Source organism: Aquaticitalea lipolytica, assembly GCF_014641635.1.
Lineage (GTDB): Bacteria > Bacteroidota > Bacteroidia > Flavobacteriales > Flavobacteriaceae > Aquaticitalea > Aquaticitalea lipolytica.
In genome coordinates this window covers 57,672-140,476 of sequence record NZ_BMIC01000007.1, presented here as the reverse complement: position 1 = coordinate 140,476, position 82,805 = coordinate 57,672, and the positions used below count along the sequence as shown (strand labels likewise).

The window sequence follows — 82,805 nt, the reverse complement described above, 5'->3', positions numbered from 1 at the left end:
TTTTTGCAAACACATTATTAACCATGAAATGAGCTAATCCTCTTGCTGCTTTAGCTTGAGCAATGATATTGTTCTTTTGAGCTCCATCAGGAATTCTATCAATATTTTCTAATATAAAATTAGCCTGTTGAATAACAGTGTATGATTGTGACATAAACCCTTGTTGCGTATTATTTGCATTATATAACCACTCAAAAGTAGTTTTTTGGGTTTGACGCCCTGTTACAACAAATATTAAATTATCTGTTAACACATCAGGAAATGACATCATACTAGCTCCATAAGAACCAAAAATCATTTGTCTGTATAATCCATTAACTGCACTTTCGAAGTCGCTTGGTGTATTTAAAGCAACATCTGCTCCCACAGAATCAAATGGATTTAAATCTAAGTTTTCTTTACCACAAGAAGTAATCAGAGTAAATAAACTTACCGTAAATATTAAAATGTATTTTTTCATATTATTTTTTTTTTAAAATTGTATATCAACTCCTAAAGATATTGAAGATGTTGTTGGGTAGCTATATAGTGCAAACTCGCCTGGAATAACGGTTGGATTTCCTGCGCTAGTTTGAGTTTCACCAGAACCAATACCAACTTCAGGATCTCCTTTATAGTAAGGAGCATATGTCCATAAGTTTGTTCCTGAAACATAAATTCTAGCACTCTTAAGCGCCATAGTTTCAGTAAATCTACTTGGAAGAGTATACCCTAACTGTAAACTACGTAATCTAATATAATCACCCTTTTGAAGAAATCTATCTGATGTTTGATTTGAATTACTAAATGGTCTAGGTAACACATTAGTATCTCCTGGATTTCTCCAGTAGTTAAATGCATCTAGTCTTTGATTATCTGCAATATTATCACCATCACTTAACATATTAGATTCTGGTAAGTTGTAAATATAATTACCAACTTTATAATAGAAATTAGCAGATAAATCAAATCCACTGTATTGTACAGTTGTACTTACACTACCATCTAAATCAGCAAAAGGAGACTTTCCAGATAATGCTACTTCATTTCCGTTAGCATTGTTTGTAACGTTTCCATCTGCATCTAAATATAATGCTTCACCATTAGCAGGATTAACACCAGCATATCTTGTTAAATAGAATGTATTTACTTCTTCACCTACTCTTAATATAGAGAAGAAATTACTTGTAGTAAATAAATCACTCTCATTTACTCCTACTGTATTAGGATCATCTGCATTAACTAATTTAGTAACCTCGTTATCATATAAATTTAAATTAGCAGAAACTGTCCATTTTAATTTTTCATTACGGATAATATCACCAGCTAATTCAAATTCAAGACCTTTATTAACCATTTCACCAAGGTTACCAGTAACAGCATTACCACCCGTAGTTAATGACAATTGTTCATTCAATAATAAGTCAGAAGTTGTTCTGTTATAATAATCAACAAGACCTCTTAATCTATTATTAAATAATCCAAATTCAAGTCCAACGCCATAGTTGAAATTTTGCTCCCATCCTAAATTTGGATCTCCAAAGTTAGCAGGGCTAATAGTTGTTAAACCATTATTATAAGCACCAAAACCATAAGTAGTAATTGATGAGTATCTACCTATTTGATCATTACCAGAAGTACCTGCTGAAGCTCTTAACTTTAACGTACTAAAAGTTTTATTACCTGCCATAAACTCTTCATTTGTAATATTCCAAGCTATAGAACCACTATAAAAATTACCATATTTAGAGTTTGTACCAAATCTAGAAGACCCATCTCGTCTAACAGTAGCATTAATAATATATCTATTATCATAGTTATAATCAACGTTTGCTGCTAATGAAAATAATGAGTATTCAGATCTAGTTCCTGCAACAGCAATTGGTGTAGCAGCAACATTTAACACTGATGGACCTCCTACAACAAAACCTTGACCTTGAGCAGAATAACTTCTAAAATTATCTCTTACATATTCCGATAAAGCAGTAAGTTCTAGGTTATGAACATCACCAAAAGTATTTGTATATGTGATTTTATTTAACCAAGTATATGTAAAGTCAAATGAACCATTATCCGTTTTTGACCCAGTAGGTACACCACCGTTAACAATTAAATCTAAAACTGAACCAGGTTGTAAGAAATTCTCTCTTCTATATTGCTCATAAATTCCTGAACCTTGAGTTAAAAATTTAATATTATCAGTTAATTTTAAATCTAAATATAAATTACCTAAAAATCTATTGTAATATCTAGTTGTGATATTTTGGTTTAACTCAGCAGACACAGGATAACCAGCATGCGTAGCATTATATATTGGATTACCATTTGCATCTAAAACTTGATCACCATTTGCATCTAAAACAAATTTAGTTTCATATGGGTTATAATCATATATTGCTCTAAATGGGTTTTGAACGTTGTTTCTATCTCTTGGATCTCCATTTTCAATACTAGAGAAAGATAAACTTGAACCAATTTTAGCCCAATCTTTAATTTGATAATCAACATTTAAACGTCCTGAAACTCTATTATAAGCATCAATATCTTGAATAATTCCAGAATCCTCATCATATCCTAACGAGAAGAAATAATTCATTCTCTCTTCTCCACCTGAAGCCGAGAAGCCTATAGATTTTTGAAGACCATCTTGTAATAAATCATCTTTCCAGTCGTGATCTAAACCTACAAGTCTTAAATATTCAGCATTAGAAGAAATACCAGCGCCAATACCTTGACCTAACTCTCTCTCATACTGAAGTTTTTGAGCTGCGTTCATCATTGTAAAGTTGTCTTCAGTTTTTCTACTTCTTCCAACTCTAGATGTTAGTTTAAAAACACCATCTTGACCTTTTTTACCTCTCTTAGTTGTAATAAGCACAACACCATTACCACCACGAGCACCATAAATAGATGTAGATGCAGCATCTTTTAAAACACTTACAGATTCAACATCGTTAGGATTAATACCATTAACGTCATCTTCATTTACTTGAGCTCCATCAACAATATACAATGGTTGATTACCTGCATTAATAGAACCAATACCACGAACTCTAATAAACGCAGTTTGACCAGGTTTACCATTCTGAGCCGTAACTTGTACACCAGAAGCGACACCTTGAAGCATATTATCTATACTTACTGAAGGCGCAATTTTTTCTAAATCTTCTGAGGTAACATTAGATACCGCAGAAGTTAATTCATCTCTTGACTTTGTGCTAAAACCAACAACTACAATTTCTGCTAAAGACTCAATGTCTTCTTGCATACTAATATTGATTGTATTGTTTGCCCCTACAACAACAGATGTGTTTTTCATTCCTATGAATGAAAATACTAATGTTTCACCAACACTAGCCTTGATAGTATAATTACCATCGAAATCGGTTTGAACTCCCCTTGTAGTTCCTTTCACAATTACATTTACACCAGGTAATGGCAAACCGTCTGTAGCAGCGGTAACCGTACCAGTGACAGATTTCTCTTGTGCAAAAGAGAGTTGCATCACAAACGCCATAAAAAGCGTTATTAACCATGTTAACTTTAATTTCATAAAACAATTATTTGAGTTAGTCTTTCGCAAACATCTTAATAATATATTAAATAAACAAGTATTTTGCTTAAAAAAATGTTAATATCATTTCTTTCAAACTTGTTAAATTTTCTAGTGTTAACAAAGATTTTTGCTATTATTTAGATGCATAATATCATAATAGGTTGCGTTAAAATTTTAACTTTGTTGAAACTTTAACATTTTGTCTTTACAACTAACTTTAACAAAATTTAAACATGAATGCGGTACTGACGAAGCTGGGCGAGGTTGTTTAGCTGGCCCAGTGACTGCCGCTGCAGTTATTTTACCTCAAGATTTTATTAGTGATATACTTAATGATTCAAAGCAGCTTTCTGAAAATAAAAGAGATAAATTAAGGTACATCATTGAAAATGAAGCAATCTCGTATGCTTATTTTCATATTTATCCTGATGAGATTGACAAAATCAATATTTTAAATGCATCAATTTTAGCAATGCACAAATCAATTGCATTATTAAAGATTAAACCTGAATTTATCATTGTTGATGGAAATAAATTTAAACCAATCAATAATATACCTCATGAAACCATAATTAAAGGAGATAGTAAGTTTTTAAACATTGCAGCTGCTTCAATTATTGCTAAAACTCAGCGAGATGACTATATGTGTAAAATTCATGAAGAGTTTCCAATGTACAATTGGAAACAAAACAAAGGTTATCCAACAAAAGAGCATAGAGAAGCAATTAGAAAATATGGTATTACAAAATATCACAGAAAAACTTTCAGATTATTACCAGAACAACTTAAATTAGATTTCTAACTTTTTATATTTGCACAAAAACCCTCAATGAGAAATATTTGGTTCCTATTAAGTTTTGTTCTTTTAGTGTTTAGTTGTGACAATGACAAAATACATCATTCTAACTTAATTTCATTAGCGCCTCAAAATTCATCCATAATTATAAAGACCAATTCTGTTGAAGGGCTAAACAGTGCTTTAAAAAACAACTCTTTGTTTAAAGCCATTTCTAAATATGATAAAATAAATGTTTTAGAAAAAAAACTTAGTTATCTGAAATATTTAAAGCCAGCGGATAGATTATTAATAACTTTAGGAAAAGACTCTAATGATAGTTTGCAGATTTCTATAATCTCAAAATATCATGACAGATTATTTAATATAGATTCATTAAAAGATAAAACTGTAGAAACAATTTCAACAAAAAACTACAGTATCACAAAAACTACTCTAAACAACCAGATACTTTATAGTGTTATAAAAGACAGTATATTTTTTGCTTCTAATGACAAACAACTTGTTGAAACTGCTTTTGATAAAAAAGAAATAGATTCTGAGCTTATAAAAGTTTATAATACTGCCAACTCAAAGTCATCGCTTTCTATTTTAATTAATTCTAAAAACAAGAAACTAATTCCTTCGTTATTCTTAACTGAAAAATTAAACAGTAACTCATTAACAAATTATATGTTACTCGATGCTGATGTAACACAAGACCAGTTATTATTTAATGGTATTACTAAAGCTGTTGATTCTTCTAAAAGTTTAATTAATGTATTTAAGAATACTATTCCACAAGAAATTCAAACTAGTAAAATTTGTCCACAAGATATTGATGGGTATATGAGTTTTACTTTTAATGATTTTAAAACTTTTAATGACAACCTAATAAAGTATAAAAAGCGAGATACATCATTAACTCCAACTTCCGTTTTTGATGCTGCATCAGAAATTGGTGTAATGTATAAAGATGACAAAAGAGCTATTGTTATGTATTCTTTAGATGTATTAGCAACTCAAGATGCTTTACTTTCTCGAAATTCTATTGATACTTTTAGAGAAGTTGATATTTACCCTTATGATAACCCTAAACTGTTTTCAGATTACTTATCACCTTTTGTTAATTTTCAAAATGCAACTACTTATTTTAGTATTGATGATTTTATTGTGTTTTCTGATGATGTTGATTTTTTAAAAGATATTATTTCCAACTATCAAAATAATACAACGCTTCATGAGTCGGTTGCTTATGCTAATATTATGAAAAGCTTAAGTGATGAAGCTTCATTATTTACTTATGCCAATTCTAATAGTTTAAATAAAATATTTAATTCAAATTTTAATGAAGATTTATCTTTAGAAATTGACACTTATAAAGCATCTGCAATACAGTTTATTTATGATACAGATTTTGCACATGTAAATGCTATTATTAAAAAGAACAAAAGCAAGTCTGTAGCAAACTCTGTTTCTGAAGATTTTAGTATAAAATTAGATGCAGCAATACTTACAAATCCGCAGTTTGTTGACAATCATACCAACAATCAGAAAGACATTGTAGTACAAGACATAAATAACAATTTATATTTAATTTCTAATGACGGAAAAGTGCTTTGGAAGAAGCAACTCGACAGTAAAATTTTAGGAACTATAGAGCAGATTGATATTCTTAAAAACGGAAAATTTCAACTAGTATTTGCTACCACTAACCGTGTTTTTGTTTTAGACAGAAACGGAAAGGATGTTTCTCCATTTCCTTTAAAGTTCAAAGACAATATAACACAACAGCTTTCGGTGTTTGATTACGACAACAACAAAGACTACAGGTTTTTAGTTACTCAAGGAAAAGCTCTACTTATGTACGATAAACAAGGAAAAGCTGTTAGTGGATTTACATTTAAAAAAGCAGAAGGTAAAATAAGTACTCAACCAAAACATTTTAGAATTGGCAAAAAAGATTATATAGTATTTGCTCAAGGTAATGAACTCGAAATTATAGACAGAGTTGGAAAAACCAGAATAAATGTAAAAAACAACATCACTTTTTCAGGGAACGATATTTACTTATATAATAACAAATTTACAACATCAAACAGCAAAGGAGATTTAATACAGATTGATGAAAATGGTAAACTTATTTCAACAAGTTTAAGCTTAAAAGAAAAGCATGCCATTACAACCACTAGTAAAACTCTTGTAACACTGTCAGAAAATGTACTAAAAATAAAATCTTCTACTGTAGATTTAGAATTTGGAGATTATACTGCTCCTAAAATATTTTATTTAAATGATAAAATTTATGTGTCTGTAACCGATCTTCAATCTAAAAAAGTATATTTATTTGATAGCCTCGGAAAACCTATTGATAACTTTCCACTCTACGGAAATTCAACAATAGAGCTTGCAAATATTGACAAAGAAAGAGGTCTTGAGTTTGTAGTTAAAGGAGATAGCGATACTATAATAGTGTATCAGATAAATTAAATTTTCACTTTGTAGCAAATAATGTTTTGTATGTAGCGAAGTTATTTTTATCTTTATTCGCACTATAAATCAATACGTTACAAATGAAAAAACTACATTTTTCGCAAATACTTACAATTGTTTTGTGTACAGTATTTACACTTCCTAGTGCCAATGCTCAAATATTGAAAAAACTTAAACAAAAGGCCGAACAAACTGTTGAAAGAAAACTAGAACAAAAAACAGAAAAAGAGACCGAAAAAGCAATGGACTCAATATTGAATCCAGATGAAAAAACACCCACAAAAGACACTCCTAATACTAATAATAAAAACCCTAACACCAATCCATCAACAACAAATGACGATGGTGATAATGTAAAGGTAAATACAAATATTTCAGACGAACTTAAAGTATATAGTAAGTTCGATTTCGTTCCTGGAGATAAGATTTTATATTTCGATGATTTTTCACAAGATTTTATTGGAGATTTTCCTTCTAAATGGAACACTAACGGATCTGGTGAAGTTGTAAAATTAAGTAAAGCAGAAGGCAATTGGTTTGAGTTTAAACCAGGTTATAACATTCAATACATCCCACTTTTAAACTCTTCATTACCTGAAGAATATACAATAGAGTTCGACTTAATTTCCGAAGGGTTAGATAATAATACATCATCAGTAGCCAGATTGGTTATAAACCTTGATGATAACAATACGTTTTATACAGGTACAAATTACGCAGAAGTACAATTACCTTTTGGTCAGTATGGTGCCTTTGGCATTAGAGTTTTAAATGCCATAAATAGCTCAAGTACTATTAATAATACAATAACTGCTGATATTCGTGAAGAAGTAAAAAACAGACCTCATATATCTATCGCAGTAAATAAGAAAAGGTATCGCCTTTGGGTGAATGAAAAAAAGTATGTTGATATTCCTCAATTTGTTTCTGAAGGAAAACTAACCACTATTAAATTTAATCTTGAAGGTTTTGAAGATGGAGAAGAGCGACTATTTATTAGCAATTTAAAAATAGCTGAAGGTGGTGTAGACTTAAGAAGAACTTTAATGACAGATGGCAAAGTTTCAACCAATGGAATTTTATTCGATTCTGGTTCTGCAAACATTCAAAAACAATCCTACGGAATAATTCGTCAAATCTCACAAGTATTACAACAAGAAGCTGATATGAAACTTAAAATAGTTGGTCATACAGATGCTGATGGAAGTGATGAAGCAAATATGAAATTATCTAAAGACAGAGCTGAAGCTGTAAAAAAAGCTTTAATAGATATCTATAATATTTCAGCCGAAAGATTACAAACCGACGGAAAAGGCGAAAGTATTCCTGTTGGAGATAATAAAACAACCGATGGCAAAGCACAAAACAGACGTGTAGAATTTATAAAGTTGTAAAGGCAACCAAATCGACGCCTCTATCTATCAGCGCCAAAGATTTATTTCTTTGGCGTTTTTTTTTAAAATATTTAACTTAATTTAGATATTACTAATTCATGTTATGAGAAAACTATTATTCATAATCTGTTTTTTAATTACTAATATTATTATTGCTCAAAAAAAAATTGAGAGTAATAATTATTTAGAAACTTCTAAGCAATTTTATAAAGATTTAGCTTACGATAGTGCATATACTTATGCAAAAAAAAGCTACACCTTTTTTAACACCAAAAAGAATGATTCTCTAACATTTGCTTCACTTTTAGAGCTTTTCCGTTCATCAGACAAGCTCAATAATAATGAGGCTGATGGTTATTTAGAATCGGCAAAAAGTTTGGCAAAAAAACTTAATAATCCATCAATGGTTATTGATGCTTATTATTATGAAGCCAATAGCTATTTTTTTAAAGATGATCTTGTTAAAGCTCTTCCTCTGTTTTTAAAAATAGATTCCATTTCCAATTCAAAAAACATAAAAAATAAAACCTCTATTGAAGCCCTCTTAAAACGAGGTGAAATATCAAGGATCAAATTTACTAAAGAAACAACTTTAGCTGCCGAAAAATTATATTTAGAAGCCTTAAAAGTGGCTAAAGAAATCAAGTCTGAAGAGATGATTAATTACATCTATACTTATTTGGCAGATGTAAGTGGATTAAATGGGAATGATAGTCAATCAAAAGAATATATTGATTTGGCTTTCAATTATTTCAAAAAAAATAATGACATCAGAAACCTATCACAAGTATATTTATTATATACTGTATACTTTATTGGAATTGATGATTTAGAAAACGCAAAGAAATATCAAGTTGAAAGATTAAATTATTTAAGGTCTACAGATGATAAAATTGAGCTTGCTCGAGCATTGGTTTATAATGGTAGTTTTCATAGACGAAAAACCAAAGACTTTAACCAGGCAATAAAAAGCCTTGAAGAAGCAAAAACTATTTACAATAACATAAACAATCCAAGCATAGTAAAAACAGATAATTATGAACGTTTACTTTACAGTTTAGCTATTTGCAACTATGAAGTAAAGCAATACAAAACCGCTTTTGAGTATTTTGATCAAGCTTATGATTTAAGAGAAGATCTTATTAAAAAATCAAGTCAAGAACTAACCTCTTCATTAGAAGTAAAATACCAAACAGCAAAAAAAGAAGAAGAGATAGCATTATTAACAGCACAACAAGCATTAATAGAGCAACAAAAAAAGAATCAAACTTATTTGTTTTTAGGCATTATAACTTTAGTTGCTTTAAGTGCAGGTTTTCTAATCTTTGGGTATAGAAACAAAATTAAAACTGCTCGAAAATTAAATGAGCTAGATGAATTAAAATCTAAATTTTTTGCTAATATTTCGCATGAGTTTAGAACACCCTTAACGCTAATAAAGAGTCCGTTACAACTATTAAAACAGGAAGAAACAAATACTAAAAAAAATAAAAACCTAAACCTTATTGAGCAACATTCAAATAGAATGTTAGACTTGGTAAATCAGTTGCTCGAATTATCAAAAATAGATTCAGGAAACTTAAAGCTAATTCTACAAAAAGGAGATTTACATATCTTTTTACAAACCATAGCAGAACCTTATCAATTAATCGCAAAACAGGAACAACTAACCTTTACAAAGCAAATTGAAACATTTAAAAACCCGCAATGGTTTGATAAAGATGTTATCGAAAAGATTTGTACCAACCTATTAACAAATGCACTAAAATACACCACTAAAGGTGGCTCCATAACTTTTGAAGTGTCTAAAACTAATAACACTATTAATCTCAAAATAGCCAATACAACTAACTCTACAGATGCGAAAGATATTAGTAAATTATTTGAGCGATTTTATCAAGAAAACGACTCACACCAAGGCTTTGGGATTGGTTTATCTTTAGTAAAAGAACTGATAACTTTATATAGAGGAACAATTTCTTCAAAAATTGAAAACAACATGCTTGTTTTTGAAGTTAATTTACCTTTAGACATAGACCTATTAAAAGATATAAGTATTATAAAAGAAACTACAGAATCTGAAGTAATTAATAGCACAGTAAAAGACACAAACGAAGACCATCCTATACTTTTAATTGTTGACGATAATGAATCTATTCGGTCAGTTTTAAAAGATATTTTTAAAGCAAAATATCAAATTTTAGAAGCTGCAGATGGAGTTTCTGCTCTAAAAATAGCTGTAGAAGAAATTCCTGATCTCATTATAAGTGATGTAATGATGCCAAAAATGGATGGCTTTGAACTTACTGAAAAACTTAAACAAAACGAGGCAACATCATTTATTCCAATAATTTTATTAACTGCAAAAACATCAGACGAATCTCGTTTAAAAGGCTTACAAAATGAAGCTGACGATTATATTACAAAACCTTTTAACCATGATATTTTGGCTGCAAAAGTGCAGCAACTTATTGATTTAAGAATTCAACTACGCGAAAGGTATAGCAAAGAATTAATACTAAAACCTAAAGATATTGCAATCAATTCTGTTGATGAGAAGTTTATTGAAAAATTACAAACTATTTTAGATAAGCAATTATCAAATTCAGATTTTTCGGCAGATGATTTTTCAAAAGAAATTGGTATGAGTAGAATGCAACTACACAGAAAATTAAAATCTTTATTAGGTGTTTCTACAACTGAATTTCTTAGAAACGAACGTTTAAAAGCTGCTGCTAATCTACTCCTCAAAAAAGGAAATATTAACATATCAGAAATTGCTTATAGTGTTGGTTTTAATGATGTGTCTTACTTTTCAAAATGCTTTAAAGAAGCTTATAACGCATCTCCTTCAGAGTACGCAACCACTTAACAATCAGTCTAAAATATTGTTTCTCCAATTGATGTTACATGTATCATTACAATTGTTACATGTGTCATATCTCCTTTCATTTTTGTAATCTAATTTTACTTCAACCAATTTGGATGTTATAATTCATGCCAAAAAAAAAGAACCATAACTATATAGGTGAATTAAAACAATTTCCCTCAACCAAAGTGTACCTCAATGTTAACTATTTAGAAGAGGGAAATTATGAGTTACATATAATTCATAAAAACAAACTGATAAAAAAAACAACTTTTAAAAAAAAATGATTATGCGAACAATTAAAATTTTTTCAATAGTAATTTTATCATTCTTTTTAAGCTCATGCGACAAGGATGACGACCCACAAACCATAGATCTTGAAGCAACTACCATTGACTATGAACTGGTAGTAACAACCTCTCCCACAACTGGCGAAGTAAGATTAACAGCTATAGTAACAAACATTGGCAACTCCAATTTTAACTCAAGTAGTGGTCAGCAGTTTATTCAGTTATCACGAAGAGAATTAGGCTCTACAGCAGAAACTGTATTAGAAACAAACAATTTTACTGTATTGAATCGTGGAGATGAAATAACATTAGTAGTGGTAATAAATTGGAATACTGCTATCGAATTTCAACCAGAATTCATTTTAAGAATCTCTTATGATCCAGATATTCTATTAGATGACAACCCAAACAACGACGATACCAATAGTACCAACAATAGCTTTGTACTCTCTGGATTTGATATTAACGGATTATTTTAATCTTTAAAAAATGCCATCATGAAAAACATAAAATTTATTGCCTTTGCGCTTGCAGTAATCTGCATAACAACGGTTTACGGACAAAAAAAAGACGGTAAAACTCCAACTACAATAAAAACAGTTGGACCAACAATTAAGGACAAACCATTATTAGTTACCACTAAAAAAATGACGTCTTTTACAATTCCAGCTAAAGGATACAATTTCTCAAACACCTTTACTGTAGAACTTCCAATACCAGGATTAAATGGCCCAACAATGTCTGGATTATGTGGAGGAATGGTTTATAGCGCATTAGATTATTACAACAATGGCATGGCTATACCAACGCAAGGTTTCAGACCAGCTGTAAAAACACCCTTGCACGATTACATATACAGACGACAAGTCACCTCTTTGGCTGACAATGCAGATAAATGGACCGAACTTTTTGTAAATCCTTTTGGATGGCGTTCTGATGAGTTTTTTAATTGGGGACTTCAAGCAAGTGGTGGTGGAAGAATTGAAGAATTAAAAAGTATGATAGATCAAGGCAAACCTGTTCCTTTAGGATTGTTTGCTCTAGGAAATGGAGGAGCTGCTCCGCATCATCAAGTATTAGCTGTTGGTTATGATATGGGACGTTACAAAGGAGATTTAGGCGATTTCAAAGAAGATTTTAAAATCTTTGTTTACGATCCTAACGAACCAACAAGACTCATGACAATTGTTCCTAACGTACAAGGCAAATATTTTACTTATAAAGAATATCCAAATGAAGACAAGTGGCAGACTTATTTTGTTGACAAAAAATATAAATCAAACAGACCACCAAGTGTTATTACTCCAGCTTTTCCAAACGATGGTAAAGTACATGAACTTTTAGTAGAGATTTGTACAGGAAATGACGATTTACGTGGCGGAAATGATAATGTGCATGTTACAGTTAATTTTAGTGATGGCACATCGGAAACCTTTTTAAACATCAATGGACAAGCTCGCTGGATTGATAATTATGTAGAAACTGTTCCACTACGTTTAAAAAACCCTAAGCCTCTTTCACAAATTGTTAGTGTAACATTTAAAACAACCTTTGGTGGAGGTATTGGTGGAGATAATTGGAATGTAAACGAAATAAGAGTTATAGCCTGCGGATACGGAATTAACCAAAACGTAATTAATAAATCTGGCAGACCTTTAGTTCGTTTTGACGGTAACAATAAACCATTAACTATAAACCTAACTCGTTAAAAATAAGTTCTCATGAAAACATTAAAGATAACCATCTTATTTCTTCTGGTTTTTTGTGGAAACCTAAATGCACAAGTACTTAAAAAACTTACTAAAAAAGCAGGTGAAGCAGCTGAACGTACTGTAGAAAGAAAAGTTGAAGAAAAAACAGAGGAAAAAACTGCGCAAGCTATTGATAGTGTTTTTGAAGCGCCAAAAAAAGTTAAAGAAAAACGTAAAAAAAACAAGAAAGAAAAGGCTTCAAAAAAAGAAGAAGTAAATGAAGTTGGTAGTGAAACTCAAAATGAAAGTGTAATAATAAATTCATCAACAAACAATCAAGATATTGTAAGTGGTAGTAGCTTCTTTCCTAATGGTAGTATTGTTTTCGAAGAAACCTTTTCGCAAGACGCTCAAGGTGATTTTCCTGCAGGTTGGGAAACCAATTCTGGAGGTGAAATTATTCTAATAAATGGCACTAAATCTCTAAAACTTTATCCAAATAGTTTGTGCATGACAACTACTGGCGAATTACCAGAAAACTATGCATTAGAGTTTGATTTTATTACTGCTAATTTAGCCTACAAAGAGTTAAGCGGATCGGAGTTTATGCTACAATTTGTTAAAGACAATAAGCTCAATAAAGACTTAAAACAGCGTGGAGAATTTCACTTCTCACTATGGGAAGGCAGTGCATTACCAAGAAAAATATTTGTAGAAAATCATGGTGTAACCAACAAGATTAAAAACAGTATTGATTTTGATATGAATAAAAAATTCAACACAACTGTACATATTACTTGTGTTGTTAATGGTAAACGTTTAAGGGTTTATATGGATAATGAAAAGGTTATAGACCTTCCTTCGTTTTTACAAGATAATTTAGGTAGATATATTCAATTTTATTTAAAAGGCACAAAACCTCAAATGAACCATATTGCAGCCATAGCAAACATTAAAATTACTGAAGAAGGTGAAGATATTCGCTCAATGATTTTAAAAGGTGGTTTTAGCACTACTAAAATCTTGTTTGATAGTGGTTCAGATAAATTAAAACCAGAATCGTTTTCTTTTTTAGATAAAATTGGAAAAGCATTAGAATCAGATGCCACATTAAGCGTTAAAATTATTGGACATACTGATAGTGATGGTGACAGTAAGGCTAATTTAAAACTATCTGAAAAAAGAGCAGCTTCCGTTAAAGCATATCTTGCATCAAAATTTAATCTTCAAAATCTTCAAACTGAAGGCAAAGGAGAAAGCGAGCCTGTAGCAGATAATACAACAACAGAGGGCAAAGCTCAAAATAGACGCGTAGAATTTAAAAAAATATAACAATGAAACCACTATTCATCATTTTCGGACTGTTTTATGTAGGTTTTATCTCTGCACAAAGCAACTTGTTTATAAGTACAAATGAGGCTTCTTATGTCGATCAGGTTATTTCAGGCTCATCAACGCAAGATGTAAGTCCAATTCCTTTTAATCCATCCGAAAATATAACATTCGACAAAAAAATGACCTTTTCTGCAAATACAAATTCAGGAATTAGCAGCACATCTCAATTTCTAGTGAATTCAAACAAAGGTTATATGGGAATGGATAAAGAAATGATAGAGCGTTTTGCTGGAATTACTTTACCTGATGATGAAGACTTTAAAGTAGAGTATCGCATCACTGCAACCAATGGAAAAACCTATTATTTTGTTGAAATACAAGGAGTAAAATACGTTATGAATAGGTTGCCTATTAATATGGTTGAAGCAGACCAAACTAATATGTCTGTTAAAAAATTTAATCAGAATTTTTCGCAAACAGGAACTACTTTAAATGTAAGCAGTCAAAATTTTCAATCTAAAGAATATACTGCAACCTCTCCAGACACTGGCAGACCTGTAAACGTATATGTTGCCGAACAAAACAATGTCAACTTACCTCCTACTAATACGCCAAAAACAGTTGGAATATTTGGTCTTGGCTATATTTATACAGACAACAAAACCCAACTAGTTACAAGATTGGAAAATGACAATGGCACAGCCGAATTAGAACGTGTTGAAAACACAAATGTTTCAATAAATGGCAATAGCTATTTAAAGTATGAAACCAAAGTGCAAAATGATAACGAATACATGTCTGATGTCACTGAAGATGTTTTTAGAAAGAAACGTGAAAATATAAGCGAATCTCCTAGCCAACAAGCTGATATTTCGAATAAAAGTTTAGAAATTTTAGCATTAGAAGAAGAAATGGAAAGCAAACGAAAACGCACTATTAATAAGTACATTGAAGATGGTTCGCCTACTGAAAAAAACAGCGAATATATGCTAGAGAGTTTAGATCCAAAAGATATGGTTACTGTTCAAAAATTACAGTGTGAAAAACGTATTATTGAAATAGACAAAAAACTAGGAAGGATGAGCAATAATAATCCTGATTACACAAGGCTAGTAAATGAAAAACGATGTTTAGAAACTAAAATCGTAGATTATAAAAAAGCCGAAACTAAAATGATAGAAATAAAAGATTTGCATGCCGAAAATCCGCATGAAGGAAACAAAGAAAAAATGAACTATTTTTTTACTGAAGTATCACAAAACATTATGGCAAGACGATGTGATAACTAACACTTATATGATTCATTTTTGATTTTCTATTTATGAGAATTAGCCTACTATATTTTTAAAACACCAAAGACAATCTTTGGTGTTTTTTTGTTTTTATTCCATACAATTTTATGTAGTATTGTAGTCTTCAAAAAGCATAACAAAAATCATGATAAAACGTACAAAAGCCTCAATTAATAAATGTATTCTTCACAAAGTAGGAAACAAATTTAACAGCACAAAAAATGCTTTTTCAGAACAAGAAATAGACTTTGATGAAGTAAGTTATGATTTAATGCTTCCATACCTTTTAAGACCATTTGGCAGCGTTGTTGAGAGCTATCGTTTTAACCATCATAGCAATATTAGTCTTAACGAAATAAACAGCTATGCATCACAATTATTTGCTGATAGTAGCAACTTTATTGAGGTTTCTAAACATATTGTGACACATCTTTTTGAGCAAAGTAATTCGGCGCAAATAAAAACTGGCGATGTTTTAATATGCTACTTTAATGACATACAATATGAAGATATGTTTGTTGATGCAGTAGGTATTTTTAAGATTGAAAACAAAAATGAATTTTTTCAAACCTATCTTGAAGGCAAAAGCTATGATATTATTACTCAAAAAGGTATCCCAACTAAAAAGGTTGATAAAGGTTGTTTAATTTTAAATACTGCAGATACCGAAGGTAATATTGTGTTAAGTGTTGATCATAATTCTTACGATACACAATACTGGATAAAACAGTTTTTAAACATTAAGTATCCTGATGATTATAACCAACATACCAAAAACTATATTGAGCTTTGTAAAGACTTTAGCACTGACATTTTAAAACCAAGTTATGGAGGACAAGAACAAAGCTCGTTTTTAGCAAAAACTATCGATTTTTTTAAAGAAAATGAAGTTATAAATGTGGAGAATTTTAAAGACGATGTATTTGAAGACGACAAGTTTAAAACACTATTTGACGATTATAAAAAAGACTTCGAAACAGAAAAAGCTGTGCTTATTAGAAACCAATTTGATGTCTCTGAAATTGTACTAAAAAAGCAAAAACAAAAGCTTAAAACAGAAATAAAACTCGATACCAACATACAAATAAAACTCGATGTTGATGCACCAGATGCTTCAGCCGAATATTTAGAACGTGGTTATGATGATGTAAAAAAAATGCACTACTACAAAGTGTTTTTTAATGAAGAAGGCTAGTTTGATTATGTCAGAAAAATAAACGAATTTAGTATATTACACGTGTTGAATTTGTGCAATTAACTTTATCATCAATCAAAAAAACAATTACAACTAAATGAGAAAAAAGATTAAAATTATTTCAATCGTTGTAATTATTGTAATTGGACTTGCAGGCTATATAGTTTCTAAGCATATATTACCTTATTCTATAATAAAACCACCAAGAGTTTCTGAGAAAATTGTTCCTTCAGATTTAGATTTAATAAGCACAGATATTAACGTTTTTGTTGATGACTCAATAAATATTAAAGGATATTGGATAAAGAGTGACTCAATTCCAGCTAAATCATTAATAATACTCGTTCATGGTGTTGGTGGTTGCAAAGAGCACTTTTTAAATTTATCAAAAAGTTTATCAAAAATTGGTGTAGAATCAGTTTTAATAGACAATAGAGCACATGGTCAAAGTGGAGGTCAATATTGCACCTTTGGCTATAATGAAAAAAAAGACATAGCTAACGTAATAGATTTTATAAAATCAAAAAACGATTCAATACCAATAGGTATTTGGGGAAACTCAATGGGTGGAGCAATTGCAATACAAGCCCTTGAGTTTGACAATAGGATTAAATTCGGAATTATTGAAAGCACATTTACAGATCTAAACCAAATTGTTTATGATTATCAAAAATCTTTTTCTTACAATATAGGCTTAAAACCAATATGCAATATAGCTTTGAATGAGGCTGGTAAAATTGCCAAGTTTAATCCAGATTCAGTGTCACCTATTTCTTCGGTTAAAAATATAGAACAGCCTATTTTAATAGCTCATGGTGAACAGGATGAAAACATAAAATTTGAGTATGGAAAATCATTATTTGATAACTTAAAATCAAAAAACAAAAAGTTTATCCCTGTAAAAAATGGTGGACATTATAATTTAGGAAAAACTGGTGGTAAAGAATACCTTAAGGCCATTGAAAGTTTCATCCTAGATAACTCAAATTAGTAAAAAAACGCACTACTACTAAGTGTTTTTTAATGAAGAAGGATAGTTTGATTATGTAAAAAAATAACCGAACTTCGTTTAATGTCTGATATAAATATTAAAACGATTTCATATCATACTAGTTGTAAAACATTCAAAAAGCCGATGAGAAAAATTTATGATTATGTTTTTTTTAGTATTTATAGAAGTTTAAATATTACTAATAAATCAATTCCTGAATGGTCAGCTATAATTCTTATTTCCCTACTGTTATTTGTTAATATTTTCTCAATTCTGATTTACATAGATTACGATATTAAATCTATTGGAAAAAAAGGATTTGGCATCATTACATCGTTACTGATTGGATTAAATTATCTGTATTTTTTAAAAGGCAAAAGATATCTTATTATTCTGAATCGATTTGATGAACAAAAGAATAAATTAATTTGTGACTCGATAGTTTTGCTGTACGCCTGTATTTCTGTTTTTACATTCTTATGTTTTCTAGGAATAGAATTAGAAAGAACATCATATATGACAGGGTTTGTTGCTCTATCAGCATTAATCCCTTTTATGTTTACGAATATTAAAAAATAAAAACGTTTTACAACAACATTTATAATTACATTGGTTGCTCTAGCCTAGAAAATCACTCTCTAAACATTCCCTTTTATATCATCAATTTCGTAATGTCTGGTTTTGTTTTTGTTTTCTATAACTAGTTTGTGCAAATAAAAGGCTTCAACTACTGTCCAAATTCCAAAAACAAACATAGGAGAGCATAAAGCTAAAACTTGCCACATTATATCATCAACATTTCTTGTCTGCTGCATATTTATTATCGCGTAAAACATATAACTAGAAACAACAATAAATGATATGCCAAAAGAAATAGTTAAAAACCAAAATAGAGGCTCAACTTTTGGCATTGGCAAATCTTTTTTATACAACTTATAAAACGTTTTGGTTTTTAAATGAAATATAAATGCGCAAGTACCTAAAGCTGTCATTGCAACAGGAATAAGCATAGAATACTCAAATGTTGCATTTTCAAATCCAACCAAATAGGTTATAAGACCACCTGGAGCTAGTGCAAAAGGAACTGTTAATACCAACAATACCATTTTTTGTATATAACCCATAAACTTTAAGCGGTTTGGTAGTTTAATTGCGCTTCAAAAAGTAAGGTAAAATGCTTGAGTAGTTTTTCTTTAACTTCGGTTTCATCGACCTTTTCTACACCAAGTTCGTTATTAAGTGTAGTTACAGCTTTACCTCTTATACCACAAGGAATAATATTATCAAAATATCCTAAATCGGCATTTACATTTAGTGCAAAACCATGCATTGTTACCCAACGACTTGCTCTTACTCCCATGGCGCAAATTTTACGTGCAAATGGTGTGCCTACATCTAGCCAAACTCCTGTTTCACCAGGACTACGCTCTGCTTTAAGTCCGTAATCGGCAAGCGTTAGTATAATCATTTCTTCTAAAAAACGAAGGTATTTATGTATGTCTGTAAAGAAATTATCTAAATCTAAAATTGGATAGCCAACAATTTGCCCAGGACCATGATAAGTAATATCTCCTCCTCTATTTATTTTATAAAAAGTAGCTCCTTTTTGTGTAAGTTGCTCTTCATTTAAAAGCATGTTAGACATATCGCCACTTTTGCCTAAAGTATACACATGCGGATGCTCAACAAATAAAAAGTAATTAGGTGTTTCAATACCTGCATCTTCTCTTCTGTTCTTTATTTTTGTGTCTACAATAGACTTAAATAATTGTTCCTGATAGTCCCAAGTATCTTTATAGTCTTTAAATCCTAAATCTTGTATTTCTACGCTTTTGTTCATAGAATGCAAAATTACGTCATTTTTTTTATAGTAGTTTCCTAACAAAGTAGTTTGCTAGAGGCTTCCTATAAAAAATAATTAAATGATCAATTCTTTGGGTTATTAAGGATTACCAAAGCAGCAATAACGCCAGGAACCCAGCCGCAAAGCCACAATAAAAAGACAATAACTATAGAGCCACAGCCTTTATCAATAACTGCTAAAGGTGGACAAAATATAGAAAGTAAAACTCTCCAAATACTCATAATGATTAATTTTTGATTGATTTAAAATTAAGTATTCAAAGCAAAGCTTTGAAAACCTAAAAACTGTCATTCCCGAGAAATCGGGAAGATGTACTTATTGGACGTGTTTATAAGCGTTTTGTTACAAAGCCTTGTTATTGTGCATTCTATTTCATTTTAAAATAAATTATAGTAGATTCGTAACATGAGAATAAAGCTAAGTTTACTATTTTTTTTATTGGCATTTGCCTCTTCTAAAGCGCAATATAGTTTTAGTGGACACATAGATAATAAAGAATGGCACGATAATGTTTACCTCTCTATAATAGAAGACTACAGGAAAATTTCTGGCGTGTATTCTGAGCAAATTATAGCCAGAGTTAAAACAGATAGCTTAGGCTTTTTTAAGTTCTCCGGAGATCAGCTAGAAAACGAAAACAGAATTTACAGAATTCATGTTGATAATTGTTTTGACGACGATCAAAACCAAAGTCATTTTAATGGACACTGTGATGATAGTAAAGAGGTTATTTTTATCGCAAAAAATAGCGACACAATTGTTTTTCCTTTTTCGTTTGATAAACAAATGTTTTGTGACATAAAATCTAATAACGAAAAAGCAATTGTATTTGTAAAAATAGATTCATTAAGAGAAGAAATGAAATTTGCTTTTGGCGAATACAGAAGTGAAGCTAGCAGAAAATTAAACAATAAAAAATGGTTTAAAACCTTGCAGGATTTTGGCCATAATCTTAATGAGCCTATTGCTGAGCTTTATATATATTCTTTTTTGTCAGACAGACGTAATGATTTGCACGAGCACTATCTAGAAGACTTAAAAACTAACACCTATTATAACGATTTGTTAGGACGTTTAGAAAAACGTTATCCAAACTCACCTTACACCAAACAATACAAAGCAGAATTAACGTCAGATGAATTTATAGTTAATGATAAAAACGACTCTAATTTTAATTGGAACTATTTGTTATATACTGTATTGGTTTTATCACTAATTGGTAATATTTGGTTTTGGTTAAATCGTAAAAAACTACAAAACCAAACGCTAATTGAAGCTAAAGATCAATTAACCAAGCAAGAGCAAAATATTTTAAGCTTATTATTAGAAGAAAAGTCTAATAAAGAAATTGCAGACACCCTTTTTGTAAGCTTAAGTACTGTAAAAACTCATGTAAATAATATCTACAAAAAACTTAATGTTAGCTCAAGAGACGAAATTAAATCGCTGTTTAATAGTTAATTACAAAATTCAACCTAGGTACTAGTACTCATTTCAACCTTAAATAATAGCTTTTTCTTTATTGTTTTTGAGATGTTTGTTTCATAATTAATCAAAACTCAAACATTATGAAACAATCTATTAACACATTACAATTAGTAAAATCTAAACTTTTATTCGTTTTCTGTTTATTTATTTATGCCACAAACTTTTCACAAGATATTGCTACAGATACAAATTCAGGCATATTAACATTTGTAACAGACGAAATAGATTACGGAACTATTAATCAAAATGATAATGGTGAGCGCACATTTAAGTTTACAAATACAGGAAAATCTCCTATTGTAATTACCAATGTTAAAACTTCTTGTGGTTGTACAGTGCCTTCTTACGCAAAAACGCCAATTCTACCTGGTGAAACAAGTGAGATTAAAGTAAAATATGCAACAAACAGAATTGGTGTATTTAAAAAAACAATAACTGTAATGTCTAACGCATCAGAAAGCAACAAAATATTAAAAATAAAAGGCGAAGTATTAAACCCTAATAATGACGGAAAAATATGAAGACTTTAATAATTACTTGCTTTTTCGTCTTTTTTGCCCTTAACATTTCTCAATCTCAAACTTTAAATAAAGAAATTGATTCAGAAACTGATGCGCCTTACCTATTAGGTAAAATTGATAAAAATGGATTAACATCAAACAATTATAACGTTTGGTTTTCATCAAATTATGAAGATTATCAACTAGATGAAACTACAATAAAAAAGATTGCTTCTTATATAAAAGATTATCAAATCACATTATTTCTAGGTACTTGGTGTGGCGATAGTAAACGTGAAGTGCCAAGATTTTATAAAATACTAGAAGCTTGTAATTTTCCTGAAGACCAACTAACTGTTGTTGCGTTAAGTAGTCAACCAGACATGTATAAACAAAGCCCTCAACATGAAGAAGAAGGTTTAAATATACACAGAGTTCCAACTTTTATTTTTTATAAAAACAGAAAAGAAGTCAACAGAATTGTTGAAAGACCTGTTGAAACTCTAGAAAAAGATATTTTAAACATAGTGTCAACAAACAACTATGAGTCTAGCTATCAAATTGTAACCAAAGTAAATTTAATTTTAAAAAATGATGGATTAAATGGTCTTAAAGCTGCAACTACTCAACTTGCAAAAACTTATAAACCTAAAGTAACAAGCATGTATGAACTTAATACTTATGGTCGTATATTATATTCTAAAAACAGAGTTGAAGAAGCCATAGAAGTTTTCAAGCTAAATGTTGAATTATTTCCAGAAATTCCAAATACTCATATGAGCTTAGCAAATACCTTGGGTGTTAGTGGTGAAAAAAATGAAGCTATAACAGTGCTTGAAAAAGCAATAAAATTATTCCCAGACAATAAAGACCTTGTTGAAAATCTACACGTAATAAAAACAAATTAAATATTGCTCATTCCTAAAAACCATTAGGCTTACAAAACCTAATGGTTTTTTTGCGTTAATTCTTGTAAATAATGTAATTTTGCATTTCAAAATTTTATAGAATGCAGCTTTCAGAACAAGAAATCATCCGAAGAGAAAAATTAGACAAATTACGCGAGTTGGGCATTAACCCTTATCCTGCTAATCTTTATCCTGTAGACCATACTTCTAAACAAGTAAAGGAAACATTTAAAGAAGGTAAAAAGGTAGTTATTGCTGGTCGTTTAATGTCAATGAGAGTTCAAGGAAAAGCAAGTTTTGCTCAATTACAAGATTCTGAAGGTAAAGTACAAGTCTATTTTAATAGAGACGAAATTTGTGTTGGAGAAGACAAAACTAAATACAATGAAGTCTTCAAAAAATTATTAGATTTCGGTGATTTTATTGGTATAGAAGGTGAATTATTTACAACTCAAGTTGGAGAGAAATCGGTTAGAGTAAAAGATTTTACATTACTAAGTAAATCTTTAAAACCATTACCATTACCAAAAGAGAAAGACGGAATTATATATGATGCCTTTACTGACCCAGAACAACGTTACAGACAACGTTATGCAGATTTGGTAGTAAACCCTCAAGTAAAAGAAGTATTTATAAAGCGTACAAAATTGTTTAATGCAATGCGTAGCTTTTTTAATGACGCTGGATATTTTGAAGTAGAAACTCCTGTATTACAACCTATTCCTGGAGGAGCAGCAGCAAGACCATTTATTACACATCACAATAGTTTGGATATTCCATTATATATGCGAATTGCTAATGAGCTATATCTAAAAAGACTAATCGTTGGTGGTTTTGATGGTGTTTATGAGTTTTCAAAAAACTTCAGAAATGAAGGTATGGACAGAACTCATAATCCAGAGTTTACTGCAATGGAAATTTACGTGTCTTATAAAGATTACAATTGGATGATGGATTTCTGTGAGCAGCTTTTAGAGCATTGCGCAATTGCTGTAAACGGAACTACAGAAGCTACTTTTGGAGAACATAAAATTAACTTCAAAGCGCCTTATGCAAGAGTAACAATGGCAGACTCTATTAAACATTTCACTGGGTTTGATATTACTGGAAAATCTGAAGATGAAGTCAGAAAAGCAGCCAAAGATATGGGAATTGCTGTTGATGATACAATGGGTAAAGGAAAACTAATCGATGAGATTTTTGGTGAAAAATGTGAAGGTAACTATATACAACCAACCTTTATTACTGACTATCCAAAAGAAATGAGCCCTTTATGTAAAGAGCATAGAGAAAACCCTGAGTTAACTGAGCGTTTTGAGCTTATGGTTTGTGGTAAAGAAATTGCTAATGCGTATTCAGAACTTAACGACCCAATAGACCAACGTGAGCGTTTTGAGCACCAATTAAAGCTAGCAGAAAAAGGAGATGATGAAGCAACTCAATTTATAGATTACGATTTTTTAAGAGCTTTAGAATACGGAATGCCTCCAACTTCTGGAATGGGAATAGGTATGGATAGATTAATCATGTTCTTAACTAATAATCAATCTATACAAGAAGTGTTGTTTTTTCCTCAAATGAAACCAGAGAAAAAAGCCGTTGCAATGACAGATGAAGAAAAAGCTGTATTTGCAATTTTAAAAGCAAACTCACCAATAGACCTAAATGTTTTAAAGCAACAATCGGCATTAAGTAATAAAAAATGGGATGCAACTATTAAAGGTTTAACAAAAAATAAACTTGCAAAAGTGAACAAAACAGACGATGGATTGTTTGTTGAAATTTTGTAAGATTGTCTAAATAAAGATTAAAAAAGCCACGTAAAACGAGGCTTTTTTTATTTATAACATCGTTACCTATTAAAGATATTTTCAGCTAAACAACGATAAATACTTTTTAGTTTCAAGTTTTTTATTAATTTCACAACTCGCTATTAATCAGATAAAACCCAAATGAAAAAATTAAATTTACTCGCAATTCTACTTTTGTTATTAGTTTCATGTAATAATGACGACACTTTTGTTCCACAATGTGAAACTGCTTACAGCCTAGGCGAAAGTAATATTACCCATAGTAGTGCTACATTACATTGGCAAGACGATAATCCTTCTGCATCTTATACAATTGAGTATGGTCCAACAGGTTTTGTCCTTGGTAGCGGTTCAACAGCAAATGCAACTGAAAAAAGCATAACAATAATTGGATTACAAGCTAATACATCTTATGATTTTTATGTAAAATCTATTTGTGATGCTAACAATGTTAGTATACTATCTGATGTTAGAAGTTTTTCAACTCAGCCACCTTTAGTGGTTGCAGAATTTAGACCAAATTTATCTGAATTGAATCTGTTTCAAGGCGCTTTAAAAAACCTTCAACCTAGTGTATATACATTTGAGTATAAATTAAATACAGCTTTATATACTGATTATGCACACAAACAAAGAATTATTGCATTGCCACCTGGTGAAAGCATGACTTATAATGGAGATGGTTTACCAAACTTTCCTGATAACACTTTAATTGCTAAAACATTTTACTATAATATTGATGATAGAAACGAACTTTTAGGAAAAACAATTATTGAAACTCGTGTTTTATTAAAAGTAAATGGAGAGTGGTTAACAGGTAACTACAAATGGAATGCATCTCAAACTGAAGCTGTTTTAGATAATACTGGCTCAACACTTCCTGTGACTTGGGTAGATAATAGTGGTTCAACAAATAATGTAAACTATAAAATACCAAGTGATCAAGATTGCTTTACATGTCACCAAACATACTTAAATGTCACTCCTATTGGTCCAAAGCTTAGAAGTATGAATTTTTCTATTAATGGTATAAATCAACTTAGAGCCTTAAAAGACAGAAACTATCTTACTGGTGCTTCAGACCCAAGTACTGTTAGTGTGCTACCAAATTGGGAAGATGCATCACAACCAACTGAAGCAAGAGTTAGAGCTTATTTTGATATGAATTGCGCTCATTGCCATTCATCAGGTGGTTTTCATAACGAAAACTATTATGAAGCTTTAAAATTAAATTACGAAACATCATTTAATGACTCTAATATTTATGATAAACGTTGGAGTATTATGGCGAGGATTCAAACTTCAATTGATGGCTATAGTATGCCTTTTATAGGTGTAACAACACCACATACTCAAGCATTAGATTTAATTATTCCATACCTTGAATCGTTATAATTTTAACCATATAAAAATTAAAAAAGCCACTATAAAGTGGCTTTTTTAATACCCTTTATTGAATATTTTTAGTTAAAAAAACACTAAAAAAGAGATTGTATTTCCAAGTAAAGTAAGTATTCCTTATTTTCACGGCTATAACTATTAAAATTCCAACCATTTTGAGACATTTAAGTATTAAAGTTTTGACTTTAGTTTCAATCTTTTTTGTGTTTTCTTGTAATACAGCAAAAAAGGCAGCTAAATCAAAAGACGCAGCATCAGCTAGTGCAGATGCAAAACCTGTAAAGAAGGCAGGCAAAGACGATATTCAACCTTACGATAAGGTTATTACAAAAGAAGCTAAAACTGATGATGGACTATTCAAAGTTCATAAAATAGATGATAGCTTTTTTTATGAAATTCCAGACTCACTTTTTGAACGAGAAATGTTAATGGTAACTCGTATTGCTAAAACTGCTAGTGGCTTAGGCTTTGGTGGTGGAAAGCAAAACGAACAAGTGTTGCGTTGGCAGAAAAAAGATAAAAAAGTGCTTTTAAGAGTGGTTTCACACAATGTTGTTGCTGCAGATTCTTTACCAATACATGAAGCTGTTGTAAACTCCAACTTTGAGCCTGTATTATTTACTTTCCCTATAAAGGCTATTAGTAAAGACTCATTACATACAGTAATTGATGTTACAGATTTATTTAGTAAAGATATTAAGCCACTTGGCTTACCTGAATGGAGTAGAAAAAACTATAAAGTATCTCGTATTGAAAACGATTTATCATATATAGAAAGTATTAAAAGTTACCCTTTAAATATTGAGTCTAGACATGTTAAAACTTATAATGCAGGAGATCCACCATCAAACTCAGACACAGGAACAATATCTATTGAGTTAAACAACTCTATGATTTTATTACCAAAAGTTCCTATGATGCGTCGTATGTTTGATGAGCGCGTAGGATGGTTTACAAGTAATCAAACTGATTATGGTTTAGAAGATCAAAGAAGTAAAACTGTTACCTATTTAGATCGTTGGAGATTAGAAGTGAAGGATGAAGATATTGAGAAATTTAAAAGAGGTGAATTAGTAGAGCCTAAAAAACAAATTGTTTATTATATTGATAGAGCTACTCCAGAAAAATGGAGAACTTACATAAAACAAGGTATTGAAGATTGGCAAGTAGCTTTTGAAGCTGCAGGATTTAAAAATGCTATTATAGCTAAAGATCCTCCAACTGTTGAAGAAGATCCAGAATGGAGCCCAGAAGATATTCGTTATTCTGTTGTGCGCTATTTAGCTTCACCAATACCAAATGCAAATGGACCTCACGTTAGCGATCCTCGAAGCGGTGAAATTTTAGAAAGTGATATTAACTGGTATCACAATGTAATGTCGCTTTTACGTGGATGGTTTTTTGTACAAACAGCTGCAATTAATCCTGACGCACAAAGCCCAGAATTTAAAGATGAAATTATGGGACGTTTAATACGTTTTGTATCGTCTCACGAAGTTGGTCACACATTAGGACTACCTCATAACATGGGAAGTAGTGTTGCTTACAAAGTTGAAGATTTACGTAGTGCTGAATTCACAAAAAAATATGGTACTGCACCTTCAATTATGGACTATGCTCGTTTTAACTACATTGCTCAACCAGAAGATAAAGGAGTGGCTTTAATGCCAGACATTGGAGTTTATGACAAGTATGCTATTTCTTGGGGTTACAGACCAATTTTAGATGCTAAAACACCTGAAGACGAAAAGAAAACTTTAGATAGTTGGATTTTAAAATACGCTGGTAATCCTATGTATAGATTTGGTCATCAACAAGCAGGAGATGTAGTTGACCCAAGTTCTCAAACAGAAGATTTAGGTGATGATGCTATGTTGGCTAGTGAATATGGTATTAAAAACCTAAAGCGTATTGTGCCAAACCTAATAAAATGGACTACAAAAAATGGTGAAGGCTACGATGATTTAGATGAAATGTATGGTCATGTAATTTCGCAATTTAACAGGTACATGGGACATGTATCTAATAATATTGGTGGTGTTTATGAGCATTATAAAACATCTGATCAAGCTGGAGCAGTTTATACTTATGTAGATAAAAATCATCAAAAAAGAGCTCTAGATTTTATTCAAAATAATTTATTTGAAACACCTGAATGGTTATTAGATAAAGAGATTTTTGGTCGTATTGAATTTGCTGGTTCCACTGAAAGAGTTAGAGGATTACAAGAACGTACTCTAAACAATATTTTAAGCTTAGGAAAAATGGCACGTATGATTGAAAACGAAGCCCTTAATGGAAATGAGGCTTACAAGCTTATTGATATGACTCGCGATTTAAGAAATGGCGTTTGGAGTGAATTACGAAGCGGAAAGAAAATTGATACTTACAGACGTAATTTACAACGTGCTCATATTGATAGATTAGAGTATTTAATGACTGCTGAAAACCAAAGTGGAAGAACAAACAGTCCTTACGTAAAATCTACTGCTGTAAATACTAGTCAATCTGATATTAGAGCAGTCGTTAGAGCTGAATTAGTGTCTTTACAAAGTGCTATAAGATCTGGTTTAGGCAGAACAGGTGACTCTATGAGTAGAATACACTTGCAAGATGCATTAAAACGTATTGATGCTATACTAAACCCAAAAGGTTAATATAATTTTTTTGATATACTTAAAAAGGCTTCCAATTGGAAGCCTTTTTTATTTTAATATATTATCAATTCCTTGTTTATAAGCATCGAACTCTATCAAGTTATTATGATTACCACCTTCAATTGTTGTAAAATTCAATTGGTTTTTTGATGCAATTTCTGATAGTTTTTTCCCAGATTTAAAAGGTACAACAGCATCGTCAGTCCCATGAAATATGAAAATTGGACTATTAACTTTCTTAATAAATTCAAATGAAGGCAATTTATATTTTAAAAGATTAGTTACTGGATATATTGGAAATCGATGTTTAGCCACATTAGTAATACTGTAATATGGTGTTTCCAAAATTAATTGCTTTACTACATTTTTTGAAGCGATATAAGTTGCTATCCCAGTTCCTAATGAGCGACCATAAATAGTTATCGTTTCAGTATTATAATTTTTCTTCAAATAGTCATAACAAAACTGTGCATCGCTATAAAGTGCAGCTTCACTTAATGCTCCTGTGCTTTTTCCATAGGTACGATAATCCATTACGAAAACATCGTAATCTTTTTCTACAAAAAATTCTGTAATCATTCCCCAACGTTGCAGATCACCAGCATTTCCATGAAAATATAAAATAACTCCTTTAGGGTTTTCAACTTTAAAATGAATAGCATTTATAACTGCGTTTTCATCTGTTTTTAGAAATAACTCTTCATAAGGATAAGAAAACTCAAACTTATAATCTTGTTGTAAAACCGTTGGTCTGAATAATATTTTTTCTTGAAGTAAATACAACGCCATTCCTATCATAACATATAATCCTAATATAATTATTATAGCCTTTTTAAGACCCTGTTTAAGCTTTTTTGGAACTGTGATTGACATTGATGCTTGTTGTGGTTAAATCGATTGATTTTGGTTTAGAACGGATAATATCTTCTAGCATTAAATGATAAGATTCAAAATTATTCAAATCTTTATGTCCACCACCAATAACAGTATGCAATTTGGTGAGTTTCGGATTTACTTGTGATAATTTCACACTTGTTTTATAAGGAATTAATTTATCATGTGTACCATGAATAATATGTATTGGACATTGCACATATTTTAACCATTTGTAAGTTGGTAATGGATATTTCATTAACAACGATAAAGGCATAAAAGGAGCGTAACGTGCAGTAACTTTAGTTAAGCTATAATAAGGCGCATCTAAAATGAGCATTCTTGGGTTATTCATAGAAGCTAATTTTGCTGCAAAGCCTGAACCTAATGAGCGTCCATAAAGTATAATTCGGTCTTCGGTTGTTAATTCCTTCAACTTGTTATACACCTCTTGTAAATCTCTCTTTATTGCTTTTTGAGAACGTCGTCCTGTACTTTTGCCAAAGCCACGATAATCGACCATTAATACATTATAACCAAGCCTAGTAAAATCGACAGCAAATTTCCCCCAACCTTTAATACTTTTAGAATTACCTTTTAGATATAAAACAACGCCTTTACTCTCGCCTTTTGGTTTGAATTGAATACCATTGATAATGGCACCATCTCTGGTTTCTAGATTATGTTCTTCAAACTTTTGATTATCATAATTAAACTGAAAATCTTTAGGTAGCTTTTCTGGCTTAAATAGCATGTAGTCTTGTAAATAGTACAAAGCAATGCTTACTGCAATATAAATAATTACAATAGTTATAAATGTAGATACCCAATATGCCATTAAGAGGAATGTATTACTCCATACAAGATATAAAAAAAGGCTTTAGCAACAATACCAAAGCCTTTAAATATCAAATTGTTAAAAACTAAAGTCCTAAAACTTCGGTTCCTTGTTCGTAAATTACATCTACAGGAATGTTTGCTTCACTTAAGCGATCTAAATCGGCTTGCAACTCTGCAGAAATTGTTCCTTTTTCTGCAACTAATTTAGCTACACCTTCATAATCACCATTACCTTGAAGCGTTAAAATAAGATTAGACATCTCTTTCATAGCCACAATCATTTTATCGAAGTCTACTTTGTAAGTTCCGTTCTCATTTCTCGTGAAAGCACCTTTTTCTTTAAAGAAGTTAAAACGAATCATGTTCGCTTTTCCGTGAGCTGATGAAGCTCCAAAACGTACAGAACGGAAAATTCCTGCCATAAAAGTAACCATGTTATCTTTTAAATCGTCTGTTAACTCTCCTTTAGCATTTAATTGCTGAATCATATATAATCCTAATATATCAGCCTTCCCTTCTTCTAAAGCGCTTGAGTGTTCTTTAAGAGCTGTTCTTACTGTTCCTTTACCATTAATAGTGTTCTTAATTCCTAATCCGTGTGCTACTTCATGAAACATTGTGTTAGCAAAAAAGGCATCAAAAGTAATGTGTTTACGTTGGCTTTCGTCTATCAACACTTCAGAAATCGGAACCATAATTTTATCAAATTTGGCACGCATAGCATTCTTTAATTGTAAACGACGTGTTCCTTTTTGCAATTGTACTTCTTCATCATTTGGAAGGTTAATAGCAATAGTTTTACTTCCTGCATTACAATCTCCAGCATAGTAAACAACATCATAAGCGTTTAAATCGCTATCTGTTCCTGGAGTTTCTTTTTTGTATTTTTCGTCTACAGGAAGTCCAACTTGCAATTCTGGAAGATAAGCACTAAAACGTGCTAAACGCTCACTCCACTCCATATCTTTAATTAGCACATATCCTTCATGCGCAGCTTTGTTACCAAATAAGGCATCTTCGTAAGTTTCAATTGGACCAATAACAATATCTAGAGTATTTGTTTTCATATCCATCCAAGCCAAATCACTTGGTTGATAGTTGTCATCTAATAACGCTTGTGCTCTTAACTCCAAATATTTTTTTAAACCTGCATCATCAGCCAATTTTGAGGCTTCTAATAATAAATCGGCAACTTCTCTAACTTCTTTTTCAAATTGTTTGTGATAAGGAATAGAATACAGCTTACCATTTTCATCACGACGCACAAAGTTGTAAATACTAGATTTATCTTTAATGTCTGCAGCTTCAAACTCTTCTTTGGTCATATCCTTCGGATAAAAGTTTGCACCTTTAGGTTTTGGACCAACACCTTCCACAAATGGCTCGTTTCCATTCAATCTTCCCCAAGGACCATAATTGATTTTCACAAAGGCTTTTGTGTCTTCGTCAGCAATGGAATTTAATAATTCGTCTTTATTTCCGTAAGCTTCATACCAAAACAAATCGTTCATTTTATCTGCCGCTTTGATAAGAATAGGAATCATTTTACGTTCGTTTTCTGTAAGTTTACTTACATCTGCAGTTAACTTAACTGTCACATATTTACTTAAGTTTTTTTGCATTTCTGTTTGTGTTGTTTCTTCAGTTACAGGTTCTTCTTTTTTTTCTTCTTTACAAGAAAAGGCAACTATAGTAACCATAAACAATGCTATTATTTTTTTCATCTTAATTAGTGTTTTTTGATTTGATTCAAAGTTAAGTATTTCGAAATTACTTTTCAACATATTTGGCAATAGGTATTTCATTAATGAAAACATTGTCTAAAACAGCTTTGCCGTTTTTTATAAATACTAATGCATAGGTATTATTTGGTATCGAATCTTGTTGAGCTTTCATATGAGCTAACTCAGCATTATATGCTTTTGTTTCATCCATATAAAATTTATTAAATGGATATACAATGTTTAACTCCTTTTCGAATTCATTATACCAATCAACTTTTGCTTTTATATAAAATTCTGATTTTGGCTCATTTTTAGTCACTTCAGTTACCTGAACAAATCCCAAACTATCGTGTTTTATTGTTACATAGACATCTTCATTGCGCTGCCAAGTAGTGTCAGCTGTTGAAAAAGTACTAGCTTCATAATTCAAAAAAATATACTTGCCTTTAAATGGATCTGATGGATCAACTGGCTGTGTTTTAAATTTAAAAGCTGTACCTGTTTTAAGAACATCTTCTTGTTGAAATACCATTTGTGATGGCACAAATAATTGAGCACATACGACAATGATAAACAGAATGAATATATAAAGTGTTTTCATAATTATTGTTTTAAACTATTTGTTTTTGATTTTTGTTTTTTCAACATATAATAGTTCGTCAAAAAGAAACCTACACCAACTCCTACAAATAATAATCCTCTTAAAACAAAACTCATATCTGTATCAAAAAACCTACATGTTACAAGTGCTGCTATAATAAGTAAGCCATAGTTCAATACACCAAAGTGAAACTTATCGGCTCCGATTTTTACAGTAACTACACCTAATGCAAAAATTAGCATATTGACAAGAATTGCTGGAACAATTTCATTGTTGATTCCTATAAAAAATAAAACTGTAAAAATTACAAACACGAACTGAAAGATATTAAAACTCTTCACCTTGTGCTTTAGGTATAAATACACAAGAGTTAAAATTGACATCAAAAATAAAATCGCTGACATATAAAGTTCCTGTACTTGAAAAGAATCAATTCTGATAATATCTTTCCACAACCATCTAAAACTTGCAATTAAAAGTATGGTGACTATTCCGAGTGAACCAGTTATCAAAAACCCATTACGTCTTAATTTTTGGTTTTCAAAGTAAGGTATCTTGCCTATGTTATAAAATAAACTGAATAAAAGGAGATAAAGTAAAAAACCTAAAGCCTCTTCGTGTTCCACAAAAGTTCCAAGTGTAATTATTAAGCTTAATGGAACAAGCCAATTTATAATAGATGTTATATTGGCATCTAGTTTATGTTTTAAGAGTTGCCAATAATGTGGCAATGACAAAGCCAAAAGAGCTAAATATAACCAAGGTGAATTACCATAATTCATAAAACTATAACCATAAGAGCATGCATACCAGGTTATGAAAACCAAATGCAGAATCATTATTGAATTAGATTTGAGCAGATAAATTAGAGGTAAGCAAAGCAGTATCCAAGTGAGTAAAAATGAACTCATATTACCTGGAATATTATAAATTTGTGCAACAAGGGATATGCTTGCTCCTACAGCAAAAAACAAAAATGTGCCTGATGCCTCTTTCCAAGTTGCACTCTTCTTTTTTAGTATTGAAAAACCTACAAAAAACTGCCCTATTAACAGTGGTAAAAATGCAAATATAGTTTTTGTGCTTCTTGTAAAGTCATCCCAATTATGAGCAAGTATTAGTATAATTCCTAATCCAACCAAAATAGATCCCAACACACCAAAGACCATAAATAATTTGTTAGGAGAGTTATTTTGTTTAGAATGATAATACTGCTCTATGCTTAAAGCTACCTCTTTTGATATAACCTTGTTTTCTATCAATTCAGGCAATTCTTTTATGAGTTTTAAGTTCATCTTTTTTGATTTTCAGGTTAAATGTAAACTATTATTCTTTTGTTTAAAACCTCACAAGCCCAAACCTGTGAGGTCCTGGGTTAACTAACTAACCAATCATCAAAACAAAAAAATCATATAAACGATGATGCCTTCAGCAATTCCTGTAACAATACTCATTCCGAGTATATCTTTAATTTTGCTTTTTAAGAAAAAAATAGCACTTAATATAGCCATAATTGCAGCCAGTAAAATTTCTAAAGCATCTATTTTAGAGAGCAGAAAAGTAATCCCTGTAAATGCTGCTGTGATTGCAACTGTTATGACACAAAACTTGATAATTTCTGCTTTACTATAGTTACCTTCTAAAAAGCCTTTTTGTAAATCTCTTAAAATTGATAAAATAAAGAGCAATGGCACAACTGATAAAAATGGTGCAAAAATAATTTTGATACCCTTAATTATGGATAAATCGTTATACACAAAAAAAGCGATAGCTGTAAAGGCCAATAAGCCAGTTACAATGATAGATTGAAATGTAAATAATAATTCTCGTTTGCTCGAATTACTTTTTGGGTTCTGATTGTTAAAAAATAGATTCATAATTTTAAAATTTTGATGATTAAACTTTATATTATTAAGCAGATAAAAAGAAAACATGAATGGCTAATGAGAGTAACACTCCGCTTAAAATTCCGTTAGCTCTCAAGTTATTGTATAGTATGTAATTTAGCACATAGCTACTAATGGTAGTTGAATTAATTAGGTGTGCAAAAATGAGGTTGTCTTCTAATTTTTGACTCGTAGTATACTCAAGTAATTGCATAAAACTAATACTAATAACTACTGTTAATATTAATAAAACTGTAGCTGGCTTTTGGTTTTTGAGTTTATACTCATCGCTATTTTGTGGTAAAAAATGTTCAATTAAAATAAACCTCACAAAAAACAACATTGGTATTGGAAACAAGATAGATGCAATAATTTTTATAACATCTTTAAGGGTTTTTATCTCATCATAGCCCAAAAAAACCAGGTATATAAATACCAAAACCGAAACTCCAGTTGTAACTAAAAAAGCTGTATTAACTTGTTTAAGCTTCATAATTAGTAATTAAAATCCATTAGGCACTTGTACGTTGCTTGCCATAAACTCAATACATGAATTGTAGTTTTCAATTATTTCATATTGAATAGTTTTTGAGTAGACTGTAATTGCTGTTAATACAATTACAAAAACTGATACTTTAATAAATCGTGTCATAATAATTTTGTTTTGTTGATTACATGGCAAATCTGCGACGAATTGGCTTCACTTAAAACACAATTTTTACAATTTACTGACGATATATTTTTATATTTATACATCTTAAATACCATATTTATTAATCAAATAAATATTTAACTGACGATTTAATGACAGATTTAAATGCAATAATTTCAACATTTTCTAATGAAGAACAACAGAAATTCATCGCCTATTTAGAGAAAAAGAACAAGCGCAATGACACAAAAAACATTCAACTATTTAAGCTTTTGACTAAAGATGACTATACTTCAAAAGAGCTTTGTCTCAAACTATACAAAAGCAACAAGAAAGACGCATATCATGCACTACGGAAACGTTTATACCAGTCGTTGATTGATTTTATAGCAAACAGCACAATTGAAGAAGAAAACTCTGTTGACATGCAAATTATAAAATATATAGTTGCTGCAAGAACCTTTTTACTACACAGTAAACCAAAGGTAGCCTACAGTATTTTAGACAAAGCAGAAACATTGGCTCAAGAGCATTACCTATTCACTATTCTTAATGAAATTTATCATACAAAAATTCAGTATGCTTATGCATATACATCAGTAAACATTGATGATATCATCAAAAAATTTAAAGCCAACCAAAAAAATCACTATCTCGAAGACGAACTTAATATAGTATATGCAAAAATTAGGCAAACACTTAACAATATCACTTACAGAGGCGAGATAATAGACTTTCAGACAATACTAAACCAAACATTACAAGAACACAACATAAGCATTAGCGAGTCGATGTCCTTTAAATCTTTATATCAGTTAATGACTATAGTGAGTATTTCGGCGTTTGTAACTAATGACTACTTGAAAATTGAATCCTTTTTGATAGATACATACAAAGCGATTAAAGAACATAAAACCAAGGACAAGCAATTATTTTATCATATTCAGGTAGTGTATATGATTGCAAACACATTATTCAGAAACAAAAAGTTTAACGATTCAACTCATTATTTAGAGTTAATGCATCAGCTAATGTTAAGTAGTCGAAAAAAATATTATAATACATTCAAACTAAAATACAATTTACTACTTGCACTCAATTACAATTACTCAAACCAGCAGGAAAAAGCAATTGTATTATTAGAAACCTTCAAAATCCCAAAGCATGCAGACACTGAGTCATTACTTGACATCTATTTAAGTTTAGTGATGTTTTACATACAGAAAAGCGAATTTAAAAAAGCACAACACATCTTCTCAAAATTCTACCACACAGATCATTATTATACTGAAAAAGCAGGTAAAGAATGGGTTATTAAAAAAAATCTAATAGAAATAATATTGCATATCGAACTTAAAAATATCGATTTGGTAGAGTCTCGCTTATTGAGCTTTAGAAGACAATACTACAATTATTTAAAACAAATAAAACAAGAACGTGTTATTATGTACTTAAGTTTTGTAGAGTCTTATTACAAAAATCCAGAGCATATAAACTCATCAGATTTTATAAACAAAGTAGATAGCTCGTTTGAGTGGATTGAAGCAGAACGTGAAGATATTTTTGTCATGAGTTTTTATGCTTGGTTAAAAAGCAAAATGGAACAAAACGATTTATATATCACAACTTTAGACCTCATCAAAAAAGCGCAAATTGTTAATTAGTAGTTAAAAATCTAAAACGCATTAAACCATTTTAAAAGTCTGAAGTCAAAGAAGCGTAACTTTAAAAAATTAAAACATGAAAAACCTATTAATGATAGCACTTGCTGTTTTTACTTTACAAGCAACTGCACAAGAAAATAAAAAAGAGGCACGAAAAGGCGAAATGAAAGAACGTATGGAAGCTCGTCAAGATATGAGTGCAGAAGACATTGCAAAACTGCAAACAAAAAAAATGACGTTGCATCTAGATCTTACAGACGCTCAACAACGTGATGTTGAAAAATTACTTTTGGAAGAGGCAAAAGCTAGAAAAGCTAAAATGGAAGAGTATAAAGCCAGAAAAGGAGAAGGTGAAACAAAAAAGCCTTCAAATGAAGAAAGAGTAAAAATGATGAACGAAAAGCTTGATCATCAAATTGCAATGAAGAAAAAAATGAAGGCAATTTTAAATGCTGAGCAATTTGAAAAATGGGAAAAAATTCAAGCAAAAAGAAGTGGAGAACGAGGAAAAAGAAATTTTAAAAAAGAGCATAAACAATAAATTTTAATACCTAGTTAGTATTGAGTTATTCATGAAAAGGCATTGATTATATATCAGTGTCTTTTTTATTTATGTTTATATTCAAAAAAATCATTACTTTAGTATCTTATTTATTTTTAAAAAATTAATCCGATGAAAAAAATAATTACACTTTGCGTTTTTGCTTTTGCTTTAGTTCTTGGTACACAAACCATGAATGGACAAACTATGGTAGAAATTAACCAAGCAGCATTCACAAAAACTCAAGAACTTAAAAAAATTATAAAGTTTGATGCAGAAACTGAAGAAGAAGTATATTTAGTTTATCAAGCATACGAAAGTAAAATGTATAACGTAAACCAAAGTATTGCTAATGGTGATGTTATTTCTGATGAAGACAAACAAAAAGTAGAATCAATGCTTTTTAAAAGATTCAAAAAAATATTTACTGAAGAACAATACGAGTTGTATTTAACAACTAATAATAGTATTTCTGACGATCAATAATATTTTCTTTCAAAATATAAAAAAGGCGATTAAAATTTTTTAATCGCCTTTTTTTATTATAGTTGTTTTGCAACTTTATCTACAGCGGCAATAGTATCATCAATATCTTTATAGGTCAGTGCATCACTTATAAACCAAGTTTCAAAAGCACTTGGAGCAATATAAACTCCTTCGTTTAACATGCCATGAAAAAAGGCTTTAAAAGTATCGTTATTGCCTTTTGCTGCACTTTCAAAATCAACAACTTCGTCTTTATCAAAATGAATTGATATCATTGAGCCTACTCTATTAATAGTATGAGTAATGTTGTTCTTTTTAAGTGCATCAGCACAACCTTTATGTAGATATTCGGTTTTTTCTGCTAATCTATTAAAGACTTCTTTATCATTATTTAATTCAGTAAGCATTGCTAAACCAGCTGCCATAGCCAATGGATTTCCACTTAAAGTTCCTGCCTGATAAACAGGACCTATTGGAGCTAAATAATTCATAATCTCATTTCGAGCAGCAAATGCTCCAACTGGCAAACCTCCACCTATAACTTTTCCGAAGCAAACAATATCTGCATTCACTTTATAAAGTTCTTGAGCTCCACCTTTTGCCAAGCGGAAACCAGTCATTACCTCATCAAAAATTAAAAGAATATTATTGTCATCACATAAGTTTCTCAATTTTTGAAGAAAATTATCTTTTGGAGGTATACAACCCATATTACCTGCAACAGGCTCTATAATAATACATGCTATTTCACTCTTGTTAGCTTCAACTAACTCTTTAACATTATCAATATCGTTATATCTTGCAAGTAATGTGTCTTTAGCTGTGCCTTTTGTAACACCTGGACTATTTGGTGTACCAAATGTAACAGCTCCACTTCCTGCTGCAATTAAAAACGAATCGCTATGACCATGATAGCAACCAGCAAATTTTATTATTTTATCTTTTTTAGTAAACCCTCTAGCCAAACGAACAGCACTCATACATGCTTCTGTACCAGAATTAACAAAACGTATTTTATCAATATTTGGCACCATTGAAACTGCTAATTCTGCAATTTTTGTTTCAATTTCTGTTGGCATTCCAAACGATGTTCCAAGTTTTGCTTTTTCTATAACCGCTTTAATTACTGGATCATAAGCATGACCAAGTACCATTGGTCCCCAAGAATTTATATAATCGATAAATTTATTATCATCTTCATCAAACACATAAGCTCCTTTAGCAGACTTTGCAAAAATTGGAGTGCCTCCAACTCCTTTAAATGCTCTTACTGGAGAATTTACTCCACCAGGAATAACTTGTTCTGCTTCTTTAAATAAAGCACTACTACGTTGGTATAACATTATCTTAATTAGATTTTACAATAAGGATTTGACCAATACTTATACTATTATCAGACAACCCATTTAATTTTTGAAGCTCTTGAACCGTTAAATTATATCGTTTAGATAACGAATATAAGGTATCTCCTTTCACGACTTCGTGAGTAATTTGATCAGACGATTTTGCCCTCTTTTTTGTTGGAGTTCCTAAAACTTCTTCATCGTATTTATATAACTGAAATCTTTCAATTAGGCTTATTAATTTTTCAGGATATTTTTTGTCTGTAGCATAACCAGCAGCACGTAATCCCTTTGCCCAAGCTTCATAATCATCTTCATCTAGCTTAAACAGCCCTGAATAACGACTTCTTGTAGTTAAAAACTTTGAATGATCTTCAAACGATTCATTAGCATGTTTGTATTTTCTAAAACATTCTTGTGACGCATCATCATCATGATGAATAGTGTCTCCAGTCCAATCATGACATTTTATTCCAAAATGATTATTTGCTTCAACAGCCAATCTGCCTTTACCTGAAGCAGACTCTAATATACCTTGTGCTAATGTAATACTCGCAGGAATTTTATATTTACGCATTTCTACTTTAGCAATGTCACTAAAATTTGCTATATAATCTTCAGTTGTATTTGTATAACTAGAAACAGGTGTCGATTTAATATCTTCCTCTTCTACTTTATCATCTTCAATTTCTGTAGTTTTATTTGTTTCAGTCTTTACAATAACTCGCTCAGTTTTTGCTTTAGAGTTTTTCTTTTTGGTTACTATACGCTTTTTGGAGCCACAACTCACAATTACTAAACCAAGTATTAAGACTAAAAGGATGCGTTTCATATATTTATTAGCGTATTAAAGGTAGTTGTTTCTGTTTCAAAGTTTTATTCATTCCTTCTATACCTTGGAGTCCACCAGTATGAATAGCTAAAATTTTTGAGCCTTTTGGAAAATGTCCCTTATTTACCAAATCAAAAATTCCATACATCATTTTACCAGTATAAACAGGGTCTAACGGAATATTATTTTCTTTCTTAAACTGGTTTATAAAACTGATTAATTTCTCATTTATTTTGGCATAACCTCCAAAATTATAATCAGTAACAAGTTCCCAATTAGATTTCGTGGCAAATTTACTAATTTCTTCTTGTAAAAAATCACCTTTTAAAGCAGGAAATCCAATAATTTTTTGATTGAGTTTAGAGCTATTTATTAGTCCTGAAATTGTTCCTCCTGTACCAACAGAACAACAGATATAATCATAATCAAAATCTACATCTGTTAAAATCTCTTCACATCCTTTTATAGCCAAACTGTTTGTACCTCCTTCAGGTATTAAATAAAAGTCATCAAACTCTACTTCTAATTGCTTATTTGAACTCTCTAAAGTTTTTAATTTATACTCTTCTCTGGAAATAAACTTAAATTCCATTCCGTTTTGCTGAGCAAATTTTAAGGTAGGATTAGATTCAATTTTTGATGTTAATTCTTCTCCTCTAATTATTCCAATTGTTTTAAATCCAAATTCTTTACCAGCCGAAGCTACTGCTGCAATATGATTAGAATATGCACCTCCAAAGGTTAATAGCGTATTCTTATTAAGCTGCTTAGCTTCTAACAAATTGTACTTTAGTTTTCGGTATTTATTACCCGAAACAAATGAATGAATAGCATCTTCACGTTTTATATAAATCTCAACATTTGATGAATTGAGAAAATTCACATATTGATTAACGCTTTTATTTAGACTAAAAATCATGCCTGCGAAGATATTTTAAATAATTAAAAAACGATCTCGATTTTAAATAATTAAAGTCGTTTTCATTTGCGTAAGCTTCGCGTTCAAAAGAAATATTTCTATAAGCTAAATTTCTGTTTCTATATTGAATACATCTAATTAAAAATTCAAACCCATACCAAATAAAAAAAGGAATAATTAACAATTCTATTTGCTGTCTTAAATGAATCATCTCATGATTAATCAATATTTTATCAGCTTTTGATGCTTTATACTTCAAAAACACAAATGGAAAAATGGTAATTCCTGTATAACCTTTTGGCACTATATATTTAAATATAAAAATCATATTTTATCAATCTCAAAAATCTTTCTAATTTACATTATCTTTGTGATATATGAAGAAATATGTCCCTATTGAAGAAGGCGATTATTACTTAACACCAGAAGGATATCGCTGTTTCACAGAGCAATATCATTTAAAACGTGGTTATTGTTGCGAAAGTGGATGCAGACACTGTCCTTATGGTTTTAATAAAAATACAGATTTTAAAAAAAAAGTAATGCAAGTAACTACAGCAACGTTTAAAGATCAAATTTTAGAAGGTATTCCTAGTATATTACCTCAACCAAAACCATACGAAGCGTCAATAAATCATGCCCCAAAGCGTAAAGAGATACTTACTGATGAGGAAAAAAAGCTAGCATTACGAAACGCATTACGCTATTTTGATAAAAAATTCCATGCAGAATTATTACCAGAGCTTAAGCACGAATTAGATACTTATGGACGTATTTACATGTATCGTTTGCGCCCAGATTATAAAATGTATGCGCGACCAATTGATGAATATCCTGCAAAATCAAAACAAGCTGCAGCTATAATGTTAATGATACAGAATAATCTGGATTATGCAGTTGCACAGCATCCTCATGAATTAATTACTTATGGTGGTAATGGAGCCGTATTTTCTAATTGGGCTCAATACAGATTAACCATGAAGTATTTAGCAGAAATGACTAATGAGCAAACACTTGTTATGTATTCTGGACATCCAATGGGATTGTTTCCAAGTCATAAGGAAGCTCCAAGAGTTGTCGTTACCAACGGAATGATGATTCCTAATTACTCTAAACCTGATGATTGGGAAAAATTCAACGCTTTAGGAGTCACTCAATATGGACAGATGACTGCAGGAAGCTATATGTATATTGGACCACAAGGTATTGTTCATGGCACAACTATTACAGTATTAAATGGTTTCAGAAAAATAAAAAAATCGCCGAAAGGAAACTTGTTTGTTACGTCTGGATTAGGAGGTATGTCAGGAGCACAGCCAAAAGCTGGTAACATAGCTGGATGTATTACAGTTTGTGCAGAAGTAAACCCAAAAATCACTCAAGTTAGATTAGACCAAGGTTGGATAGACGAAAAAATTACCGATTTAAACGCACTTGTTGCTCGAGTAAAAAAAGCTAAAGCTGAACAAGAAACAGTTTCAATTGCTTATTTAGGAAATATAGTTGAAGTATGGGAAAAGTTTGATGAAGCAGATATACATATCGATTTAGGAAGTGATCAAACTTCACTTCATAATCCTTGGGCTGGAGGTTATTACCCTGTAGATATTTCATTTGAAGATGCCAATACTATGATGGCAAACAATCCACAATTATTTAAAGAAAAGGTTCAAGAAACATTGCGTCGTCATGCTAAAGCAATTAATAAACACACCGCAAAAGGCACTTACTTTTTTGATTACGGAAATGCTTTTCTATTAGAAGCTTCTCGAGCTGGAGCTGATGTAATGTCAGATAATCCAACTTTAGGACGTGAGTTTAAATATCCAAGTTATGTTCAAGACATAATGGGTCCAATGTGTTTTGATTATGGATTTGGACCATTTCGTTGGGTTTGTGCTTCAGGAAAACCAGAAGATTTAGCTAAAACAGATGCTATTGCCTGTAAAGTTCTAGAAGACATAAAGACTAATTCACCTGAAGAAATTCAGCAACAAATGTCTGATAACATCCAATGGATAAAAGGAGCTCAAGAAAATAAATTAGTAGTTGGCTCACAAGCAAGAATACTATATGCTGATGCAGAGGGTAGAATGAAAATTGCAAAAGCTTTTAATGATGCTATTGCAAAAGGAGAGATTGGATATGTTGTTTTAGGTCGTGATCATCATGATGTTTCAGGAACAGATTCGCCATATAGAGAAACTAGTAATATTTACGATGGATCTCGCTTTACGGCAGATATGGCAATACATAATGTTATTGGAGACAGCTTTAGAGGAGCAACTTGGGTAAGCATCCATAATGGTGGTGGTGTTGGTTGGGGAGAAGTTATAAATGGCGGATTTGGTATGGTTCTTGATGGTACTACAGACGCAGAAAGACGCTTAAAATCAATGCTATTTTGGGATGTAAATAACGGAATCGCAAGACGAAGTTGGGCTAGAAATGAAGAAGCTGTTTTTGCTATTAAACGTGCTATGGAAGTAGAACCAAATTTAAAAGTAACTCTTCCTAATACGGTTGATGATGAATTATTGAACTCGTTATAACCATTAATAAAAATTGCAATGAAAAAAATTATGAAAACTTTACCGTTGTTACTGTTATTAGTATTGGTAGCAACTTCATGTAGCTCTGTAAGAGTAGCATCAGATTATGACAAAAATGCAAACTTTAGTCAATTAAAAACTTTTGCGTTTTATAAAACAGGAATTGACAAAGCCGAAATTAGCGACCTTGACAAACGTCGAATTTTACGTGCTATTGAATCAGAATTATTGGCCAAAGGCTATACCAAATCAGAAAACCCAGATATGCTAGTAAGTATATTTACAAAATCTCAGCAACGTGTTGATGTATACAACAATGCTTGGGGTTATGGCGGCTGGGGCTGGGGAGGTTTCGGCGGCTGGGGTTGGGGCTGGAATCAGCCATCAGTTTCAACAAGAACAGAAGGTACATTATATATTGATTTAATAGATGCCAAGAAAAAAGAACTTGTATGGCAAGGTATGGGCACAGGATATTTATCTCAGAATATGGAGAGAAAAGAAGAACGTATTAAAGAATTTGTAACTAAGGTTATGGAAAAATATCCTCCAGGGATATCACAATAATATATATTAAAAGCGACTCAAAATTGAGTCGCTTTTTTTATTTCTTAAACACAAAAAATACAGCTAACACTAAAAACAAAAAACCTATAGCATGGTTCCATTTAAAAGATTCATTCTTAAAAGCAATAAGCGTAAATCCCATAAAAACAATTAAAGTAATAACTTCTTGCAAAACCTTCAATTCTACCAACGAGAATGGTCCGCCATTGCCTTTAAACCCAATTTTATTAGCAGGCACTTGAAAGAAATATTCAAATAAAGCTATTCCCCAACTTATTAAAATTATAGCAATTAATCCAAGTTTATTAAACCATTTCCATTCAGCAAATTTTAAATGACCATACCATGCTAAAGTCATAAAAACATTTGACATAATTAATAAAACGATAGTGTAAAATCCCTTCATTATTTTCAAAAATTATATTGAACTAAATGTATTGAATTTCATAATTAGTTTTACATTTTCATCAACCATAGTTATCAATTAAATGTTTCATTCTAAAAACCCTATCTTTGCCGACTTTCAGAATAATTAAATTATGATTTTAGGACAAACAACCCGAAAAAACTTTACTCAAAATCCAAAAAACGATATTCTTTCAGGATTAACTGTTGCTTTAGCATTAGTTCCTGAAGCAGTTGCATTTGCATTCGTAGCAGGTGTTGACCCTCTTGTTGGTCTTTACGGAGCTTTTATGATGGGAATTGTCACCGCTTTATTTGGAGGACGACCAGGAATGATTTCTGGTGCTACAGGCGCAATGGCAGTTGTAATGGTTCATTTAATTCAGAAAGGAAATGAAGTTGGAATTACTTTAGATAACCCTGTTGAGAATCTTGGTTTGCAATGGCTATTTATCACACTGTTGTTTGTTGGAGCAATTCAAATTCTCGCTGGTGTCTTTAAATTAGGAAAGTTTGTTCGGCTAATCCCTCATCCAGTGATGATGGGCTTTGTTAATGGTTTAGCAATTGTTATTTTTCTATCACAATTAGGCTTATTTAAAGAAACTGTAAATGGTGAAAGCCAATTTATGACTGGACAAGCACTTTGGACCATGTTAGGCTTTGTGGCTTTAACTATGGGTATTATGTATGGTTTACCAAAATTGACAAAAAAAATTCCTGCTGCTTTATTGGCAATAATAGTAGTAGCATGTATAACAATTTTTGGAGGTATTGAAGTAAGTACAGTTGGTTCATTTATAAAAGATGGTGGAGGCGAAGGTCTTCAAGGAACACTCCCAACATTCCAAGATCAAATATTTACATTATTTTATACACTACAAGGTCATTGGGATTTAATTTTATCTACAGCTTTTATACTTGCTGCAGTTGGTTTAATTGAGTCACTTATGACACTAAATTTAGTTGATGAAATTACAGAAACTAGAGGAAACGGAAATAGAGAATGTGTCGCTCAAGGTGGTGCAAATATCTTAAACGGACTCTTTGGTGGAATGGGTGGATGTGCTATGATTGGACAATCAATTATTAATGTAGATTCTGGTGGACGAGGTCGTCTTTCTGGTGCAGTTGCAGCAATCGCTTTACTATGTTTTGTATTATTTGGCGCTCCTTTAATTGAGCAAATTCCTATTGCTGCACTTGTTGGCGTAATGTTTATGGTTGTTATAGGAACTTTTGCTTGGAGTAGTTTCAGGATTATTAGAAAAATTCCTTTATCGGACGCTATAGTTTTAATTGCAGTTTCTGCAATCACTGTCTGGAAAGATTTAGCTGTTGCAGTTATAGCAGGTGTCATTATATCGGCTTTAGTATTTGCTTGGAAAAATGCAACAATGATTAGAGCTCGCAAACGCATACAAGCTGATGGTACTAAAACTTATGAAATTTGGGGACCTTTATTTTTTGGTTCAGTTCAAAATTTCAATGCTAAATTTGATGTGAAAAATGATCCACAAAATGTTGAAATAGACTTTGTTGAATCTCGTGTAAGTGATCATTCTGCGCTAGAAGCTATTTTTAATTTAGTGAACAAGTATGAAGCTGAAGGAAAATCGATTAAATTGAAACATTTAAGTGAAGACTGTAAGGCTTTAATGTATAAGGCTAGTCCTAAATTTAAAGAAGTAATCGTTGAAGCTGTTGACGACCCTCGCTATCATTTAGCTGCTGACCCAGAAAAGTTTACAAAACCACTTTCGGAATATAAATTATAAAAAAAGCGACTCAATTGAGTCGCTTTTTTTATTTAGTAATTTAATAAGTTTTCTATTTTCTTTTTTACCTTTTCAGTGGAAGGAATCATGGTTTCTTCTAAAGTAGAATTTAACGGAATTGCTGGCATGTTCTCACTACCAATAGTCATTACTGGAGCATCTAAAAATTTGAAGCACTCTTCCTGAATTTTTCCTGCTAAAGCTCTTGCAAAACTATTATTAGAAGGTTCTTCAGTGACCACCAAACACTTTCCTGTTTTCTTAACCGATTTCATAATCGTTTCTTCATCTAATGGAAACAACGTGCGCAAATCAATAACTTCAATTTGGTCTTTCATTCCAAGTTCTTCTGAAGCATTCATTGCCCAATGCACTCCCATTCCGTAAGTCACAATAGTTAAAGTTTCTACATTTTCTTGTTTCCATATTTCTTGTAACACCCAAGCTTTACCAAATGGTAACACATAATCTTCATCAGGCTCTACTGATGTTGCACCTTGTGTTCCTTTAACTTTTGACCAATACAACCCTTTATGTTCTAAAATGACTACTGGATTCGGATCATAATAGGCAGCTTTCATCAAGCCTTTTAAATCAGCTCCATTACTTGGATAAGCAATTTTTATTCCTCTAATATTAGTTAAAACACTTTCAACAGAAGATGAATGATAAGGACCACCACTGCCATAAGCACCAATTGGCACACGCAAAATCATGCTTACTGGCCATTTTCCGTTAGACAAATAACAACTACGACTTACTTCGGTAAACAACTGATTAAGTCCTGGCCAAATATAGTCGGCAAACTGAACCTCAACTATAGGTTTTAAACCGACTGCACTCATTCCTACTGTTGACCCAACTATAAAGGCTTCTTGAATTGGTGTATTGAATACTCTATCATCTCCAAACTTTTGAGCTAGCGTTGCTGCTTCTCTAAACACACCTCCAAGTCTTCCTCCTACATCTTGTCCGTAAAGCAAACACTCTTTGTGCTTTTTCATCAATTCTTCAACTGCAAATAAAGCGCAATCTACCATCACTACTTTATCTGCGCCTTTAGGAGAACGCTCTCCTTTTTCTTCAGTAATTAGTGTTGGTGCAAAATCGTTCGTAAATAAATCTTCTGGTTTTGGGTCTTCAGCTTTTAATGCCTTTTCAAAATCAGACTGTACTTTCGCTTTCGCGGAATTTTCTATAGATAGAATTTCTTCAGAAGAAAATCCGTTATCTTTTAATTGTTTCTTTAATACTGGATAAGGATCACGAGAACGTGCTTCATCCAAATCATCACGATACCATTCCATTCGAACACCAGATGTATGATGATTTAATAATGGTACTTTAGCATGAATTAAAAAAGGCCTACGTTCTTTACGAATTGTTTTGATGACTTTTTCAACCGCTTCATAACTTTCTATAAAATTTGCTCCATCTATTGATATAGCTTCTAACCCATTGAATCCTCTAGCATATTCAAAAGCATTTTGAGCTCTGGTTTCTGCTGCATTGGCAGAAATATCCCAACCGTTGTCTTGTACCAAAAAGATAATTGGCATTTGCTTTAAAGCTGCCATTTGGAAGGCCTCAGCAATTTCACCTTCTGTAACTGAAGCATCACCAAGCGAACATACCACCAATGGTAAATCCTTTAATGTCTTATCATCCAACCCTTGTAATTCTTTGTATTGCATTCCCATTGCAACTCCTGTGGCAGGAATAGCTTGCATTCCTGTTGCTGACGATTGATGCGGAATTTTAGGTTTATCGTCATCCTTTAAACTAGGATGCGAATAATAGGTTCTTCCTCCAGAAAACGGATCATCTTTTTTAGCTAACAATTGCAACATTAAATCGTAAGGTTGCAATCCGAACGATAATAACATTGCATCATCTCTGTAATAAGGAAAAGCATAATCTTGAGGTAATAATTGCATTCCTATTGCAGTCTGAATTGCTTCATGACCTCGTGATGTTGCATGTACATATTTTGAAACTTGCTTAAAATTAGCTTCATACAGTTCTGCCATTGACTTAGCAGTGCACAAGTTTAAAAACCCTTTTTTTAATATCTCTTTATTCATCTTATATCTTTCTATCTACATCAAATTGTTCAAAATAATCAGCTACGCGACGTACAAAACTTCCACCTAAAAAACCGTCAACAACTCTGTGATCAAAAGACAATGATAAATACATCATACTTCTAATAGCAATTTCATCTCCCTTCTCTGTTGTGATGACTTCTGGGCGTTTTTTAATAATTCCGAGCGCTAAAATGGCAACTTCAGGTTGATTAATAATTGGTGTTCCCATAACGCTCCCAAAGGTTCCAACATTTGAAATTGTGAATGTGCTTCCTTTTATATCGTCGCCAGCTAGTTTGTTTTCCCTTGCTTTATTTGCTAATTCGTTGACGTTTGCTGCAAGCTGTTTTAAATCTTTAGTATCAGCATTTTTAACCACAGGAACAATTAAATTTCCACTTGGTAATGCTGTTGCAATACCAATATTTATATCTTCTTTGACAATAATATTATTTCCATCAACAGACGCATTGATATTTGGATAATCCTTCACTGCTTTTGCTACAGCTTCAACGAACAATGGTGTAAATGTTAAACGTTCTCCATATTTCTTTTCGAAAGCTACTTTATTCGCATTTCGCCAATTTACCATATTAGTTAAATCTGCTTCAACATAAGCAGTAACATGAGGTGATGTATGTTTTGAGTACACCATATGATCTGCAATCATTTGGCGCATTCTATCCATCTCAATTACTTTTCCTTTGCCTTTATCAAAATTTAATTGAGGAATTCTATAGGCAGTTGGATCATGCATTATATTTGGTTGAACAAACTTAAATGGTCTTCCAATTTCAATATATTTCTGTAAATCACTTTTTCGCAAACGCCCATTATTTCCAAAAGCTGGAATTCGTGCCAATTCTTCAAAACTGATATGATGCTCCTTTGCAATACTTTTAATTAGTGGAGAATAAAATGTACTATTTTTTTGTTTTGCAGCAGGTAATTGTATATGCTTACTTTGGGTCTCAGAAATGTTTCCGTAATGAAACTTCTTACTTAAAATTTGATTAAACGTTTCTGGTTCAGATGATTTCTTTTCGCTTGAATGTGTATCGAATTTACTCGAACTGACAACTTTTTCAACTTTATCTGTTTTAGTTTTTACCTCTTTAGAAACTTCAAGAATAGCCAATACTTCTCCAACAGGCACCACGTCTTTAGCTTGAAACATAGTTTTTATTAATGTTCCTGATGCTGGAGCTGGCACTTCGTTATCAACTTTATCAGTTGCAACTTCAAGGATAATATCGCCTTCATTAAAACTATCGCCTTCATTAATCAACCAATTGATAATGGTGCCTTCTGTTATACTTTCGCCCATTTTGGGCATTTTTAATTCAAATTTTGACATTCTTTAAATTCTTATCATATTGGATTCCGTATCAAGCGCGGAATGACAAATCTATTTTTTCATAAAGTCACGAAGTGTATCATAAACACCTTCTTGAATTTTCATGTTTTCTGGTACCTCCCTCAAAGGCTCTACTTCTTTTAAACTACTTTGGCAATCTGCTGGTAATTGCTGATACAATTGGGTGCCTTTTGTTTTCCAGGCAATCATATCATCTGTCAATTCTTTTAACACTTTAGCAGGATTACCAACCACTAAACTTCGTTTCGGAATTATAGTTTCAGCCTTTACAAATGACATGGCTCCTACTATAGATTCGTCTCCAATTTCGGCATCATCCATAATGACAGTATTCATTCCAATCATGCAATTTTTACCCAAATTTGCGCCATGAATGATTGCTCCATGACCAACATGTGCACTTTCTTTTAATGTAATGGATTTTCCTGGAAACATATGCACAGTACAATTTTCTTGTACATTTACACCATCTTCTAAAATGATTTGTCCCCAATCTCCACGTATTGCAGCTCCTGGACCTATATAACAGTTTTTACCAATAATCACATTTCCTGTTACAGCAGCCAAAGGATGCACGAAACTGCTTTCGTGAACGACTGGAATATAACCGTTGAAACTGTAAATCATTTTTATTTAAATCCTTTTAATTTTTCTTTTGTAAAATCTGAAAGCACAAGTCTTCCACTTATTGCAGCACGCTCTGCTAATAGATTGTCCCAATCTTCAGTGCCTTTCCAGAATATGGTTTTCATTTCTTTCATGGCTTCTGTATTGTAATTGCATAAATTTTCAGCAAATTCTTTTACAGCTTCATCCAAATCATCAGTTGAATCATAAACTTGCGTAAATAAGCCTTTTTGTTTGGCCCATTCAGCAGAATAAAATGAATCTGCATCAATTGCTATTTGAGACATTCCGCTTAAACCGATTTTACGTTCGATTGCTGGTCCAACCACAAATGGTCCAATGCCAACATTTAGCTCACTTAATTTAATTGCTGCAAATTTTGTTGCCATACAATAATCGGTTGATGCTGCTAATCCAACACCTCCTCCAACTGTTTTGCCTTGAATTCTACCAATAATGAATTTTGGACATTTACGCATTGCATTTATAACATTTGCAAAACCCGAAAAGAATACTTTTCCTGTCGCTTCATCATTGATGTTTATTAATTCTTTGAAACTTGCTCCAGCACAAAACGTTCTGTCTTTTCCACTTTTTAAAACAAGAACTCTAATCTTGTTATTGTTTCCTGCATCAGTTATTGTATGCGCTAATTTTGCTAACAAATCTCCTGGTAAAGAGTTATGTGCAGGATGAAAAAACTCAATGTATCCTACTTCGTTTATTATATCCAACTTAACATATGGATCACTCATATCTTTGTTTAATTTCTTGGTTATTTATATTAATCCGAATTGTTCGAAATGATGATTTAGATGTTTTCTTTCTAATAAATATGACTCATAACGATTCAATTCACCAAAAACTAAATTCTTTAATTTTGCCTCTGGATTTTCTTTAAAAAATACTATGTACTTTTCTCTTTGTGCTTTAAATTTTTCAATTGCAGTATTTAAATCTGAATGTTTTAAAGGTTCTAAAGTATCTTTCTCTAATTGAGGAAATTGAGTGTTTCTAGGAAACTTATCATAACTCCATAAACTATTATGCACCTTCTCTAAAATCTTTTCTGGTGTTGCTACTTCAAAATCTTGAATTTCTCCTGATGCAATTTTATAAGTATATTCTAAATGCTCAATCATGTGTTGAGGCGTCATAATTCCCCATCTAGGTTTTGTGTCTGATGTTAATTTTGAAAGACATTCATCAATTTTTTCATCAGTCATTTCAACAAATGTTTCTTGTTTTTTCTGAACCATTGTTAACACAGTTGCTAATGCTACTAATTCGTCATCAGCATCAAATATTTCTGCGAACCATTTTACAATTCCACTAGGATGTTCAGCCGAAGCCACATCTCTATCTACTTTTTGTTTGCATGTTAAACGAACATAAATAGTATCGTTATGATACAATGGACGTAAGAAACGACATTCTTCCAGTCCATAATTTGCAGAAACTGGCCCTTTATTAGGGTGAACAAATAAGCCTGCTGCTGCTGAAATAATGAAATATCCATGAGCAGTTCTTTTCTCGAAAATACTACCATCTAATGAGGTAATATCTGTATGCGCATAGAAATGATCCCAAGTCACATTCGCGAAATTGATAATATCAGTATCTGTAATGGTACGCTTATGCGTTTTCATAGACATACCTGGTTGGATGTCTTCCCAATGGTATTTAAAAGGGTGTTGTTCTGCGTCCTTATATTTTGCTTTTTGTTGGTAAATACCTGTGATTTCGGTAATTGTTGTAGGCGAACCTTGAATAGCTGTACGCTGTAAATAATGTTTTATACCTCGTACACCTCCCATTTCTTCTCCTCCACCAGCACGTCCTGGACCACCGTGAACTAAATATGGTAATGGTGAACCATGTCCTGTACTTTCTTTCGCCATTTCACGATTAATAACCATAATACGTCCATGATGAGATGCTGCATTGACTACATAATCTTTAGCAATTTTATCGTCATATGTTGCTATTGAAGATACTAATGAGCCTTTACCCATTTGGGCTAATAATATAGCTTCGTCTAAATTTTTATATGGCATAATGGTACTAACTGGACCAAAAGCTTCACGTTCATGAATAATAGTATTTTTAAAAGGATAGTCTGCTCTTAATAAAATTGGACTTATAAAAGCACCTTTTTTAGCATCTGCTCCAATAGTTTCAATTTTGTCTAAATTACCGTAAACAATTTGTGCTTCTTTTGATAAATCGCTTACAGAATCTCTAACGGCTTGAACTTGCTGATGACTTACCAAAGATCCCATTCTAACCTCTTTTAGTCTTGGATCTCCAATAGTAATTTTATCTAACTCTTTCCCTAAAGCCATTTGAACATCTTCAACCAATTTTTCAGGAACAATAATTCTACGAATCGCAGTACATTTTTGTCCTGCTTTTACTGTCATTTCTTTTCTGACCTCTTTGATAAATAAATCAAATTCTGGTGTTCCAGGAACTGCATCTTCTCCTAAAATAGATGCATTTAATGAATCGGCTTCCATTGTAAATGGTACAGATTCTAGTATTAATCTTGGATGTGCTTTAAGCAATCTTCCTGTTTGTGCAGAACCAGTAAATGTTACTACATCTTGAGATTCTACTGTATCTAATATATTTTTAACTGTTCCGTTTATGATTTGTAATGCACCTTCTGGCAATATTCCAGAAGCAATAATTTCTCTTGCTACTGCTTCAGCTAAATAAGAAGATGAAGGTGCTGGTAAAACCACTGCAGGTACTCCAGCCATCCAATTAACTGCACATTTTTCTAACATTCCCCAAACAGGGAAATTGAATGCGTTAATGTGGACTGCCACTCCTTTTTTAGGCACCATGATATGATGTGCCATAAAACGTCCTCCACGAGACAAATCGATAGCATCCCCTTCAACATGATAAGGCTGATTTGGAAATAACTTTCTTAAAGAAGCATTGGCAAATAAGTTACCAAATCCTCCTTCAATATCTATCCAACTATCTACTTTGGTTGCTCCTGTTCTATAACTTAACTCGTAGAAAGCGTCTTTTCTTTTGGTAAGATATAATGCTAATTTCTTTAGCATATTTCCACGCTCCTGAAAGGTCATTTTTCGAAGTACTTCGCCTCCTTTTGTTCTACCATAATTTAAAACTTCAGGAATGTCTAAACCTTCAATAGCTACACTAGTAAAAGCTTCACCTGTTATAGCATCTAAAACTGGAGTTCCTTCTTCTTTTCCTGATGTCCATTGACCTTGGACGTAGTGTTGTATTTTGTTCATAATAACTCGTTATGCCATTATTCTAATTATTCTTCCTGTAATTATTCCTTCAATACATTTGATGTAACCATCTACTATTTTAGACATTGGTACAGGTGTATTTCCTGGGAAATAATCTTTATATTTTTCATAAGCATCTTCAACTAAATCTGAGCTTACAGCATTAATTCTAATTCCATTTTCAAGTTCTAAAGCAACAGCTTTTACAAAGCTATGAATAGCTCCATTAACCATTGCAGCACTCGTAGTCATATCTACAGGGTCGTCAGCCAAAATTCCAGTTGATAATGTAATAGAACCTTTAGGATTTAAATAATCTTTTCCAATTCTAACAACATTAACTTGTCCCATTAACTTGCTCTTTATTCCAATGTAAAAATCATCTTCTGAAAGCTTATTGAACTTATCCCATTTAGCATCTCCTGCGATTGTTACAATACTATCCAGTTTTCCAACTTTTTCAAACATTGATTTTATAGATTTTGAATCTGAAAAATCGACCGTAACATCACCTGAATGTCGCCCAGCTACTATAACCTCATGCTTATGTGAAAGTCTTTCAGTTACTTTTTTACCAATGGTTCCGTTTCCTCCTATAATAAGTATTTTCATTCTTAAACTCTTTCAATTATTGCTGCATAACCTTGACCTACACCAATACACATCGTAATTAATGCATACTTTTTGTTTTGTTGGTGTAATTCTAATGCAGCAGAATATGCAATTCTTGCTCCTGTTACACCAAGTGGATGACCTATAGCAATAGAACCTCCATTTGGATTTAATCTTGGGTCATTATCTGCAATTCCCCAAGCTCTTGTGCATGCTAATGCTTGTGCAGCAAAAGCCTCGTTAAGCTCAATAATATCGATATCGTTCATTGTCAAACCTGCTTTAGCTAATGCCTTATTTGAAGCTTCAACTGGACCAATTCCCATGATTCTTGGTTCTACACCAACAACCGCAGAACTTACAATTCTTGCTAATGGTTTTAAATTGTATTTTTTTACAGCATCTTCAGATGCAATAATGGTTGCAGCTGCTCCATCATTTAATCCAGATGAATTTCCAGCAGTCACACTTCCGCCTTCAGCTTTAAAAGCACCTCTTAATTTTCCTAGTACTTCTAAAGATGTGTTTGGTTTTACAAACTCGTCTTTTGAAAATTTGATTGGTTCCTTTTTACGTTGTGGAATTTCAACTGTTACTATTTCTTTTGCTAAACGCCCATTTTCTTGAGCTTTGGCAGCTTTCATTTGGCTCCAATATGCAAACTTATCTTGATCTTCACGTGAGATATTATATTTTTCTACAAGGTTTTCTGCGGTATTTCCCATACCATCTGTTCCGTACATTTTTTGCATTTTAGGATTGATAAATCGCCATCCAAAACTAGAATCATACATTTTTGCGTCTGTTCCAAAAGCACTTGATGGTTTTGCAACTACGTATGGTCCGCGTGTCATATTTTCAACACCTCCAGCTATAAATACATCACCATCACCTGCTTTAATTGCTCTGTTAGCATGAATGATTGCTGATAAACCTGAACTACATAAGCGATTAACTGTTTCTCCAGGAACTGTAAAAGGCAATCCTGCTAAAAGTGAAGACATTCTCGCTACATTACGATTATCTTCACCTGCTTGATTGGCACAACCTAATATAACATCGTCGTATGCTTCTTTTGGTATGTTTGGATTTCGTTTTACTATTTCTTCAATAACTAAAGCACCTAAATCGTCTGTACGAACAGCTGCTAAAGTCCCTTGATAACTTCCTATTGGAGTGCGTACTCCATCTATGATATATGCTTCTTTCATAATTATTTATATGGATTCCGTATCAAGTACGGAATGACAAATCAATTCACTTTACTCTACCCAATCTTTTTGAGTTCTATAAACAACACCTTTAAAAAGTGCTACTAATTCATTTTCTCTTTTAACTTCAATAATATTGAATCCTAATTTATTATTTACTTTTTCTATTACAGATTCTGCGACCAAATAATCACCTTCATTTAATGCCTCAATATGGTTGATACTTGTTTCAATAGAAACTGCATATTTACCATGTGTATTAGCCGCAAACCCAAAAGCAGTATCTGCTAATGAATAACTAATACCACCATGAGCTTTATTCATGCTGTTTAGCATTTCCTTACGGATAGTCATAGCGACTTTACATCTACCTATTTCACATTCTAATATCTCGATACCCAACCATTGGCTATAGGCATCTTGACTCAACATTTTATATGGTATTTTTTCTCCTTGCATTAAAAGAATGTTTTATTTTCCCTATTCATTTTACGTAATAATGGGCTGCAACGATAACGATCTTCATGATATTCGTTATATAATTCGTCTAATTTTGAAACACACCAATTAATACCTTTTTCATCTGCCCAAGCTAAAAGACCTTTAGGATAATTAACGCCTTTGGTCATAGCGTTATCAATGTCTTTGGCTGAAGCGATATTTAAAAATAAAGCGTCTGCAGCTTCATTAATCAGCATAACTAATACGCGATTAAATATTAACTCAGCTATTTCTTTATCTTCTTTTGGTTTTGGCATTGATATTCCTTCAGAATAATCATAATATCCTTTCCCAGTTTTTTTCCCTAAATAGCCAGCTTCAGCAAATCGTTTTTGAGTGAATGCTGGTTTGTATCTTGGGTCAAAGTAAAACGCTGTAAAAACAGTTTCAGTAACCGTATAATTAACATCGTTGCCTATAAAATCCATCAATTCAAAAGGTCCCATTCTGAAACCTCCAAGCGACTTTAAACTGTGGTCTATAGTTGCGAAATCGGCAATGCCTTCTTCATAAATTCTTAATGATTCTCCATAAAAAGGTCTTGCAACACGGTTGACGATAAAACCTGGAGTGTCTTTGGCAACTGCGACTACTTTTTTCCAATCGGAAATGATTTTGATTGAATTTTCTAAAACTTCCTTCGAGGTTTGTATTGCGGGAATCACCTCAACCAATTGCATTAAAGGCGCTGGGTTGAAAAAGTGAATACCAATACAGCGTTCTGGTTTTTTAAGCGAAGCTGCAATGGAAGCTATTGATAAACTTGAAGTGTTTGATGCTAAGATACAATCATCAGAAACATACGTTTCTAATTCTGAAAAGACTTTTTTCTTGATATCAAGACTTTCTATAATGGCTTCAATAGTTAAATCTGAATCTGCTAAATCTTTTAATTTAACTATGTAAGAAATATTATTTTGAATTCGTGATTTTTCAGCTGTATCAATACGTCCTTTTTCAACCAAACGTGCTAATATTTTTTCTAAAGCTGATTTTGCTTTATCTAAAGCCGCTTGATTGGTATCGTATAATTTCACTTTACAACCAGAAGTTGCAGCAACTTGTGCTATACCACTTCCCATTGTTCCACTTCCTATGATTCCTACATTCATATATTATATTTGTCTTTCAATCGACCTCTCGACTGCGCTCGAGGTGACAATTCAATATTATTTTCCTTTAAAATTCGGTTTTCGCTTTTCAATAAAAGCTGCAACGCCTTCCGCATAATCTTCACTTTGTGCTGCTTCAATTTGTAATTTAGATTCTAAAGCTAATTGCTCTTCCAACGTATTTGTCATCGATTTGTTGAACAATTCTTTAATCATACCTAACGCTTTGGTTGGCATATTGGCTAGTTTTACAGCTAAAGCTTCTACTTCTTCTTCAAAATTTTCTAAAGGAATTATTTTGTAAATCATTCCCATTTTTTCTGCTTCTTCAGCTGAAACTTTATCTCCTAACATAGCTAAAGCTGATGCTTTTTGAAACCCAATTAATCTTGGTAAAAAGAATGTTCCTCCACTGTCAGGAATCAATCCAATAAGACTAAAGGCTTGTATAAAACTTACTTTTTCATGTGCGACAACAATATCGCAAGCTAAAGCAATATTTGCAGCTGCTCCTGCTGCCACACCATTTACTGCTGCAATAATTGGCTTTTTTATGTTTCTAATTCTAGTAATTATTGGGTTGTAATGTTCGTCTAGAATTTTTTTGAATCCTGGATTTAAATCTGGGTCAGTGACTTCTTTTAAATCTTGACCTGCTCCAAAAGCTTTTCCGTTACCAGTAATAACAATCGCTCTTACCTCTTCATTTTTTTCGCAAGCGTCTAAAGTATCTTGAAATAAAAATGCCATTTCACGATTGATACTATTAAAAACTTCTGGTCTGTTTAGCGTAATATATGCTACTTTGTTTTCAATTTTTAATAGAATTGAATTGTTACTCATACCTATATTTTTTTATTTGTTCTTGATACAATTTTCCTAGATTTCGACTGCGCTCAATTTGACAGAAAATCACTCGAACTAACGTCTTTTTATTTAAGACATTTAAAGTAATCAAAAGGCTCTTGGCAATCCTCACACTGAAATTGTGCTTTGCATGCAGTAGAACCAAACTGACTTACTAATTTGGTGTTTGTTGAACCACAATTAGTACATTTTACTATTCTTTTACCATTTAATAAAACATCTTTATCTGTTTCAGCATCTAAAGGTGCTGCTATACCATAATTTTCTAATGCTTTTCTACCTCTTGGTGTTATCCAATCGGTTGTCCAAGCTGGAGATAGAATTAATTCTATTTCGGAATTGTATCCTGCTGTTTTTAAAGCAGCTTTTATATCATCACCTATAACATCCATTGCTGGACAGCCACTATAGGTTGGTGTAATTTGAACTTTTACAATATTATTTTCAATAATTGCAGAACGTACAACTCCCATGTCCATAATTGACAATACTGGAATTTCTGGATCAGAAACTTTTTCTAATATTGACACTAATTTTTGGTCTATATGTTGTTTTTCTGCTACCATTTTCTACCATTCCATATTTGGATAGGTTCGTTGCATATATTGTAAATCACTTAACAAATATCCCATATGTTCTGTATGAATACCTTCTTTTCCTCCTTTTTGAAAATATTTTGATTCAGGAATGTTAAGCGTAGCTTCTTCTAAAACCTCATTGACTTGTTTATAATAAGTCTCTTTTAATTTTGTAACATCAACACCAACACCCTCTTTTACCATCACTTTGTCTGCTTGAGTTTGGTGGAATAATTCGTCTGTATATGCCCACAAAGCATCAATAGCATCTTGCATTTTTTGATGACTTAAATCTGTCCCATCTCCAAGCCTTTTTATCCAATCTGATGAAAAACGTTGATGATAGCTCACTTCCTTTATAGACTTTGATGCAATTGCAGATAAGGTTAAATCTTTACTTTTTTGCAATTCATTTAAAAGCAATAAATGATAGACATCGAACAAAAACTGACGAGCCATTGTATATGCAAAATCTGTATTAGGTTGCTCGACCAATAATACATTTACATATTCCCTTTCTTTACGAAGCATTGCAATATCGTCTTCAGTTCTCCCATCTCCTGCTATTTTAGCAGCATATTGGTAATAACTACGTACTTGCCCAAATAAATCTAAAGAGATATTTGTACAAGCTATATCTGTTTCTAGGCTTGGTCCATGACCAGTTAATGATCCCATTCTTTGACCCAGAATAAGGCTATTATCTGCAATACCTAAAATGTATTTATAAAGATTATCTTTCATTACATATGTTTTACTTCGTCAGGTAAATCGTAAAATGTTGGATGACGATATACTTTATCTTGTGCTGGTTCAAACAGTTCTCCATTATGCTCAGGATTTGAAGCTGTTATATGTTTAGACTCTACAACCCAAATACTTACACCTTCATTACGTCTTGTATATACATCTCTAGCATTTTCTAGTGCCATTTCTGCATCAGCAGCATGAAGGCTTCCAAAATGACGATGCTCTAACCCATTTTTGCTTCTTACGAAGACTTCCCAAAGTGGCCAATTTTTTGTTGCCATAATTATATTATTATTATTTGTTTGAAAACCCTTCGACTGCGCTCAGGGAGACAAACAATTAAACTACTTGTTTTTCTTTCTTTTGTTGTTGTTTTTCTGCATAAGCCATTGCCGCATCACGAACCCATTCCCCTCTTTCCCAAGCACCAACTCTTGCATTCATTCGTTCTTTATTACAAGGACCATGACCTTTGACTACTTGCCAGAATTCATCCCAATTTATTTCTCCAAAATCATAACTTCCTTTTTCTTCATTCCATTTTAAATCTGGATCTGGAATTGTAAGCCCTATCAAATCTGCTTGAGGCACAGTTTGATCTATAAACTGCTGACGTAATTCATCGTTAGATTTTCGCTTCAGCTTCCATTTCATAGACTGCTCAGTGTGAATTGATTCGGCATCTGTAGGTCCTAACATCATTAAACTTGGCCACCACCAACGATTTAAAGCATCTTGAGCCATTTCTTTTTGTTCTGGAGTTCCGTTTGCCAACTTAATCATGATTTCATACCCTTGACGTTGGTGAAAACTCTCTTCTTTACAAACACGAACCATTGCTCTTGCATAAGGACCATAAGATGTATTGCACAATGGCACTTGATTAATAATGGCTGCGCCATCTACCAACCAACCTATGGCTCCCATATCTGCCCAAGTTACTGTTGGGTAATTAAATATTGAAGAATACTTTGCTTTACCTGAATGTAATTGATCATATAATTCATCGCGAGAAATTCCTAATGTTTCACATGCAGAATACAAGTATAATCCATGACCTGCTTCGTCCTGAACTTTAGCCAATAAAGCCACTTTTCGTCTTAAAGAAGGTGCTCTTGTTATCCAATTACCTTCTGGAAGCATACCAACAATTTCGGAATGTGCATGTTGTGACATTTGCCTGATATGTGTTTGGCGATACTTTTCTGGCATCCAATCTTTAGCTTCAATTTTTTCGTCACGAGCAATACGTGCTTCAAATTGAGCTTCTAGGTTTTTTATTTGTTCTTCACTCATTCTTTTAGCTTTTAGCTATTGGCTTTTAGCCATTAGCGTGTTGAACTTAATAATTTTATATTATTTTAAACATCAAAATTTACTTTAACTACTTTACTCGTTGGCACTGCCTGGCAACTTAGTACATAATTTTGTGCCACTTCTTTATCTTCAAGTGCATAGTTGACTTTCATTTTTACCGAACCTTCAACTACTTGACATTTGCATGTACTGCAAACACCACCTTTGCATGCAAAAGGTAAATCGGCTCCTGCTGCCAAAGCACCATCTAGTATATTATCAAAATCGTCATCCATAATAAAATGGAATTCTTTACCACCATCAATAATGGTTACTTCGGTTCCATCTGCTTTTTCTTCAAGAACTTCTGCGATGTGTTTATTTTCTTCTTCCGAACTTCCTGAAAAAAAAAGTTCGTAATGTATTTTTTCTTTACTTAACCCAGCCGCTTGTAACTCGTCACGAATTAAGAAAATCATATCTTGAGGCCCACAAATAAATGCATGATTTGTATCTGGAATATCAATAAAAGTTTTGGTTAAAACTGCTAATTTTTCTTTATCAAATCGTCCATTTAAAAACGGAATATCTCGTTGTTCCTTCGTCAAAAAATAGAACACTTGAAAACGACCAAAAAACTCATTTTTAAGCTGCTCAATTTCTTCTTTAAAGATAATGGATTTAACAGTCCTATTCAAGTAAAACAGTTTGAATGTACTGTTTGGCTCTTTATGTAAATGGGTTTTTATGATTGATAGCATTGGTGTAATTCCGCTTCCTGCTGCAAATGCTATATAATTTTTTGAAGAATTAGGCTCACACTCTACATAAAACTCACCATGTGGAGGCATAACTTGCAATTCGTCTCCCTTTTTAAGTTCGTTAAAAGCGTAGTTAGAAAAAACACCTTCGCGAATAGTTTTAATTGCAACCTTCCATTCGTTATCAATAGGACTTGAGCATAATGAATAATTACGACGAATGTCTTGCCCATTAATTTCTTTACGCAAGGTTAAATGCTGTCCTTGTTTAAATTTAAACTTTTCTTTGAGATGATCAGGTACTTCAAAAGCAACAACAACTGTGTCTTTTGTTTCTTTATAAATTTCTGATACTTTCAGGTTATAAAAATCTGCCATTTATTTTACAAATCATATTTAACTAACACTTGTTAGTTTGCTTGACAAATTTACAAAATAAAATCTAAATTATGTGTTAATTCCGCTGATGAGAACTTTGCTTAAACTTTGTGCTAAACTGTTAGAGTTGATATCCTCTTTTTTTGGTATCCAAAGATAAAGTGAACGTAGAGTTGACAGGATTGAAAACATAATAATTTCTGGGTTAGAGTCTATGATTTCGTTTGATTTTATACCAGATTTAATAATGTCTATAAAATCTTGTTCATACTTTTTTCGTAGCTCTAAATAATAATCTAACTGCTCTTCTAAATGCATCCAATCGTTATTAAGGCAAGCCATTCCATATGTGTTTTTTACTGTAATTTGGACATGAAGTGATACAATCATTTGCAACTTATCTATTGCTTTATGATTTGAAGTTTTGATTAAATTCATCTCTTGTGTAAACTCTTCAGCCAACGAAATAATAATCACTTTTAGAATTTCTTGTTTTGATGTAATATGGTTATAAAGACTAGCGGCTTTAATTCCCATAGCAGTAGCTAAATCTCGCATTGTCACTGCACTATAACCTTTTTCTTTAAAAAGTTTTGCTGCAGTTTTTATAATTTCTTCCTTTCTAGTTTCTGGTTTCAAATGAAATGTATTTAATTATTGTAAATTTATGTAAAAAAGAAGACTATGGGATTTTTAGATTTTATTTTTGGAACAAAGAAAAGGCAAGTTCAAGATTTTTTAGATAATGGAGCAGTAGTATTAGATGTTAGAACACAGCGTGAATGGGATAAAGGACATATTGAAAACTCAAAACATATTCCACTAGATGATTTACATAATCATGTAAATGAGTTGAAGCAAATGAATAAACCTTTTGTTGTTTGCTGTGAAAGCGGAATACGTTCAGCTAAAGCTGCTAAATTTTTAAATTTAAATAATATTGAAGCTACTAATGGTGGTGGTTGGGTTGGCTTAAGTAAAAAATTATAGTTTAAGGCCTTGAAAATCTTGAGTGTTTTCAATTATATTTTCATTGTACTTAAGTGTCCAACCTAAAGAATTTGTTAGAATATAAAACTTTGACAACTCGCTAATCAATCTATTTTTAGCATTCTTTTTTATGTCTGAATTTTCTATTTTTTTGAGTAAAGACTTTTTTACTGTTTCTTTAATGTCGTTATAATCTTTAGCCTCAAAAGCATTAAAATAATCTGCTTGAATATCGTAGTACTCAAAATCTGGATTTATTTTTATTTCTTCTTCTGGAATACTAATTAGAGTTAATGTTTTTGTTGCTTCATCAATTTCATATTCTAGTAGGCTTAAATCGTATGAAACAAATACATCTGCATTAACTACTACTAATGCTTTTTTGTCTGAAGTAATTAAACTTCCAAAAATTTCTTTTGAATTTTTATAATTAAAAACTTCGCTTAAATGACCTTCGGTAACTATAAGTTTACCAACATTTTTTATTTGCTCTTGTATTAATGCAGAACTTTCTTGAAGCACAATTTTGTCTTCTTTTTTGTCGCTACAGTACTTAAATGCAATTAATACTATTAACGCTATAGCAATTCCGAATACAATTTTGCGCATTAAATTATTTATATGATTTAATTAATATTCCTTTAGACCAGATGCCTATTTTCTGATTTATATCTTTATCATGAAAGTATCCTTTTCCATCATATTTTCCGTTTTTCCATTCACCTCCATAATAACTATTGTCATTAAAAAAATAACGACCTGTACCATGAAACTGATTACTTTCATTAAACGTTCCTGTATATCTTTCGCCACTAGCAAAATTATAGGTTCCCATATATAATTTCCCATTTTTGAAAAAACCTGTATAGCTATCTCCATTACTCCACTCCATTCTTCCATATTTGTTTTGACAATCTCCTGCTGTACATCCAATATCTACTCCATTATCATAAAAATCATATGGCGTTATTAGTGTTCCATTTTCATAAACTCCTTGACTCCATGTTCCGCTTTTTACACTAATTCCAAATCCGTTAAGGTTGCCATTCTTGTAGTTACCAATAATATTATCTTCATTTTTAGCAATATAAACTCCATAACCGCTCATATTGTCGGTATCCCAATTGCCTATATATTTTCCTCCTTCTGCCCACATATATAATCCGTAATTATGTCTTTTTCCGTTCTCCCAAAAGCCATCATAATATGCGCCATCTGCAAATTCCCATTTACCCCAACCATTTAAACAATCTCCTTGAACACATCCAGATTTAGTATTTGTTTCATTTTCACTTATAGCTCTAATTTTAACTGGCTTCATAACAAATGCAGATGCAGAATAGTAGTTTTCTAAAGTATATTCTATTTTCCCATCAAAAGTAACTACAAGGTTATTACCATCTTTTTTTGGCGTGGCTAAACTATAATCTATTGTTTCACCTCGTTTAATAATCCCATAAGATTCAGTACTTACGTTTCTATACCAAAATGTATTTTCTGGTGCATATCCTAAATCGGTAATGTTTTTTGCTCCCCAATTAGAAAACCCTCTTATATCTTTTTCTAAATAAGTTTTATCAAGATCTGATATATAAATAACATAATCACCATTAACATTTGTTGCTTCACCTATATAATCTTCATCATTAATAAAGGTTATATATGATTTTGGGTTAGTGATATAAAAATCTTTACTTACATTTTTAGCAAGAACAACTCCTTTTCTATTTATATTACTGGAAGCCGAATAAAAGTCAGGCATTAATAATACTGATCTAGAAGACTTATGTAATACTGCTAAAGTATCAGTTTTTAAAGCGCCTATAAACATAAAATCATCCAACTTTCTACCTTCTTCGTTATAAATCTTATAGGTGTCATCAGAATTTTTCTCCCAAGTTATTGAAGAAATATTCTTAATTGGAGCAGAGTTAGTAGCAGAATTGACTGGTTGCTGTTGTGCAAATACGTTAGATAATGACAACATTAAACTAAACGAAAATATAAGTTTTTTCACTTGTAATACGTTTGAAGAATTATACAAAAATTAATTAATAGCTATATAAAACTACAAAAAAAAGTATATCAAAATATCTTATTTTCAGAATTTTAAAAAAATTATTCTGTCAATCTATTTTTTTAACTCTAGCTTTTCAGCAAAGTAATCGCAAAAATCTTTCATAGTAGCTGTCATCTTTTCATCTTGTGTTGCTCTATTAAAAGTATCACTCATGGCGACTAAAGTTTGATGAAAAAACTGCTTCATTTCATCAACAGGCATATCTTTTGTCCAAAGGTCTATACGCAAAGTTTCTTGAGCCTTACTATCCCAAACCGATAACATCATAGCTTTAGCTTCTTCTTTATTTACACCTCCATCTTTTGCTGTCCAGCTTAACTTTTCTGGAATTCTGTTTTCATCTAATTCAACTTGAAGCTCTATAGTTGATTTTAAAGTTTTTGACATTATTTACTTGGTTTAAAATTTGAATTATTAAATATTTCTTCAGCATCTTTTTGCATCATATCCATTAAAGACACTTTATTGTTTTTCATATAAGCCCTCACAATTTGCCAACCTATATATTGACCTAATCTCCCTGGAGATTCGCTATCTAACTCTAAATAAAATTTTGAAAATGGTGCTAAAGCTATAAACCTATTTGGCAAACTATTATCTGTACTAAAAAGCATTTCTTTTTCAATAAAGTAACGCCAAATATAGCTTTCATTTTCAGCAGCCCAATCTAATTGTTGTTGAGTATAACCTATTTTATCTGCATCTGTTTTAAAAGGAATCATTACATCTTTAAAGTATAACTGCTTACCGAAATAAATCATCTCGTCTAACAATGTTTTTCTACTTTTTTGATGTATATACTGTTCTGAATAATTTGTTGCCAAATCACAAACTAATTGAGATCGGTTTAGATTTTGGCTTATATATTTTGGAATGCCTTCGTAAAATTCATGATTAGAACCTAAATAAGTATCTAAAGCTAACAATACAATAGTATCTGTTACAATGGTTTTGTATCTGTAATCTACATCTGAAGTTACTGTTATAATTCTAGGCTCTCTGAAAGACTTATCATAATACTTTAAATGCTGAAATAACGAACGGACTTCTAAATGTATATCATCAAAATCGTTAAACGCTTTTCTAACTTCAGCAGATAATTGATTTTGCAAAGTGTCATTCATTCTATTAATCCAAATAGAATCATTTTCATATTTTGAAAACATAAAAGGGAATGCTGCCTTTAAATTAGATAAATCGCTTGGTTTAGCATCATCAAAAGCTAAATCAAAACGCTCTACATTAACATCAATATCAATTTTTGCTATCTCTTTTTCTAATTGACTATCGTTATTACATGATAGTAAGCTAACCAATAAACCGCAAACGAGAATTAATTTTTTCATATATAAATTTACATAAACTTAAACGTGATTATTTTTTATTAATTACGTGATTCGTTTATTTTTGTTGTGCAAAGATACTATTCTTTAGCATAAAATGACAGATATATGAATACTGAAAAAGTTGTTGAACACATAGTAAACTGGTTAAAAAATTACGCAACAAATGCAAGAGTAAATGGTTTTGTTATTGGAATTTCTGGAGGAATTGATTCTGCAGTAACATCAACATTATGTGCTAAAACAGGCTTAAAAGTATTATGTATTGAAATGCCTATACACCAAGCTGCAAGTCATGTAAGCAGAGCTAAAGAACATATTGAGCAACTAAAAAAAAGGTTTCCTAATGTTGAGGATATTCGTGTAGATTTAACTCCTGTTTTTGAAGAGTTTAAAACTGAAGTTTCTCTCGATGGCAAGCAAGCAACTGTAGATATGGCTTTGGCGAACACTAGAGCAAGATTACGTATGACAACTTTATATTATCATGCAGGACTACAAGGCTTATTGGTTGCAGGAACAGGTAATAAAGTTGAAGATTTTGGGGTTGGTTTTTATACAAAATATGGCGATGGTGGTGTAGATTTAAGCCCTATTGCGGATTTAATGAAATCTGAAGTTTATAAAATTGGAGAGTTTTTAAAAGTTCCAGATTCAATAATGAAAGCAGCACCAAGTGATGGACTATTTGGAGATGCACGTAGTGATGAAGACCAAATTGGCGCCTCATATCCTGAATTGGAATGGGCTATGCATATGAAAGACAGTGGTAAAACTGTTGATGATTTTAATGGAAGACAACGTGAAGTATTTGAAATATTCATGAGATACAACACTAATAATCAGCATAAAATGATACCAATTCCAATTTGCGAAATTCCTAAAAACTTCAAGTAATTATTATCATTTTAACTGTAATAATGTTAAAGATGTTGATTTTTTCACTATTTTTGCATTGCAAATCTCCACAAATTTAGATTTAATCTTTTAAGTTCTGACACTAAAAAGAATTCTATTTAACAATATAATATCATGATTAAAGTATTAGTAGTGGATTTTCATCCTATTGTAAGAACTGGACTTAAACTGCTTTTTGCTTCTGACTCAGAAATTAAAGTAGTTGGCGATGTTGGTAGTGGTATTGAGATTTTTGAGTTTGTAAGACGACATCCTGTTGATGTTATTATTTCAGAAATTGACTTACCAGAACTAAATGGTATAACTGCACTTAGAGCCATTAAAAAAGAGCACCAAGATTTAAAAGTTATTATGTTTAGCCATCAACCTGAAGAGATTTATGCTATAAGCACAATTAAAGCTGGCGCATCTGGCTACTTGCACAAAACTGTTTCAACAGATACTATTAGAGAAGCTATAATAAAAGTAAAATCTGGAGGTATTTATTTAAGTGAAGCCATGTCTAAGAACTTAACTTTTACAGATACTAAAAATAAAACCACAAAACTTTATAAGCGTTTATCGACCAGAGAAGTTGAAGTTTTAAAACTATTATCTTCTGGTAAGAAAAATAAAGAAATTGCTCAAGAGTTAGACATTAACGAAAAAACTGTTAGCACATACAAAGCAAGATTATACAATAAGCTTAATGTTACTAACTTAGTCGATCTTATTCATCAGGCAAAACACAAAGATTTAACTTAAATTTTTCCTCCTACTACTTTACCTAGCTTTTTAGAGAGTAGCATTTTTAATTTTACGTAGTCGTTTACATCTTCTAAAATAGACCTTAGATTAGCATCTTCTCTTAAGGTGTCGTTTTGATATTCTGCAACTTTTTGGTCAATTAAAAAACAACGTAAACTTAAAATCGTTTGACTTACCAATTGCGCAATAGTTTCCTTTTTTTCTTTTGGTATTATATGATTTCGTTGCCAGTCATGAAGCCTGTAACGTTCATCTTCCATTAAAATAGTAGTAACTTCATTAGCCATATCTTGACCCAGTCTGTTAATAAAATCTTTTAACTGAAAATCTTCAGCTTGATGCAATGTATCTATAATTGTATAGTAAAGCGACTTAAATTTTTCGTCAGAAAATTGCATTTCATCCTCTTGTAAATCGAGATATACTTTTTCAAATACTTTGGCTTTATGTACAACAGGCTCTAATTGCAAATCGCCAGTTTCAGATTCTTTCAAAACCAAATCCTCAAAATCTTCAGTTTCATTACCATATAGCAATAAAATTTCAATAATTTTTCGTTCTAAAACATATTGCAAATCTACTTTTACTTTGGGCTGCTCGTGCTTAATAACATTAAAGGCCTTTTGTTCTTCCTTGTATTCTTTATTAGCATCACTTCGCTCTTTTTTATTGATTTGCGCTAAAGTACTAAACAAAACATCTTCACTAATATCCATTATTCGAGAGCATTCCTGAATGTAAATTTCGCGTTTAATAGGATCGGGAATTTTAGAGATACTATTTACAATCTCCCTAATGGTTTCTGCCTTTTTTATAGGATCGTTATTGGCTTCTTCAACCAACAATGCGGCTTTAAATTGTATAAAATCTTTAGAATTATCTTCAAGGTATGATGAAAGCTCTTCAAGTGTGTTTTGCTTTGCAAAACTATCTGGATCTTCACCATTTGGAAACATGACAACTTTTACGTTTAGGCCTTGTTCTAAAATTAAATCGATACCTCTTATTGATGCTCTAATACCTGCAGCATCACCATCAAAAAGTACAGTAATATTTTTGGTTAGTCTATTTATAAGTCGAATTTGCTCAGGTGTTAATGCTGTACCTGAAGATGCTACAACATTTTTAATTCCTGTTTGATGAAACTGAATAACATCAGTATAACCTTCAACTAAAAAACAGTTATCTTCTTTTGCTATACTTTGTTTGGCATGAAACAAGCCATATAACACTTTACTTTTATGATAGACTTCACTTTCAGGTGAATTTACATATTTTGCGGCTTTTTTATCTGCTGCTAAAATACGTCCTCCAAAACCTAGAATACGTCCACTCATACTATGTATAGGAAACATGACGCGACCTTTAAAACGATCAAAGCGTTTATCTTCCTTTACAATAGTAAGTCCTGTTTTTTCTAAAAATTCTAGCTGATAACCTTTTCCTAAAGCCTCGTCTGTAAATGCTTGCCACTCATCTAAAGAGTATCCAAGATTATATGTTTTTATCGTATCGTTGGTAAAACCACGCTCTTTAAAATAGCTTAATCCAATTGCCTTACCTTGGTCTGTTTTATGCAGTATGTTTTGAAAATATGTGTTTGCAAACTCATTAACTAAATACAAACTTTCGCGCTCATTAGCTTCTTCTTTTTGTTCGTTAGTTTGCTCAGTTTCTTCAATTTCAATATTGTACTTTTTGGCTAAATATTTAATAGCTTCAGGATAGGTAAAATGCTCATGCTCCATCAAAAAAGTTACTGCATTACCACCTTTACCACTACTAAAATCTTTCCAAATTTGCTTAACTGGAGACACCATAAAACTTGGAGAGCGCTCGTCACTAAAAGGGCTTAATCCTTTAAAATTGCTTCCGGATTTTTTAAGATTAACAAAATCGCCAATAACCTCTTCTACACGAGCGGTTTCGAATACTTGTTCTATGGTAGATTTTGATATCAAAATGTTACTGAAGTTATACTAAAAATAAGTTTTTGTAAAAATACTATAAAAGAATTTAAAAGCAACGTGCTAAATTTTTATACAATAATTCTGAAAAAACTACTATTTTAGTGTAATGCACTGATGTTCAATATTATTATCTTAGCTATGATTGAGTTTAACGATAAATATTTACCTCTTCTTAATTTTATTATTTCATTAACTGGCTTGGTATCTTTGGTCTTGTTAATTATTCAATACAAAAAGGACAACGCATGGAAGCGTTTACAATCTACCTATAATTTTATAGGTATAGGTGAAGAACTAGAACTACAAGAACGTTTGTATTCTGTTTACCACAAGCTAAATATTTATCCTTTTCCTGAAGTTTGTAAACCATTTACAAAAAAAGAAGTAAAGCTCATAAGAAATGATTTAGAAGCTACACTAGTTACAAATATGTTTTTAAATCATTTACAGAATTTATGTACTGCTTATGAGTTTGAACTTGTTGATGAAAAAGTGTTTTATAGCATACACTCTAACAGAATTTGTTGGTGGTACACTATTTTAGAACCATATATAGCGCAACGCAAAATAGATTATAAGAATCCTAAAATTTGGTTTGAGTTTGAGCAAATATCAAATAAATGCATGGCTTCAAATAAATTTAAATAAAAAGCCTTTTCGAATACGAAAAGGCTTTCTTACAACTAACTCAATTACGTTTAATCTAAATCGAATCTTATACCTAAAGAGACATTATTTTGGTCAACAACTTGATCTTTAAAAACTGTAGATATATCATATTTAGCATACAAACTCATAGTATCAAAACCTACGTAAGCGCTTAAGCCATACACAAAATCTGAAGTGTTATAATTTCGACGTATTTTTTCTTTAACTCTATCTCCATCTTCTTTGTATCGTAATTTTTGCTGCGTTCCAATATTAAAACCTGCATAACCACCAATACCAAACTTAAATTGATTATGTGTTGAATATCTGAAGTAGTTCTTCTTATCTATTTTTTTTGATGGCCCAAACTCAAAATGAACAGGAAAAACAAGATTTGTAACTCTAAATTCTGATTCGTTTAAGTTTCCTGGAAACACTTCTAATGATGTTACATCTCCATTTTGAACAAAATACTTGTCATCTTTTGGCGATAGCTTATTCCATTGAAAAGAAAACCCATATTTTAAGCGTAAAGCATTAGAGTTTTGAAAAACTCTAGTTTTCCAAGCTAATCCCAACTCAACAAAACCAGAACCTAAAGTTTCATATGAATCTCCTATTGACTCACCATCTGCTATTGTATTATTTACACCTATTGCAAATACTAAATCTGAAGTTGTACGCAAATCGTATTTTGGAGGACTGTTTTTTCGTTTAATGTTAACAAAAGTATGTTCGTCTTTTTCACCTCCGAAAGTGATTTTAAAGCCATTGTTTTCATTGTCATCATAGTTTTGATAGTCAGAGTCGTTACGCTTCATAAGTGCAATTTTATTATCAATAATTGCAATACGATTTTCAATATTTAAAGCCCTTTTTTGAGCAGCTTCTTTTTTTAATTGTTCTGCATTCTCAGCTGTAATTTCTCCTCTATCTAAGCGTTGATTAATCGCTTCTACCTCAGCTTTTAAAAACTCTCTTTCTTCGTTTTTAATTGCTTCTTTTAACTGCTCAAGGTTTTCAATCTTGGTGGTATTGTTCGTTTTTTGAATTGTATCTTGTGCACTTGCATTGCCAATAATAAAGCATACGCTTATTAGCACTACTATTTTTGTAATGGTTTTCATAATGTTCGTCTTTTGATTAATAATTAAATTTAGTTGTTACGCTCGGCAACTGCAGTTTTTACCGTATTGTAACTAGATTTTAAAGCATTAAATACTTTATCTCTAAAAGATTGCTGCAAGTCTGATTCAACGTCTTGTAACAGCGCGTTAGCATCAACCGTTTTAGTAGTTTCGTTATATATGTTTTGTAATGTGATTTCTTTTTGAGCTTGATCTAAAAGTGCATCAATATCTTTATCAGTTACTGATTCTCCTTTGTCTTTTAACCCTTGTATTTGGGCAACTACTTGCTGTACTTTTAAATCTTCAAACGACGTTTTATTTACAATGACCTCTTTAGGTAAAACTGTTTTTTCTTCTTTTTGTTTTGTTAGTAGTGCAACTTCAGTTTTTTCAGACTTAGGTGTTTTTATATTTAACTCTTTTACACTCTCCTTTTCAACATTATTAGTTAACACATCTTTTTTCTGCAGTACATTTTCGCTTTCTACCTTCTTAATTGTCTCTTTATTTGTGTTAACAATTACAGGAGTTTCTATTGTTGTATTATTGTTATTTACAAATAATTGAGAAGCAATAAACATAATAGCTACTATACTTGCGGCAACGCCTAACCATAAATAATATGGCGATTTTTTCTTATTGTTTTTAGCATCTAACCGACTAGCTAAAGTTTGCCAAGCATCAGCAGAAGGTTGTATTGTGCGTTTTTCAAGCTTGTCTTTTATGTTTTCTTCAAATTTAATTGGTGCCATAGCTTGTATTATTTAATTCATTAATTTTTTGTTGTAACAATTGTCTTGCTTTAAACAATTGTGATTTTGAAGTTCCTTCAGAAATTTTTAACATGTCTGCTATCTCATTATGTTTATAGCCTTCAATTGCATACATTACAAATACTATTTTGTAGCCTTCTGGTAAATCATCAATAAGCTGTTGTATTTCGTTAACTTCAATTTCAGTTTTAATATTATTAGAATAATCTTGAGGTACGTTTACATCCTCTATTGAGAATTCGATATTTTTTTGTTGTCTTAAAAATGATATTGCCTCTCTTACCATTATTCTACGTATCCAACCTTCAAAACTCCCTTCGTTTTTAAAATTATTAAGATTTGTAAAAGCTTTAAAAAAACCATTCATCATTACTTCTTCAGCCTTATATATATCCTTTACATAGTATCTGCATACACTTAACATTTTTGGCGCATGTACTTCGAACAATAGATGTTGAGCTTCGCGATTATTTTTCGCTGCTTTTTTTATTAGCTCAATATTATTGTTATGTAATTGAATGACTTTCAAAAGCGGTTTATTAGGTCTTCTATTTATAAAGACGCAAAAGTTATGCAAAAGGTTGCCTGATGATAAAAAAAATTATTTTTTTCGGTCAATAACGTAATTAACCATTAGCAATAAAGAAGATTTAAAAGTAGATTCTGGGTAGTTATTTAAGATTAGCAAAGCCTTATTTTTGAATTCTAACATTTTAGTTACAGCATAATCCAAACCACCTTTAGTTTTTACAAATACAATAACTTCTTTGACGCGTTGTTTATCTTTATTATGGTTTTTAATGGAATTAATTAGCCATTTTTTTTCAGTTTTAGAACAATTATTCAAAACATGAATTAGAGGCAAAGTCATTTTTTGCTCCTTAATATCTATTCCTGTTGGTTTCCCAATAGCTTCGTCACCATAATCAAATAAATCGTCTTTAATTTGAAAAGCCATACCTATAAGTTCTCCAAACTTGCGCATAGTTTCTACATCAGGAGAATTTGGTTTTACTGACGCTGCTCCTAAACTACAGCAAGCTGCTATTAAAGTTGCTGTTTTTTGACGAATAATCTCATAATAAACATCTTCAGTAATATCTAGCTGTCGTGCTTTTTCTATTTGAAGTAACTCGCCTTCACTCATTTCACGAACAGCAACAGAAATAATTTTTAGTAAATCGAAATCGTTATTATCAATTGATAGTAACAATCCTTTAGACAATAAATAATCTCCTATTAGTACAGCAATTTTGTTTTTCCAAAGCGCGTTAATTGAGAAAAAACCTCGACGTCTATTACTATCATCAACAACATCATCATGTACTAGTGTTGCGGTGTGTATAAGCTCAATAACTGAAGCGCCTCTATAAGTACGCTCACTAACTTCACCATTGTTAATCATTTTAGCCACCAAAAAAACAAACATTGGTCGCATTTGTTTTCCTTTTCGGTTAACTATGTAATGAGTAATTCTGTTTAATAAAGCAACTTTACTAGACATAGAAAGTAGAAACTTTTGCTCAAAAAGCTCCATCTCATAACCAATAGGTTGTTTTATTTGTTCAACAATTTTCAAAAGATATTTTTACTAAATTATAATGTAACAAACGTAATAAAAATGTGTATGAAAAGCTATTTTAAAAAAAGTATGCGTTTTATCGATTAAAATATCTGTTTAGTCGTTAAATTGTTTGTGTTTTTCATTATTTGTTAACTTGTTCGTTTAATTAATCCTTTAAATATCAAGCTTATGAAAAAAATTACTTTATTATTTTCCTTATTTATAGCTTTTACATATAATAGCTATGCTCAATTCCCAGAAACATTTGATGGGACTACAATTCCAGCTGGATGGGCTACTTACATTGGCGCTAATGGTGAAGGAACTGTTGAAAACTGGGAGAATTCTGGCGGCTATATGAGCGTGGCATATGAAGCTGTTTCTACATTAGCACAAGACTGGCTAGTTACTCCTTCAATTGCAATTACAACAACTAATTCCTTGTTAATTTTTGATCAAACTGATGCATTTGCTACTGATTACGGATCGTCATATACAGTAAGAGTTTCAACAGGAGCATCTCAGACTACAATTGGAGATTTTTCTATTGTAGATACTCAAGGTGAATTATCAGTTACTGGAGCTGCTCCTTTAGAGTTCTCTCCATATAGTGTAGATTTATCTGCTTACGAAGGGATGACTGTGTATATTGCTTTTGTATTAGAGCAAAATGATGGTGATTATTGGTTTATTGATAATGTTAATTTAGTTAATCAATATGCAACAGCTCCTGATCCAGTTGTTAATCCTAATCCTGCAAATGGTGCCACTAATGTAGATTTAGCACAAGACACAGATTATAATGGAGATACTGTAATTGATGCTGCTGATGCCGCATATACATTTACTTGGGATGACGCCTCAACTGGTGATGCTCCAACTGGGTATACTTTTAATTTAGACACTGTTAATCCTCCTGTAGCCACTTCGTTTAATGTTAGCTCTAATTCTGGATTTACAATATATGGCTTAAGCTATTCTGAAACTTATTATTGGCAAATAGTAGCAAATAATGCTGGTGGAGATGCTGTAAATTCTACTGTTTGGAGTTTTACAACTGAAGCAGATCCTGCTTTATCTGTTGATGATGAATCGTTAAATTTATTTTCTGTTTATCCTAACCCGATTAAAGACAATGTTAAGATTAATACTTCTTTAACTATCGATTCTGTAGAAATACATAACCAGCTTGGGCAAAGAGTGATGGATATTAAAGGAAATACTCTGTTAGATAACACGATAGATGTATCGTCTCTTAATACTGGTGTTTACTTCTTATCTATTAGTGCTGAAGGAAAATCTCAATCTATAAAAATCATTAAAGAATAAATTTTAATTTAATTCTATAAAAAAAGAGCTACAATATGTAGCTCTTTTTTTTAACTTTTATTTGCCAGTTGGCCACAAGCAGCGTCAATATCTTTCCCTCTTGAACGCCTTACAGTTACTGTTATATTATTAGCTTCTAACATAGAAATATACATATCTAAAGCCTGAGTGTTTGCTTGCTGAAACTCTCCATCGTCTATTGGATTATACTCTATTAAATTAACCTTGCTTGGTGCGAATTTGCAAAACTTAATGAGTGCATCTACATCTTTTTTAGTATCATTAATACCATCCCAAACTACGTATTCGTAGGTAATTATATTCTTAGTTTTATTATACCAATATTCTAAAGCATCTCTTAAATCGGCTAACGGAAATGTTGCATTAAATGGCATAATTGAAGTACGCACCTCATCAATAGCTGAGTGTAAAGAAACAGCAAGCTTAAATTTAACTTCATCATCTGCCATTTTTTTAATCATTTTTGGAACACCTGATGTAGAGACTGTAATCCTTTTTGGTGACATACCTAAACCTTCTGGTGAGGTAATTTTATCGATAGCTTTTATAACATTATTATAATTCATTAGTGGTTCACCCATTCCCATAAACACAATATTACTTAAGGGTCTATCAAAATAAAGTCTACTTTCCTTATCTATAGCTACTACTTGATCGAAAATCTCATCTGGATTTAAATTTCGCATTCGTTTTAGTCTAGCAGTAGCGCAAAATCTACAATCTAAACTACAGCCTACCTGACTAGACACACATGCTGTGGTACGTTTTGCTGTAGGAATTAAAACCGATTCTACAATTAACCCATCGTGTAATCTTACAGCATTTTTTACTGTACCATCATTACTACGTTGCATCTGGTCGACTTTAATATGGTTAATAACAAAGTTATCTTCGAGCATTTGACGTGTTTCTTTAGATACATTTGTCATATCCTCAAAAGTATGAGCACCTTTACTCCATAACCATTCATAAACCTGATTACCACGAAATGCTTGATCACCTTGTTTAACAAAAAACTCTCGCAATTGATCTTTAGTTAATGCTCGTATGTCTTTTTTTGTAGTTTCCATATAATACATGCAAAAATAGTGTCTTTTTAATTGAAGCCACTAATTCGCAAACTTTTTTTTAGATCATAAAAAAAGCCTTGATTAACAAGGCTTTTATATTTTAATAGACTATGATTATATAATTAACATTGCATCTCCGTAAGTATAGAAGCGATATTTTTCTTTTACAGCTTCCTCGTATGCTTTTTTAATAAAATCGTGACCTGCAAAAGCAGAAACCATCATTAACAATGTTGATTTTGGTGTATGAAAGTTTGTAACCATACAGTTGGCAATACTAAAATCGTAAGGAGGAAAAATAAATTTATTTGTCCAGCCAGAAAACTCATTTAACGTTCCATTTGAAGACACAGAACTCTCAATAGCTCTCATAGATGTTGTACCAACAGCACAAATACGTTTTTTGTTTTTCTTTGCGTGATTTACTTTATCAGCGGTTTCTTGAGTTATAAAAGCCTCTTCACTGTCCATTTTGTGTTTAGACAAATCTTCAACCTCAACTGGGTTAAAAGTTCCTAAACCAACATGTAATGTCACTTCAGCAAAATCAATCCCTTTTATCTCTAAGCGCTTTAATAAATGCTTAGAAAAATGTAAACCTGCTGTTGGAGCAGCTACAGCTCCTTCATTTTTAGCATATATAGTTTGATAACGTTCTTCGTCTTCAGGTTCAACTTCTCTTTTTATATATTTTGGTAATGGTGTTTCACCAAGCTCAGTTAATTTTTTACGAAATTCTTTATATGATCCATCATATAAGAAACGTAAAGTACGACCTCTAGAGGTTGTATTATCAATTACTTCGGCTACTAATGTATCATCATCACCAAAATACAATTTATTACCTATTCGTATTTTACGAGCTGGATCTACTAATACATCCCAAAGGCGTTGCTCTTCATTAAGCTCTCTCAATAAGAATACTTCAATTCTTGCTCCTGTTTTTTCTTTATTACCATATAAACGCGCTGGAAACACTTTGGTATTATTAAGAATCATTACATCACCTTCATCAAAATAATCAATAAGGTCTTTAAACATTTTGTGTTCAATAGTTTGCTTTTTACGATCTAACACCATTAAACGTGATTCATCTCTGTTTTCTGAAGGATGTTCTGCTAGTAACTCTTCTGGTAGTTTAAAATTAAAGTGTGATAATTTCATCTGCTAATATTTATTTTTGGAAAGGTGCAAATATACAATCTCAAAGTAGGCGTTGTCAAGTAAATGACTGTTTATTATTTTGATATTTTAAATCCTATAGATTTTAGATCATCCCAAAATGTTGGATATGATTTAGAAACTACCATAGAATCTGCTATTTGAAGGCTTGTTTTTAGTGCTAATGGAGCAAATGACATGGCCATTCTGTGGTCATTATATGTTGCTATTTCACAATCATTTTTTAAAAATATTGACTCTTCTAGGCCTAAAGAATCATTAGTTACAGATATTTTTCCTCCTAATTTTTCTATCTCATTTTTAAGCGCTAATAGTCTATCTGTTTCTTTGATTTTTAATGTGTGTAATCCTGTTAAGTGACATTTTATTCCTAAACCTAAACAAGTAACAGCTATTGTTTGAGCTATATCTGGTGAGTTGTTTAAATCTAACTTTATAGCATTTGTATTTTTACTATTCTTTTTTAAAGTTATTGTATTATTTAAAAATGTAGTCTCAACTCCAAACTGTTTGTATATGTTAGCTAAGGCAGAATCTCCTTGGAGGCTACTTTCTTTATAAGCTGAAAGTGTAATCTCTGTTCCTATTTCGCTTAGAGCTACTATGCTGTAATAATACGAAGCAGAAGACCAATCAGACTCTACAACTAATGATTTAGCTTTTAATTCTTTATTTAATGGTTTTACTTTAATAAAATTATCGTCAAAAACTGTTTCAACACCAATTTGATTGAGTAAATCTAATGTCATGTTAATATAAGGCACTGAAGTAATTTCTCCTTCCAGAGTTAGCTCTAATCCATTTTCTAGCTTTGGAGCTATTAGTAATAGTGCTGAAATATATTGACTACTAACATTAGCTTTAAGTGTTACTTTATTTTTAGTTAATACGTTTCCTTTAATTTTTAAAGGTGGACAACCTGTAGTTTCTAAATAAGTAATATCTGCTCCTAGTAAGTTTAAAGCCTCAACTAAAACCTGAATTGGCCTTTCTTTCATACGTGACGAACCTGTTAAGGTTACTTCTCGACCATTTTGAGTAGCAAAAAAAGCAGTAAGAAAACGCATTGCTGTACCTGCATGATGAACATCAATAACATTTGTTGATGTTTGCAAGGCTTGTTGCATAACATTACTGTCATCAGAATTAGAAAGGTTTTTAATTTTTATATCTGAATACAATGCTTGTAATAACAACAATCTGTTAGATTCGCTCTTTGAGCCAGTAATTTGAATTTCGGACTTGCTATTGACGCTAGATTTTTGAAGAGTTAATTTCATTAAAAATGAATATTGTTAACGTAGCTGTAATGCTACTTTAACTTGTTATTATTATGATGTCTGTCGTGGTCTCGCTTTGCTTTTTTATCCATTTTTTTGTCAAAAGCAGATTGCAAATCAATTCCTGTTTGGTTAGCCAAACACAAAACAACAAACATAACGTCTGCTAATTCTTCACCTAAATCTTTGTCTTTATCGCTCTCTTTTTCGCTTTGCTCTCCATAACGACGAGCTATAATACGAGCAACTTCACCAACCTCCTCGGTTAGTTGAGCCATATTAGTGAGTTCATTAAAGTATCTTACTCCATGTTCATTAATCCAATCGTCAACTTCTTTTTGAGCATTTTTAATGTTCATAATTTTCTTTTTTTAGAAAGTACAAAGTTATCAAAATTATAACGCAAGGAATAGCTATATACTTTAATTCGCTCATGATTACTTGCATTCCTCTTTCAGAAAAGAATTTCTTTATTCCTAAAGGCGAAACTCTAATAACTTGCCATGGGAAAAAATAGCGAGAACTATCAAAAGGGATGAAAAACCCAATTCCTTTGCCACCAGTAGTCATTGCATCTAGTATGCCATGAGATAATGTAGATAAAAACAATACTATGAAGTAAACTCGCTTTTGAAGTTTACCAAAAATATAGGTTAATACACTAGCCCAAAGTATTGCAAATACAACAGAATGAGTAAACCCTCGATGACCAAGAGGATGCAAATAAGGTATTCCAAATTTAAATGCTATTACATCTAAATCTGGAATAATTGCAGATGCAATTGCTAAAAAAAGTAGAGTTTTACCTGAATTGTACTTTACAATTTTTGAAATTGTAAAAGCTGCCAAACCATGTCCAAATACTGAAGCCAATTATTTTATATCTTTTTGAGCACTACTTTTTCAGTTTGTTTTTCAATCATTAATTGATAGAACTTTTTGTATTGCTCATAATCTGATGGTAAAACTAATGTTTTATTCAAATCTAATGAAATAGTAAATTGAAGCATATTTCCATTCTGTCTTGCCAAATAAGTGAATTCCCCATCTGAAATATTAAACTGATATTTTACACTTTCTGGCATAGTTTCTATAGCATATCCATCAGGTAACATAATATTTATCATGTACTTATCTGCAATTGGGTACACATAATCTATTGGATAATTTCTAACATTCTCCTTAAAAGGGTTCTCATCTGGTGCTAAAAACAGCATTGGTGTTAAATATAATTTACCTCCAATATCTTCCATAGCATTATTAAAAACATAATCATAAGATTGAGTTACAGGCTGAGAAACATCATTCATGTTTTCTATTTCGAAATTAGATATTTCTAATTCTCCCTTACCCTTTTCAAGACTCTCAATCATTTCATCAGTATTATAATTCTCAAATCTATCTCTAACTCTAAATGCCTGGTAATTGGTAAATTGGTTTCTAACTTTTCCATTCGCTGATAAATCGGAATTTAGCTTAATATTTAATGATACCGATTCTCTAGAAGATATTTTAGGGATAAGCTCAATCCAGTCTGAACTCCCATCTTGTCTTATAAGGCGACCTAACCAGTTTAATGCTTTTGTTGGTAAAATATCCGCTGTAGAGAATTTTTGGGTTGCATCTAATAGAATTGCACTATCACTCGTTTCTAATGCACAAATAACATAATTAAAACCAGTTCGTGTTGGAATTAATGGAATTCCATTGCTTTTAGTACTAACTAAAACTGGGTTTGCATTTAAACCTGCATATCGCAACATTGATGTTAGCATTAAATTTATATCAGCAACGTTACCAACCCCTTCTTTGTAGGCTTTACTTACTCCAGCATCAGTTGTGTAACCATGGTATTCATTCCATTTTACTTTAGATTTTACATAGTTAAATATAATAGCAGCTTTTTGCTGAGGGTCTGTAATACCTGTTAATATTGCATCTACATCACTATTGTAGTAACCTTTTTTATTCAATTGGTCACCAAATTCTGGGTAGTCATATATTGTTTTAGTTACTTTTTCCCAACTTGTAGATAAGTATTCAATTGACTCTCCTGGATATTGTATTCTTTCAAGCTCAACAATTAATTTTGCTTGATAATTACTTAGATTATCAACATAACTTTCGGTTTTTAATGGAGGAATATTTGATAGATTAGCCTCAACTACATTATCTATATAGTCTCTTGTTGATGTATAGTTTTGTGTACTACTTACTCTATTAGTCGTAGTACGCTCTTTGTTTGAAAATGTAATAGTTCTATTTTCTTTTGAATTATTTAAAACAGGAATATACGATGCCCTTGGATTTAAAAACGTTTTATAAACATAATACTCTGGTGTTTTTAACTTAATCTCAAGTTTTCTTATTGGGATTAGCTCTTGAAACTCAATATCATCAATTCCACTTAATTGTGACTCAATAGTGTACTCAAATTCAATAACACAACCTTCTTTTATATTAGGCATGGTGAATTTGCTTGTTTTCCAATTTTTATTGGTTTCCTCTTCAAAAATTCCATCTTTTTTTAACTTATCTTCAATAATCTTACCTCCATCAAGATTATATGTAACAGCTTTAAGTCCGTTTAGGCTCTCACCATACGAACTTGAACCGTCATAAAGTCTTACTAGTCTTGTTGCATAATCAAATCCTTCTTTATTATAAATTTTAATACGTTCTTGAATTTCATTCTTTTGAATAAATCCTTTGCCTTGTATATACTCAAAACTAATTTGCTGTTTTTTATATAAAACAGTTGCATTTGCTTCAGGATAATCTGGATTAGTCTTTTCAAGAAGTTCTTCTTCGCTAACTTTACCAAATTTATAGTTTTGACTAATTGCAATTTGTGCAATACATAAGAAGGTAATAAAAACTAGTTTTTTCATATTGATTAGGATTTTGATTTAAGCACTATTTTAGATTTGTCATGTTTAACAACTTCCAAATTAAAAGCTCGGTAATTTTCATACTCTTCTTTTGGATAGTTGCCTTTATGGATTATAAATTTTCGTTTATATATTAATTTATTACCATCTGTTTTAGTTAAAGATGCTTCATACTCTCCAAATTTATTTTTTATTGATATAGGCTCCATAAGCGCCTCGACCTCAAGAGAACTTGGTATATTTATCTCATAACTATCTATATCAGTAAATCCTCTATCTATCTCAAAAGGGAGTTTTCTGTTGGAATACCTGTTGGGTGCATTTTCTAATCTATTAAAAAGATTAGGTTGTAGTAATAATCTATCACCTGTTTTAGCAGCATATCGTTCTGCTGCAACATTAAAAGTCTCGGTAAACTCTATTTTATCTTTATCATTATTGTAAGTCACAGAACTAATATCTAATGCATTTATATAACTCCAATATTTTTTAAAATATAATTTTTGATCTTTTTCTGTTTGGTTTTGAATTCCTTCATGTTGTCCGTATTGTGTTCCATAGGACTTTGTGATAATATCAGCCTTGATATTCCCTTGCTCGTCTAAAACTATTACTGCATTAGATGTTAATAAATTCTCTTCGGTAGAATATACTTTAGTGTGTACAATTTTACCTCCTTCTGGTGTTATAATTAGAGCATCTCTATCATCAGTAAAATTCGCATTGTAACCAAAAGGTGATGTCTGACTTGTACACTCCAACCATAAATAATCAGATTCATTTGGCACGCAAAGAATAACATGATTACCTTGTACAGAAGAGAACGAATCATCAATATGCCTTACATCTCTTCCTCCATAAATAACAGTGTAAAAATTTTCGACACCTATCTCGTCCAACATTGCCTTAGTATAATTTGTTAACCCTTTGCAATCGCCATAGCCTAACCTATCTACATCGCTAGCTAACATTGGTTTCCAGCCACCAATTCCAACTTGTACACTAATATACCTGGTTTTATTTTGCATGTACTCGTAAACAATTTTTGCCTTCTCCAGATTGGTTTTAGCATTTGCTGTTAGTGATCTAATTTCATCTCTAACCTGTTGTGGTAAAATTTGTGTATCTCGAATCAATTTATCATTCATCCATTTTCCAAAATCAGCCCAATTATTATTAACCCCTTTTACGCCCTCCATATCAAATTCTGTTAATGAAGCTTTTAAATCTGGAGCGAAGGAATTGAATGGTGGACTGTATGACTCTGGTTTAATAGCCAAT

General features: G+C 31.6%; 78 protein-coding genes (1 of these 78 only partly in view). 28 read left to right on the top strand and 50 right to left on the bottom strand.

Annotated features, from left to right (window positions below; genetic code table 11):
• Nucleotides 1-460: RagB/SusD family nutrient uptake outer membrane protein (locus tag IEW41_RS13370; RefSeq protein ID WP_188606881.1), on the bottom strand; the 460-nt coding region annotated here is incomplete at its 3' end.
• A gap of 12 nt (nucleotides 461-472) precedes the next feature.
• Entirely contained in the window at nucleotides 473-3,532 is a 3,060-nt protein-coding gene (locus IEW41_RS13365; RefSeq protein WP_188606880.1) for a SusC/RagA family TonB-linked outer membrane protein, read from the bottom strand.
• A 202-nt stretch (nucleotides 3,533-3,734) separates the two neighbouring features.
• On the opposite strand from IEW41_RS13365, the gene rnhB reads away from it, so the two are divergent.
• From rnhB to IEW41_RS13310, 11 genes are all read left to right on the top strand, one after another.
• A complete protein-coding gene (gene rnhB / locus IEW41_RS13360) occupies nucleotides 3,735-4,337 on the top strand; it encodes a ribonuclease HII (protein WP_188606879.1) in 603 nt (200 codons plus the stop codon).
• Nucleotides 4,338-4,364: 27 nt separating this feature from the next.
• Nucleotides 4,365-6,800, top strand: coding sequence for a ribonuclease HII (locus IEW41_RS13355; RefSeq protein ID WP_188606878.1), 2,436 nt, complete (start codon nucleotides 4,365-4,367; stop codon nucleotides 6,798-6,800).
• A gap of 83 nt (nucleotides 6,801-6,883) precedes the next feature.
• Nucleotides 6,884-8,197, top strand: a complete 1,314-nt coding sequence (locus tag IEW41_RS13350) for an OmpA family protein (RefSeq protein ID WP_188606877.1) — start codon at nucleotides 6,884-6,886, stop codon at nucleotides 8,195-8,197.
• Between the two features lie 103 nt (nucleotides 8,198-8,300).
• Nucleotides 8,301-11,069 carry a response regulator gene (locus IEW41_RS13345; RefSeq protein ID WP_188606876.1) on the top strand — a complete coding sequence of 923 codons (2,769 nt, stop codon included), beginning with the start codon at nucleotides 8,301-8,303 and terminating at the stop codon, nucleotides 11,067-11,069.
• 286 nt (nucleotides 11,070-11,355) lie between these two features.
• Nucleotides 11,356-11,835, top strand: coding sequence for a hypothetical protein (locus IEW41_RS13340; RefSeq protein WP_188606875.1), 480 nt, complete (start codon nucleotides 11,356-11,358; stop codon nucleotides 11,833-11,835).
• Nucleotides 11,836-11,853: 18 nt separating this feature from the next.
• Nucleotides 11,854-13,065: a hypothetical protein gene (locus IEW41_RS13335; protein ID WP_188606874.1), complete on the top strand. Its 1,212-nt coding sequence runs from the start codon at nucleotides 11,854-11,856 to the stop codon at nucleotides 13,063-13,065.
• 12 nt (nucleotides 13,066-13,077) lie between these two features.
• Nucleotides 13,078-14,379, top strand: a complete 1,302-nt coding sequence (locus IEW41_RS13330) for an OmpA family protein (RefSeq protein WP_188606873.1) — start codon at nucleotides 13,078-13,080, stop codon at nucleotides 14,377-14,379.
• Between the two features lie 2 nt (nucleotides 14,380-14,381).
• Entirely contained in the window at nucleotides 14,382-15,671 is a 1,290-nt protein-coding gene (locus tag IEW41_RS13325; protein ID WP_188606872.1) for a hypothetical protein, read from the top strand.
• 148 nt (nucleotides 15,672-15,819) lie between these two features.
• Nucleotides 15,820-16,869 carry a nucleoid-associated protein gene (locus IEW41_RS13320; RefSeq protein ID WP_188606871.1) on the top strand — a complete coding sequence of 350 codons (1,050 nt, stop codon included), beginning with the start codon at nucleotides 15,820-15,822 and terminating at the stop codon, nucleotides 16,867-16,869.
• Between the two features lie 97 nt (nucleotides 16,870-16,966).
• A complete protein-coding gene (locus tag IEW41_RS13315) occupies nucleotides 16,967-17,860 on the top strand; it encodes an alpha/beta hydrolase (RefSeq protein ID WP_188606870.1) in 894 nt (297 codons plus the stop codon).
• An 81-nt stretch (nucleotides 17,861-17,941) separates the two neighbouring features.
• Nucleotides 17,942-18,439: a hypothetical protein gene (locus tag IEW41_RS13310; RefSeq protein WP_188606869.1), complete on the top strand. Its 498-nt coding sequence runs from the start codon at nucleotides 17,942-17,944 to the stop codon at nucleotides 18,437-18,439.
• Nucleotides 18,440-18,498: 59 nt separating this feature from the next.
• On the opposite strand, the gene IEW41_RS13305 is transcribed toward IEW41_RS13310, so the two are convergent.
• The 3 genes from IEW41_RS13305 to IEW41_RS13295 form a co-directional block, all read right to left on the bottom strand.
• Complete coding sequence (locus IEW41_RS13305) at nucleotides 18,499-18,984, bottom strand: hypothetical protein (protein ID WP_188606868.1); 486 nt, start codon at nucleotides 18,982-18,984, stop codon at nucleotides 18,499-18,501.
• A 5-nt stretch (nucleotides 18,985-18,989) separates the two neighbouring features.
• On the bottom strand, nucleotides 18,990-19,700 hold the full coding sequence (gene lipB / locus IEW41_RS13300; RefSeq protein WP_188606867.1) for a lipoyl(octanoyl) transferase LipB: 711 nt from the start codon (nucleotides 19,698-19,700) through the stop codon (nucleotides 18,990-18,992).
• 86 nt (nucleotides 19,701-19,786) lie between these two features.
• Nucleotides 19,787-19,945: a YqaE/Pmp3 family membrane protein gene (locus IEW41_RS13295; RefSeq protein ID WP_188606866.1), complete on the bottom strand. Its 159-nt coding sequence runs from the start codon at nucleotides 19,943-19,945 to the stop codon at nucleotides 19,787-19,789.
• A 184-nt stretch (nucleotides 19,946-20,129) separates the two neighbouring features.
• Between IEW41_RS13295 and IEW41_RS13290 the strand changes: the two genes are divergently transcribed.
• From IEW41_RS13290 to IEW41_RS13265, 6 genes are all read left to right on the top strand, one after another.
• Nucleotides 20,130-21,185, top strand: coding sequence for a helix-turn-helix domain-containing protein (locus IEW41_RS13290; protein ID WP_188606865.1), 1,056 nt, complete (start codon nucleotides 20,130-20,132; stop codon nucleotides 21,183-21,185).
• Nucleotides 21,186-21,292: 107 nt separating this feature from the next.
• Nucleotides 21,293-21,733, top strand: coding sequence for a DUF1573 domain-containing protein (locus IEW41_RS13285; RefSeq protein WP_188606864.1), 441 nt, complete (start codon nucleotides 21,293-21,295; stop codon nucleotides 21,731-21,733).
• Nucleotides 21,730-22,620: a thioredoxin family protein gene (locus IEW41_RS13280; RefSeq protein WP_188606863.1), complete on the top strand. Its 891-nt coding sequence runs from the start codon at nucleotides 21,730-21,732 to the stop codon at nucleotides 22,618-22,620. The genes IEW41_RS13285 and IEW41_RS13280 overlap by 4 nt, the downstream gene beginning before the upstream one ends.
• A gap of 101 nt (nucleotides 22,621-22,721) precedes the next feature.
• Entirely contained in the window at nucleotides 22,722-24,410 is a 1,689-nt protein-coding gene (gene lysS / locus IEW41_RS13275; RefSeq protein WP_188606862.1) for a lysine--tRNA ligase, read from the top strand.
• Nucleotides 24,411-24,572: 162 nt separating this feature from the next.
• Complete coding sequence (locus IEW41_RS13270; protein WP_229660226.1) at nucleotides 24,573-25,826, top strand: fibronectin type III domain-containing protein; 1,254 nt, start codon at nucleotides 24,573-24,575, stop codon at nucleotides 25,824-25,826.
• A gap of 158 nt (nucleotides 25,827-25,984) precedes the next feature.
• The gene (locus IEW41_RS13265) at nucleotides 25,985-28,489 is read left to right on the top strand and encodes a zinc-dependent metalloprotease (RefSeq protein ID WP_188606883.1); all 2,505 of its coding nucleotides are present in this window, start codon (nucleotides 25,985-25,987) and stop codon (nucleotides 28,487-28,489) included.
• A gap of 48 nt (nucleotides 28,490-28,537) precedes the next feature.
• Here IEW41_RS13265 and IEW41_RS13260 read toward each other — a convergent pair whose 3' ends face one another.
• From IEW41_RS13260 to IEW41_RS13225, 8 genes are all read right to left on the bottom strand, one after another.
• On the bottom strand, nucleotides 28,538-29,362 hold the full coding sequence (locus IEW41_RS13260; RefSeq protein ID WP_188606861.1) for an alpha/beta hydrolase: 825 nt from the start codon (nucleotides 29,360-29,362) through the stop codon (nucleotides 28,538-28,540).
• On the bottom strand, nucleotides 29,334-30,200 hold the full coding sequence (locus tag IEW41_RS13255; RefSeq protein WP_188606860.1) for an alpha/beta hydrolase: 867 nt from the start codon (nucleotides 30,198-30,200) through the stop codon (nucleotides 29,334-29,336). The genes IEW41_RS13260 and IEW41_RS13255 overlap by 29 nt, the downstream gene beginning before the upstream one ends.
• Before the next feature lie 85 nt (nucleotides 30,201-30,285).
• Nucleotides 30,286-31,926, bottom strand: a complete 1,641-nt coding sequence (locus IEW41_RS13250) for a DUF8614 domain-containing protein (protein ID WP_188606859.1) — start codon at nucleotides 31,924-31,926, stop codon at nucleotides 30,286-30,288.
• A gap of 46 nt (nucleotides 31,927-31,972) precedes the next feature.
• Nucleotides 31,973-32,527: a GDYXXLXY domain-containing protein gene (locus IEW41_RS13245; protein WP_188606858.1), complete on the bottom strand. Its 555-nt coding sequence runs from the start codon at nucleotides 32,525-32,527 to the stop codon at nucleotides 31,973-31,975.
• Nucleotides 32,528-32,529: 2 nt separating this feature from the next.
• Nucleotides 32,530-33,822: a DUF2157 domain-containing protein gene (locus IEW41_RS13240; protein ID WP_188606857.1), complete on the bottom strand. Its 1,293-nt coding sequence runs from the start codon at nucleotides 33,820-33,822 to the stop codon at nucleotides 32,530-32,532.
• A 99-nt stretch (nucleotides 33,823-33,921) separates the two neighbouring features.
• The gene (locus IEW41_RS13235; RefSeq protein WP_188606856.1) at nucleotides 33,922-34,404 is read right to left on the bottom strand and encodes a hypothetical protein; all 483 of its coding nucleotides are present in this window, start codon (nucleotides 34,402-34,404) and stop codon (nucleotides 33,922-33,924) included.
• A gap of 34 nt (nucleotides 34,405-34,438) precedes the next feature.
• Nucleotides 34,439-34,906 (bottom strand): hypothetical protein, encoded by a 468-nt coding sequence (locus tag IEW41_RS13230; RefSeq protein ID WP_188606855.1) that lies wholly within the window; start codon nucleotides 34,904-34,906, stop codon nucleotides 34,439-34,441.
• A gap of 9 nt (nucleotides 34,907-34,915) precedes the next feature.
• Nucleotides 34,916-35,065 carry a hypothetical protein gene (locus tag IEW41_RS13225; protein WP_188606854.1) on the bottom strand — a complete coding sequence of 50 codons (150 nt, stop codon included), beginning with the start codon at nucleotides 35,063-35,065 and terminating at the stop codon, nucleotides 34,916-34,918.
• A gap of 152 nt (nucleotides 35,066-35,217) precedes the next feature.
• Here IEW41_RS13225 and IEW41_RS13220 point away from each other — a divergent pair, with 152 nt between their 5' ends.
• The 3 genes from IEW41_RS13220 to IEW41_RS13210 all read left to right on the top strand — a co-directional run bounded on the left by IEW41_RS13220 (nucleotide 35,218) and on the right by IEW41_RS13210 (nucleotide 37,756).
• Nucleotides 35,218-36,729, top strand: coding sequence for a hypothetical protein (locus tag IEW41_RS13220; RefSeq protein ID WP_188606853.1), 1,512 nt, complete (start codon nucleotides 35,218-35,220; stop codon nucleotides 36,727-36,729).
• Between the two features lie 76 nt (nucleotides 36,730-36,805).
• Nucleotides 36,806-37,270 (top strand): hypothetical protein, encoded by a 465-nt coding sequence (locus IEW41_RS13215; RefSeq protein WP_188606852.1) that lies wholly within the window; start codon nucleotides 36,806-36,808, stop codon nucleotides 37,268-37,270.
• 132 nt (nucleotides 37,271-37,402) lie between these two features.
• A complete protein-coding gene (locus IEW41_RS13210) occupies nucleotides 37,403-37,756 on the top strand; it encodes a hypothetical protein (RefSeq protein WP_188606851.1) in 354 nt (117 codons plus the stop codon).
• A gap of 56 nt (nucleotides 37,757-37,812) precedes the next feature.
• On the opposite strand, the gene hemL is transcribed toward IEW41_RS13210, so the two are convergent.
• From hemL to IEW41_RS13190, 4 genes are read right to left on the bottom strand one after another with little or no spacing between them, the layout of a single operon-like run.
• Nucleotides 37,813-39,099, bottom strand: a complete 1,287-nt coding sequence (gene hemL / locus IEW41_RS13205; RefSeq protein WP_188606850.1) for a glutamate-1-semialdehyde 2,1-aminomutase — start codon at nucleotides 39,097-39,099, stop codon at nucleotides 37,813-37,815.
• Nucleotides 39,100-39,103: 4 nt separating this feature from the next.
• A complete protein-coding gene (locus IEW41_RS13200; protein WP_188606849.1) occupies nucleotides 39,104-39,931 on the bottom strand; it encodes a glucosaminidase domain-containing protein in 828 nt (275 codons plus the stop codon).
• Nucleotides 39,932-39,938: 7 nt separating this feature from the next.
• The gene (locus IEW41_RS13195; RefSeq protein WP_188606848.1) at nucleotides 39,939-40,850 is read right to left on the bottom strand and encodes a 1-aminocyclopropane-1-carboxylate deaminase/D-cysteine desulfhydrase; all 912 of its coding nucleotides are present in this window, start codon (nucleotides 40,848-40,850) and stop codon (nucleotides 39,939-39,941) included.
• Nucleotides 40,840-41,178, bottom strand: a complete 339-nt coding sequence (locus IEW41_RS13190) for a hypothetical protein (protein ID WP_188606847.1) — start codon at nucleotides 41,176-41,178, stop codon at nucleotides 40,840-40,842. The genes IEW41_RS13195 and IEW41_RS13190 overlap by 11 nt, the downstream gene beginning before the upstream one ends.
• A gap of 49 nt (nucleotides 41,179-41,227) precedes the next feature.
• Between IEW41_RS13190 and hutU the strand changes: the two genes are divergently transcribed.
• Nucleotides 41,228-43,402: a urocanate hydratase gene (hutU, locus tag IEW41_RS13185; RefSeq protein ID WP_188606846.1), complete on the top strand. Its 2,175-nt coding sequence runs from the start codon at nucleotides 41,228-41,230 to the stop codon at nucleotides 43,400-43,402.
• Nucleotides 43,403-43,420: 18 nt separating this feature from the next.
• Nucleotides 43,421-43,969, top strand: a complete 549-nt coding sequence (locus IEW41_RS13180) for a DUF4136 domain-containing protein (protein WP_188606845.1) — start codon at nucleotides 43,421-43,423, stop codon at nucleotides 43,967-43,969.
• A gap of 37 nt (nucleotides 43,970-44,006) precedes the next feature.
• Here IEW41_RS13180 and IEW41_RS13175 read toward each other — a convergent pair whose 3' ends face one another.
• Nucleotides 44,007-44,375: a DMT family protein gene (locus tag IEW41_RS13175; RefSeq protein ID WP_188606844.1), complete on the bottom strand. Its 369-nt coding sequence runs from the start codon at nucleotides 44,373-44,375 to the stop codon at nucleotides 44,007-44,009.
• 133 nt (nucleotides 44,376-44,508) lie between these two features.
• On the opposite strand from IEW41_RS13175, the gene IEW41_RS13170 reads away from it, so the two are divergent.
• A complete protein-coding gene (locus IEW41_RS13170; protein WP_188606843.1) occupies nucleotides 44,509-46,152 on the top strand; it encodes a SulP family inorganic anion transporter in 1,644 nt (547 codons plus the stop codon).
• A 32-nt stretch (nucleotides 46,153-46,184) separates the two neighbouring features.
• Here the strand turns inward: IEW41_RS13170 and IEW41_RS13165 are convergent, their stop codons facing one another.
• The 16 genes from IEW41_RS13165 to IEW41_RS13090 all read right to left on the bottom strand — a co-directional run bounded on the left by IEW41_RS13165 (nucleotide 46,185) and on the right by IEW41_RS13090 (nucleotide 62,227).
• Nucleotides 46,185-48,236, bottom strand: a complete 2,052-nt coding sequence (locus IEW41_RS13165) for an alpha-ketoacid dehydrogenase subunit alpha/beta (protein ID WP_188606842.1) — start codon at nucleotides 48,234-48,236, stop codon at nucleotides 46,185-46,187.
• A gap of 1 nt (nucleotide 48,237) precedes the next feature.
• A complete protein-coding gene (locus IEW41_RS13160) occupies nucleotides 48,238-49,566 on the bottom strand; it encodes a dihydrolipoamide acetyltransferase family protein (protein WP_373282965.1) in 1,329 nt (442 codons plus the stop codon).
• A gap of 81 nt (nucleotides 49,567-49,647) precedes the next feature.
• The gene (locus tag IEW41_RS13155; RefSeq protein ID WP_188606840.1) at nucleotides 49,648-50,244 is read right to left on the bottom strand and encodes an acyltransferase; all 597 of its coding nucleotides are present in this window, start codon (nucleotides 50,242-50,244) and stop codon (nucleotides 49,648-49,650) included.
• Between the two features lie 2 nt (nucleotides 50,245-50,246).
• Nucleotides 50,247-50,999, bottom strand: coding sequence for an enoyl-CoA hydratase/isomerase family protein (locus tag IEW41_RS13150; protein WP_188606839.1), 753 nt, complete (start codon nucleotides 50,997-50,999; stop codon nucleotides 50,247-50,249).
• A gap of 24 nt (nucleotides 51,000-51,023) precedes the next feature.
• Nucleotides 51,024-53,522 carry a phenylacetic acid degradation bifunctional protein PaaZ gene (paaZ, locus tag IEW41_RS13145; protein ID WP_188606838.1) on the bottom strand — a complete coding sequence of 833 codons (2,499 nt, stop codon included), beginning with the start codon at nucleotides 53,520-53,522 and terminating at the stop codon, nucleotides 51,024-51,026.
• Between the two features lie 9 nt (nucleotides 53,523-53,531).
• Nucleotides 53,532-54,134, bottom strand: a complete 603-nt coding sequence (locus tag IEW41_RS13140; protein ID WP_188606837.1) for a short chain dehydrogenase — start codon at nucleotides 54,132-54,134, stop codon at nucleotides 53,532-53,534.
• Between the two features lie 2 nt (nucleotides 54,135-54,136).
• Complete coding sequence (gene pcaF, locus IEW41_RS13135; RefSeq protein ID WP_188606836.1) at nucleotides 54,137-55,345, bottom strand: 3-oxoadipyl-CoA thiolase; 1,209 nt, start codon at nucleotides 55,343-55,345, stop codon at nucleotides 54,137-54,139.
• Nucleotides 55,346-55,396: 51 nt separating this feature from the next.
• On the bottom strand, nucleotides 55,397-55,804 hold the full coding sequence (locus IEW41_RS13130) for a PaaI family thioesterase (protein ID WP_188606835.1): 408 nt from the start codon (nucleotides 55,802-55,804) through the stop codon (nucleotides 55,397-55,399).
• A complete protein-coding gene (locus IEW41_RS13125; RefSeq protein ID WP_188606834.1) occupies nucleotides 55,804-56,958 on the bottom strand; it encodes a 3-hydroxyacyl-CoA dehydrogenase NAD-binding domain-containing protein in 1,155 nt (384 codons plus the stop codon). Before IEW41_RS13125 ends, IEW41_RS13130 begins: the two co-directional genes overlap by 1 nt.
• A 57-nt stretch (nucleotides 56,959-57,015) precedes the next feature.
• The gene (locus IEW41_RS13120) at nucleotides 57,016-57,801 is read right to left on the bottom strand and encodes an enoyl-CoA hydratase-related protein (protein ID WP_188606833.1); all 786 of its coding nucleotides are present in this window, start codon (nucleotides 57,799-57,801) and stop codon (nucleotides 57,016-57,018) included.
• 89 nt (nucleotides 57,802-57,890) lie between these two features.
• On the bottom strand, nucleotides 57,891-58,391 hold the full coding sequence (paaD, locus tag IEW41_RS13115) for a 1,2-phenylacetyl-CoA epoxidase subunit PaaD (protein WP_188606832.1): 501 nt from the start codon (nucleotides 58,389-58,391) through the stop codon (nucleotides 57,891-57,893).
• 3 nt (nucleotides 58,392-58,394) lie between these two features.
• Entirely contained in the window at nucleotides 58,395-59,147 is a 753-nt protein-coding gene (gene paaC / locus IEW41_RS13110; protein ID WP_188606831.1) for a 1,2-phenylacetyl-CoA epoxidase subunit PaaC, read from the bottom strand.
• The gene (gene paaB, locus IEW41_RS13105) at nucleotides 59,147-59,434 is read right to left on the bottom strand and encodes a 1,2-phenylacetyl-CoA epoxidase subunit PaaB (RefSeq protein ID WP_188606830.1); all 288 of its coding nucleotides are present in this window, start codon (nucleotides 59,432-59,434) and stop codon (nucleotides 59,147-59,149) included. The genes paaC and paaB overlap by 1 nt, the downstream gene beginning before the upstream one ends.
• Nucleotides 59,435-59,492: 58 nt before the next feature.
• Entirely contained in the window at nucleotides 59,493-60,449 is a 957-nt protein-coding gene (paaA, locus tag IEW41_RS13100) for a 1,2-phenylacetyl-CoA epoxidase subunit PaaA (protein WP_188606829.1), read from the bottom strand.
• 65 nt (nucleotides 60,450-60,514) lie between these two features.
• Entirely contained in the window at nucleotides 60,515-61,588 is a 1,074-nt protein-coding gene (paaE, locus tag IEW41_RS13095; protein WP_188606828.1) for a 1,2-phenylacetyl-CoA epoxidase subunit PaaE, read from the bottom strand.
• Nucleotides 61,589-61,657: 69 nt separating this feature from the next.
• Nucleotides 61,658-62,227: a TetR/AcrR family transcriptional regulator gene (locus IEW41_RS13090; RefSeq protein ID WP_188606827.1), complete on the bottom strand. Its 570-nt coding sequence runs from the start codon at nucleotides 62,225-62,227 to the stop codon at nucleotides 61,658-61,660.
• Between the two features lie 45 nt (nucleotides 62,228-62,272).
• Here IEW41_RS13090 and IEW41_RS13085 point away from each other — a divergent pair, with 45 nt between their 5' ends.
• Nucleotides 62,273-62,578, top strand: a complete 306-nt coding sequence (locus IEW41_RS13085) for a rhodanese-like domain-containing protein (protein ID WP_188606826.1) — start codon at nucleotides 62,273-62,275, stop codon at nucleotides 62,576-62,578.
• On the opposite strand, the gene IEW41_RS13080 is transcribed toward IEW41_RS13085, so the two are convergent.
• The 4 genes from IEW41_RS13080 to gldB all read right to left on the bottom strand — a co-directional run bounded on the left by IEW41_RS13080 (nucleotide 62,573) and on the right by gldB (nucleotide 66,004).
• Nucleotides 62,573-63,187, bottom strand: coding sequence for a DUF4230 domain-containing protein (locus tag IEW41_RS13080; protein WP_188606825.1), 615 nt, complete (start codon nucleotides 63,185-63,187; stop codon nucleotides 62,573-62,575). The two genes, IEW41_RS13085 and IEW41_RS13080, sit on opposite strands and share 6 nt — an antisense overlap.
• 4 nt (nucleotides 63,188-63,191) lie before the next feature.
• Nucleotides 63,192-64,595: an MORN repeat-containing protein gene (locus IEW41_RS13075; protein WP_188606824.1), complete on the bottom strand. Its 1,404-nt coding sequence runs from the start codon at nucleotides 64,593-64,595 to the stop codon at nucleotides 63,192-63,194.
• Nucleotides 64,596-64,709: 114 nt separating this feature from the next.
• Complete coding sequence (gene gldC, locus IEW41_RS13070) at nucleotides 64,710-65,045, bottom strand: gliding motility protein GldC (protein ID WP_188606823.1); 336 nt, start codon at nucleotides 65,043-65,045, stop codon at nucleotides 64,710-64,712.
• The gene (gene gldB / locus IEW41_RS13065) at nucleotides 65,045-66,004 is read right to left on the bottom strand and encodes a gliding motility lipoprotein GldB (protein ID WP_188606822.1); all 960 of its coding nucleotides are present in this window, start codon (nucleotides 66,002-66,004) and stop codon (nucleotides 65,045-65,047) included. The genes gldC and gldB overlap by 1 nt, the downstream gene beginning before the upstream one ends.
• Before the next feature lie 105 nt (nucleotides 66,005-66,109).
• Here gldB and nadE point away from each other — a divergent pair, with 105 nt between their 5' ends.
• Together nadE and IEW41_RS13055 are read left to right on the top strand one after the other, a co-directional pair.
• On the top strand, nucleotides 66,110-66,898 hold the full coding sequence (gene nadE / locus IEW41_RS13060) for an NAD(+) synthase (protein WP_188606821.1): 789 nt from the start codon (nucleotides 66,110-66,112) through the stop codon (nucleotides 66,896-66,898).
• A gap of 135 nt (nucleotides 66,899-67,033) precedes the next feature.
• The gene (locus tag IEW41_RS13055; protein WP_188606820.1) at nucleotides 67,034-67,663 is read left to right on the top strand and encodes a response regulator; all 630 of its coding nucleotides are present in this window, start codon (nucleotides 67,034-67,036) and stop codon (nucleotides 67,661-67,663) included.
• Here the strand turns inward: IEW41_RS13055 and dnaG are convergent.
• Complete coding sequence (dnaG, locus tag IEW41_RS13050; protein WP_188606819.1) at nucleotides 67,660-69,627, bottom strand: DNA primase; 1,968 nt, start codon at nucleotides 69,625-69,627, stop codon at nucleotides 67,660-67,662. The genes IEW41_RS13055 and dnaG overlap by 4 nt on opposite strands.
• 147 nt (nucleotides 69,628-69,774) lie before the next feature.
• Between dnaG and IEW41_RS13045 the strand changes: the two genes are divergently transcribed.
• A complete protein-coding gene (locus tag IEW41_RS13045) occupies nucleotides 69,775-70,284 on the top strand; it encodes a DUF4760 domain-containing protein (protein ID WP_188606818.1) in 510 nt (169 codons plus the stop codon).
• Between the two features lie 50 nt (nucleotides 70,285-70,334).
• Here IEW41_RS13045 and IEW41_RS13040 read toward each other — a convergent pair whose 3' ends face one another.
• The 4 genes from IEW41_RS13040 to IEW41_RS13025 form a co-directional block, all read right to left on the bottom strand.
• On the bottom strand, nucleotides 70,335-71,411 hold the full coding sequence (locus IEW41_RS13040; protein ID WP_188606817.1) for a hypothetical protein: 1,077 nt from the start codon (nucleotides 71,409-71,411) through the stop codon (nucleotides 70,335-70,337).
• A gap of 29 nt (nucleotides 71,412-71,440) precedes the next feature.
• Complete coding sequence (locus IEW41_RS13035; RefSeq protein WP_188606816.1) at nucleotides 71,441-72,166, bottom strand: hypothetical protein; 726 nt, start codon at nucleotides 72,164-72,166, stop codon at nucleotides 71,441-71,443.
• A complete protein-coding gene (locus IEW41_RS13030; RefSeq protein WP_188606815.1) occupies nucleotides 72,153-72,716 on the bottom strand; it encodes an RNA polymerase sigma factor in 564 nt (187 codons plus the stop codon). The genes IEW41_RS13035 and IEW41_RS13030 overlap by 14 nt, the downstream gene beginning before the upstream one ends.
• A 72-nt stretch (nucleotides 72,717-72,788) precedes the next feature.
• Nucleotides 72,789-73,766, bottom strand: coding sequence for a polyprenyl synthetase family protein (locus IEW41_RS13025; protein ID WP_188606814.1), 978 nt, complete (start codon nucleotides 73,764-73,766; stop codon nucleotides 72,789-72,791).
• Between the two features lie 174 nt (nucleotides 73,767-73,940).
• On the opposite strand from IEW41_RS13025, the gene IEW41_RS13020 reads away from it, so the two are divergent.
• Nucleotides 73,941-75,080 (top strand): T9SS-dependent choice-of-anchor J family protein, encoded by a 1,140-nt coding sequence (locus IEW41_RS13020; protein ID WP_188606813.1) that lies wholly within the window; start codon nucleotides 73,941-73,943, stop codon nucleotides 75,078-75,080.
• 50 nt (nucleotides 75,081-75,130) lie between these two features.
• Here the strand turns inward: IEW41_RS13020 and rlmN are convergent, their stop codons facing one another.
• The 7 genes from rlmN to IEW41_RS12985 form a co-directional block, all read right to left on the bottom strand.
• The gene (rlmN, locus tag IEW41_RS13015; RefSeq protein WP_188606812.1) at nucleotides 75,131-76,171 is read right to left on the bottom strand and encodes a dual-specificity RNA methyltransferase RlmN; all 1,041 of its coding nucleotides are present in this window, start codon (nucleotides 76,169-76,171) and stop codon (nucleotides 75,131-75,133) included.
• Nucleotides 76,172-76,285: 114 nt separating this feature from the next.
• Nucleotides 76,286-77,335 carry a tRNA preQ1(34) S-adenosylmethionine ribosyltransferase-isomerase QueA gene (queA, locus tag IEW41_RS13010; RefSeq protein ID WP_188606811.1) on the bottom strand — a complete coding sequence of 350 codons (1,050 nt, stop codon included), beginning with the start codon at nucleotides 77,333-77,335 and terminating at the stop codon, nucleotides 76,286-76,288.
• Between the two features lie 74 nt (nucleotides 77,336-77,409).
• Nucleotides 77,410-78,633 (bottom strand): 3-phosphoshikimate 1-carboxyvinyltransferase, encoded by a 1,224-nt coding sequence (locus IEW41_RS13005; protein ID WP_188606810.1) that lies wholly within the window; start codon nucleotides 78,631-78,633, stop codon nucleotides 77,410-77,412.
• 32 nt (nucleotides 78,634-78,665) lie between these two features.
• Entirely contained in the window at nucleotides 78,666-78,992 is a 327-nt protein-coding gene (locus IEW41_RS13000) for a nucleotide pyrophosphohydrolase (RefSeq protein ID WP_188606809.1), read from the bottom strand.
• Nucleotides 78,982-79,506, bottom strand: a complete 525-nt coding sequence (locus IEW41_RS12995) for a metal-dependent hydrolase (protein WP_188606808.1) — start codon at nucleotides 79,504-79,506, stop codon at nucleotides 78,982-78,984. The genes IEW41_RS13000 and IEW41_RS12995 overlap by 11 nt, the downstream gene beginning before the upstream one ends.
• Nucleotides 79,507-79,511: 5 nt before the next feature.
• Nucleotides 79,512-81,524 (bottom strand): DUF3858 domain-containing protein, encoded by a 2,013-nt coding sequence (locus tag IEW41_RS12990; RefSeq protein WP_188606807.1) that lies wholly within the window; start codon nucleotides 81,522-81,524, stop codon nucleotides 79,512-79,514.
• Nucleotides 81,525-81,529: 5 nt separating this feature from the next.
• On the bottom strand, nucleotides 81,530-82,805 hold the 3' portion of the coding sequence (locus IEW41_RS12985) for a DUF3858 domain-containing protein (protein ID WP_229660224.1). Its footprint extends 629 nt past the window's final position; 1,276 of the gene's 1,905 nt are visible here — the last part of the coding sequence; its start codon lies off the right edge, out of view; it ends in the stop codon at nucleotides 81,530-81,532.

Coding starts and splice junctions, on each gene's coding strand:
- IEW41_RS13295 (WP_188606866.1), bottom strand. CDS start 19,945: ATGAGTATTTGGAGAGTTTTACTTTCTATATTTTGTCCACCTTTAGCA.
- IEW41_RS13305 (WP_188606868.1), bottom strand. CDS start 18,984: ATGGGTTATATACAAAAAATGGTATTGTTGGTATTAACAGTTCCTTTT.
- IEW41_RS13245 (WP_188606858.1), bottom strand. CDS start 32,527: ATGAAAACACTTTATATATTCATTCTGTTTATCATTGTCGTATGTGCT.
- IEW41_RS13175 (WP_188606844.1), bottom strand. CDS start 44,375: ATGAAGGGATTTTACACTATCGTTTTATTAATTATGTCAAATGTTTTT.
- IEW41_RS13155 (WP_188606840.1), bottom strand. CDS start 50,244: ATGATTTACAGTTTCAACGGTTATATTCCAGTCGTTCACGAAAGCAGT.
- IEW41_RS13320 (WP_188606871.1), top strand. CDS start 15,820: ATGATAAAACGTACAAAAGCCTCAATTAATAAATGTATTCTTCACAAA.
- IEW41_RS13225 (WP_188606854.1), bottom strand. CDS start 35,065: ATGACACGATTTATTAAAGTATCAGTTTTTGTAATTGTATTAACAGCA.
- IEW41_RS13270 (WP_229660226.1), top strand. CDS start 24,573: ATGAAAAAATTAAATTTACTCGCAATTCTACTTTTGTTATTAGTTTCA.
- IEW41_RS13330 (WP_188606873.1), top strand. CDS start 13,078: ATGAAAACATTAAAGATAACCATCTTATTTCTTCTGGTTTTTTGTGGA.
- IEW41_RS13350 (WP_188606877.1), top strand. CDS start 6,884: ATGAAAAAACTACATTTTTCGCAAATACTTACAATTGTTTTGTGTACA.
- paaB (WP_188606830.1), bottom strand. CDS start 59,434: ATGGCAACAAAAAATTGGCCACTTTGGGAAGTCTTCGTAAGAAGCAAA.
- IEW41_RS13220 (WP_188606853.1), top strand. CDS start 35,218: ATGACAGATTTAAATGCAATAATTTCAACATTTTCTAATGAAGAACAA.
- hutU (WP_188606846.1), top strand. CDS start 41,228: ATGAAGAAATATGTCCCTATTGAAGAAGGCGATTATTACTTAACACCA.
- IEW41_RS13240 (WP_188606857.1), bottom strand. CDS start 33,822: ATGAACTTAAAACTCATAAAAGAATTGCCTGAATTGATAGAAAACAAG.
- IEW41_RS13355 (WP_188606878.1), top strand. CDS start 4,365: ATGAGAAATATTTGGTTCCTATTAAGTTTTGTTCTTTTAGTGTTTAGT.
- IEW41_RS13250 (WP_188606859.1), bottom strand. CDS start 31,926: ATGAAAAAAATAATAGCATTGTTTATGGTTACTATAGTTGCCTTTTCT.
- IEW41_RS13160 (WP_373282965.1), bottom strand. CDS start 49,566: ATGGGCGAAAGTATAACAGAAGGCACCATTATCAATTGGTTGATTAAT.
- IEW41_RS13335 (WP_188606874.1), top strand. CDS start 11,854: ATGAAAAACATAAAATTTATTGCCTTTGCGCTTGCAGTAATCTGCATA.
- IEW41_RS13260 (WP_188606861.1), bottom strand. CDS start 29,362: ATGTCAATCACAGTTCCAAAAAAGCTTAAACAGGGTCTTAAAAAGGCT.
- IEW41_RS13055 (WP_188606820.1), top strand. CDS start 67,034: ATGATTAAAGTATTAGTAGTGGATTTTCATCCTATTGTAAGAACTGGA.
- IEW41_RS13045 (WP_188606818.1), top strand. CDS start 69,775: ATGATTGAGTTTAACGATAAATATTTACCTCTTCTTAATTTTATTATT.
- IEW41_RS13165 (WP_188606842.1), bottom strand. CDS start 48,236: ATGAATAAAGAGATATTAAAAAAAGGGTTTTTAAACTTGTGCACTGCT.
- IEW41_RS12990 (WP_188606807.1), bottom strand. CDS start 81,524: ATGAAAAAACTAGTTTTTATTACCTTCTTATGTATTGCACAAATTGCA.
- gldB (WP_188606822.1), bottom strand. CDS start 66,004: ATGAAAAAATTAATTCTCGTTTGCGGTTTATTGGTTAGCTTACTATCA.
- IEW41_RS13000 (WP_188606809.1), bottom strand. CDS start 78,992: ATGAACATTAAAAATGCTCAAAAAGAAGTTGACGATTGGATTAATGAA.
- IEW41_RS13290 (WP_188606865.1), top strand. CDS start 20,130: ATGAGAATAAAGCTAAGTTTACTATTTTTTTTATTGGCATTTGCCTCT.
- IEW41_RS13080 (WP_188606825.1), bottom strand. CDS start 63,187: ATGCGCAAAATTGTATTCGGAATTGCTATAGCGTTAATAGTATTAATT.
- IEW41_RS13035 (WP_188606816.1), bottom strand. CDS start 72,166: ATGGCACCAATTAAATTTGAAGAAAACATAAAAGACAAGCTTGAAAAA.
- lipB (WP_188606867.1), bottom strand. CDS start 19,700: ATGAACAAAAGCGTAGAAATACAAGATTTAGGATTTAAAGACTATAAA.
- paaC (WP_188606831.1), bottom strand. CDS start 59,147: ATGAAAGATAATCTTTATAAATACATTTTAGGTATTGCAGATAATAGC.
- IEW41_RS13140 (WP_188606837.1), bottom strand. CDS start 54,134: ATGAAAATACTTATTATAGGAGGAAACGGAACCATTGGTAAAAAAGTA.
- IEW41_RS13180 (WP_188606845.1), top strand. CDS start 43,421: ATGAAAAAAATTATGAAAACTTTACCGTTGTTACTGTTATTAGTATTG.
- nadE (WP_188606821.1), top strand. CDS start 66,110: ATGAATACTGAAAAAGTTGTTGAACACATAGTAAACTGGTTAAAAAAT.
- hemL (WP_188606850.1), bottom strand. CDS start 39,099: ATGTTATACCAACGTAGTAGTGCTTTATTTAAAGAAGCAGAACAAGTT.
- IEW41_RS13170 (WP_188606843.1), top strand. CDS start 44,509: ATGATTTTAGGACAAACAACCCGAAAAAACTTTACTCAAAATCCAAAA.
- IEW41_RS13150 (WP_188606839.1), bottom strand. CDS start 50,999: ATGAGTGATCCATATGTTAAGTTGGATATAATAAACGAAGTAGGATAC.
- paaD (WP_188606832.1), bottom strand. CDS start 58,391: ATGGTAGCAGAAAAACAACATATAGACCAAAAATTAGTGTCAATATTA.
- IEW41_RS13340 (WP_188606875.1), top strand. CDS start 11,356: ATGCGAACAATTAAAATTTTTTCAATAGTAATTTTATCATTCTTTTTA.
- IEW41_RS13325 (WP_188606872.1), top strand. CDS start 14,382: ATGAAACCACTATTCATCATTTTCGGACTGTTTTATGTAGGTTTTATC.
- IEW41_RS13195 (WP_188606848.1), bottom strand. CDS start 40,850: ATGATTTTTAGTCTAAATAAAAGCGTTAATCAATATGTGAATTTTCTC.
- IEW41_RS13040 (WP_188606817.1), bottom strand. CDS start 71,411: ATGAAAACCATTACAAAAATAGTAGTGCTAATAAGCGTATGCTTTATT.
- pcaF (WP_188606836.1), bottom strand. CDS start 55,345: ATGAAAGAAGCATATATCATAGATGGAGTACGCACTCCAATAGGAAGT.
- queA (WP_188606811.1), bottom strand. CDS start 77,335: ATGAAATTATCACACTTTAATTTTAAACTACCAGAAGAGTTACTAGCA.
- IEW41_RS13200 (WP_188606849.1), bottom strand. CDS start 39,931: ATGAAACGCATCCTTTTAGTCTTAATACTTGGTTTAGTAATTGTGAGT.
- IEW41_RS13365 (WP_188606880.1), bottom strand. CDS start 3,532: ATGAAATTAAAGTTAACATGGTTAATAACGCTTTTTATGGCGTTTGTG.
- IEW41_RS13255 (WP_188606860.1), bottom strand. CDS start 30,200: ATGGCATATTGGGTATCTACATTTATAACTATTGTAATTATTTATATT.
- paaZ (WP_188606838.1), bottom strand. CDS start 53,522: ATGAACAAAATACAACACTACGTCCAAGGTCAATGGACATCAGGAAAA.
- IEW41_RS13020 (WP_188606813.1), top strand. CDS start 73,941: ATGAAAAAAATTACTTTATTATTTTCCTTATTTATAGCTTTTACATAT.
- IEW41_RS13230 (WP_188606855.1), bottom strand. CDS start 34,906: ATGAAGCTTAAACAAGTTAATACAGCTTTTTTAGTTACAACTGGAGTT.
- IEW41_RS13235 (WP_188606856.1), bottom strand. CDS start 34,404: ATGAATCTATTTTTTAACAATCAGAACCCAAAAAGTAATTCGAGCAAA.
- paaA (WP_188606829.1), bottom strand. CDS start 60,449: ATGAGTGAAGAACAAATAAAAAACCTAGAAGCTCAATTTGAAGCACGT.
- IEW41_RS13190 (WP_188606847.1), bottom strand. CDS start 41,178: ATGATTTTTATATTTAAATATATAGTGCCAAAAGGTTATACAGGAATT.
- IEW41_RS13125 (WP_188606834.1), bottom strand. CDS start 56,958: ATGAATGTAGGAATCATAGGAAGTGGAACAATGGGAAGTGGTATAGCA.
- IEW41_RS13120 (WP_188606833.1), bottom strand. CDS start 57,801: ATGAGTAACAATTCAATTCTATTAAAAATTGAAAACAAAGTAGCATAT.
- IEW41_RS13210 (WP_188606851.1), top strand. CDS start 37,403: ATGAAAAAAATAATTACACTTTGCGTTTTTGCTTTTGCTTTAGTTCTT.
- rlmN (WP_188606812.1), bottom strand. CDS start 76,171: ATGGAAACTACAAAAAAAGACATACGAGCATTAACTAAAGATCAATTG.
- IEW41_RS13285 (WP_188606864.1), top strand. CDS start 21,293: ATGAAACAATCTATTAACACATTACAATTAGTAAAATCTAAACTTTTA.
- IEW41_RS13315 (WP_188606870.1), top strand. CDS start 16,967: ATGAGAAAAAAGATTAAAATTATTTCAATCGTTGTAATTATTGTAATT.
- IEW41_RS13280 (WP_188606863.1), top strand. CDS start 21,730: ATGAAGACTTTAATAATTACTTGCTTTTTCGTCTTTTTTGCCCTTAAC.
- paaE (WP_188606828.1), bottom strand. CDS start 61,588: ATGGCAGATTTTTATAACCTGAAAGTATCAGAAATTTATAAAGAAACA.
- IEW41_RS13215 (WP_188606852.1), top strand. CDS start 36,806: ATGAAAAACCTATTAATGATAGCACTTGCTGTTTTTACTTTACAAGCA.
- IEW41_RS13345 (WP_188606876.1), top strand. CDS start 8,301: ATGAGAAAACTATTATTCATAATCTGTTTTTTAATTACTAATATTATT.
- lysS (WP_188606862.1), top strand. CDS start 22,722: ATGCAGCTTTCAGAACAAGAAATCATCCGAAGAGAAAAATTAGACAAA.
- IEW41_RS13130 (WP_188606835.1), bottom strand. CDS start 55,804: ATGCAAGGAGAAAAAATACCATATAAAATGTTGAGTCAAGATGCCTAT.
- IEW41_RS13310 (WP_188606869.1), top strand. CDS start 17,942: ATGTCTGATATAAATATTAAAACGATTTCATATCATACTAGTTGTAAA.
- IEW41_RS13085 (WP_188606826.1), top strand. CDS start 62,273: ATGGGATTTTTAGATTTTATTTTTGGAACAAAGAAAAGGCAAGTTCAA.
- gldC (WP_188606823.1), bottom strand. CDS start 65,045: ATGTCAAAAACTTTAAAATCAACTATAGAGCTTCAAGTTGAATTAGAT.
- IEW41_RS13005 (WP_188606810.1), bottom strand. CDS start 78,633: ATGAAATTAACTCTTCAAAAATCTAGCGTCAATAGCAAGTCCGAAATT.